Raw genomic sequence first — 113,894 nt, 5'->3', positions numbered from 1 at the left:
TTCGGGCCGGTGACGCCCTACGACTCCTGGGCGGCGTACGGCACCTCCAAGCTCGCGCTGGTCCACGAGGCGGCCGAGATCGAGCGGCGGTACGGCGCGCAGGGGGTGCACGGCTACTCCCTGCACCCGGGCTCGGTCTACACGCGCATCGCCGACCGCGGCCTCGAGACGGCGCCGGTCCTGGCGCGCCTGCGGCGGCTGGCCGCGCCGTTGGAGCGGCGCTCGCTGGCGTCGCCGGAGGAGGGGGCGCGCACGACGGTCTTCTGCGCGACGTCGCCCGACGCGGTGCCGGGCGGCTACCACCGGCGCTGCGCCGTCGCTGACCCGTCGGTCGACGGGCGCGACGCCGATGCAGCGGCCCGGCTGTGGGACGCGACCGACGATCTGGTCTAGACCGGCGTGGCGGCGTGCATCGCGTCGCCGGTCTCGGTAGACACGTCGCTGATCCATGCCCTGACTCCGCCGCTCGGGCGGGGTGTCACTGCAGATGGAGCTTCCCCCATGAAGAAGGTCGTCCTCGTCCTGCTCGCCGTGTTCCTCGGCTTCTGGATGTTCACGAACCCGCACAGCCTTGCCGAGACCTCCCAGTCCGCCGGGGCGCAGACCATCACCTTGACGGCCGACTTCTTCGAGGCCGTGATCCGGTTCGTCGGCGAGCTCGGGCAGTAGCCGGACATGGGTCTCGCCGCCTGGACCGACCCGCGCATCGGCAAGCACCTGTTGCGCGAGGAGGGTGAGGTGATCGTCGACGAGGTCCGGCACCACTGGTGCGCGTACGTGCGTCCGGCCCTCGAGGCGGTGCTGGCCCTGGCGCTGCTGGTGATCACCGCGGCCTCGCCGGTCGATGTCGCCTGGCTCCCCCTGCTCCTGGCCTTCGCGGCGTTGGCGCACGCCGCGTGGCTGACCGTCCGCGAGCACCGGGACCGGTTCGTGATCACCAACATGCGGGTCTTCCGGGTGCACGGCGTCCTCAGCCAGAGCCTCGCCACGATGCCGCTGACCAGGATCCTGGACATCACGGTCCGTCGCCCGCTGCACGGTCGGGTGCTGGGCTTCGGCCACTTCTGCTTCGAGTCCGCCGCCCAGGAGCAGGGCATCCGCGACGTCCGCTACGTCGCCCGCCCCTACGAGCGCGACCTCGCGATCCAGCGGGTCGTGCAGCGCTCGGGGCTGCGTGGGGGTCGCGTCAACTAAGGTCTCCTGCCGTGACCCTTCCGTTCGACCCCATCGACGAAGCCGCGCGACAGTGGGGCCTGAGGTGGGAGGGGGTGCCGGCGATGCACGCGGTCACGTCGCTGATGCGGGTCCAGCAGCTGGTGATCGGCCGGCTCGACGCGATCCTCAAGCCGCACGGGCTGACCTTCGCCCGCTACGAGGCGCTGGTGCTGCTGACCTTCTCCTCGCGAGGCGCCCTCCCGCTCGGGAAGATGGGGGAGCGGCTCCAGGTGCACCCCACCTCCGTCACCTCGATCGTGCGGCGGCTCGAGTCCGCCGGGCTGGTCGAGCGCAAGGCGCACCCCGACGACGGCCGCGCCGTCCTGGCTGAGATCACGCCGGCCGGTCGTGAGCTCGTCGAGGTCGCGACGCGCGACCTGGTCGACGCCGACTTCGCGCTGAGTGCCCTCTCCGAGGCCGACCTCGCCATCATCTCCTCGGTGCTGGCGCCGGTCCGCAAGGCGGCCGGGGACTACTGATGGTGAGCGCCGACGACGTACGCGACGTCGGACTCGCCCTGCCGCGGACCTACGAGGCGCACATCGGCGGCCGCTTCAAGCTGAAGGTTCGTCAGATCGTCTACACCGCGTTCTCGAAGGACGAGACCGCGATGGGCTTCGGCTACCCGAAGGACGCGCGCGACGGCCTGATCGAGTCCGATCCGGAGACCTTCTTCCTGCCGCCCGCGCGCGACCTCCGCTACCAGTGGGTCTGCGCCCACCTCGACCGCCTCGATCCGGTGGAGATGCGCGAGCTCGTGACCGACGCCTGGCGGATGTGCACCCCGAAGATGCTCCACGACCTGCCCGACCTCGCCCCGCCCGCCGCTGCCGCCTGGGCCGCGATCGATGCGGGGGAGTGGGACGAGGCCCGGTTGCTGCTGCACCCCTACCTGCACTTCACCGACGGCGCCCTGTCCCTCCGCGGTCGCGCGAACCTGCTCGAGCACCTGCGCAGCCACCCGACGCCGAAGCCGCCGGTGTCGGTCGAGGTCCGAGACGGGCAGATCTACCGCTGGGTGCGGTAGCGGGTCGTGGCGATCAGGCAGTGTGGGCGCCGAGCCAGGTGAGGAACGCGAGGAAGACGACCACCTCGCCCAGCGCCAGGAGCCCGAACCCGATCACGAGTCCCACGCCCGCGGGTCGGGTGCGGTCGCCGATCGCGAGGCTGAACCCGATCGCGATCCCGAGCATGCTGAGCGTCCACGAGGCGACGCCGTCTGCTCCGAGGACGGGCAACAGCCACCAGAGCACGACGATGCCCCCAACGCACGACACTGCCGCAACCGCGACGGTCGTGACCCTGTCCGTCGGCCGCGTCGACGGGCTCATCGGTCCTGCCATTCCGCCACCTCGAGATCGTCGGATCCGGGACAGCCTAGGGCCGCCGGTGGTACTCGGTGTCGCGGTGGGCGAGGGCGTGGTGTCGGGGGCAGAGGAGTCGGGCGTGGTCGAGGTCGGTCGTGCCGCCTTGTGACCAGGGTGGGTCGTGGTGGGCGTGGCAGAGGCCGGGTGGCCAGTCACACCCGTCGGCGGTGCAGCCACCGTCGCGGTGGGCGAGGGCGATCCGTTGGGCCTTTGAGTGGAACCGGCGGGTGCGGCCGAGGTCGAGGATCTCGGAGGTGCCGCCGAGGACGGCGGGGATGATCCGGGCGGTGCACGCGAGCCTGCGGGCGGCTCCGGGTGAGATGTGTTCGCCGGTGTCGAGGATCCCGGCCTGCTCGATCTGCCCGATGAGGGACTCGTAGGAGAGGGTGACGACGATGGTGGCGTTGGTGCCGCCGACTTGGGGCAGCGCGTCTGCGGGGATCCGGTCGATGAGCTCGGCGAGTGCGCGGCCCATCCGTTCGGGGCCGGGGCGTCGTTCGATGCCGGCGCCTGCGGTGGCTGCGACGTGCTTGGGAGCGGCGAGCGCGAGGAGCATCTTCTTGAGCCGGGCGCCGGCCAGGGTCGGGAGGGTGAACCGTCCGTGGACCTTCCCGTGACCGTCGTCGATCAGGGTCAGCCGGCACGCCTGGGCCGCCTTGGCCTCTTCGCGTTCCAGCGTCTTGGCTTCGTGGGCGTCGGCCGCGGCGGGGTCGATGACCTCGAGGAGCCGGTCACCGAGCCGTTTGAGTGCTCGGGCGTCGTGATGCGCCGCCTCGGCGACCAGGTGCCGTTCGGCTCGGGTCACGTCGTCGGGGTCGAGGTCGGCGGGGAGCTTGGTGACGGCGTCGATGATCACGTGGGCCTGGTCGGCGAGCAGGTCACCGGCAGCCAACGCGTCCTTGACGACCGTGTGGGTGTCGAGCTGGTAGCCGAACCGGACGGTGCGGTGTGCGGCCGGGCGGGTCTGGTTCGTGGCGTGCGCGAGCCAGTTCGCCGTACTGGTCGCACCGGCGGTATCACCGACCTGGACCTCGTCGGCGTGCATCGCGACCCGGGCCTTCAGCTCGGCCACCTGGGCCTCGAGCCTGGTGAGCTCGACCAGGGTGGTCGCGGTATCGACGGGGTCCATCGACCACACCGACGCGGAGGCCAGGTCGGTGACGAGGTCGCGCATCCGCGCGGTCGCCACCGTGACCTGGTGTCGGGGTGTGGTCTGGGCTGTCATGAGAAGAATTCTCCCAGGTGCCACCGACACTGAGAGGCTCAGAACCCCCATATTCACAGGGGTCTGGGAACTTCTATCATCTATCTTCGGGCTCTGGCGGTCGAGCTTGTCGAGACCCTGCACCCGAGGTCGGTGCGTGGGTTGCGGGGGTCTCGACGACGCTCGCTGGCGCTCGCTGCTCGACCACCGACAGCGGGGAGGATCTGATCCACCCCGTGCACCAGATCTTCCCCGCTATCCGTTGACGGCCACCCGTCCGGGGTTTCGAGACAGGCGCTAGCGCGCCTTCCTCAACCACCGATAGCGGCCGGAAAGCCGGGCGCAGACCGTCACCCACCGCCCGTTGTACCCCGTCGAAAGCCTGTCGGTCCGCCACCACAGACCGACCCGCAGGCTGCGGGGTTTCGAGGCAGGCGCTAGCGCGCCTTCCTCAACCACCGGGTGGGTGCGGTACGCCTGCTGCGTGTCGCTAGCCGATGACGACGGTCATGGTCGTCGCCGACGAAGGCGTCCCGTACGCATCGCCCGCGAACTTCACGGTGAACCTGTAGCCGACCCTCTGAGTCGCCCGGGAGAAGCCGACGTAGGCGGCACCGGCACGGTCGAGCGCGAACCGCTTGGTCTGAACGGTCTTCCAGGCGCGGCCGTACCTGCTCTGCAGCAGCACGCTGACCTTGCGTCCCGGCACCGGGGAGCTGACGCTGAGCTTCACGGCGACGTCGGCCTTGCTGTGGAAGTACGCCACCCCGTGGACCTTCTTGTACTGCCCGGAGACCTTGGCAGCGGCTCTGGTGACCGTCTTGAACGTCGCCTTCGCCGAGGAGGCGATGTTGAGGTCGTCGCCGTCGTAGTACGCCGTGATGGTTCCACCGGACGGGGCAGCGATCCTGACCGAGGCGACCCCCGCACCGTTGGTCGTCGCGGTCACCGTGGCGGTGCCCGCGGGGCCGGTGCGGACGAACCGCACGGGGACGCCCGGGTGTCCGGGCACGGTCGCCGTCGCGCCGACCTTGGCGCCGGGCTTGGTCGGCGGGGCCAGGCGCAGCCGGGTGGTGGTAGCGGCCGGGGCGGGGATGGTGCCGAAGCCGGCGGCCAGGTAGTACCGAGCGTCTCCGTTGCCGGCGTCCTCGAGCAGGGTGTACAGGCGGCTGCCGTCGGCCGACCAGGTCAACGTGCCGGGCACGACGTCGGGGCGGTTGTAGGCGGCCTTGGGGTGCGCGATGCCCTTCAGGACCTGGGTGCCGGTGGCGATGTTGAACGCGACGACGTTGCCGTTGGTGCCGTAGGCGGAGTCGATGCCGCCGCCGAGCATGGTCCCGTCGTGGGAGTACTCGACGTCCCGCGGGTAGGGGTCCGTGGTGAACGTGCCGGCCGCGGCCAGGGTGGTGGCGTTGAACTGGGACAGCTGGTAGGGGGAGCCGGCGGCAGAGGCGACCTTGGTGCCGTCGGGGCTGACGGAGACACCTCCGAGGAATCCGCCGGTGTTGATCGCGGCGAGCTCGGTCGCGCTCGACCCGGACACGGCGAACGTGGTGAGGGGGCCCGAGCTGATGCCGGGGACGCCGGCGACCAACGTGCTGACGGCACCACCGAGGAAGGGAGCCGTGTACATCTGGTCGGTGGCAACCGTCTGCGGGTCGGTGCCGGTCGCGGCGTCGACGGATCCGATGCTGCCCTTCCAGTCGTTCGCGCACCCGGCGCCGTAGAAGAGTCGAGCGCCGGCCACGGCCAGGTGTACCGGGCAGGGGCTGGTCGAGTACCGGGCCACCTCGCTGAGGGTGGTGGTGTCGATGACGGCGATGGCGTCTGCCTGACTCAGGGCGACGTAGACCTTGGCCCCGTCCGTGGAGGCGAGGACGTCTCTCGCACCGAACATGCCGGTCAGGCTCTTCTGCGTCGTGCCGTCGGTCCCGAGGACGGCGACGGTGTTGCCGTCGGAGACGAAGAGGCGACCGTTCGCCGCTGCCATGCTCATCGGCTTGGTCAGCGTCGTGGCTGCGGTCGGTGTGTTCGGCGCGGCGGTGGCCACGGCGGGCGAGGCGGCGAGCAGCGACGCCGCCACGCCTCCGATCACAGCCGAGGCTAGGGCGCGGTTCATCAGTGCCATGGTGGTTCCCCCGTGTTCGCTCGACGTCTGAAGGGCGTCGAAAGCGTTCGCGAACGTAGCGGAGCCGGATGTTGCCTCCCGCCTGAATTCAGACTGGCGTGTCGATCACATCCCCCATCTGGGGTATGCGTCCTCGGCACCTGTCTGGACCATCGGCCCGACCCAGGTCCGTCGGTGGAAGTCGGTGTCGAGGTGGAGGTCCGAGACGGGCAGGTCTACCGGTGGATGCGGTGGTTGCTCGAACCGGATGATCCGCGAATGGCAGGCATCCGTGTCAGCGCTTTCCCGGAACCCTCCACGGCGACCTAGCGTGCGTCTCGACCGGCGACGGCGTCCCGTGGAGGAGCAGCGATGAGCAGGCGGTTGGACCAGATCAGGATGCGGGACCCCTTCATCCTCGACGACCCTTCCGGTGGCTACGTGCTGTTCGGTACGACGGACGAGAACCTGTGGGACGGGCCGGCGACCGGCTTCGACTGCTACACGAGCGAGGACCTCGACACGTGGGTCGGCCCGTTCCCGGCGTTCCGGCCGACGGAGGGGTTCTGGGCGGACACCCAGTTCTGGGCGCCGGAGGTCCATGTGCACGACGGCCGCTACTTCATGTTCGCGACCTTCGCCAGCTCCGCCCCGGCCGACGGTCCCCGCGGGGTGCAGGTCCTGGTCGCCGACGAGCCCACCGGGCCGTTCGTGCCCTGGAGCGACGGCCCGCTCACGCCGCGGGACGTGCCGTGCCTCGACGGCACGCTGTTCATCGATGACGAGGGTGCACCGTGGCTCGTCTACAGCCGGGGTGCCGAGGGCGTCCCGGGCGGTCCGCCCGGGCCCGCCGACGGGGAGATGTACGCGCTGCCCCTGTCGGCCGACCTCAAGACCGTGGTCGGATCTCCGCTCCTGCTGTTCACCGCTTCTTCCGCGCCGTGGAGCAAGCCCCTGTCGTTCCCCGAGGGTGTCGAGCCTCCCGAGCAGCTGAACCTGGCGAAGGACCCGCTGTTCACGGACGGGCCCTTCTTCGTCCGCTCCGAGGGCGGAGTCCTTCACCTGCTGTGGTCGAGCTTCGGCGAGGAGGGCTACGCGATGGGCGTCGCCACGTCGGAGACCGGCCTCGTCACGGGCCCCTGGACGCAGCGGGACGAGCCCCTGTGGGCTCGCAACGGCGGCCACGGCATGGTCTTCACCGACCTCGCGGGAGTCGATCGGCTGGTCTTCCACTGGCCGAACAACACGCCCGACGAGCGGGTCAGGCTGTCCGCCGTCGACGTCTCGGACGACGGCATCCGCCTGCTGGACTGATCCTCGGGTCGCGTGGCGCGGAACTCGTCCGCCGCCCAGGCATCGGATATCGGGGAAGATCTGATCCACCCCGTGCACCAGATCTTCCCCGCTACCTGCTGACAGCCGCTGCCGGGGTTTCGAGACGGGCCCAGCGGCCCTCCTCTACCACCGAGGCCGGCGTGTCGCGCCGACACACGACCACCGGGGGCGGCAGGGTGCCGCGCCCGGTGGTCGAGGTGTCGGTCAGGCGCCGCCCGGCTGGGTGACGCCGTTGACCTTCAGGGTGTAGGGCGCGAACTGCTGGACCAGCTCCGACGAGTCGTCGGAGGCGACGATCGCGACCACCTTGTCGAAGGGGATCGCGGCCAGCAGGTCGCGGCGGTCCAGCGAGAGGTGATTGCGGCCGTTCCACTCGACCTGGAGCACCGTCGGGACCTTGCCGTCGCGGATGCCGACCAGCTTGACGTTCCAGTTCTCGACCGCCTGCGGCTTGATCTCCGTGGGCGACTTGAACGGGGCCAGGCTGGAGCCGTCGCTGATGGTGGTGCCGCCGACCTTGATGTCGTCGACCAGCAGGCCACCCTCGTTGACGCCGCCGTCACTGACGTAGCGGAAGCTGAGCAGCACGCTCTGCCCGGCGTACGCCGAGAGGTCGAACGTGTGCGGCTCGAAACCGTCCGTCGTGCCGTTGAGGGCCGGACCGAACGGTCCGTCGACGGTCTTGTCGCCGGCGATCGACGTGTACGTCGAGCCGCCGTCGGTGGAGACCTGGACGTAGCCGAAGTCGTACGTCGCCTCGGCGCCGTACTTGGCGTCGAAGGTCAGCGTCGGGTTCGTGGTCGGCACCGTCACCGAGGTGACGGCGCTGTTGTCCAGGTTGTTGGCGTTGCCGGACCACAGCACCGGGTCGCCGGGGCTGTCCGGGTCGTCCGACACGACCGTCCACTGGAGCGGCTGCGTCGGCAGCGTGGACGCGCCGTCGAAGGTCAGCGACTTGAGCTTGGCGCCCTTGAGCGCCTTGCCGTCGGCACCGCGGAGCGCGACGTAGTCGGCGCCGTTGGGTGCGGCGCCGGGGGTGTCGTAGGACTCCGGGTTGTCGAGGTTCACCGTCGAGCGCAGGCTCGGGGTGGTGACGACGCGCTTGTCGGCGCCGAGCACGATCGAGTGCTTGGCGTCGCCGACGATCTTGTCCAGCAGCACCATCGACTGGAACTGGTGGATGACCTTGTAGGGGTTGTTGATGCCCTCGCCCTGGAGCTCGTGCGCGAGGCTCGCGACGCCCTGGAACTCACCGTCACGGTGCAGCGCGGACATGAAGTCCGTCCCGAAGCGGTCGTAGAGGTAGAGCATCATCGAGTAGGCGTTGCCGTAGTCGGCCAGGATCGCGGCCGGGTTCGGGTCCTCGCCCCACAGCGTCAGCGAGTTCTGGGCCCCGCCGCAGTCACGCGGGTTGGGGTTGTACGGCGTCTGCACGGTGCCGAATCCCTGGAAGCAGTAGATGTGGCTGTCCGCACCGGGCTGGTCGACGGTCTTGGTGGCGTCGACGTACCCGACCAGGGTCTGCGCGAAGTCGGAGAGCCCCTCGTTGATCCAGTTCGTCTCGAACGGGTCGGTGTAGTAGTGCAGCAGGTGCTGCCACTCGTGGGCGAAGGTGCCCTCGTAGAGGTTCGGGCGGGCCGGCCGGCTGGTGCACGGGTCGGCGGTCGAGGCGTCCGGCGGGTTGTCGCCGGTGCGGTGCGCCCAGTCGTAGGCGTCGATCGTCATCACGTTGCGGTCGAGCAGCTCGTTGAACTGCGACGAGAAGAAGCCGGCGATGTACGTCGAGGCCGCGGGGAAGTCGTAGTAGTTGTCGTCGCGGACGTTGTCGATGAGGGCGACGGTCTTGTCGCCGTCACCGGTGTAGTCGCCGGAGATCTGGGCGTTGGTGCCGTCGCGGTCCGGCGGCGTGCTGAAGGTCGCCGTCTCCTTCGGGTACATGTTGCCGTCGAACTGGCTGATCAGGCGGTCCACCTGGGCCTGGGTGATCACCGTGCTCGCGGCGCCGCGGCAGTCACCCGCGGGGAACGACGTGTCGTCGGCGACCCAGACCTCGATCTTGTCGCCCACGCCCTTCAGCGTGTACGGCTTGCGGTAGAGCGTGCCGTTGAAGTCGTCGAGGCCCAGCCAGCTGCGCTGGGTGCCGACCGCCGGGGTCGGCGCGGCGGCGAGTGCCTTGAGCCGCGACTGCGCCTTGAGGCTGCCCAGCTGCTTGGTCGAGAACTTCGCGTCCGGCGACACCTCGCGCACGTCGCTCGGTGTCGGCTTCGTGGCGGCCGGTGGGCTCGCCGCTGTGGTGACCTTCGGTGCCGCGGTCGCGGCGCCGAAGGGGATGAGCAGACCGGCCGCACAGGTCGCGAGTGCGACTCCAGCGGGCAGGATCGACGTCTTCATGAGACCTCCCGAGAAAGGCGCCTGCCGAGTGCTCCCCGCTTGTGGCGGGGTGGCGCCGAGGTCCGTCCTACCCCGAAGGCGGCCGGAGTGGCAAGGGTCGGGGACCAACGACCCGGGTGCAACCGCGCCCGATCTGGTGGAATCGACGCGTGGACCTCGACCGCGCCCTGGCCGCCCTGCCCGACGACCCCCGCATCGTGGTCACCGGCAACCACGCGACGCCGTGGCACACCGTCGGCCTCGTCGACGCGGCGCTGGACCGCTACCGGCTCTGGGCGCTCAACGGCCAGCACGGCCTGCCCGACCGGGACGGCGTCACCCTCGAGACGTCCTTCGTCGGCCCGGGGCAGCGACGCAGCCCGCGGCTGAGCTACTACCCGTCGCGGCTCTCGATGGTGCCGACGATGTTCGGCCGGCAGCTGCCGCCGGACGCGGTCGTGCTGCACACCACCCGCCCGCGCGACGGCAAGGTCTCGCTCGGTGTCGAGGTCAACGTCCTACCCGCGGCCCTCGAGGCGGCCAAGCGCCGCGGTGGCCTGGTGATCGCGCAGGTCAACGACCAGATGCCGTGGACGTACGGCGACGCGCTGGTCGACCTCGACCTCGTCGACGTGCTGGTGGAGGCGGACGCGCCCCTGCCGACCGCGCCGGTGACGGCGATCGACGACGCGTCGGCCCGCATCGGCGAGCTGGTCGCGGGGCGGGTGGGCGACGGCTCGACCCTCCAGGCCGGCATCGGCGCCGTACCCGACGCGACCCTGCAGGGGCTCCGGGACCGCAGCGGTCTGCGAGTGTGGACCGAGATGTTCTCGGACAGCATCTTCGCGCTGGAGAAGATCGGCGCCCTGGACCGCAACGTGCCGATCACGGCGTCCTTCCTCTTCGGCTCACCGGAGCTGCTGGCCTGGGTCGACGGCAACGACCGGATCGAGATGGCGCGGACGGAGACGACCAACAGTCCGGCGCTGATCTCGCGCAACCCGGCCATGGTCAGCGTCAACACGGCCCTCCAGGTGGACCTCTTCGCGCAGGCCAACGCGTCCCGGATCGACGCCCGCATCCACTCCGGCTTCGGGGGCCAGACCGACTTCATCGTCGGTGCGATGCATGCCGCGGGCGGCCAGGCCTTCATCGCGCTGCGCTCGTGGCACCCCAAGGCCGACTGCTCGACGATCGTGCCGCTCGTCGACGAGCCGGTGACGTCCTTCCAGATGTCCGCGGTCGTCACGGAGCAGGGGGTCGCCGAGATCGCCGGCAACGACCAGCGCGAGCAGGCCCGTCAGCTGATCGAGAACGCGGCGCACCCGAGCGTGCGGGAGGAGCTGCGCGAGGAGGGGGTGGCGCTGGGTCTGCTGTAGGCGCCTGCCGGGACCTCTCTAGGATTGGGCGCATGACGCAGCAGCCGTTCTCCCGCCCGGGCGCCATCGACCTGTCCGGCCTCAAGGCCCCCGCACCGCAGGCCGGGGGCGCGGCTCCCACCGGTGGAGCGGCGGCCGGCGGCTCGTCGTACGCCGTGCAGGTCAGCGAGGAGAGCTTCCAGGCGACGGTCGAGTCGTCGATGACCGCGCCGGTGATGCTGGTCTTCTACTCGCCGACCCGGATGCCGGAGAGCCAGCAGCTCGCCGACGACTTCGTGACGTTGTCGACCGAGTTCGAGGGCCGCTTCCTGGTCGGCCTCGTCAACATCGACGACGCGCCGGGGATCGCCCAGGCGATGCAGATCCCGTCGATCCCGCTCGTGGTCGCCGTCCTCGACGGCCGCCCGGCGCCGATGATCCAGGACGTGCTGCCGCTCGACGAGCTGCGGACGGCGATGACCCAGGTCATGCAGCAGCTCACCGCGCAGGGCGTCGCGGGCCGGCACCAGCCCCGGTCGGCGGCCGTCGACACCGACGGCGACGGCGAGCCCGACTACGACCCGCGCTACGCCGCCGCGCAGGACGCGCTCGGCGACGGCGACATCGACCGGGCCGTCGAGGAGTACCAGAAGCTCGTGACCGCCAACCCCGCCGACGTCGAGGCCGCGGCCGGCCTCGCGATGGCCAAGGTGCTCCAGCGCACCCAGGGGGTCGACCTCAACGCTGCGCGCGCGGAGGGGGCGGCCAAGCCCGAGGACGTCGACGCCCAGACGATGGTCGCCGACCTGGACATGCTCGGTGGACACGTCGAGGACGCGTTCAACCGCCTGGTCAACCTGGTCCGCCGTACGTCCGGCGACGAGCGCAACGCTGCCCGCGAGCACCTGCTCGGGCTCTTCGCCGCCGTCGGCAACGACGACCCGCGGGTCCTCAAGGGCCGGCGGGACCTGATGTCTGCGCTGTACTGAGTCCCGCGAGCACGGCTCGTACGGCGGGGGAGCCGGCCATGCTGCGCCGGTGCACCGCGATCACGTCGCGGGTCGGCTCGGGGTCGTGCGCGGGGACGCCGACCAGCTCGTCGCCGAGCGGCTGACGGCCCAGCCGGGGGACCAGCGCGATCCCGAGACCAGCGCGGACCAGCGCCAGGTGGGAGTCGAACTCCATCGCGGTGTGCGCGATGCGGGGCAGCCGCCCGGTGCCGGCGTACATCCGGGTCAGCCACTCGCGGCAGATGGTGCCCTCGGGCGTGGCGATCCAGCCCTCGTCGACCAGGTCGCGCGGGGTGATGCGACTGCGCTCGGCCAGCGGGTGGTCGCGCCGGACCACGACGTCGGCGACGTCGTGCGCGACCTGCGTCGTCTCGAGGTGGTCGGGGATCGTGATCGGCACGTCGCCCCAGCGGTGCACGACGCCGAGGTCGCTCTGGCCGGTCGCGACCAGGTCGATGGTGTCCCACGGCTCGCGCTCGGTCAGCGAGAGGGTGAGGTCGGGGTGGGCGGCGCGCAGGTCGCGGACGACCGGCGCGACCAGGCCGCGCATCGCGGTGGAGAAGGCGGTGAGCCGCAGGTGGCCCGACACCGCGCCGGCGCGCTCGTGCAGCCCCGACTCGACCTCCTCGAGGTCGGCGAGCAGCCGGGCGCCCGCGTCGACGAGGTGCCGGCCGTGGTCGGTGAGGATCACCCCGCGGCCGACCCGCTCGAGCAGCGGGACGCCGGTCTGCCTCTCGAGCCGCTTGACCTGCTGGGAGACCGCGCTCGGCGTGAAGCCCAGCGCGTCGGCGGCCCCCACGACGGAGCCGTGGGTGTCGACGGCGCGGAGGCTGGTGAGGGCGGCCAGGTCGATCATGCAGCAATGCTACCTGGATCCATGCACGATCATTCGCTGGTGCTTCATGGTCCCGCCCGGTTGACTGGTCGCGTGAACCGCCGTGACTCGCTCCTCGCCGCCCTCGTCGCCAGCATCTGGGGCTTCAACTTCGTGGTGATCGACTGGGGGATGGACGGCGTCCCGCCGCTCCTGTTCGTGGCGATCCGGTTCACGGTCGTGATCTTCCCGGCGATCTTCTTCGTCGCCCGTCCGGGCGCGCCCTGGCGGGTGGTCGCGGCGGTCGGGGCGTTCATGTCCCTGGGGCAGTTCGGCTTCCTCTACGTGTCGATGGACGCCGGGATGCCGCCGGGGCTGGCCGCACTGGTGCTCCAGGCCCAGGTCATCTTCACGATCCTGATCGCCGCCGGCGTGCTCCGTGAGCTGCCGACACCCCCGCAGGTGCTCGGCGTCGCCGTGGGCGCGGTCGGTCTGGCCGTCGTGGCCGTCGGGCGCGGCGGGCAGGTCACCGTCGTCGCCCTCGCGCTGTGCCTGCTCGGCGCGCTGTCGTGGGGCATCGGCAACGTCGTGTCGCGTGCGTCGGGCGTGACGGGCGGCCTGTCGCTGACGGTGTGGTCGGCGCTCGTCGTACCTGTCCCGCTGGTCGCGCTCTCGCTGGCCGTCGACGGCCCGACCGTCGTCGGCGACGCGCTCGCGTCCTTCTCGTGGCAGGCCGGGGTCTCGACGCTCTACACCGCGGGGCTGGCCTCGCTGGTCGGGTACGGCGTCTTCAACACGCTGCTGTCCCGCAACCCGTCGTCCTCGGTCGTGCCGTGGGTGCTGCTCGCGCCGGTCGTCGCGATGGCCTCGGCGTGGGTGCTCCTCGACCAGCGCCCCAACTCGGCCGAGCTGCTCGGCGGCGTGCTGCTGATCCTCGGCGTCCTGGTCGCGATGCGCCCGGTGCGGGCGTCGCGGGCGCCCTCAGGCGGCGGGGGAGTAGACGAGCTGGTCGTTCGGGACGATGTCGCGCCCCAGCGGTAGCAGCGAGATCGGGATCATCTTGAAGCTGGCGATGCCGAGCGGGATGCCGATGATCGTCAGGCACATCGCCACCCCGGTGACGGCGTGGCCGATCGCCAGCCAGACGCCGGCGACGACGAACCAGATCACGTTGCCGATCGCTGACCCGGCCCCCGCGGTCGGCTTCCGGACCGCCGTACGCCCGAACGGCCAGAGGGCGTAGTTGGCGATCCGGAAGGACGCCACCCCGAACGGGATGGTGATGATCAGGAGGCAGCAGATGACGCCTGCGATGACGTACCCGATCGCCATCCAGAAGCCGCACAGCACCAGCCAGATGACGTTCAGCACGACGCGCATGGCATCAATCTAGCCAAGGGCTACGCGGCCGGACCCTTCGCGCGTACGTCGGCGACGGTGTCCATCGCCTGGCGGAGCTCGGCGATCCAGTCGCCCTCGTGCTGCCCGACCAGGCGCACGCACCAGGCGAGCGCGTCGGCGCGGGAGCGGGCGACACCGGCGTCGACCAGGGTGTCGAGCACCAGCCGCTGCGGCTGCCGGAGGCGGGTCATGGTCGGCGCCGACACGTGGGTCCAGAGCTCGCGGTGCCCGCTGTCGGGCTCGCCGACGGCCAGCCCCCACGAGACCTTCCGCTCGAACCGGTGCTGCGCCTCCCGGGCGATCTCCATCCGCTGGTCGCGGGTCTCCTCGCGGAACGCCGACGCCCGACCGGCTCGCGCCTCGGCCAGTGCCGCCTCGGACGAGCCCTCGAGCTCGACATCTGCCACGGACAGGATCACCGTGATCTCCTCGCGGTCCACGGTGACGTCGGCGGGGGCGAGCTGCCACTCCGCCGGGAGCCGGCCGGCGAACCAGCCCGTCACGCGCTCCTGAGTCTCGTTTGTAATCATGTAATCATTCTGGCACGAGCGATCAAGGAGATCCCCGGTCCACCGCAGCACTCACTCGGCGGCGCCGGTCGGGCAGGAGGCGTCGGACGCGGTCCGGTCGTCAGGGATCGCGACGCCCTCCAGCTCGCGGACGACCGCGTCGGCGCCGCGGGAGCGGCCCAGGTTCCACGCGAGCCAGTCGTCGTCGGCGGGTGCCCACCCGGCGAGCGCGCACGCCGCCTCCCTGTCGTCCAGCTCGGCCAGCACCGGCACAGCGTCGTCGGACAGGCCGCTGAGGTAGCTCCAGTCGACGCGACCGGTCTCGTGGTAGCGGTCGACGTTGTGCTGGGCGATCCAGGCGTCGGGGTTGATCGCGACCAGGCCGAGCAGCCCGACGACCCCGGTGATCCAGGCGAAGCGCGGCAGCCAGCCCACGGTGAGCGCAACGCCGCCGGCCATCACCGCGAGCACCAGCAGGCCGAGCCAGCCCTCGAAGACGTCGACCAGCAGCCGCATCCGGGTGAAGCCGTAGGCCTCCTGGTAGACGTGCATGCGGTAGAGCGCGGAGGCGACGACGACCAGGGTCTCCACGCAGAGCACCCCCAGCGAGACCCGGAGCCACAGTCGGTCCCCCGAAGTCTCCCTCGGGGCCTTGCGCGAGGCCGCCCAGATCACCAGCAGGGTCAGGGCGGTGGCGACCGTGAGCTGGCCGAAGCCCTGGTGGACGTAGTCGGCGTACGTCAGCCCCGTGGTCCGCTTCAGGTAGTCGTGCCCGCCGAAGACGACGGTCGCCTGGGCCGCCAGGAACGCCGCGAAGACCACCACGACGACCAGCACGGGCGCCAGCCACTCGTAGCGGTTGGCGACCGGTCGCGACGGCCGCGCCGGGGCGTCGACGCGCGGCGGGTTGAGCGCGAGGTACGCCGCCGCGAGGACCACGCCACCGACCGCGACCATGACGAACGCGCGCTGCACGAAGGTGTCGATGGTCAGGTCCGGCAGCAGCGCACCGACCCACTCGGCGAGCAGCGCGTCGGCGGAGACGAACAGCGCCCCGAAGACGACCAGGAGCAGCGCCGACCAGATCAGCGTGCGGAGCAGGGCGGCGCCCTGACCGATGCCCGGGACGGCGGCGAGCGTGCGCCCGAGCCACGGCAGCCCACGCAGGCCGGCGAGCGGCCACGAGACGCCGGCGAGGACGAACCCCGGCACCGTCCGGCCGTGACAGACACCGACGACACAGGTCGCCGCGCCGGTGACCACGCTCAGCGCGACGATCCAGTCGGCATCCCGCACCATCGGCACCGCGGCGAGCGCCACGCAGAGCGCCGTGCAGGTGAGGGTGAACGGGTCCCTCCGTCGGGTGCTCGCCGTCAGGACCACGGCACCGGCCACGAGCAGGAGCAGCGTCATCCCGAGCCCGTTGACCGCCTCCGGGAGCACCAGGCTGCCGAGGACGCCCGACGCGACAGCGCCGAGGACCAGCCCGATCCGGGTCGGCACCGAGGGCTCCGGCCAGAAGACGCCGAAGAGGTCGTCGAGGACCGAGCGCGGCGGGACGGGGCGTGCGGCGGTGACGGGTGGGGCGACGGGCACGGGAACCTCCGGGATCGAGACGGGTGCAGAAGCGGGTGCGGGGCGGTCGGACGGGGAGAGGGGGAGCTCCACCCGGACCCGGGCCCCGGTCGTCCCGGGCTCGGGGTCGACGAAGCGGATGGAGCCGCCGTGGAGGTCGGTCACCCAGCGGGCGATGGCGAGGCCGAGGCCGGTGCCGCCGGTGCCCTCGGTCGCGCGCAACGTGCCGAAGGGTTCGAACACGCGCTCCCGGTCGGTTGGGGCGACACCGCTGCCCTGGTCGAGGACCTCCACGACGTAGCGCTCGTCGTCGCGCCGGGCGCTCACGAGGACCCTGCCCCCGGCGGGGCTGTGCCGCGAGGCGTTGTCGAGGAGGTTGGCGACGAGCTGGTGCATCCGGGCGGGGTCCGCATGCACCACGAGGTCGGTCGGGTCGACGCGTACGTCGTACTCGACCTGGCGACCGAGCACCCGCGCCTCCGCGACAGCCGCCTCGAGCAGGGGGCCGATGGGGACGGGCGTCGGAGTCAGCGGTGCCTTGCCCGCGTCGACCCTGGCGAGGTCGAGCAGGTCTTCGACGAGTCGGCTCATCCGCTCGGCCTGGGCGAGGGCGGCCGCGAGCGTCGCCGGGTCGGAGGGCGCGACGCCGTCGACGACGTTCTCGAGCACGGCGACCAGGCCCGCGATCGGGGTCCGCAGCTCGTGGCTCACGTTGGCGACCAGCTCGCGGCGCTGGCGGTCGGTGCTGGCGAGGTCGCGCGTCATCTTGTTGAAGCTGCGGGCCAGGTCGCCCACCTCGTCGCTGGAGGTCTCGGTGACGCTGACGTCGTAGTCGCCCCTCGCCATCCGGCGGGCCGCCTCGGTCATCTGCCGCAGCGGCGAGATCATCCCGACCGCCAGCAGCTGGGTGACCGCGAGGGCGAGCCCGATGGTCACCGGGATGCTGAGCCAGGCGCCGACGCCCGCGGAGCGGCCGATCGACGCGACGACGGACGCCACGGTGACGCTGACGGCGACGAGCAGGCCGAGCTTGACCTTGAGGGACCTGACCCGCGCGAGCGGCTGCGTCCGTTCGTTGCTCACTCCGGCACCGCGAGCGCGTAGCCGATGCCGTGCACGGTGCGGACCAGGTCGGCGCCGACCTTCCCCCGCAGCCCCTTCACGTGGCTGTCGACGGTGCGCGTGCCGGTCCCGGCGGCCCACCCCCAGACCTCGGCGAGCAGCCGGTCGCGGGAGACGACGGCGCCGGGCGTCGCCGCGAGGCAGAGCAGCAGGTCGAACTCGGTGGGTGTCAGACGCACCTCCTCGTCGCCGCGCCAGACCCGTCGGGCCGGCGCGTCGACGCGCAGGTCGCCCAGCTCGAGCGCGCGGCGGCCTGCGAGCTCGGAGGCGCGCTCCACCCGGCGCAGCAGCACGGCGACCCGCGCGACCAGCTCGCGCATCCGGAAGGGCTTGGTGAGGTAGTCGTCGGCCCCGACACCGAGCCCGATCAGCACGTCAGCCTCGTCGGCACGGGCAGTGAGCATCAGCACCGGCACGGGTCGCACGGCCTGGATCCGCCGGCACACCTCGTGGCCGTCGTACCCCGGCAGCATGACGTCGAGGACCACCACGTCGGGACGGTGCTCGGCCTCGGCGCCGACGGCGCCGGGCCCGTCGAAGGCTCGGACGACGTCGTACCCCTCGGCCTCGAGCCGGTCGGAGACGGCCTGGTTGATGACCGGGTCGTCCTCGACGACGAGGACCCTCCGGTTCGCACTGGTCATGCACCGAAGGCTAGGCGCGCGGCGGCGCAGGGGTGGGGGACGACCTGTGGAGGTTCTGTGCAGATCCGAGTGCCGTGCGGCCGGTCAGCGCCGGCCGGACTCGGTGTACGCCGGGCCGCCGCCCGCGGCCAGGTTGGCCAGCGCGGAGGTGATCCGGCGGGCGGTGAAGTCGGCGCAGCGCTCGGTGACCTGCTCGAGGGTGCAGAATTCGGCGGAGCGGATCTCGCGGGCCTCGCGGACGATCGAGTCGGTGAGGGAGGCGTCGTGGACGCCGCCGTCGAAGACCAGGCAGAGGGCGTCGTCCCAGCCGCTCCACGGCGGCAGCCAGTCGGTGAGCACCAGCCCGCCGGCCGGGATCGTCAGGCCGAGCTCCTCCTCGATCTCGCGGCCCACGGCGTCGCGTGGCGACTCGTTGACCTCGACCACACCGCCGGGCAGGTCCCAGTCGGGCTTGTAGGTCAGCTGGCAGAGCAGCACCCGGTCGTCCCGGTCGCGCACCAGCATCTGTCCGATCGCGCGCTTGCGGGGGAGGAACGAGTTGAGCAGCGCCCGGAACCCCTCGGGCTCGTGCAGCGGGGTGTCGGTCGCGAGCCGGGCGTAGACCACGCGGTCGACCGGCGCTCCGTCGACGGTGACGCCACGCATCACGCCCTCGCGGCGCAGCCCCGACCAGGTCGCTGCCCGCTGGGCGCCCTCGTCGTCGGGGTCGACGAGCGCCTCGACCCGGGCGTGGTCGGCGAGCGCGGCCACCACGGCGTGCCGGATGACGTCGATCGGCTCGTCGTCGGCCCACGAGATCCGGGCAACCCCCGTCGCGACGGTGGTCACGGCGGTCGTCTCCTGGGTCACGTGACGACTCTAGCGATCAGCCGCCCGTCAGGATGCACGCCGCCTGAACCACACGGTCGCGAGCGGCGGGACGACGATGGTCGCGTGCGCCGGCTGGCCCGACCACTCGCCCTCGACGGCGGTGACGGAGCCGAAGTTGCCGACCCCGGAGCCGGCGTACGCCTCGGCGTCGGAGTTGAGGATCTCCTCCCACTCGCCCGCCGCCGGGAGCCCGACCCGGTAGTCGTCGTGCGGCACCGCCGCGAAGTTGGACACGCAGACCACGTCGGGTGCGTCGCCCGACCCGCGCCGGATGAACGAGAAGACGTTGCGGCCGGCGTCGTTGGCGTCGATCCACTGGAAGCCGCTGGGGTCGTTGTCGCGCGACCAGACGGCCGGCGAGCCGACGTACGCCGCGTTCAGGTCCCGCACCAGGTCGGAGACGCCGCGGTGCTCGGGGTGCTCGAGCAGCCACCAGTCCAGCTCGCGCGACTCGGCCCACTCGGACTCCTGGCCGAGCTCGCAGCCCATGAAGAGCAGCTGCTTGCCGGGGTGCGCCCACATGAAGGCGAGGTAGGCGCGCAGGTTGGCGAGCTGCTGCCACCGGTCGCCTGGCATCTTGCGCAGCAGCGAGCCCTTGCCGTGCACGACCTCGTCGTGGGAGAGCGGGAGCACGAAGTTCTCGGAGAACGCGTAGACGAGGGAGAAGGTCATCTCGCCGTGGTGGTAGGCCCGGTGCACGGGCTCGTGGGCCAGGTAGTCCAGCGAGTCGTGCATCCAGCCCATGTTCCACTTGAAGCCGAAGCCGAGCCCGTCGGCCGACGTCGGCCTGGTGACGCCCGGCCAGGAGGTCGACTCCTCGGCGATCGTCGCGATGCCGGGGATCCGCTTGTAGACGGTCGCGTTCATCTCCTGGAGGAACTGCACCGCCTCGAGGTTCTCGTGCCCGCCGTGGATGTTGGGCGACCACTCGCCGTCCTCACGGGCGTAGTCGAGGTAGAGCATCGACGCGACGCCGTCGACGCGCAGGCCGTCGGCGTGGAACTCCTCGAGCCAGTAGACCGCGTTGGCGTACAGGAAGTTGCGCACCTCCCGCCGGCCGAAGTTGAAGATGTGGGAGCCCCACTCCTTGTGCCAGCCGCGCTGCGGGTTGGGGTCCTCGTAGAGCGGCGTGCCGTCGAAGCGCGCCAGCGCCCACTCGTCGGTCGCGAAGTGGCCGGGTACCCAGTCGAGGATCACGCCGACGCCGGCCTGGTGCAGCCGGTCGACGAGCAGCCGGAAGCCGTCGGGGTCGCCGAAGCGCGCGTCCGGCGCGAAGTACGACGTCACGTGGTAGCCCCACGAGCCGCCGAACGGGTGCTGCATCACCGGCATCAGCTCGACGTGCGTGAAGCCCAGCCCGGCGACGTACGCCGGGAGCTCCTCGGCCAGCTCTGCCCAGGACCAGAAGCGCCCGTCGTGGTGCTTCTTCCACGACCCGAGGTGCATCTCGTAGACGCTCATCGGGCCGTTGACGGGGGAGCCCTTGGCGCGCTCGGCGAGCCAGTCGGCGTCACCCCAGTCGTAGTCGGACTCGAAGATCCGGGACGCGGTGTCGGCGGGCTTCTCGGCCCAGGCCGCCATCGGGTCGGCCTTCTCGCGCCACTCGCCGTCGGGGCCGAGGATCACGAACTTGTACGCCGCGCCGCTGCGGACGCCCGGCACGAAGAGCTCCCAGACGCCGGAGGTGCCCAGCTGGCGCATCGGGTGCTCGCGGCCGTCCCAGCTGTTGAAGTCGGCCTTGATCCGCACCGCCCGGGCGGACGGCGCCCACACCGCGAACGACGTGCCGGTGACGGGCTCCAACGCTCCCGGGTAGTGGCGGACCCGCGCCCCGAGCACCTCCCAGAGCTGCTCGTGGCGGCCCTCGTTGATCAGGTGCAGGTCGACCTCGCCGAGCGTCGGCAGGAAGCGGTAGGGGTCGTCGAGCACGACGGGCTCCGCGCCGTACGACGTCGCGACGCGGTAGTCGGGCACGTCGGGGAGCGGCACGACGCCGACCCAGATGCCCTCGTGCTCGTGGGAGAGGTCGACCGAGCCGCCGTCCCAGCGCACCTCGACGGAGGACGCGAGCGGCCGCAGCACGCGCACGGTCACGGCGCCCTCGTGCGGGTGCGGGCCGAGCACGCCGTGCGGGTTGCCGTGCTCACCACGGACCACCTGGTCGAGCTCGGTGGCCGAGACGGGCTGGATCGCAGGTCCTGCGGGGGTCGTCATGGGTGTTCCATCCTTGCGACCGCCGCCAGTGGGATGTCCACCCAGGCGGGTCGGTTGCGGGTCTCGTAGACGGTCTCGTAGACGACCTTGTCGGCGACGTAGGCGTCGAGCAGCACCCGGTCCTCGTCGCTGACCGCGCCGCCGGCGTACGCCGTCAGGAAGTGGTTGCTGTTGCGGTGCGCCCACTCGTCGGCGCGGTAGGCCCGCTGCGACGCGCCCTCCGCGTCGTCCTGCGCGAAGGAGCGCTCGACCACGCGCGGGGCGTAGTCGAAGGAGCGCAGCATCCCGGCGACGTCGCGCCAGGGGGAGTCGGGCAGCAGCCGCTCGGCGAGCGGCTTGGCCGGCTCGCCCTCGAAGTCCACGATCTTCCAGCCCAGGCTGGTCCGCAGGGTCTGACCGAGGTGGAGATCGCCGTGCACCTGCTGGACGTCGAGGCCGGGCAGGGCGCGCACCCGGTCGTAGGTCGCGCGCAGCGTCCCGGCGTACGGCGCCAGCTCGGGCACGACGTCGAGCGCAGCCTCGAGCCGGGTGGTCATGGCGTCGGCGAGCTCCACCGCCGCGTCGGCGCCGCGGCGCTCGGCGGGGAAGTTCTGCGCCAGCACGGCGTGCACCTCGCGCAGCGCGTCGCCGAGCCGCGTCGACTCCCCGGCGAAGTCCCCGCCCGCCTCGTGGGCGTGCAGGTCGGCCTCGGCGAAGAGGTTGCGCGCGCTGGTCAGGGCGAGGTCCCAGCCGTCACTGGCGGTGCGCAGGAACTGCTGGAGCATCGCGAGCTGCATCGTCGTGCCGCCGTCGTCGTCGGCCCCGCTGTCAGGCGAGCCGTCGACCCAGTCGAGCCAGCCGTAGAGCGCGGCGATGTGCTCGGAGCCGGTGCGGGTGAGGACGTCGTGGACCTGGATGTCGGGGTTGACGCCCGGCGTGATCTTGCGGAAGACCTTCATCAGCGAGTCCTCGCCGAAGGCCACCGACGAGTTCGACTGCTCGCCCGAGAAGAGGGTCGAGTGGGTGTCCAGGTCGAGGTCGTGGCCGCTGAGCCGGTGGAAGGCGAGCCCGCTGTCGAGGTCGGTGCGGTTGCCACCGGTCTCGTCGGCTGCCGCGGCGAACGCGCGCAGCCACAGCGCCATCGCCTCCCGGTCGTGGAGCGCGTCGTAGGCGTGCACCCACCCGAACTCCGGCTCCTCCCACCAGCCCAGGAACGCATGGTCGAGCCGGGTCTCGGGCTCGGTGTAGAGCGCCAGCGGAACCTGGTAGATCTCGGTGCCGCCCGGGGCGTCGCCGTAGGCGACCTCGACCAGGTCGATCACCACCCACAGGCCGTCACCACTGCCCGGGAGCTCACCGATCCGGCGGACTCCGGACACCGAGAACGGCCGGCCCTTGCCGCCGAACCAGCGGGTGCGCTCGAGGTAGCGGACGAAGACGTCCGGGTCGACCTGGGAGACGGGTGGCGTCACAGCAGCTGGCCCTCCTCGGTGGGTTCCGGCGCGGTGAGCCGGAACCAGTAGAAGCCGTAGCCGGACAGGGTGAGCAGGTAGGGCAGCTCGCCGATCTCAGGGAACGGCACCCCGCCCAGCAACTCGACCGGGGTCCGGCCCTGGTAGCGGCGCAGGTCGAGCTCGACCGGCTGGGGGAAGCGGGAGAGGTTGTTGACGCAGAGGATCACGTCACTGGTGCCGTCGGCGCTGGTGTGCTCCCGCACGTACGACAGCACCGACGGGTTCGAGCCGCCGAGGTCGTGGAAGTCGCCGAGCCCGAAGGCCTCGTGGTTACGGCGCGCGTGGATCATCCGCCGCGTCCAGTGCAGCAGTGACGACGAGTTCTCGAGCTGGGCTTCCACGTTGACCGACTGGTACCCGAAAACCGGGTCCTGGATCACGGGACGGTCCAGCTTTCCCGGCGTGGCGGAGGAGAAGCCGGCGTTGCGGTCGGCGGTCCACTGCATCGGGGTGCGTACGCCGTCGCGGTCACCCAGCCAGATGTTGTCGCCCATCCCGATCTCGTCGCCGTAGTAGAGGCACGGCGATCCGGGCAGCGAGAGCAGCAGCGCGTTGAAGAGCTCGATCTGGTTGGTGTCGTTGTCGAGCAGCGGGGCCAACCGGCGGCGGATGCCGATGTTGGCCTTCATCCGCGGGTCCTTGGCGTACTCGCCCCACATGTAGTCGCGGTCGTCGTCGGTGACCATCTCGAGCGTCAGCTCGTCGTGGTTGCGCAGGAAGATGCCCCACTGGCAGTGCTCCGGGATGGCCGGCGTCTGCTCGAGGATCTCCGAGATGGGGAACCGCGACTCGCGGCGCACGGCCATGAAGATGCGCGGCATCACCGGGAAGTGGAAGGCCATGTGGCACTCGTCGCCGCCGACGTCCGGGTCGCCGAAGTAGTCGACGACGTCCTCGGGCCACTGGTTGGCCTCGCAGAGCAGCACCCGGCCCGGGTACTCGTCGTCGACGACCTTGCGGACCTTCTTGAGGAAGTCGTGGGTCTCGGGGAGGTTCTCGCCGTTGGTGCCGGGGCGCTCGTAGAGGTAGGGCACGGCGTCGAGACGGAAGCCGTCCATGCCCATGTCCATCCAGAAGCGGATCGCGTCGATGATCGCGTCGTGCACGGCCGGGTTGTCGAAGTTGAGGTCCGGCTGGTGGGAGAAGAACCGGTGCCAGAAGTACTGCTGGCGCACCGGGTCCCAGGTCCAGTTCGACGGCTCGGTGTCGACGAAGATGACCCGGGCGTCCTCGTAGAGCTCGTCGGTGTCCGACCAGACGTAGAAGTCGCCGTACGGACCCTCGGGGTCGGTGCGCGACTGCTGGAACCACTCGTGCTGGTCGCTCGTGTGGTTCATGACGAAGTCGATGATCACGCGCAGGCCGCGCTTGTGCGCCTCGCCGAGGAAGAAGCGGAAGTCCTCGATGGTGCCGATCTCCGGGTGCACCCCCGTGTAGTCGGCGACGTCGTACCCGTCGTCGCGCAGCGGGCTCGGGAAGAACGGCGGGATCCACAGGCAGTCGACGCCCAGCCACTGGAGGTAGTCGAGCTTCTCGACCAGGCCGCGGAAGTCGCCGGTGCCGTCGGCGTTGGAGTCGCGGAACGCGCGGACCAGGACCTCGTAGAAGACCGCGGTCTTGAACCACTCGGGCTGGCGGCTGGTCATCTCGTCGGTGATCGGCTGCTCGCTCACGCGGTCCTCCTCACGCTCAGGATGTGCGCGGGCTCGTGGTGCGGGTCGAGCCGGACGTAGTTGTGCTGGCTCCAGGTCCAGTCCTCGCCGGTGATCTCGTCGTGCACGACGAACGAGTCGGTGTCGGCGAAGCCGAGGGCGGCCAGGTCGAGGTGGACCGTCGTCTCGCGGGTGGCGTGCGGGTCGACGTTGACGACGACGATGACCGTGTCCTCCTCATGAGCCTTCGAGAACACCAGGATGTTCTCGTCGTCGCTCCAGTGGATCGTGACGTTGCGCAGCAGCTGCAGGGCAGGGTGTGCGCGCCGGATCTCGTTGAGCCGGGTGAGGTACGGCGCGAGCGTGCGGCCCTCGCTCTCGGAGCCGGCCCAGTCGCGGATCCGCACCTGGTACTTCTCCGAGTCGAGGTACTCCTCGCTGCCCGGTCGCACGGCCACGTGCTCGAAGAGCTCGAAGCCGGCGTACACGCCCCAGCTCGGCGAGCCGGTGGCTGCAATGGCGGCGCGGATCTTGAACGCCGCGGGGCCGCCGTACTGGAGGTAGGCGTGCAGGATGTCGGGGGTGTTGACGAAGAAGTTCGGCCGCATCAGGTGGTCGGTCTCGCGGGAGAGCTCGCGGAGGTACTCCTCGATCTCCCACTTCGCGTTGCGCCACGTGAAGTACGTGTAGGACTGCTGGAAGCCGACCGCCCCGAGGCCGCGCATCATCGCCGGGCGGGTGAAGGCCTCGGCGAGGAAGAGCACGTCCGGATCGGTACGACGCACCTCGGTGAGCAGCCACTCCCAGAACGCCACGGGCTTGGTGTGCGGGTTGTCGACCCGGAAGATCCGCACCCCGTGCGACATCCAGAGCCGGACGATCCGCAGCACCTCCTGGCCGATGCCGGTGGGGTCGTTGTCGAAGTTGATCGGGTAGATGTCCTGGTACTTCTTGGGCGGGTTCTCGGCGTAGGCGATGGTGCCGTCGGCGCGGGTGGTGAACCACTCCGGGTGGCTGGTGACCCACGGGTGGTCCGGTGCCGCCTGCAGCGCGAGGTCGAGCGCCACCTCGAGCCCGAGCTTGCCGGCCCGGGCGACGAAGGCGTCGAAGTCCTTGAACGTGCCGAGGTCGGGGTGGATCGCGTCGTGGCCGCCGTGCTTGGACCCGATCGCCCACGGCGAGCCAGGGTCGCCGGGACCCGGGTCCAGGGTGTTGTTGGGTCCCTTGCGGTTGACCTCGCCGATCGGGTGGATCGGCGGCAGGTAGATGACGTCGAAGCCCATCGCGGCGACCGCGTCGAGGCGCTTGGCGGCCGTCTTGAAGGTGCCGCTGACGACCTTGCCGGTCTTCGCGTTGGTCTTCGCGCCCTCGGAGCGCGGGAAGAACTCGTACCAGCTGCTGAAGAGCGCCTTGGTGCGGTCGGCGTACGCCGGGTAGGGGCCCTCGACGGTGAGCAGCTCGCGGATGGGGTGGCTCTCGAGGGCGGTGATCACCGCCGGGTCCTCGATCGCGGCGAGCCGCGCCTCGGCTGGGCGCGTCTCGTCGGAGGCCGATTCGATGGCCCCGTCGATGACGCGTCCGTGGTCCACCGAGTCGGGGTCCGACGGGTCGAGCGAGGCGCGGACCCGCTCGAACAGCAGCCGCCCCTCGGTGAACATCAGCTCCACGTCGACACCGGCGCGGATCTTGATCGGCCCGTCATGGAACCAGGTGCCGAGCGGGCTCGACCACGCCTGGATCTCGAAGGTCCACGCACCGCCGGCGTCCGGGGTCAGCCACGCCTCGTAGAGGTCGGGCACGTCGGCGTGCTCGGTCATCCGCACGGGAGGACGGCGTACGCCGTCGGGGTCGGTGAGCACGACCTCCGCGCCGAGCCGGTCGTGTCCCTCTCGGAACACACTCGCCGTGACGGGGAACGGTTCGCCGACCGTCGCCTTCGCCGGTCGGCGACCGAGATCGACGAGGGGCGTGACGTTCATGACGGGGATGCGTCCGACCATGCGCTCCAACCTAGCGAGAGTGCGGGCAACTGCGGCAAGTGCGCTGGTCCCTTACCCGTCATCCACCAAGTGATGCGCGCGCGTGACGCCGGCCTCGCCGGTGGTTGTGGCGCGAGGAGCGCCAGCGACGAGCCTCGAAACCACGCCTCAGCGCTTGCGGACCACCGTGATCGTCACGACCCTGGACGTCGAGCCGCGGTAGGCCTTCGGGTCGCTCGGCACGAACGTCACCCGGAAGCGGTGCTTGCCGACCGACAGGCCCTGGGTGAGCTGGATCGTCGTCCGGCCCCGGCCGAGGGTCACGGCGCCCCCACGCTTCCCGTCCCGGATGACGACGAGCCTCCCGGCGCGGCCGATCGACGCGCCGCCGCGGACGACGGAGACGAGGAGCGCGGCACGCTTGCCCCGGACGACGCGCTTCTTGCTGGCGGCGATCCGGGTGGTGGTCGACTTGGGCGTCGGCTTGGCCGTCGTCGGGGGCGTCAGCACGCCACCGGGTGCGGCAGCCGACTCGAAGACCTGGAGCTCCGAGGCGTGCACGATCGTGCCGCGGTCGGAGGCCGTGGCGCAGTCGGTGTCGTTGGTCGGGTCGTTGTCGAGCTCCCCGGCGTACTCGTCGTTGCCCGTGCACTGGTTCTCCAGCCCGACCAGGCGGACGGCCGCCGCCTGCGTGGCGGGTACGTCGAAGGTGCGCATCGTCTGGTCGGGCGCGACCGGCCGCGGCACGGTGCCGGGGAAGGCGTCGTCCGCGGACGTGTAGAAGGTCGTCCACGTCGCACCGTCGCTCGCGCAGTCGGCGACGCAGGCCTGGAGCTCGAACTTCCGGAGCGCGGTGAAGCGCGAGCCGGAGTCCGGGTCGGCGGCGAGCGGCAGCTCGTTGGGGTCGGCCGGGGCCGGGGTCAGCAGGGCGCTGACCTGCACCCGGCGGACCGTGTGCACCCCGCCGGCGAGGGCGACGGCGACCGACGGGTGCGAAACGTCGACGTTCTCCGCCGTGACGCCGCCCCAGTTGGTCGCCTCGGTGCCGTCGATCAGCGACTCCGGGTTGAGCGAGCCGGCCGTGGAGCCGATCACGGAGGCGCCGGCCGCCGCGCTGGCGAGGTTGACGTCGCTGTCGGCGATCTGCACGGTCTTGTCGGCAGCGCCCACGGTGAGCGTGAACCGCTGGAAGCCGCGTGCGGCGGAGACGTAGAGCATCCGGTAGGTGCCGGGTGTGAAGTCCGCGCTGGCCCCGAGCGCGGTGGCCGGGTCCGTGTCGGCGACCGGGGTCGCGCGGGCCTCGAAGTCACCGACGTAGATCGAGCCGGTGCCGGCCGACGCGAAGGTGACGGTGCCGTTGGGTCCCTGCGGCGACGCGAAGCTCGGCGTCGGGTCGGAGGAGTCCGCGTCGGGGGTCGAGGACGTGGCGCCCATGCCGCGGCGGGCGAACGCCGCCCACAGGGTGTCGACGTCGGCCCCGCCGAAGCGCATCGTGTCGGCCGCGATCATCGCGTCCCGGGCGTCCAGCATCGACGTCGCACCCTGCTGCAGCAGGAAGGCGTCGAAGACCAGCTGGATCCAGCGCCGGTTGCCGGGGCAGAGCTTCGCGGGCAGCGGGCTCTGGGCGCCCGAGGCGATCGTGCACTCCTTCTGCAGCTGCTTGTCGGCGTACGGGAACTGGCTGTCCCACTTCTCGACCAGTGCCTGGCGGACCTCCCACTGGGTGCCGTTCCAGATCTCGCCGTCGGCGTGCACCTCCGGACCGGTGGTGTCGAAGCCGTAGTCGGAGTAGTTGAGCGGGTTCTTGTCGATGGCGTAGTCGCGGATGCCCGCCGTGGCGTTGCCGGTGGCGTAGGGGCCGACGACCCACGGGCTCGCGCCGTTGGAGTAGCCGTTGCCGAACATGTGCTCGGCGGCGTTCAGGTCGCCCCACGACTCACCCATGGCGCCACCCTGCTCGGACGTGATGCCGTCGTCGGGGCCGCCGATCATCCGGTTGGAGATGGCGTGGGTGTACTCGTGGCCGACGATGCTCATGTCGAGCGCGCCGTCGGCGCAGGGCGAGTAGAAGGCACCGGCGATGGGCTGGAAGAGGTACTGGTTGGTGATGCCGGGGACGCCGTCGTTGAGCGTGATCTGGTTGGCGTTGTCGCGCCCCAGCTGGGTCGGCGTGCCGCCGGTGAGCGCACCCGCCTGGGCGTTGCCGACCTCGGCGTCGCCGCCCACGCCGCCGTGGCCGCGGTTGCTCAGCTGGAGGTTGTAGTTGTCCTCGGTGAACCCGAGGTAGTAGCTGTAGTCGTGCATCCGGTTGTGCGACGTGAAGAGGTTGCCCACGCTCGCGTCGATGTCGTTGCCGGTCGGCACCAGCTGGGTCGGGTCGCAGCCGGACTCGTTCCACGCGTCGGTGAACTCGGTCGTGTACTCACGCGTCGGCGAGACCGGGGCCTGCAACAGACCGCCCGGAGCGAGCGGGTCGGCCCAGGCCTCGTGGGTGTTGGCGTTGTTGCCGACCGTCGTCGAGGTCGGGACGCCGGCGACGGTGTCCCACGGGCCGTCGTTGGCCGCGCTGTTGGCGAGCGGGCCGTTGGGCGTCGTGCAGCCGGGACCCGTGCCCGTCCAGCAGCCGATCACCGAGTTGGAGGGGATGGTGCCGACCGCGGTCGAGGCGAGATCGGGGTTGGCGGTGAAGTAGCGCCACGACGGGTCGATGCTCAGGTCACCGGTCGACGGCGAGCCGGTGTCGCTCGTGGCGACCAGGACGGCGTACTGCCCGACGGTGATGGAGGCGCCGTCGAAGGGGCAGACCTGCACGGTGTAGGCACCCGCGTCGAACCCGTCGGCGTCGCTGAACGTCGCCACCTCGGGGCTCGTCAGCAGGTCCTGGGTCTCGTGCAGCCCGCCGGGGCCCTCGAGGGTGACGGTGACGTCGTCGGTCGGCAGGGCGAGTGCGGTCGCGGTGATCGACTTCGTCAGGGCGTCGTCGAGCTCGAACGGGTGCTCCGGGCCGCACGTCGTGTTGCTGACCGTGCCCTGGAAGACGTTGGTGTACATCGCGTTGTCGACCGCGTTGTGGCGCACCAGCACGTCCTTGTCGACGCCGTCGACGAGCACGCGGTACGCCGTGGACGCGCCGCCGGCGACCTTGACGACGTTGGCCTCGAGGACCGGGCGGACCGAGCCGTCGGCCATCGCGAGGGCGCGCAGGCGAACCGTCTGCTCCTGCGGGAAGCCGGGGACCGTGAGCCTCGTCCAGCCGGCGGAGACCGCGGAGACGATGTCGCCGACCTGACCGGCGGCGACGCCGAGTCCCACGTCCTCGGCGGCGGCGAGCCAGCCCTGCAGCGGCGTGACCGTGCTCGCCGGCGGGGTCTGGGTCGTGCGGGTCAGCGAGGAGGAGACGTAGGCGACCTGGCCGTCGGCGACGCCGACGGTGACCAGACTCCCGGACGCCGGCTTCAGACCGCCGAAGGTCTGCCGGAAGAGCACGGCGTGGGCGTCGGAGTCCACGAGGCGCTGGTCGTTGACGAGCTCGAGCCCGCTGAGCTGGGCGGCATCGAGGCCGAGCAGCGTGGCGTGGTCGGTGACCCAGGTCTTGGCCGCGGTCACCGGGTCGCCGGGCGCGGCCCCGAGGGAGCCGTCCTTCGGAAGGATCGAGGCCGGCGTGCCGAAGTCGTTCCAGCGCAGCTGCGCCGGACCGAGCGCGGCGACGGCGGAGCGCTGGAGGGCCGTGGGCGCCACGGTGCCGCGGACGTCCACCTCCCGCAGGCCGTGGACCGGGTCGCCGAGGGTCCGGCTGACGGCGGGGGTGGGGCCGGGGCCGGCGGGTGCGTTGGAGGAGGCGGCGGCCGGCAGCTGTGCCACGCCAGCGAGCAGAGTGCCGGTGACGAGGGTGCCGGCGACGAGCGGCACGAGGAGGCGGGCGGTCATGCCCCCGACAACGGCGGACGTCGCCGTTCGTTATGTGAACCCCGGCGGCCCTGGGGGCCGCCGCTGTAACGGACGTGGACCGTCCGACGCTGTCAGGGGTGAGACACCTTCGCACGACCATCCTCTGGAGCCCTCCCATGCGCATCGCCCACGGCCTCGTCGCCGTCCTCGCCCTGGCCCTCCCCGTGCTGGCCGTGCCGCCGGCCCACGGATCGGCCCCAGCGGCCACGGTGGTGGCGCAGGCGCCGTACCCGGGGCACGGCGCGGCGTCGACGGCCGTGTCGCAGGACGGGCGGACGCTGGTCGTCGAGACCAGGGCCGGCCTGACGTCGTACGCGATCGGGCCGAAGGTCGTGAAGCGCCTCGGCACCACGGCGATCCCCGGGAACGCCTACCAGAGCAAGATGCTGCTCAGCCCCGGGGGCCGCTACCTCTACGTGGTCCAGGAGAACGTCGCCCGGGGGGACCTGAAGATCTTCGCGCTGAACGGTGGGGCGCCGCGGCTGGTGCGGACGCTGTCGCTCGCATCGGTCATCCACGACCCGAAGGACCGCTTCTTCCGCGACGCCACGCTGACTCCCGACGGCCGACGGCTGCACCTGCTCGGACAGGGGTTCGTCCAGGTGCTCGTCGTCCGGGACCCGAGGCACCCGGTGTCGGGTTCGCGCACCGACACGTTCGCCGGGGCCTCGACGATCACCGCCACGGCTGACGGGAAGCACGTCGTGGTCGGGTACGGCGCCGACGAGCCGCGCGTGGCGCGCTACCTGCTGCGCACCGCGACGAAGCTCAAGCTCGAGACGACGGCTCCCGTGGTCGTCCCCGGCTGGGAGGGGCGCACCGACCGCACCTGGATCAGCAAGCTGCTCCCGGGCTCGGGCGGTGGCTCGGTCCTGGTCCAGCTCGGCAGCTACTACGACGAAGGCGGGGAGTCCGCTCAGGAGAAGACCGCGATCGCCCGCATCCGCGTCGGCGACCTGGGAGTGGCGGCCGCCACGGTGCCGAACGACAGCGCGAAGCAGCTCTTCCTGGAGGACCTGAGCAGCAACGGCCGTCGGGTCTACCTCACCTCCGGGCACACGACCGACGAGCCCGAGCTGCTGCCGCGCACCGCGCTGTGGACGGACTCGACGACCCTCCGCGCCCGGCATCCCCTCGGCAGGCTGGGCGACGTGCGCTCGCTCTCGGTCTCTCCGGGCGGCTCCACCCGCGACCGGCTGCTCGCGGCCGTGGTCCGGGGCGACCGGCACCTCGTGCTCGAGGTCGACCCACGCTGATCCCGTCGATCCTTTGATCGATCCAAGAGTCTCGCGGTAACGTCGGCGGGTGCGTGCTATCCGTCGATTCACCGTCCGTCCCGTCCTGCCCGCCGCGCTCGCCCCGCTGGGCGATCTCGCCGGCAACCTGCGCTGGTCCTGGCACCCGCAGAGCCAGGACGTCTTCGCCTCCGTCGACCCCGACCTGTGGGAGTCGACGGGGCGTGACCCCGTCAAGCTGCTGGGCGCCGTCGGCCGGGCCCGGCTCGACGAGCTGGCCGCCGACAGCGGCTTCCTGGCGGCCCTCGGTGCGGCGCACGACGACCTCACGGCGTACCTGACCGGCGACCGCTGGTACCAGCGCCGCCTCGCGGCTGGCGTCGACGGCCCGAAGGCGATCGGCTACTTCTCGCCGGAGTTCGGCATCACCGCGGTGCTGCCGCAGTACTCCGGCGGCCTCGGCATCCTGGCCGGCGACCACCTCAAGGCCGCGAGCGACCTCGGTGTCCCGATCATCGGCGTCGGCCTGCTCTACAAGCACGGCTACTTCAAGCAGTCGCTGTCCCGCGAGGGCTGGCAGCAGGAGACCTACCCGGTCCTCGACCCCGACGGGCTGCCGATCTCGCTGCTGCGCGAGGAGAACGGCGAGCGCGCGACGATCAGCATCGCGCTGCCCGACGGCCCCGAGCTGCTCGCCCGGATCTGGGTCGCCAGCGTCGGCCGGGTGCCGCTGCTGATGCTCGACACCGACGTCGAGGGCAACCCCGACCACTACCGCGAGGTCACCGACCGCCTGTACGGCGGCACCAGCGAGCACCGCCTGCGCCAGGAGCTGCTGCTCGGCGTCGGCGGCGTCCGCGCGCTGCGCGTCTTCTCGCGGATCACCGGCCACGCCGCCCCCGAGGTGTTCCACACCAACGAGGGCCACGCCGGCTTCCTCGGCCTGGAGCGGATCCGCGAGCTGACCGTCGCCGAGGACGGCCCGAAGCTCGACTTCGACACCGCCCTCGAGGTGGGTCGCGCGTCGACCGTGTTCACCACCCACACGCCGGTGCCCGCGGGCATCGACCGCTTCGCGCGGACCCTGGTCGAGCAGTACTTCAGCGACGCGGGCGCGACCCCCGGCGTCCCCGTCGAGCGGATCCTCCCGCTCGGCAGCGAGGACTACGAGGGCGGCGACCCGTCGGTCTTCAACATGGCGGTGATGGGCTTCCGGCTCGCGCAGCGCGCCAACGGCGTCTCGCGGCTCCACGGTCACGTCAGCCGCGAGATGTTCAACGGCCTGTGGCCGGCCTTCGACGAGGCCGAGGTGCCGATCGGGTCGATCACCAACGGCGTGCACGCCCCGAGCTGGGTGGCCCGCGAGGTCATCGAGCTGGCGACCAGTCAGGGCGCCGACCCCGAGTCCGACGACACCGAGTCGTTCTGGGCCGCGGTCGACAAGGTGTCCGGTGCCGACATCTGGGCGACCAAGCGTGCGCTGCGCGAGCGCCTGGTGATCGACGCCCGCAAGCGGCTGGCCCGGTCCTGCGAGAAGCGCGGCGCCGCGAAGGCCGAGCTCGGCTGGATCGACACCGCGCTCGACCCCGACGTGCTGACCATCGGGTTCGCCCGCCGCGCCGCGTCGTACAAGCGGCTCACGCTGATGCTGCGCGACCCCGAGCGGCTCAAGCGCCTGCTGCTCGACCCGGAGCGTCCGGTCCAGCTCGTGATGGCCGGCAAGGCGCACCCGGCCGACGACGGCGGCAAGAAGCTGATCCAGGCGATCGTCCAGCTCGCCGACGACCCCGAGGTGCGGCACCGGATCGCCTACCTGCCCAACTACGACATCGCGATGGCGCAGCCGCTCTACCCGGGCTGCGACGTCTGGCTGAACAACCCGCTGCGGCCGTACGAGGCCTGCGGCACCTCCGGCATGAAGGCCGCTCTCAACGGCGGCCTCAACCTGTCGATCCTCGACGGCTGGTGGGACGAGTGGTACGACGGCCAGAACGGCTGGGCGATCCCGTCCGCCGACGGCGTCGTCGACCCCGACCACCGCGACGACCTCGAGGCCAACGCGCTCTACGACCTGATCGAGAACGAGGTCGCGCCGCGCTTCTACGACGTCGACGCCGAGGGCGTCCCGACCCGCTGGCTCGAGATGACCCGGCACACGCTGAAGTCGCTCGGCCCGAAGGTGCTCGCCACCCGGATGGTCAGCGACTACGTGCGCCAGCTCTACGCGCCGGCCGCGACCACCGCCCGCCGCCTCAACGCCGACTACGCCGGCGCCGTCGAGCTGGCCGCCTGGAAGAAGAAGGTGAAGGCGGGCTGGCCCGGCGTACGTGTCGAGCACGTCGAGAGCAGCGGCGTCGGTGACGCCCCCGAGGTGGGCGACACGATGAGCGTGCGGGCCTTCGTCGCCCTCGGCGACCTGTCGCCCGCGGACGTCGACGTGCAGCTCGTGCACGGGCGCAGCAACGGCGAGGACGACCTGGTCGACACCGCCGTCCTCTCGCTGCAGCCCGCCGAGTCCTACGAGGCCGGCCGGCACCGCTTCGACGGCGACGTGGTCCTCGACCACTCGGGGTCGTTCGGCTACACGGTCCGGGTCGTGCCCCGCAACGACCTGCTCACCTCGCCCGCCGAGCTGGGCATCGTCGCCCTCCCGTAGGGGTCGAATCGAGACTTCTGACGCTTGAGTCGAGACTTATCTCGGGATTCAACCGTCAGAAGTCTCGACTCAACGGGTCAGCGGGGGCCGATGGCGGCCGCCGCGTTGCAGTCTCCTCAGACTTCCCGCAGGACGACGACCGTACGGCGACCGAGGGCGATCCGGTCCCCGGCCTGGACGCGCGTGCCGACGGGCAGCCGGAAGTCCGTGGAGACGACGACCTCGCCGGTCTGCACCCAGTCGTTCTCGGGCAGCGAGATCTTGGCGGGCAGCCAGCCCGCGTTGAACCAGAGGATGAAGGACTTGTCCACCTGCTGCTCGCCGTGCCGGCCGGGGGCGCGCAGCGGGGCGCCGGAGACGAACATCCCGATCGTGCGCAGGTCGGGGTCGTGCCAGTCGGCGTCGGTCATCTCGCGTCCCGACGGGTGCAGCCAGGCGAGGTCCTTCGGCCCGCCGCGGATCGTGGGCCGGCCCTCGAACCAGTGCCGCTGGCGCAGGGCCGGGTGCTCGCGGCGCAGGCGTAGCGCGGCCTTGGTGATCTCGTAGACGTCGAGCCACGCGTCGTCCGGGCTCCAGTCGATCCACGAGAGCTCGTTGTCCTGGCAGTAGGCGTTGTTGTTGCCCCGCTGGGTGCGGCCGCGCTCGTCGCCGGCGGTGATCATCGGGACGCCGTTGGACAGGCAGAGGGTCGCCATCATGTTGGCGGTCTGACGCCGGCGCACGGCGACCATCGCGGGGTCGTCGATCTCGCCTTCGTGGCCGAGGTTCCACGACCGGTTGTTGTCGGTGCCGTCGCGGTTGTCCTCGCCGTTGGCCTCGTTGTGCTTGCTCTCGTAGGTGACCAGGTCGCGCGCCGTGAAGCCGTCGTGGGCGGTCACGAAGTTGATCGAGTTGTACGCCGAGCGCCCGTCGTCGGCGTACAGGTCCGACGAGCCGGCGAGCCGGGTCGCGACGGTGCTGTTGCCGGAGGAGTGGTTGCGCCAGAAGTCCCGGATCTCGTCGCGGTACTGGTCGTTCCACTCGACCCACGGCGGCGGCATCCGGCCGACGAGGTAGCCGTCCATCGAGGCGTCCCACGGCTCGGCGATCAGCTTCACGTGCCGCAGCACCGGGTCCTGGCCGATCGCGACGAGCAGCCGGCAGTTCATGTCGATGTCGTAGCCGGTGCGGGTCAGCGCCGACATCAGGTCGAAGCGGAAGCCGTCGACGTGCATCTCGGTCACCCAGTAGCGCAGCGAGTCGAGGATCAGCCGCAGCGCCAGCGGGTCGTTGGAGTCGACGGTGTTGCCGCACCCGGTGACGTCCCAGTAGGTGTCGTCCCAGGTCTCGGCGCCGGTCTCGGGGTCGACCGTCGGCTTGACCCGCTTGTAGAAGCCGCGGTCGTCGAGCCCGCGGAAGGAGATCGTCGGGCCGAGCGCGCCGCCCTCGGCCGTGTGGTTGTAGACGACGTCGAGGATGACCTCGATGCCGGCGGCGTGCAGCGACTTCACCATCTGCTTGAACTCGGCGACCTGCTCGCCGCGGTCGCCCGCCGAGGAGTAGGAGGCGTCGGGGGCGAAGTAGCTGATCGTGTTGTAGCCCCAGTAGTTCACGAGCCCGCGCTCCAGCAGCGCCGGCTCCGAGAAGAACTGGTGCACCGGCAGCAGCTCGACCGCCGTGACCCCGAGGTCGCGCAGGTACTCGACGACCGCGGGGCTCCCGAGCCCGGCGTACGTCCCGCGCTGCTCCTCGGGCACCCGGTCGTGCAGCTGGGTGAAGCCCTTGACGTGCAGCTCGTAGATGACGGTGTCGCGCCACCGCCGGCGCATCGGGGTGTCGCCCTCCCAGTCGAAGGACGGGTCCACGACCACGCTCCGCGCGGTGTACGGCGCGGAGTCCTGCTCGTCGCGCAGGGTCGGGTCGGCCAGGTCGTAGCCGAACATCGCCGGCTTCGGCGTGAAGGTGCCGGAGGTCGCGAGGGCGTACGGGTCGAGCAGCAGCTTGTGCGGGTTGAACCGCAGTCCGGCGGCCGGGTCCCACGGACCGTCGACCCGGTAGCCGTACCGCACCCCCGGCCGCAGGTCCGGGATCGCGCCGTGCCAGATGCCGAGCGAGCGCTCGGTGAGCTGGTGCCGGGTCTCGACGTCGTCCTCGTCGAAGACGCAGACCCAGCACTCGGTGGCGTTGGGGGAGTAGACCGCGAAGTTCGTCGACTCGGGTGACCAGGTGGCGCCGAGCGGCCAGTTGCGCCCGGGCCAGACCCGTGCGCGCTGTCCGAGGTGGGTCCAGATGCCAGGGGTCACGGGCGGCATTCTTCCCGATGGTGGCAGCATGCCGGGGACGGACCCGAGAAGACCAGACACGAAGAGGTGGCAGACGATGGGCGAGTTCGTGCGACTCGAGGTGGCCGACGGCGTCGGAACGATCCGGCTGGACCGGCCGAAGATGAACGCGCTCAACGTCCAGGTGCAGGAGGAGATCCGCGCCGCGGCCGTCGAGGCCACGGAGCGTGACGACGTCCGGGCGGTCGTCGTGTACGGCGGCGAGCGGGTCTTCGCCGCTGGCGCCGACATCAAGGAGATGGCCGACATGTCGTACACCGACATGGTCAAGCGCTCCGGCCCGCTCCAGTCGGCCCTCGGCGCCGTCGCGCGGATCCCCAAGCCGGTCGTCGCCGCGATCACCGGCTACGCCCTCGGCGGCGGGTGCGAGCTGGCGCTGTGCGCCGACATCCGGATCGCGGCCGACAACGCCACCCTGGGCCAGCCCGAGATCCTGCTCGGCATCATCCCCGGTGCCGGTGGCACGCAGCGGCTGACCCGCCTGGTCGGCCCGAGCAAGGCCAAGGACCTGATCTTCACCGGCCGGTTCGTCAAGGCCGACGAGGCGCTCGCCATCGGGCTCGTCGACCGGGTCGTGCCCGCCGACAGCGTGTACGACGAGGCGCTGGCCTGGGCGAAGCAGTTCAGCGGGGCCGCGTCGTACGCCCTCCGGGCGGCGAAGGAGAGCATCGACCGCGGCTCGGAGGTCGACCTCGAGACCGGCCTGGAGATCGAGCGGCAGCAGTTCGCGGCCCTCTTCGCGACCGAGGACCGCTCGATCGGGATGGCGTCGTTCGTGGAGAACGGTCCCGGCAAGGCCGAGTTCGTCGGCCGATGAGCGCGCGTCCGAGCAGCCGTTTGACGCGACCCTTCCGCGGGGACGATGTCGCGCGTGAGAACCCCGGGAGCTGACGTGGCCGAGCGCAAGAAGGGGCGCGGCGGCGCCGCCGCGCTGCGGGTCCAGCTGGCCCGCCTGATCTGGCTCGCCGCCGTCGTCTGCGCGCTGTTCCTGGCCGTCGGCGCGCTCCTGATCGCGCTGGACGCCAACCAGGACAACGTCCTCGTGGGCTTCGTCCTCGACGTCGCCGACGTGATCGACCTGAACGTGTTCTCCCGCGACAACGGCATCTTCACCTTCGAGGGTGCCGACGCCGCGACCAAGAGCGCACTGGCCAACTGGGGCCTGGGCGCGATCGCCTACCTGGTGGTCGGCCGGATCCTGGAGCGCATCGTCCGACCGTGACCTGTCCGACCGTGACAGCGTCGCTGTGACATAACCGACCCCGGACCGAGTTTCGGCGCGTCGTACGCGACGGTAGCCTCACGAGCACATCCGAGACCACAGGAGGGGCCGTCCCGGCCACACCACCATGAACATTGTCGTCTGTGTGAAGTACGTTCCCGACGCCACTGCCGACCGGCAGTTCGAGTCGGACAACACCGTGGACCGCGTCGGCGTCGACGGGCTCCTGTCGGAGCTCGACGAGTACGGCGTCGAGCAGTCGCTCCAGATCAAGGAGAAGGCCGGGGACGACACCACCGTCACCGCCCTGTGCGTGGGTCCGGAGAAGGCGCTCGACGCGGTGCGCAAGGCGCTGCAGATGGGTGCCGACAAGGGCGTCCACGTGATCGACGACGCCATCGCCGGCTCCGACGCCGCGGCCACCTCGCTGGTGCTCGCCAAGGCGATCGAGAAGCTCGGCGCCGAGACGCCGGTCGACCTGGTCGTCGGCGGCCTGGCCTCGACCGACGCCGGCATGAGCGTCGTCCCGGCGATGCTCGCCGAGCGCCTCGGCCTGCCGCAGGTCACGCTGGCCTCGGTGGTCGAGTTCCAGGGCGACCAGGTGCGCATCAAGCGCGACGGCGACACCGCCACCGAGGTCGTCGGCGGCACCATGCCGCTGGTCCTCTCGGTCACCGACCAGTCCGGCGAGGCGCGCTACCCGTCGTTCAAGGGGATCATGGCCGCCAAGAAGAAGCCGCTCGAGACCTGGTCGCTGAGCGACCTGGGTGTCGACGCCGGTGAGGTCGGCGCGGACGCCGCGTGGACCGAGGTCGTCGAGACCACGGCCCGCCCGCCGCGCACCGCCGGCGAGATCGTCAAGGACGAGGACGGCTCGGGCGCCAAGGCGCTGGCCGACTTCCTCGCCTCGAAGAAGTTCATCTGAGGAGCGACTGATGTCTGAAGTTCTGGTAGTCATCGACCACGTCGACGGCGCGGTCAAGAAGCCGACGTACGAGCTCCTCACCATCGCGAAGCGACTCGGTGAGCCCTCGGCCGTCTTCATCGGCCCGGCCGACAAGTCCGGCGAGGTGGCCGACAAGGTCAAGAAGTACGGCGCCGAGAAGGTCTACGTCATCGACGACGCGCAGCTGAAGGGCTACCTCGTCGCCCCCAAGGCCGAGGCGCTGCAGCAGCTCGCCGAGAAGTCCTCTCCGGCCGCGATCCTGATCCCGTCCTCCGCGGAGGGCAAGGAGATCGCCGGTCGCCTGTCGATCAAGCTCGAGTCGGGCCTGATCACCGACGCCGTCGACGTGCAGGAGGGCCCGGTCACGACGCAGAGCGTCTTCGCCGGCAACTTCACCGTCCAGGCGAAGGTCACCAAGGGCACCCCGATCATCACGGTCAAGCCCAACTCGGCCGCCCCCGAGGAGGCCGAGGGTGCCGGTGCCGTCGAGGAGTTCTCGCCGACCATCTCCGACGCCGCCAAGACCGCGCAGATCGTGGCTTCCCAGCCGCGTCAGGCCACGGGTCGTCCCGAGCTCACCGAGGCCGCGATCGTGGTCTCCGGTGGCCGTGGCACCGGCGGCAACTTCGAGCCGGTCGAGGCCTTCGCGGACGCGCTCGGCGCGGCTGTGGGCGCCTCGCGTGCCGCCGTCGACTCGGGCTGGATGCCGCACAGCTTCCAGGTCGGCCAGACCGGCAAGACCGTCTCGCCGCAGCTCTACGTCGCCAACGGCATCTCCGGTGCGATCCAGCACCGCGCCGGCATGCAGACGTCGAAGACCATCGTGGCCGTCAACAAGGACGAGGAGGCCCCGATGTTCGAGCTCGTCGACTTCGGTGTCGTGGGTGACCTGCACACGGTCCTCCCGGCCGCCACCGAGGAGATCAACAAGCGCAAGGGCTGATCCACAGCCTCATGGACGGGTCGTCCGCCTCTCCGCTACCCCCGGGTGCGCGCGAGGCGGGCGACCCGTTGCCGTTGCGGGTGCACCAGCGCGGGGCGCTCGCCGCGCTCGAGTCCGCGTGGGACGCCGGCCGCACCCGAGCCTGGATCGTGCTGCCGCCCGGCGGCGGCAAGACCCGGGTCGGACTCGAGACCGCGGCCCGGCACCTGGTCGACGGCACGGTCTCGAAGGCCGTGGTGCTCAGCCCCAACACGGCCATCCAGGGCCAGTGGGTCGGCGCGGCCGCCGAGCTCGGTCTCACCGCCGGCGACGACCGGGAGCTGAGCGCCGAGCTGACGTCGCTGACCTACCAGGCCGTCGCGGTCTTCGACGCCGATGACGAGGTCGCCGACGACCCCGAGGACGCCTCGTCGCAGCTGGCCCGGCTGCACCCCAACGGTCGCGCCCTGGTCGAGCGGCTCCGCTCGACGCCCGGGCTGCTGCTCGTGCTCGACGAGTGCCACCACCTGCTCGAGGTCTGGGGCGAGCTGCTGGCGGAGCTCCTCGCGGAGCTGCCCGACTCCTGGGTGCTGCGGCTGACCGCGACACCGCCGGCGACCCTGGACGCCGACCAGGCGCGGCTCGTCGACGACCTCTTCGGCGGGATCGTCTTCCAGGCCGGTGTCCCGGCACTGGTGCGCGAGGGCGACCTCGCGCCGTACCTCGAGCTCGCGCACCTCGTCACGCCCACCCCGCACGAGGAGGAGTGGCTGGCCGAGGAGGCGACCCGCTCCACCGAGCTCACCACGCGGCTGATGGACCCGGAGTTCGGGTCGCTGCCCTTCCTCCAGTGGCTGGACGAGCGGTTCGTGACGGCGGAGCCCCGGGTCGAGGTCGCGCCCGAGCAGCTCGACGCGGCGCTCCGGCTCCACTTCGCCGGCATGCTGGCGCTCCCGCCGGGCGCGGTCCTCTCCGAGCGACACCGCCGACCGCCGACGCCGGCGGACTGGGTCGCGCTCGTCGACGACTGGCTGGTGCGCTGCGTCGTTCACAGCGAGGACCCACGCGACCACGACGTCCTGGGCGTCGTACGCCGGGCGCTGCCCGCGGTCGGCTACGTCTGGACCCGGCGCGGGATCCGGGTCGGGCGCTCGACCGTCGACCGGGTGCTGGCGCGCTCGCTCGCCAAGACGACCGCGACCGTGGGGCTGGTCGCGCAGGAGTGGGACGTCCTCGGCGACCACGCGCGGGTGCTGGTGCTCTGCGACCACGAGCGCGCGACCGCGATCGTGCCGGAGGCCCTCGACGGGGTGCTCGACGACCAGGAGGGCTCGGCCCGCTCGGTGATCACGGCCCTGGTCGGCGATCCCGCCACGGCCGGGCTGGACCCGCTGCTGGTCACCGGCTCGACGGTGGCGGCGGGGGAGAGCACCCTGCGCGCGCTCGTCGAGCACGTGCGCGGCACCGACCCGGGGCTCGCGGACGCGCTGGTGGTCGAGCCGGGCGTCGTGGCCACCCTGACCGGTCCGTGGAGCAGCCGGCGCTGGGTGCCGCACGTGACCCGCTTCTTCGAGGCCGGCGGCTCGCGGGTGGTCGTCGGCACCCGGGGCCTGCTCGGCGAGGGCTGGGACGCCCGCCGGATCAGCACCCTCGTCGACCTCACCACCGCGACGACGAGCACGGCCGTCGTCCAGACCCGTGGCCGCGCGCTCCGGGTCGACCCGGGCTGGCCGGAGAAGGTCGCGCTCACCTGGTCGGTCGTGTGCCTCACCGAAGCGCACCCGCGCGGCGGCCAGGACTGGGACCGGCTGGTGCGCAAGCACGTCGGCTTCCAGGGCATCGACGCCGAGGGTGACGTCGTCGACGGGGTCGGCCACCTGGACGCGTCGTTCTCGCCGTACGTCCCACCGGCGGTGGCCGACCTCGGCACCCTCAACGCGCGGATGGGCGAGCGCGCCCGGGACCGGCAGGCGATCCGGGCGTGGTGGCGGATCGGGGAGCCGTACGTCGACCAGGTGCGACCGACGCTGCGCGTGCGTGGCCGGGTCACCGCCTCGGCCCAGGTCGCCGGCCCGCCCGCGCCGCCGCCCGTCGTGGTCGGTGCGGACGGCGTGCTCGTGCGCGGCGCGCTGCCCGTGGCGCCCGGTCCGTTCGTCCTTCGGCAGCGCCGCCGTCGCATGGTCGGGTGGCGCGATGACGTGCTGCGGCCGGTGCTGGTGGCGCCGTCGCTCCAGCAGCTCGGCGCCGCCGTCGCCGACGGCCTGCTCGCAGCCGGGCTCGGCGGCACCGGCAGCGCGGGGGTCGTCGTGGAGCAGCACCCGAGCGGCGAGTACCGCTGCCGTCTGGACGGCGCGGACGAGGCCTCGTCCTGGCTGTTCACCGAGTCGCTGGAGCAGCTGCTCGAGCCGATGGCCGGTCCTCGCTACGTCGTGGCGCGCTACGTGCTCGGCCCCGACGACGTACCTCCGCCGGGCTTCTGGGCGACGGTTCGCGGCGCCTCCGCCGTACGCCGCGCGATCCTGCGGGCCCGTCCGTCGGGCGTGGTGTGGCACCCGGTGCCGACCGCGCTGGGGGTCAACGCCGCGCGGGCGGGGGCGTTCGCGGCGGCGTGGGACCGCTGGATCGGACCGAGCGAGCTGCTCTACACGGGATCCCCGGAGGGCGCCGGCGTGCTCGCGGCGCAGCGCGGTGACGACCCGTTCGAGGCCACCACGGTCATCCGCACGCACTGGTCCTAGGGTCGTCCGGGTGGAGTTCGCGTCGCTGGAGCCGCTCGAGGGCGGCTGGTCCGGTGAGACCTTCGTGGCCGAGGCAGGCGGCGAGCGGACCGTCGTCCGCATCTACGGCGGCAGGCGCGGCCCCGCGGCACACGAGATCGACGCCGCGGTGCTCCGGCTGGTGCGCGGCCTGCTGCCCGTCCCGCTGGTGCTGGAGGTACGTCGCGCCGCCGGCGAGATGCCGGCGCTGCTGGTGACGGAGTTCCTGCCCGGCGTCCGTGGCGACCTGCTGCTGCCGACCCTGGACGACGACGGCCTGCGCCGGGTGGGGGAGTCGGTCGGCCGGATCGCCGGGACCCTGGGCGGGATGCCGATGCTCAGCCGCGGGATCTTCGCCGACGGCGAGCTCACGGTGACGCCGTACGACGTCGGGCTCCCCGAGTCGCTCGGTGAGCTCGGCGCGGCCGCGGAGGCGCTCCTGGACGAGGAGACCCGCACCTGCCTGGTGCACAGCGACCTCAACCCCAAGAACCTGCTCCTCGACCCCGACACCCTCGCGGTCACCGGCGTCCTGGACTGGGAGTTCGCGCACGCCGGCCACCCCTTCACCGACCTCGGCAACGTGCTGCGGTTCGACCGCGAACCGGCGTACGTCGACGCCGTGCTGGGGGCGTACGCCGAGCTCCGCGGCACGCCGCCCGAGCGCGCCCTCGAGCTGGCCCGCTCGGCCGACCTCTATGCCCTCGCCGAGCTGGCCTCCCGCGCCGGCCAGAACCCGGTCGCCGACCGCGCCGCCCGCCGCCTCGGCGCGATCGTCGCGACCGGCGACCTCCACGCCACCGAAGGTTGAATCGAGAGTTATGACGGTCGAGTCGGGAGTTCTGTACGCCGAAAGTCCCGATTCAACCGTCACAACTCTCGATTCAACCCGTGGAGGACTCAGCCGGTACCGCCGTACCCCTCATCCTTGATGATTCCGACCTGGGTCACGGTCACCTTGCGGTCCTCGCGCGTGCCGCTGAGCCGGATCTTGCGGAGCGCCACGTTGTTGGTCGTGGAGCTCTCGACGAGGTTGCCGTCGGGGTTGGCGGCCACCGAGATGAAGTAGACGCCGTTCGGGAGCTTGTCGACCCGGAAGGACTGGCCGGCGCGGTACTGCGTGTAGGTGTCGCCCCAGCCCGCTGCCAGCACCTCACGGATGCTCAGCGACGTGTAGTCGCCGCACGAGGTGGCGAGGTCGGTGTTCTCGGGCTTCCAGGCCGCGCCCGGGACCGTGAGGTCGACCGCGTCCGTGTTCGCGAGGCAGAACGCCTCCTTCTTCGACACGGTGGCCGTCGACTTGTCCTTGCGCAGCAGGGAGTAGCGGGCGAAGTCCTCGAAGTGCCAGTGCTGGTGCGACGGCTTCGGGTCCCAGTGCATGTGCCCGACGTCCTGGTAGCCGGTCTGGGTGCCGTCGGCGTCGAAGAAGTACTGGTAGGCGTCCATCAGGTCCTTGCCGCGCTGGCGGAAGCCGTCGACGACCAGCGGGCTGTCGCCGGCGTTCCAGACCGTGGCCGAGAAGCGCAGGTAGCGGCCGTTCTTCGACAGCGAGATGCCCCACGCGGGCAGCGAGCGCAGGTCCGGGGTGGGACCCGTGACGCGACGCTGCTGGGCGCCGGTCGGACGGTGCGCGGCGGGTGCGGCGATGCGACCGACCGGGGTCGGCTCCGACTCGCTGGCGCCGTCGCCCTCACCCTCACCCTCGCCGTCCGACTTCACGACCAGCTTGACCGTGCGGGTCGACTGGGCCGCCGTGAGGCCGAAGAGCGCGGCGTACCGCGGGACCACCTGGACGCGGACCCGGTAGGTGCCGGGGTCGAGGCGCAGCGGGCGGTCGCTCGAGAGCAGGCTCGTCGACCAGCCTTCCTGGACACCCTGGACCGAGCCGAGGCTGAACGGGTTGTTCCAGCACCCCGAGGGGTACGGCGAGGTCGGCTCGGCGTCGGGGCGGACCCGCTCGGTCCAGCCGTTGAAGCAGACGTCGCGGGTGGCGGTCACCGCCTTTCCGTGCGCGGGCTTGATCGAGAGCCGGACGAGGTTGCGCACGCCGGAGAAGTCCTTCATCGCCCCGGTCGGCAGCGCCACGTCGCCGGCCGACGAGCGCCACACGGTCCGGATCGGCTCGGCGTACGACGACCGCGTCGACCAGAGCTCGAACGGCTCGCCCTTCGCGACCACCCGCAGGCCGAGGTCGGTCCAGGCGCGGTGCCGGTAGGAGTACGCCGTCACCGTCTTCGGCGCCCACAGCGTGAACGGCGCGGTGACGGGGGCGGCGGCCCGCCGGTGGGTGTCGGGTCCGGCGTCGGCCGGCACGGTGGCGAGCAGCGGGACACTCAGCGCGAGGGCGGAGGCGAGGGCGAGGGAGCGGAGCACGGGAGTCCTTCCTGGGCGGTGGTCGACAGTACGACGCGGGCGGGCCGGATTCGGTTGCCTGCGCGTCAAGACGAGCCCCATGTCGCGCCCGGCCGGAACTACGCTCGGACCATGACCTCGCACGACGTGATCCTCGTGGCCGAGCGGGCCCGGGCGGCCAGCCACGGCCTCGCCCTGGCGACCCGCGCCCAGAAGGACGCCGCGCTGCACGCCATGGCCGACTCCCTGCTCGCCCACGAGGGCGAGATCCTGGCCGCCAACGCCGAGGACGTAGACCGAGCCGAGAGCGGCGGCACGCCGCCCAACATCGTCGACCGGCTGCGGCTCACGCCCGAGCGGCTGGCCGGCATGGCCGAGGGGCTGCGCGACGTCGCCGCCCTGCCCGACCCGGTCGGCGAGGTCGTCCGCGGCAGCACGCTGGCCAACGGGCTGGAGCTGCGCCAGGTGCGGGTGCCGTTCGGGGTCGTCGGGATGATCTACGAGGCGCGCCCGAACGTGACCGCCGACGCGGCCGGCATCTGCCTGAAGTCCGGCAACGCCGTCCTCCTGCGCGGCAGCTCGAGCGCCCGCTCCAGCAACGCCGCGATCGTGGCGGCGCTGCGCTCTGCCATCGAGGGGGTGGTGGAGGGTGCCGGCATCGAGCCGGACGTCGTCCAGCTGGTGCCCGGCGACAGCCACGACAGCGTCAAGGCGCTGATGCGCGCCCGCGGCCACGTCGACGTCCTGATCCCGCGCGGGGGAGCGGGCCTGATCCGCTCCGTCGTCGAGGAGTCGACGGTGCCCGTCATCGAGACCGGCGTCGGCAACTGCCACGTGTACGTCGACCGCGCCGCCGACCTCGACAAGGCGCTCGCCATCGTGCTCAACGCCAAGACCCACCGCACCAGCGTGTGCAACGCCGCCGAGTCGCTGCTCGTGCACGCCGACGTCGCCGACGCCTTCCTGCCGCGCGTCGTCGCCGCCCTCCAGGAGGCCGGCGTCACGGTCCACGGCGACGCCGCGTTCCAGGCCCACGACGGGGTCGTCGCGGCCACCGACGAGGACTACGCGACCGAGTACCTCTCCCTCGACATCTCCGCCGCCGTCGTACCCGACCTCGACGCGGCGATCGCCCACATCCGGCGCTTCTCCAGCCAGCACACCGAGGCGATCGTGACCGAGGACCTGGCCGCGTCCCGACGCTTCACGGCCGCCGTCGACTCCGCCGCGGTGCTCGTCAACGCGTCGACGCGGTTCACCGACGGTGGCGAGTTCGGCTTCGGCGCCGAGATCGGGATCAGCACCCAGAAGCTGCACGCGCGCGGGCCGATGGGGCTGCCCGAGATGACGTCGACCAAGTACGTCGTCACCGGCGACGGCCACGTCCGCTGAGGCCGGTAGGGTGTCGACCATGAACGCGCTGCTCACCGTGCTCCACACGGAGAACCCGAACGTGCCGAACCACTGGCTCATCGGCGGGATCACCCTGGCCATCCTGCTGGCCCTGATCCTGGCTCTGCTCGCCTTCGGCGCGGGACGCGAGCACAGCTGACCACCCAGCGCGTGCCGGGCACCCGCCGGGTCGGGGTCATGGGCGGCACCTTCGACCCGATCCATCACGGTCACCTCGTGGCCGCGTCGGAGGTGCAGGCGTGGTTCGACCTCGACGAGGTCGTCTTCGTGCCGACCGGTGACCCGTGGCAGAAGTCGGACCGCGACGTCTCGCCCGCCGAGGACCGCTACCTGATGACCGTCATCGCGACGGCCGCCAACCCCCGCTTCAACGTCTCCCGCGTCGACATCGACCGGCACGGACCGACGTACACGATCGACACGCTGAAGGACCTCAAGACCCGGTTCCCCGACGCCGAGCTCTACTTCATCACCGGAGCCGACGCGCTCGCCGACATCTTCACCTGGCGCGACGCGGAGGAGCTCTTCGCGCTCGCCCAGTTCGTCGGGTGCACCCGACCCGGCTACGAGATGGACGACGGCACGCTCGCGGGCATCCCGGCCGACCGGGTCACCATCGTGGAGATCCCCGCGCTGGCGATCTCCTCCACCGACTGCCGCAACCGCAAGCGCCGCGGCGAGCCTGTCTGGTACCTCGTGCCCGACGGCGTCGTCCAGTACATCGCCAAGCACGACCTGTATCCCACCAAGGACCTCGCATGACCGCCACCGACCACGCCATCGAGCTCGTCACCGCCGCCGCCCGCGCGGCCTCCGACAAGCTCGCCTCCAACATCATCGCCTTCGACGTCAGCGAGCAGCTCGCGATCAGCGACGCCTTCGTGCTCGCCTCGGCGAGCAACGACCGCCAGGTGAAGTCGATCGTCGACGAGATCGAGGACAAGCTCCGCGAGATCGGCGCCAAGCCGCTGCGCCGCGAGGGCGAGCGCGACGGGCGCTGGGTGCTCATCGACTACGGCGAGATCGTCGTGCACGTGCAGCACGAGGAGGAGCGCCAGTTCTACGCGCTCGAGCGGCTGTGGCGCGACTGCCCGTCGATCCCGCTGCCCGCCGACGTCGTCTCGCATGAGCGCTGAGGTCGGCACGGGGTCCCGCCGCCTGATCCTGCTCCGCCACGGCCAGACCGCCTGGAACGCCGCCCGGCGGGTCCAGGGCCAGCTCGAGGCCGAGCTCGACGACTCCGGTCACCGCCAGGCCGCCGCGGTCGCGGTCGCCGTTGCCGCCATGGCGCCGGCCGCCCTGTGGTCCTCCGACAGCGTGCGCGCGCGCCAGACCGCGGCGTACGTCGCCAAGGAGACCGGCCTCGACCCGACGTACGACGCGCGCCTGCGCGAGTACTTCCTCGCCGACCGCCAGGGCCTCACCCACGACGAGTACGCCGCGCTCGCGCCGGAGGAGTTCGCCGCCTTCCGGCTCGGCGACTTCGACGTGGTGCCGGGCGGCGAGACCGCCGCGCAGGTGTCTGGTCGCGTCATCGCGGCCGTCGGCGACCTGCTCGCCTCGATCGACCCCGGAGAGCTCGCGGTGGCGGTGTCCCACGGCGCCGCGATCCGTGACGCCGTCCCGGTCCTGGTCGGCTGGCCCGTCACCGAGCGGGCCGCCCTCCACGGCCTCGACAACTGCGCCTGGGTCGAGCTCGACCAGCCCGCCCCGGGGGCCGCGTTCCGGATGCGGGCCTACAACCGGGTCGTTCCCGCCTGACGGGCCTGCCTTCCGGACCCCGATTTCGCTTCGGGCCGGACGGTTGGCTAGTATTCCGCGAGTTGTCACCCCGCCGGTCTGGTCACAGATCTGCGGAGCAGCAATGGGGCTGTGGCGCAGCTGGTAGCGCACCTGCATGGCATGCAGGGGGTCAGGGGTTCGAATCCCCTCAGCTCCACCGATCGGAAGCCGCCTTCGGGCGGCTTTCGGCATTTCTGGGGGTCTTGCGTCTGCCGGGTGCGCCGGGCGCAGCTGGTAGCGGCTCTGCCTGTCCTGGGCATGGCATGCAGGGGGTCAGGGGTTCGAATCCCCTCAGCTCCACCGATCGGAAGCCGCCGGTCACCGCGCTGCGCGCGTGGAGGTACGCCGGGCCGCGTCCTGCGCGGGCATGGTCGGGAGCGGCTCCTCGACCACGCCGACCCCTACCCCGATGTTCCAGGCGTCGGCATTTCTGGGGGTCTTGCGTCTGCCGGGTGCGCCGGGCGCAGCTGGTAGCGGCTCTGCCTGTCCTGGGCATGGCATGCAGGGGGTCAGGGGTTCGAATCCCCTCAGCTCCACCGATCGGAAGCSGCCTTCGGGCGGCTTTCGGCATTTCTGGGGGTCTTGCGTCTGCCGGGTGCGCCGGGCGCAGCTGGTAGCGGCTCTGCCTGTCCTGGGCATGGCATGCAGGGGGTCAGGGGTTCGAATCCCCTCAGCTCCACCGATCGGAAGCNTCGGCATTTCTGGGGGTCTTGCGTCTGCCGGGTGCGCCGGGCGCAGCTGGTAGCGGCTCTGCCTGTCCTGGGCATGGCATGCAGGGGGTCAGGGGTTCGAGTCCCCTCAGCTCCACCGAAGCAGAAGGCCGATCTCCGCTGGGGATCGGCCTTCTGGCATTTCTAGCGTGCTGCCGTTCCGGCGCAATTGCGCCGCAATGGCGTGGGCGGCGGGTGGCGTGCCGTCGTTCCAGCGCAATTGGGCTGGACGGTCGCCCCTCAGACGGACCGCCGGGCCAGCCAGGTGTCGAAGGTCCGCACGAACGTCTCGTGGCTGGCCACCATCGCGCCGGGGTTTCCCGGGATCCTCAGGATGTGGTCGCCGGCGACCACGAGCTGCTCGCCGGGCAGGGCGTCCAGCACCTCCTGGCTGAAGTACGGGTCACGGTCGCCGATCACCACGAGCTGCTCGGCGGGGTACGACGTGAGCGCCGCCGCCGCGTCCGGCTCGGTGAGCAGAGGAGTCAGCCACGCGGCCTCGTACCCGAGCGCGGCCGCCGCCTCGGCCGCCAGGGTGCCGAGCGACTTCGCCACGACCAGCACCCGCCCGTCGTACCCCGCGACGGCCGCGGTCAGCTGGTCGCCGACCCAGGCGACCTCGTCGTCGTCGCTCTCGAAGCGCGGCGGCTCCCACCAGACCTGCCGCACCTCCCACGACCGCATCAGCGCGGTCTGGGCGGCGAAGAACAGCAGCGGCCCGTCGGGGGTGTAGACGCGCCCCGGCAGGACCACGACGCGACCGACGGGCGCGGCGTCGGGGTGGTGGTCGGCGTACCGGCTCATGGTCACGTGCGAGCCGGAGCGCTCAGTCGTCGCTCTCGGTCTGCTGCGCGGACTTCCGGCGCTCGAGTCGCCAGTGGATCTCTCCCGTGTGCGGGTGTCGCCACTCGCGCATCCGGTACTCGAACCCGGGCAGCAGCACGATCGGGATCGGATCCGGTGATGCCGGCGCCACCGCCCCCACCACGATCTTCGCGTCCGTCGGGATGAACGGAGACTGCGCCGGGATCGGCTCGGTCTTGATCTCGACGGGGTCTCCATACGGGCGCGGCATGCGTCGGACGCTATCAGTCCCTTAGGGACGGCATAGCGGCGATTTAGCGCTCGAATAGAGAACGGATAGAGTACGCACCAATGACCTCCGAGATCCCGGAGGTCGGGGGGCCCGCTCGGCACCGACCCGAGATCGGCGCGGTCATCGCCCGATCGGTCGGACCGGCGGGCGCGTCGTGAGCCGCGAGGCTCGACTCATCGAAAGCAAGGAACCACCATGCACAAGAAGAAGATCGCCCTGGCTGCTGTGGCCACCGGTGTGGCTGTCGTCGCGGTCGGCGTGGGCGGCGCGGACGCCGCTGGTCTGATCGGTTCCAGCGACATCAGGGACGGCAGCGTCCACCGCGCCGACCTGAGCGTTGGCGTGAACAAGGCGCTGGACAACGTGGGCCAGGACGGCAAGAACGGCAAGAACGGCGCTACTGGCAAGGACGGCAAGGACGGCAAGGACGGCAAGGACGGCGTCGCCGGCCTGTACTACCGCACGGCCGTCTACGGCGCGAACAGCGCGGCCGACCCGTCGGTGGGCGTCAACGCCGGCGCGATCGCCACGGTCGCCTGCGACGCCCCGGACGACACCGCCGTTGCCGGCGGCGTGCAGACGATCGGCCTCGGTGGTCACCCCGCGGCCGTCGCCTCGTCCTTCCCGGGCCGCATGGACTGGTCGACCAACACGCCGAAGGCGAACCGGCTCGACGGCTGGATCGTCCAGTTCGACGCGCAGAACTCGCCCGAGAAGGCCAACATCTGGGTCCTCTGCGCCCAGGACACCTCGGTCGAGCGGGCTCTGGTCCCGATCTCCTGATCCGGCGCACCGGCCGCGAGCGGTCCGCGCCGGAGCACAGGGCGCCACCCGGTCCTGCTCATCAACGGGTCTCGGACCGGTCCCGCGTCATGCGGGACCGAGGGCGTGCCTCCCGACACGGGGTGGGGGGCACGCCCAGCCCACGGGCGAGGTGCCGACGGCGCACGACCGCGACCCCGACGATCGCATCGAAGGAGAGCCATCCCATGAGTGCCCGCGAGCCGCTGCGCGGCGTCCCGGCCTCGGTCGAGCAGGCGACGCACGCGGTCGCGTCGGCCGCGGCGAAGCTCGGGCTCGACCTCAGCTCGCACGATGCAATGAGTCTTGCGACGGCGGCACTGACCTCGTTCGACCTGCTCGTCGTCGTCGAGGACGAGACATCCGTGGGCATGTGGTCGGTCCAGGAGACGCGCGACGCCCTGCGACGGCGTCTCCGCGACCGGGCTGCTGTGCAGGCCCTGGACGAGGGATACGCCATCATCGCGTGCCAGTCCGAGTCGGTCGTCGGCCTCGGGTCGGTCGGGGAGACCCTGCCGCTCACGGAAGCGGCGAGCGCTGTCGTCACCCACACCTACCAGGCGCGATTCCTGCTCCGCGGATCGGCGCCGCGTCTGGACGAGGACGACGGCGAGCGGAACGAGCCGGGAGCCTCGACATGTGTACCCGAGAAGACGTACGGGCCGCTCCGCCCGGTCTGAGTCGTTCGACCGGCCGATGCGCAGCGCGGGCTACCGTGCAGGGATGGGCAGGTGTCCCGAGTGCGGGCACACGGCGAAGGCGGCGCGGACGTCGTGGATCGCCCGGCTGTGGGGCGTGCGGCCGCACTGTCCCGAGCCGGCGCCGAGGGCGGAGTCGCTCGCGCCCGACTGCGGCTGCACGAACCCCTGGCACGTCGCCGGCACCTGAGTCGCTCACCGTGCCACCATCGGGCGGGTGCGCCACGAGCAACGGATCCCACGTCGTACGCCGGAGTCGCGCGCCTTCGCGGAGCGCACCCGGGTCGTGATGAACCTGACCGCACGCCTCAACGCCCTGCCGTTCGACGACCTCGAGGGACGGCGGGCGCTGCTCGCCGAGATCTTCGGCGGTCCGGTGCCGGACTCGCTGACGGTGCTGCCACCGTTCTACTGCGACCACGGGCTGGGGGCGTCGTTCGGGGAGCAGGTCTTCATCAACCAGGGCTGCTACTTCCTCGACCTGGGCGGCATCTCGATCGGCGACCGGGTCCTGGTCGGGCCGCGGGTGACGCTGAGCACGGCCGGCCACCCCGTCGAGCTCGACGAGCGGTACGACGCCGTCACCCACGCGCCGATCGTGATCGAGGACGACGTCTGGATCGGTGCGGCGGCGACCATCACGCCCGGGGTGACCATCGGCCGGGGATCGGTCGTCGGCGCGGGCGCCACGATCGCCCAGGACGTGCCGCCGATGAGCGTCGTGACCGGGACCAGCGCGGTCGAGCGCCGCCGCCTGCGACCGGAAACTCGCGCGACTCGGGGAGGGGAGTCGGGGCAGAGTTCTCCCTGATGCTGACTGCCCTGCTGCGCCACGCGCGCCCACCGTCTCCGCTCGCGGGCCGGCTGTCCGTCCAGTCCCTGCTCTTCGCCCTCGGCGAGGGCACGTTCATGACCGGGTCGGCGGTGTTCTTCACCCAGATCGTGGGGCTGTCCGCGGCGCAGGTCGGCCTCGGCCTGACGTTCGCGGGCATCGCCGCGTTCCTGGCCGCCTTCCCGATGGGCAAGCTGGTCGACCGGTTCGGGCCGAAGAAGATGTGGGCGGTCAGCGCGACCGGGCAGGCGGCGATGTTCGCGGTGTGGCCGCTGATCACCGACTTCCAGGGCTACGTCCTGATGGCCGTGGGGATGGAGGTCATCGGCTCGCTCGGGGGTGCCGCCCACGGGGCGTACACGATCGACGTGCTGCCGCCCGACGAGCGCGTCCGGTCGCGCGCCTACATGTACTCGGCGCTCAACGTCGGCTTCACGCTCGGCTCCCTCATCGGCGGCATCGCCCTCGCCTTCCACTCCAACGACCTGCTGCACGCGCTGCCGTGGTTCACGGCAGCGGTGTTCCTCGTCAACGCCCTCGCGATCAGCCGGCTGCCGCGGGCGCCGCACGACGACCGCACGCCGGAGGACCGCAAGGTCAAGGTCCCCGGGCCGGGTCCGATGCGCAACCTGGGCTGGCTGCTGACGTCGTTCTTCACCGGTGTCTTCTGGACCAACCAGGTGCTGCTCAACATCGTGATCCCGCTGTGGCTGGTCGAGCAGACCGACGCCCCGCGGGTGCTGCTGGCGTTCCTCTTCGGCACCAACACGGTGATGTGCATCTTCCTCCCGATGGCGGCCGCCCGCGGTGTGGAGGACGTGCCGTCGGCGCTGAAGGCCGTCCGGATCTCCTCGACGTTCTTCGTCGTCTCCTGCCTGATCACCCTCGCGACCCACGACACCGTCGGCTGGACGACGATCGCGCTCGTGTGGCTCGGACACGTCACCGTGACCGGCGCCGAGCTCTACCTCTCCGCCGCGACCTGGGCGCTCGAGGCCGAGCTCATGGACCCGCGACAGCGCGGTGCCTACAACGGTGCCGCAGAGCTCAGCGGCACCCTCGGCAAGGTCTGGGCGCCGGCGGTCTACACGTTCCTCGCGATGCACTGGGGCGCGTCCGGCTGGCTGGTCATCGCCGGCATCATCGTGGTCGCCACCGTCGCGATCCACCCCTCGACGAGCCTCGCTCGACGCTTCCTCGAGCAGCACGTCCCGGCTGACGTCCTCGCCGACGCCCGGGCGTCCACCCACGACGCCGAGGAGGAGATCGCGACCGGCCCGCCCACGCTGATCGGCTCCGACGTACCCGCGGTCGGACCGTCAGGCGACGTCACCGGCTGAACCGCCGGTCCGTCGGTTGAAGGACACCCGCAGGACGACGACGAGAGCCGCGTAGCCGCCCACCAGGACCAGCGAGTTGGCCAGCGCCGACACCACCTTTGCGTGCGTCACCGGGTCCCGGTCGGCGAAGAAACGTAGTCCGACCGGCAGGCACCCGAACCAGACGAGGACCAGGTTCGCGACGCCGGCGGCACCGCGGGCGATCCAACGCCGGCCGCGGGTGCGGACCGAAGCCTCGACGATGGCCGCGGGCACAGTCAGCAACCAGGCGAACACCAGGATCATCGGGTCCATCAGCAGCATCGGCAGCGGGTCCTCGCTCGTCAGGCCGTACTCGCGGACCTGGGACCAGACGAACCACGCGAACGAGCCCACCGCTACCGCGACGTGGGTCATCCACGGCAGTCGGGCCCGCTGCTGGCCATCGTCTCCTGCTTCTCGGCCGGTCACGCGTCGATCGTCGCCGCCACGGCACGGGGTGCGCGTGAGTACGCGACCTCATCCGGACCCGACCGGCCCGACACTCAGGAGCTGTCGGGCTACGAACCCCCGGCGGGGAGCTCCTCGAGCATCACGTCCGGGTTGTCGCGGGCGGTGGTGCCGGCCCGCCACTTGTCGACGAAGAGGGCCAGGTAGGTGCCGTCCGAGCGCTGCAGGACCTCGCAGCCGCGGGCGCCCGAGAGGGCGGTCGCGCCGGCGGCGTCGGTACGACGCGCGAGCTGGTAGTCCAGCCGGGACAGGCGGATGGGTGAGTTGAACTCGTTGGTCATCCGCTCCTGGACGACCTCGAACTGCATCGGGCCGACGGCGGCGAGCACCGGGGACTGGTCGCCGCGGAGGTCGGAGCGGAGCACCTGGACGACGCCCTCCTGGTCGAGCTGCTCGATGCCGCGGCGGAACTGCTTGTAGCGGCCGATGTCGGCCGCGGTCGCGGTCATGAAGTGCTCGGGCGCGAAGGACGGGACCGGCGGGAACTCGATCCGGTCGCCGACGTACATCGTGTCGCCGACGCGAAGCGCCTGGGCGTTGACGAGGCCGATGATGTCGCCGGGGTAGGCGTGCTCGATCGAGGAGAGCTCCCGGCCGAAGACGGCCTGGGCGTACTTCGTCGCGAACGGCCGGCCGGTCGCCGCGTGGGTGACGATCATGCCGCGGTCGAACTCGCCGGAGACGACCCGGGCGTAGGCGACTCGGTCGCGGTGCGCGGCGTTCATGCCGGACTGCACCTTGAAGACGAAGGCGCTGAAGTCGTCGGAGACCTCGCGCACCGAGCCGTCGACGCCGGGCGTCGCGTGCGGTGCGGGGGCGAGGTCGAGGAGCAGCTCGAGGAGCTGCGCGACGCCGAAGTTCTGGAGGGCGGAGGCGAACATGACCGGCGTCGTACGACCGGCCAGGAACTGCTCCTGGTCGTGGTCGGCGTCGTCGGCGGAGAGCAGCTCGTGCTCCTCGACGGCGTCCTGCCAGACCGCCAGGTCCGCCTCGCCGACGTCCGCCGCCGGCATCCGTACCTCGGGCGCGCGGGTGGCGCCACCTGCCGTGCGGGTGTACTTCACGAACTCGCCCGTACGCCGGTCCAGCACGCCGCGGAAGTCGCCGGCCTCGCCGACAGGCCAGGTCAGGGGAGTGGGGCGCAGCTTGATCTGCTGCTCGATCAGGTCCATCAGCTCCAGGGCGGCGAGGCCGGGCCGGTCCCACTTGTTGATGACCGTGATCACCGGGATGCCGCGCAGCGCGCAGACCTTGAAGAGCTTGAGCGTCTGCGGCTCGAGGCCCTTGCCCGCGTCGACCAGCATCACGGCCGAGTCGACCGCGGACAGCACGCGGTAGGTGTCCTCGGAGAAGTCGCTGTGGCCGGGGGTGTCGACCAGGTTGACGACGTGGTCGCGGTAGTCGAACTGCAGTGCCGCCGACGTGATCGAGATGCCGCGCGCCTTCTCCATCTCCATCCAGTCCGAGACCGTCGCGCGGCGTCCGCCCTTGCCGTGGACGGCGCCCGCCTCGGTGATCACCCGCGCGTGCAGCGCGAGCGCCTCGGTGAGGGTGGACTTGCCGGCGTCAGGGTGGCTGATCACCGCGAACGTACGGCGGGGGCGGTTGTCGGACACCCGGAGAACTTACCGGCCTTCCTACCCAACATCGTGCGCGGTGTCCCCGGCGCTGGTTGAATTCCGCTGACAGACGCAGATCTCGGAGGGGGACCCATGGCACGTCGTTCGTCGGTGGACCGTGAGGACGGCGGCGTCGTCGGCCAGGAGGGCCGGGTCACCGGCACCGTCGGCCCCGGTCTCGTGGGTGAGGTCATCCTCCCCGTGCGCGGCGGCAGCGAGGCGTTCAACGCCTACCCGTACGTCGGCACCGACACGATCCCGATCGGCACGCTCGTCCGCGTCATGTCCTACACGCAGCCCCGCATCGTCTTCGTCTCCGCAGCGATGTAACGAACCGTCCAGGTCCGTCCAACAGAGAGCAGCCGATCAACCGTGTCCTCCATCCTGGCCATCGCCGGCACCGCCGTCGCGGCCCTCGTCATCCTCGTCGTCGCCTTCAAGCTGGTCTGGCGCGTCGCCGAGCCCAACGAGGCGCTGATCATCTCGGGCCTGGGCGCCCACGGGGAGAGCTCGGCCGACATGCCGGGTGACACCGGTCGCGGCTTCAAGATCGTCGTCGGGCGCGGCACGGCCGTGATCCCCGGCTTCCAGACCGTGCGCCGCTTCTACCTCGGCCTGCGGACGACGACCCTGACCGTGAAGGCGCCGTCGAACCAGTCGATCCCGCTGACGGTGAAGGGCGTGGTCGTCTTCAAGGTCGCCGACGACAAGTCCAGCATCGCCAACGCCGCGCGCCGGTTCCTGGAGCAGACCGAGGACGTCCTGGTCGGCACCATCCACGAGCTGTTCGCCGGTCACCTGCGCGCGATCGTCGGTGGCCTCTCGGTCGAGGACATGCTGCACAACCGGGAGTCCCTGACCAGCGCGATCCGCTCGTCGCTGGCCGACGACCTCGGCAAGCTCGGCCTGATCGTCGACTCGCTGCAGATCCAGGAGATCGACGACGAGGTGGGCTACATCAACAACCTCGGCAAGCCCCAGGCCGCGGCGATCGAGGCCGCCGCCCGCATCGCCGCGGCACAGCGCGACCAGGAGGCCACCCAGGCCGAGCAGGTCGCCGACGCCCGCAAGGCCGAGGCCGTCCGGCAGTCCCAGATCGAGCAGGCGGCCTACCAGGCCGACGTCGACAAGGCCAAGGCCGAGTCCGCCCAGGCGGGTCCGCTGATGCAGGCCCAGGCGCGCCAGGAGGTCGTCCGCGCCGAGACCGCCGCGGCCGAGCTCGACGCCCAGCGCCAGGAGAAGGTGCTCAACACCGAGGTCCGCAAGCCGGCCGACGCCGAGGCCTACCGCCAGGTCACCATCGCCAACGCGGAGCGCGACGCCGCGATCGCCCGCGCCCAGGCCGAGGCCCAGCAGACCACCCTGACCGGCAACGCGGAGGCCGAGGCCACCAAGGCGACGGGTGACGCGGAGGCCGAGGTGATCCGGGCCAAGGGCCTGGCCGAGGCCGCCGGCATCAAGGCGCGGGCCGACGCGCTCGCCGAGAACCAGGACGCCGTCATCGCGCAGATCATCGCCGAGCGCTACCCCGAGATCGTGGCGGCCGGCGCCCAGGCGATGGCGAACGTCGACAACATGGTCGTCCTCAACGGCGGCGACGGCGTCGAGGACCTGCTCGCCAAGGCGATGACGATGGGCGGCGCCGGGCTCGGCATCGCCCAGAGCCTGATCGCCTCGATCACGTCCGGCTCGACCGCGGGCACGGACACGAGCGACCCGGAGACGGCGGGCGCCAGCGTTTCTTGACTCGTTCAAGAAAGCGCGCAAGACTGCCGGCATGGCCACGCCGACGGAGCTCCAGGACGTCCTGCGCGGCGCCGAGCTCCGGGTGACGCGTCCTCGCGTGGCCGTGCTGGGCGCCGTGCACGCACACCCGCACGCCGACACCGAGTCGATCATCGGCGCCGTGCGCCGCGAGCTGCCGGACGTGTCCCACCAGGCCGTCTACGACTCGCTGCACACGCTCACCGCCGCCGGTCTCGTACGCCGGATCCAGCCGTCCGGCTCGGTCGCGCGCTACGAGTCCCGCGTCGACGACAACCACCACCACGTGGTGTGCCGCTCCTGCGGCGCCATCGCCGACGTCGACTGCGCCGTGGGCCACACGCCCTGCCTGACCGCGTCCGACGACTCGGGCTTCACGATCGACGAGGCCGAGGTCGTCTACTGGGGCCTGTGCCCCACCTGCTCCGCCGTACGCAACCCCCAGTGAGACCCCCAGTGAGACCCGTGGAAGGAAACACATGAGCCAGGATGGATGCCCCGTCGCGCACAACGGACAGGGGAGCGAGAGCGAGAACCCGGCGCTCGACGCGCCGACGCCGAAGACCGGCGGCCGTCCGCACACCAACCGGGACTGGTGGCCCAACCAGCTCGACCTGTCGGTGCTGCACGCCCACTCGTCGCAGGGCAACCCGCTGGGTGCCGACTTCCGCTACGCCGACGAGTTCGAGAAGCTCGACCTCGCGGCACTGCGGCGCGACGTCGTCGAGGTGCTCAACACCTCCCAGGACTGGTGGCCGGCCGACTTCGGCCACTACGGCGGCCTGATGATCCGCCTGAGCTGGCACGCCGCCGGCACCTACCGGATCTACGACGGCCGCGGCGGCGCCGGCGACGGCGCGCAGCGCTTCGCGCCGCTCAACAGCTGGCCCGACAACGGCAACCTCGACAAGGCCCGCCGCCTGCTGTGGCCGGTCAAGCAGAAGTACGGCCAGAAGATCTCGTGGGCCGACCTGCTCGTCCTGGCCGGCAACATCGCGCTCGAGGACATGGGCTTCACGACGTTCGGCTTCGGCTTCGGACGTGAGGACGTCTGGGAGCCGGAGGAGATCTTCTGGGGTCCCGAGGACACCTGGCTCGGCGACGAGCGGTACGCCGAGGAGCGCGACCTCTCCGAGAACCTCGGTGCCGTCCAGATGGGCCTCATCTACGTCAACCCCGAGGGCCCGAACGGCAACCCGGACCCGCTGGCCTCGGCCCGCGACATCCGCGACACCTTCGCGCGGATGGCGATGAACGACGAGGAGACCGTCGCCCTCATCGCCGGTGGCCACACCTTCGGCAAGACCCACGGTGCCGGCGACGCCGACCTGGTGGGTCCGGAGCCGGAGGGTGCCCCGCTCGAGGAGCAGGGCCTCGGCTGGAAGAGCGCCTACGGCTCCGGCAAGGGTGCCGACGCGATCACCTCCGGCCTCGAGGTCACCTGGACCACGACGCCGACCCGGTGGAGCAACGACTTCTTCAAGATCCTCTTCGGCTACGAGTGGGAGCTCTCGAAGAGTCCCGCCGGGGCGCACCAGTGGGTCGCCAAGGACGCCGAGGACATCATCCCCGGGCCGGCGGCGGACTCACCGAAGCGCAAGCCCACGATGCTGACGAGCGACCTCGCCCTGCGCTTCGACCCGGCGTACGAGAAGATCTCGCGGCGCTTCCTGGAGAACCCCAACGAGTTCGCGCTCGCGTTCGCCAAGGCCTGGTACAAGCTCCTGCACCGCGACATGGGCCCGGTCGGCCGCTACCTCGGCCCCTGGGTCCCCGAGCCGCAGCTGTGGCAGGACCCGGTCCCGGCCGCCGAGGGCGCGCCGCTCGGTGCCGGCGACATCGCGACCCTGAAGGAGAAGGTCCTGGCGTCCGGCCTCTCGGTCGCCGAGCTCGTCTCGACCGCGTGGGCCTCGGCCGCGACCTTCCGCTCGACCGACAAGCGGGGCGGCGCGAACGGCGCTCGCATCCGCCTGGAGCCGCAGCGCGGCTGGGCGGTCAACCAGCCGAGCCAGCTCACGAGCGTCCTCGACCAGCTGGAGGGCATCCAGGCCGAGTTCAACGGCGTGGGCGGCGCCCAGGTGTCGCTGGCCGACCTGGTCGTGCTCGCGGGATCGGCGGCGGTCGAGAAGGCCGCCGGCGACGCCGGCGTGCAGGTGACCGTCCCGTTCCACGGTGGTCGCACCGACGCCACCCAGGAGCAGACGGACGTCGACTCGTTCGCGGTGCTCGAGCCGCGCGCCGACGGGTTCCGCAACTACCTCCGGTCCGGGGAGAAGCTCCAGCCGGAGACGCTGCTCGTGGACCGGGCCTACATGCTCGGCCTGACGGCACCCGAGATGACCGTCCTCGTCGGCGGGCTGCGGGCGCTCGGCAACAACGTCGACGGCGCGCAGCACGGCGTCCTCACCGACCGTCCGGGCGTGCTGAGCAACGACTTCTTCGTCAACCTGCTCGCCGCGGGCACCGAGTGGAAGGCCGCGGAGTCGCAGGAGAACGTGTACGAGATCCGCGACGCCGCGAGCGGTGACCTGAAGTGGACGGCGACTGCCGTCGACCTGATCTTCGGGTCGAACTCGCAGCTGCGGGCGCTCGCCGAGGTCTACGCCAGCGCCGACGCCACGGAGAAGCTCGTGCACGACTTCGTCGCGGCATGGGTCAAGGTCATGGAGACGGACCGCTTCGACCTCGCCTGATCGCTCCGGACGAAGGGGCCCGCGCCACGGCGCGGGCCCCTTCGTATATTTCCCACAATTCCCCCTTTACGGGGGATTTCACCCGCTCGTGTGGGTGCCACGCTGGACGCCTCGGGTGAAGGCGGGAGGACGTGGTGGAGGACCAGCGCGACGCGGCCGCCGCCGATGGCCTCGGGCTGCTGGCGGCCCAGTCGTCGGCGGCCCGGTCGGCCATCTTCCCGGCCAAGCTGCGACCCGCCGCGAACCCGGCGTACCTGATCCCACGTCCGCGCCTGCACCAGCTGCTCGCGCCGGAGACGCTCGCGCCCGTGACCCTGGTCGTGGCGCCGGCAGGCTCCGGCAAGTCCTCCCTGCTGCGCAGCTGGGTGAGCGAGGCCGGGATCCCGTACGCCTGGCTCTCGCTCGACGAGTCCGACCGCGACCCGGTCCAGCTGTGGCGCGGCATGCTGGCAGCGCTCGAGGGGGTCGCGCCGGGGTGCGCGGTGTCCGCCGCGGACCAGCTCCGTCGGATCGGTGGCGTCCCGGACGCGATCGGCGCGCTGCTCGACGACCTCGAGCAGCGCGACGTCGGGCCGGCAGTCCTGGTGGTCGACGACCTCCAGCTGGTCGACGCCGTCGATGCCGTCGCGTCCTCCCTGTCGCTCTTCGTGCAGCACCTCCCGACGTGGCTGCACGTGGTGGTCTCGAGCCGGCACGAGCCGCGGCTGCCCGTCCACCGCCTGCGGGCCCGCGGGCAGCTGGGCGAGGTCCACTTCGCCGAGCTCCGCTTCACCCTCGACGAGGCCGTCGCGATGCTGGCGCGACTGGTGCCGGACCTCGATCCCACGCTCGCCCAGGAGACGGCCGCCCGCGCGGGCGGCTGGGCGGCAAGCATCCAGATCGCGGCCCTGTCCGCCCGGTCGGCCCAGGCCCAGGGGGAGCGCTACCTCCCGCAGCCCGGTGACGGGGGTCGCTACCTCGCCGACTACGTGTGGCACGAGGTGCTCGCCGCGGAGAGCGACGAGCTCGTCGACGTGCTCCTCGCGACGTCCGTGGCGGAGCGGATCGACCCGGGGCTCGCCCAGATCCTGGCCGAGCGACCGGACGCGGGCGACCTGCTCAGCGAGGCCGAGGCCCGCGGGCTCTTCGTCACCTGGATCGAGTCCGCCGGGTGCTTCGAGATCCACCGGCTCGTGCGCACGGCGCTGCTGTCGGTGCTGACCGAGCGGTCGCCGGAGCGGGTCCGCCAGCTGCAGGGCTGGGCCGCGGGGTGGTACCAGGCGCACGGCCAGGCGCTCCCCGCGCTCGACTACTGGCTGCGTGCCGACCGGCCGCGCGACGCCCTGCGGCTGCTGGCGTCGCAGGCGCAGGCGCTGTACGACGGTGGCCACGAGAGCACCATCCAGCGGGTGATCGCGGCCGTCCCCGACGAGGTCGCGACCCAGGACCTGGAGGCGATGCTGGACTTCGCCTGGGCGCACCTGCTGCTGGACCGGCGCCGGTTCACGTCACTGGTCGACACGGTGAGCCGGTCGATGCGCGACGACCTCGACCTGCCGGGAGCGCTCGTGGCGCGGCTGGAGGTGCTCCAGTCCATCGCGGCCACGCTTCACGGGCACTGGGCCGACGGCGCCTCGCTCGCCCGCTCGGCGCTCCAGGAGCTGGGGGAGACCTGGTGGGTCGACCCGCTCGGGCAGTTCGCCTGGAACATGGTCGCGCGCGACGTCGCGTTCTCGGAGCGGTGGGACGAGTCGGGACGGGAGGCGCGCGGCGTCCTCCGGGCCCTCAGCGTCGTGCCCGAGCGCCGGATCGCCATCCAGGGCACCCGCGCCCTCGGTGAGGCGCTGGCCGGGCGGCCGGTCGACGCACTCCGCGTGATCGCGGGAGCTCGACAGGCCGCTGAGATCGCGAACATGTCGATCCTGCGCGCCGAGGCGACGACGGCCGAGGGCATCGCGCACCGTGAGCTCGGGGACATGGTGGACGCGATGCCACACCTGCTCGAGGCCGCGGAGGACTGCCTCGAGCCGACCCCGCACTGCGTGCTGCTCGCCCGGCTGCAGCTCGTGGGTGTGCGCATCGACGAGGGCGACCTGGTCTCGGCCGCTCGCTTCTTCGGGCAGGCCGCCGAGCTCGTCGACACCGAGCTCACCGGGCCGGGTGCCCGCACCTGGCTGGCGGCCACCGGCGCCCAGCTGGCGCTCGCCGCCGGCGACGTGGAGCAGGCCCGCGGGTGGGCGGCCCAGGTGGTGGACCCGTTCTGGTCGCCCGCCACCAGCGCCCGGGTCCTGCTCGCGAGCGAGGAGCGCGGCCCGGCGTACGACGTGCTCAAGGCGGCGGAGCCGCGCTGCCTGCGCCACCAGGTCCTGCTCGACCTGATGCTGTTCCGGGCCGACGCAGCGCCCGAGGAGGCGGAGCGCCACCTGCTCGAGGCGGTGCGGATCGCGGCCGGTCACGGGCTCGTGCAGACGGTCGCGTCCGAGGGTGCGGAGATCGTCGACGCGGTCGAGCGACTGGCCTGGCGGGCGCCCACGTCGTGGTTGGACCGGCTGCGTCGCGCGGCCGTCCCCGGAGGTCAGGCGCCGGAGAGGGTGGAACAGTTCCCCATCGAGCAGCTGACCGAGCGGGAGCTCGAGGTGCTCCGGATGCTCCCGAGCCGGCTCACCCTGCGCGAGATCGCCGACGAGCTCTACATCTCGATCAACACCTTGAAGTTCCACCTCAAGGTCATCTACCGCAAGCTGGGCTGCACGTCGCGCGCCGAGGCCGCGGAGACGGCGCGGTCGCTCACCGCGCTCAGGCGGGTTCAGCCGTCGAGCACCCGCCGACGTTGAACCTCGTACTGCTCCAGCGACAGCAGGCCCTGGTCGACCAGGCGCGCCAGCTTGCGCACCTGGGCCGCCTGGTCGACCAGCCCGGACGAGGGGGCCGACTTCACCGCCACCGGGCTGCGGCTCAGGAGGTCGGCGCGGTGCCGACGGGCCACGCCGCCGACGGCGGCCTCCGCCCGGCGCCGGCCGATCCGCTCACCGGCCGTGACCTGGCCCCCGGCCGCGCGCGCGGCCGCCGACACGGCTCCCGCCCACCGGTCCTCGACGAGGAGCAGGAGCGCGGCGACGCCTGGTGCCAGCGTCACGGAGGCGAGCTCGATGTCGTGGAGGCTCAGCTGCACGCCCGCGCCGTCGGCGTCGACGACCGCGGCCAACGGTGCGAGCTCCGCCTGGTCGGCGAGCTCGCCGACGGCCACCTTGGTCCGGCCGTCGGCACGCACCAGCAGCACCGCGTCGACGACCCGGATCGCGCCGGTGGCGACGGTGTCGGCCACGGCCGCGGCGACCGAGGCCAGGCCGTCGACCGTGGCGGCGGAGACGAGGACGTACTCGAGCAGGTCCAGGTCGGGCTGGTCCTGGGTCATCTGCATCACCCGCCTGGTCGTTGCGTCGCGAGGATCGTTGCAGGGGTACGGGTGGCCCGACACCACCCCGCAGGGGGTGAGGTCGAGCCACCCGGGGCGCGGCGATGCTGACCCACACCCGACCCGGAAGGCGCGCCCATGCCCTCGACGACCGCTGGACCCTCCAAGGTCGCCGCCGCGTCGGGCGCGATCCTGCTCACCCTGGCGTCCGGGCAGTTCCTGATGACCCTGGACAGCTCGGTGATGAACGTGTCGATCGCCCAGGTCGCGGCCGACATCGGCACGACGATCACCGGCGTGCAGACCGCGATCACCCTGTACACGCTGGTGATGGCCACCATGATGATCACCGGCGGCAAGATCGGCACGATGATCGGGCACCGCCGGGCCTTCGCGATCGGCTGCGTCATCTACGGCGCCGGGTCGCTCACCACGGCGCTGTCGCCGAACCTGACGGTGCTCATCCTCGGGTGGTCGGTGCTCGAGGGCCTCGGCGCTGCGCTGATCATGCCGGCGATCGTCGCCCTCGTGGCGGCCAACTTCGCGGCAGCGGAGCGGCCCCGCGCGTACGGCCTCGTGGCCTCCGCCGGGGCCATCGCGGTGGCGGCCGGTCCGCTGATCGGCGGCGCGGTCACGACGTACTGGACGTGGCGGCTGGTGTTCGCGGGCGAGGTCGTCGTGGTCATCGGCATCCTGGCGATGACCCGCCGGATCCAGGACGCCGCACCGGGCGGACGGGCCCGGATCGACCTGGTCGGCGCGGTGCTCTCCGCGCTCGGCCTCGGCCTGGCCGTGTACGGCGTCCTGCGCTCGGGCGAGTGGGGCTGGGTCAGCGCGAAGGCTGGCGCACCCGAGCTGCTCGGCATCTCGGCCACCGTCTGGCTGGTCGTGGCCGGCCTGATCGTGCTGCGGGTCTTCGTGTGGTGGGAGATGCGGGTGGTAGAACGCAGCCGCGAGCCGCTCATCGACCTGGCCATGCTGCGCAACGCCCGGCTGGTCGGCGGGCTCACCATGTTCTTCTTCCAGTTCCTGCTGCAGGCGGGGCTGTTCTTCACGATCCCGCTCTTCCTCTCCGTGGCGCTCGGGCTGAGCGCCCTCGACACGGGGATCCGCCTGCTCCCTCTGTCGGTCACGCTGCTGATCGCCGCGATCGGGATCCCGCGGCTCTGGCCGCAGGTCTCGCCCCGCAAGGTCGTGACCTGGGGGCTCGCCGCCCTGCTCGGTGGCATCGTCGCCCTGATCGGCGCCCTCGAGGCGGGTGCCGGTCCGGAGGTCGTGACCCTGCCGTTGCTGCTCGCCGGGCTCGGCGTGGGCGCGCTCTCGTCCCAGCTCGGGGCGGTGACCGTGTCCGCCGTACCCGACGAGCGCAGCGGCGAGGTGGGCGGTCTCCAGAACACGGCGACCAACCTCGGTGCCTCGCTGGGTACGGCGCTCGCCGGCTCCGTGCTGATCGGCGCCCTCTCGGCGAGCTTCTTCCTCGGCGTCGAGAGCAATGACGCGATCCCCGACTCGGTCACCGACCAGGCGCAGGTCGAGCTGGCCAGCGGCATCCCGTTCGTGTCCGACCCGGACCTGGAGGCCGCGCTCGCCGACACCGACCTCAGTCCGCAGGCCGCCCAGGCGATCGTCGACGAGAACGCGGACGCGCGGCTGGTCGGGCTGCGCACCGCGCTGACGGTGCTCGCCGTGATCGCGGCCATCGCCATCTTCCTGACCCGGCTGCTCCCGACGAAGCCCGTCGGCTCCGAGACGGCAGACGGCTGAGCGCGGGCACGCCGGGGTAGTCCCTGACGGAATGGTCTCTGGGAGCGCGACCACCGGGCCGAAACGTCAGGGACTACCCCAGCGGCGGCTCGGAGCGGGCACCTAGTGGAGGCCGACCTTGAGGGCGACGACCAGGAGGCCGAGGCACAGGCCGGCGACGGCGCTGCCGATCCGGCCCCAGGTGTCCAGGCCGCCGCGGACGCCGGCCAGGTAGCTGTAGGTCGTCAGCAGCGCGATCGAGGCGATCAGTGCGACCCAGGCGGCGGTCTTCAGGTCGGCGCCCAGCAGGTAGGACACCAGCAGGACCCCGAGCGGGACGATGGAGGCGCCTGCGATCGGCGCGGTCTCGACGAGCGCGTGCCGGAGCGCCTGGAGCGGGTGGTGGTGATGGGTCAGTGAGCTTCCGATGGTGACGGCGTGCAGGTGCGCGATCCAGTAGACGGCGACCGTGCCGAGGATGACCGCACCGAGCTGGGCGATCGACTCCTTGGAACCGGCGCTGTAGGCGATCGCGGCGGAACAGACCACGGTGCCCGTGATGGCGCCCTCCCCGCCACGAACCAGGCCCAGCAGGTCGCGGCGGCCGGGCTCAGCCACCGCCGAACGTCTCGAGCAGCGTCTCGCGCTCGGCCTCGGTGAGGTTGGTGCTGATCAGCCGGCTGTCGCGCCCGTGGAAGCGCTCGCCGAGGCGGTCCATGTCCGCGTCCTCGGTGACCAGGAACAGCGCCGAGGTTCCTGGGGTGACCTCGGTCCGGATCCGCTCCAGGTCCTCCTTGGTGATCCCGGTGCCGGCGGTGGCCTTGGCGAGCGCGCCGATACCGGCGCCGAGCACGATCCCCGCCACCGGGATCGCGAAGAGCGCTCCGCCGAGGATGCCCCACAGGGCGCCCCAGGCGGCGCCGCGCTTCGGGCCGTCGTGCTTGTGGTGGAGCTCGGGCTTGTCGGCGTCGTGCTCCCACACCATGACGGCGTGGTCGACGATCGTGACCAGGCCGTCGGACGCAGCGGCCTGCAGCGAGGACTCGGCCTGCAGCGCGCCGTCGGGGTCGTCGAACTTCCACACCGTGAACGTCGTCATCGTCACTCCTTGTCGAGCGCGGCCGTGAGTGCGGCCAGCGCGGTCCGGGTCTTCGCCTCCTGGGGGGCGGCGAGGTCGACGCCGTGACCGGCCAGGAAGATCTTAGTCTCGGCAGCGGCCTGGAAGGCCTCTGCCGGAGCCGCCTTGGTCGAGAGCTCCAGCAGCCGGGAGCCGTCCGGCAGGAACCAGAGCTCGGCGACCATCGGCCGGGGGAGTCCGCCCGGCTGGAACTTGCACTTGAGCAGGTGCACGGGGCCGAGCACGCGGAGGTCCCCGACCGTCACGTCCTCGGGCAGGCGTGCCGTCAGCAGCGCGAGCTGGGGCTCGGCGAGCACGTCCGCGACGGATCGCCCGCCGTCGTACAGCTTCTTCACCTTGCGGTCGGACACCTCGGCCGTCAGGGAGCACGAGCACACGTAGCCCGCCGGGGACGCGTCGACCTCGACCTTGAACCCGGGCAGCTCACGCAGCCCCTCGGGGACGTCCTCCGGCAGCATCGGCCGCAGCTTGACGGTCGCGTCGCCGGACTTGCGTTGCGTACGCCGGGCCCGGACCACCAGGCCGGCCGCGGACAGCCGCAGGTCGGGGGTGTCGATGAACGCGACCTGGCGGACCTGGGCGTCGAGCGGGTCGATGCCCAGGGCGCCGATGACCCCGGGGCGGTCCTGGTCGGAGACGGTCAGCTTGAGCTCGACGGCGTCGACGCCCGGCAGCAGCGCCAGGATCCCGGCCAGCTGGTCGGAGGTGTACGCAGGGAGGGTGCTCATGCGGTGGCTCCTCGCTTCCGGATGCCGAGCTTGACGGCCTCCTCGACCACGAGCAGCGAGGCCGCGAGGCCGAGGCAGGTGGACCACTGCCCGAGGTCGAGGCCGGTCGTGTCGAAGATCCGCTCCAGGAAGTCGAGGGCGGTGATGGCGATGATCGCGAGCAGCGCGAGCGCGTACCGGCGCAGCTGGACCACGCCGGGCAGCGAGTCGCGGTCGAAGATCGTGCCGGTCTGGTCGCGGCTGAGCAGCGCGCCGACGAGGTGGAAGAGGGACAGGGTCGTCAGCAGCATGGTCGCGGCCAGGATCGCGTCGCCCTGGTGGTCCCCGATCTGGTACGCCGCCAGCGCGCCGACCGTCATCACGGCGCCCTGCACGCAGAGCCGGATCCAGTTGTTGCGGGAGAGCACGGGCGCGCCGAGGGGCCGGGGTGCTCGCGACATCAGGCCGCGGGCCGGCTGGTCGAAGCCGAGCGCGAGGGCCAGCGGGATGTCGACGACCATGTTGAGCCAGAGGATCTGCAGCGGGTTGAGCGGCGCGCCGGCGGCGATGCCGAGGACGCCGGCGCCGACGAAGATCGCGATGTAGGCCACCAGCGTCGACATCTGGAAGCGCAGGTACTTCAGCAGGTTGTCGTAGAGCGCGCGACCGTAGGAGACCGCGCCGACGATGGTCGCGAAGTTGTCGTCGGTCAGGATCATCACCGCGGCCTCCTTGGAGACCTCGGTGCCGGTGATGCCCATCGCCACGCCGATGTCGGCGGTCTTCAGCGCGGGTGCGTCGTTGACGCCGTCGCCGGTCATCGCGACGACGTTGTTCTTCTCCTTGAGGATCCGGACCAGGCGCACCTTGTCCTCGGGTGCGACCCGGGCGATCACGCCGATCTCGTCGATCTCGGCGCTGAGCTGCTCGTCGCTCATCGCGGCGAACTCCGTGCCGGTCACCGCCCGGCCCTCGATGCCCAGCTCGCCGGCGATGGCGGCGGCCGTGGTGGCGTGGTCGCCCGTGATCATCCGGACCCGGATGCCGGCCTCGTGGCACTCGGCGATGGCGACGCGGGCCTCCGGCCGCGGCGGGTCGACGATGCCGACCATCGCGAGCAGCGTCAGCTCCTGGACCACCCCGATCAGGTCGGCGCCGGCCGGCAGGCTGCCGGGCTCGAAGTCGCGCTGGGCGACCACCATCACCCGCTCGCCGGCGTTCGCGATCTGGTCGTTGGCCTCCAGCGCGAGCCGGCGGTTGTCGTCGGTGATCGCGACCACGGTGCCGTCGGGGTGGCGGTACGTCGTGCTGCGGGCGATCAGCACGTCGGGGGCGCCCTTGACGTAGCAGCGCACCACCGGGCGGCCGTCGGCGCCGGTCATGTCGTGGAAGGTCGCCATGAACTTGTAGTCGGAGTCGAACGGCACCTCGGCCACCCGGGGGAGCGCGGCCCGGGTCTCGGCGATGTCGAGCCCGCCCTTGGCGCCGAGCGCCATCAGGGCGCCCTCGGTGGGGTCGCCGATCAGGCTCTCGCCGTCGAGCACGGCGTCCGCGCAGAGCACCATCGGCAGCAGGTAGGGGTCGAGGTCGTGCCGGTCCCCGCCGACGTGCCGGATCTCGCCGGCGGTGCTGTAGCCCTCGCCGGTGACCGTGAAGCGGTTCTGACCGGGGATCACGATCTCGCGGGCGGTCATCTTGTTGAGCGTCAGCGTGCCGGTCTTGTCCGAGCAGATCGCCGAGGTCGACCCGAGCGTCTCGACCGCCGGCAGCCGCTTCACGATCGCGTTGCGGCGCGCGATCTCCCGGGTGCCCATCGAGAGCAGCGCCGTGACGACCGCCGGCAGGCCGGTCGGGATCGCGGCGACGGCGAGCGCGACGCCGGTGATGAAGAGGGTGTCGAAGGACTGCCCCTGGGCGAGGCCGAGGAGCACGACGAGGACGAGCGCGACGGCAGCGATCGACGCGATGATCTTCGACAGCGAGTCCAGCTGGCGCTGGAGCGGCGTCTTGCTGGTCTCGGTGTTCGCGAGCATGTCGGCGATGTGGCCGATCTCGGTGTCCATGCCGGTCGAGGTCACGATCATCTCGCCGCGGCCCCGGGTGACCGAGGTGTTCATGTACGCCATGCAGATCCGGTCGCCGAGGGGGACGTCCGTCCCGACCACGGGGTCGGCCGTCTTGCCCACCGGCAGGCTCTCCCCGGTGAGGGCGGCCTCCTCGATCTCGAGCGTGGCCGCGAGGGTGACCCGGCCGTCGGCGGGCACCCGGTTGCCGGCCTCGACCAGCACGACGTCGCCCGGCACCAGGTCGGCGGCATCGATCTCGACGGCCAGCCCGTCCCGGCGTACGCGCGCGATCGTCTTCATCATCTGCGAGAGCGCCTGCACGCTCTCCTCCGCCTTGGCCTCCTGCCGCAGGCCGATGACCGCGTTGAAGACGGTCAGCCCGGCGAGCACGACGGTCGTGCCCGTGTCCTGGGTGACCAGCTGGTTGACGAGCGCGGCGGCGAGCAGCACCAGCTGCATGAAGTCCTCGTACTGGCGCAGGAACGCCCGCCAGGCAGGCTCCCGCTTGCCCCCCGCGAGCGCGTTCGGGCCGAGGGTGGCCAGCCGGGCGGCCGCCTCCGCGGCGCTCAGACCGCGGGTGACGTCCACGCCGAGGCTCGCGGCGACCTCGTCGGCCGTGGCCGAGACCGGGTCGGCGCCCTGCGGTGCCGGGGCGAGCGCGGCGTTCGTCATGGACCCGATCGTCGCCACCACGCGGGTGGTCCCGCTTCACCCGCCGCGGGGTGGGGCCCAACCACCCACCCGCGTGTGACGGTGCCTCGCAGGAGCACTCGACCTAGGAGGAACCCGGATGACCCAGCTGGACGTAGGACCGATCGACTACCTCGCCGTGGAGATCCCCGGAGCGAGGATGGAAGGGGAGGGGCTGGCCGCGCTCGTCGACCTCACGGAGCGCGGGATCATCCGGATCCTCGACCTCGTCGTGGCCACCGTCGCCGAGGACGGCAGCTTCGCCGTGGTGGCGCTCACCGACCTCGACGGGGACGGCGTGCTCGACCTCGCCGTCTTCGAGGGGGCCCGGTCGGGGCTGCTCGACGAGGACGACATCGCGCAGAGCGCGTCCCTGGTGCAGCCGGGCAACGCGGTCGCCGTGCTGCTCTACGAGAACACCTGGGCCGGCCCGTTCGTCACGGCGATGCGCAACGTCGGCGCCGAGGTGATCGCCAGCGGCCGGATCCCGGCCGACGACGTCGTCGCCGCGCTGGACGCCCTCGAGTCAACGGAAGCCTGAGAGGAAACGGACATGGGACTGATTGGTGGAATGGCCCGCACGGCCGTCGTCGCCGGCACCGCGACCGCGGTGTCGAACCGGGTGTCGCGGCGCCAGGCCGGGCGCTGGCAGCAGCAGGCCGACGCGCAGGCCTACCAGGAGCAGCAGTACGCACCGCCGCCGCAGCAGTACGCCGCCCCGCCGCCGGCGGCGCCGGCGGCGCCCGACTCGGACGACCTGATCGAGACGCTCCAGAAGCTGGGCGCGCTCCGCGACCAGGGGATCCTCACCGACGCGGAGTTCGAGGCGCAGAAGGCCAAGGCGCTGGCCGGGCTCTAGGACGCCGTCCTCGACCCGTCGCACGGAGAGGAACGGCCCCCTCGCCTCGAGCGAGGGGGCCGTTCCCGTCGTACGCCGTCAGGCGAGCAGCTTGGCCTTCGCCTGCTGGAACTCCGCGTCGCTGATCGTGCCGGCGTCCCGCAGCTCGGCGAGGTGCTGGATCTCTCCGGCCGTGCTCGACGACCCGGCCACGCTCTGGACGTAGGAGCGCATCTGCTGCTCCTGCCGGGTGGCGTCGCGCACCGCGTGCTCGCCCATCTTGTGGCCGCGCGCGATCAGGTAGACGAAGACGCCGAGGTACGGCAGGAGGATCACGAAGATCGTCCACAGGGCCTTGCCCCACCCGCCCAGGTCGTCGCTGCGGAAGATGTCCCCGAAGACGCTGATCAGCAGCCAGATCCAGATGAAGAAGAGGAAGAACCAGAGCATGCTGAGGAAGACGTCGCCAGGGCTGTACTCCAAGACGGTGACCACGGTGAACCTCCTGCGAGAGTGCGCGCCGCCGGAGTGACGGTCGCTCGCTCATCGTGGGCAGCCCCCGGGTGGGCGGGCACCACCCGCGCCGGGGTGGAACGGTCAGCGCTGGTAGTTGCGCAGCTGCACGCTGAGCGCCCAGATCACCAGGCCGTTGAAGGCGATGATGACGATCGCCCAGAAGGGGTAGAGCGGCAGGAACGCGAAGTTCGTCAGCATCGCCAGGCCGGCGATGACCATGCCGCAGACCGGGGCCCACGACGCGCGCGTGGTGATGCCGACGCCGACGACGATGCTGACGATCCCGATGATGAGGTGGACCGTGCCCCACGCCGTCATGTCCAGCTTGTAGAGGTACTCGCTGCCCGCGGCGTACAGGTCGTCGTTGGCGATCGCCGACAGGCCCTGGAGCACGTCGAACCCGCCGGTGATGACCAGCAGGACGCCCGCGAACGTCGCCGTGAAGTCGGCGGCCATCCCGCGCGTGGAGTAGTCGATGTCGTTGCGGGATTCAGGGCTCATGCGGGCGCCTCCTCGTGGCCGGTGCCCCGATCGTCGGCCGGAGGTGGGTGGCCCCGCACCACCCTCGGCGGGGTGGGCGAAGGCAAGGCTCACCTTTCTGGAATCGTTCAAGAAAAGGTGGTTGGGTGATGGTGATCCCGACGGAAGGAACATCCCCCATGAGCGACCTGCTGCACACCGAGCAGACCACGCACACCGCCACCCCGCCGTTCACCGCCTCGGAGCGGCTGGCCACCCACCTCCAGCAGCTCTCCGTGGACCTGATCGACCTGCACCTGGTCGGCAAGCAGGCGCACTGGAACGTCGTCGGCCTCAACTTCCGCGACCTGCACCTGGCGCTCGACGAGGTCGTCGACGCGGCCCGGGAGTTCTCCGACCAGGTCGCCGAGCGGATGCGGGCCGTCTACGTGATCCCCGACGGACGCTCCGCGACGGTCGCCGAGAGGTCGAGCCTGCCGGAGTTCCCGGCCGGCGAGGTCAACACGGCGCAGACCGTCGACCTCATCGTCGCGAGCATCTACGCCGTGACCGGCACCGCCCGCCGGATCCACGACGACGTCGACGCCGAGGACCCCACCACGGCCGACATCCTGCACGCGATCATCGAGCGTCTCGAGCAGCTCGCCTGGATGATCGACTCCGAGAACCGGGTCGCCAACGCGAGCCTGCCCCGCCCGATCCTCCGCTGACCGTTCGCCGCTGGGCCGCTGTCGGTGGGCGGTGACAGGCTGCCGCCATGGCGGACTTCATCGAACGTGACCTGACCGGCTCCCGCTTCCACGTCGTGGACCTCAGCGGGAGCCGGTTCGGCGACGTCAACCTCAGCGGCGTCCTGATCCGGGGCGGGTGGGCGGACCGGCTCGAGCTCGACGGCGACTTCGGCGAGCTGGTCGTCAACGGCGTCGACGTGGCGCCCTACGTCGCGGCCGAGATGGACCGTCTCGACCCGGAGCGGGTGCTGATGCGCCCGACGGACGCGGACGGCTTCCGGGTCGCGTGGCCGGTCGTCGAGCAGCGGTGGGCCGAGGCCGTCGACCGCGCCCGCCGGCTGCCACCCGAGCTGTTGCACGAGCGGGTCGACGGTGAGTGGTCCTTCATCGAGACGCTGCGCCACCTCGTCATGGCGACGGATGCGTGGGTTCTGTGCGCGCTGCTCGGCGACCCGGCACCCTTCCACCCGCTCGGGCTGCCGCACTCGGAGATGGACGACCCGACCGGCATCGTGCCGCGCGACCTCGACGCCCGCCCCACGCTCGACGAGGTGCTCGCCGTGCGGGCCGAGCGGATGGCGGTCGTCGGCCAGCAGATCGCCGAGCTGACCGACGAGCGGCTCGCCGGCACGACCGAGCCCGTGCCCGGCGCGGCCTACCCGCCGACCGACAGCTACGCCGTACGCCGCTGCCTCGGCGCGATCCTCAACGAGGAGTGGGACCACCGGCGCTTCGCCGAGCGCGACCTCGCCGTCCTGGAGGAGCGACTCCGCTCCGCCTGATCAGTCCAGGGCGGCCAGTACCTCGGTCGTGGTCGTCGTCTCGCCCAGCCGCGGGAAGACCGTGCGGACGCAGTGGTCGTGCACCTCGGCGGACCGGTCGGTCATCGCGTCGGTGACGAGCACGACGTCGTAGCCGTGGTCGTAGGCCGAGCGGGCCGTCGCCTCCACGCCGCTGCCCGTCGCGATGCCGGTCAGCACCACCTGCGTGACGCCGCGCCGGGTCAGCTCGGCGTGCAACGCGGTCCCGATGAACGCGCCCACGCGCTCCTTGGTGACCAGGACGTCGTCCTCGGTCGCCGCGAGCTCCTCGACGAGGTCGGCGCACCCGTCCGGGAAGGCGGCCGGGGCGGCCGCGCCCTGCTGGGCGTCGGTGCGACCCGGCGCCCGGCCGGTGACGTTCACCAGGACGACCGGCAGCCCGCGTGCCCGGAAGGCCCGCGCGAGCGCGGCCGACCGCTCCACGACCGGTCCCGTCGGATGAGCGGTGGGCAGCGCGACGATGCCCTGCTGGAGATCGATGACCACGAGTGCGGCGGTGGGTTCGAGGGTGGTGAGGGGCATTAGCTCTCCTGGGAGTCGGGGGCGGTGCGGCCGATGCCGGCCAGTGACCGGTCGGCGAGAGTGGTGAGGAGCATCAGGCAGGACGCGACGAGCATGAAGACGGCCAGGTGGTGCACGCCGTCGGTCGTCGCGCCGTCGTGCAGGAAGACGCCGGTGGCCGCCGACGCCACGATGGCGCCGAGATACATCGAGGTCCGCAGCAGGCCGGCCGACGACGCGATCCGCACGGGGTCGGCCTGGTGGTAGACGGCGTTCTGGTTGCCCAGCCCGAGCAGTCCCTGTGGGACGCCGAGCAGCAGCGTCAGTGCAACGAGGGCCCACACGGCGCTGCCCGCGTCGAGCAGCAGCACGACCGCACACGCGGTCACCTGCAGGACCGCGCCCACGACGAGCTTGCCGCGGATCTCGGGCCGCCTACCCGTGAGCGTCGACACGACGATCCCGGTGCCGAACATCGGGATGAGGACGAGCCCGACGGCCGACGGGTCGAGGCCTCGTCCCTCCTGCAACCACTGGGTGAAGCCGTAGAGGAAGGAGTAGCTCACCGTCGCGGTGAGCAGGCCGCGCACGTAGGTCGTGACCAGCGGCAGGTTGCCCCGCAGCACGCGCACGTCGATGAACGGCGCCCGCACCCGCGCCTCGACCAGTCCGAACGCGACCGCCGCGACGACGGCGACGCCCAGCAGCGGGAGCACGGTCGTGTCGGGCTCCATCAGGAAGAACAGCAGCGCGAGCAGGGTGCTCGTGAAGAGCGCGGCGCCGGCCAGGTCGAAGCCGCTGTCCTCCGGTGCGCGCTCGTCCCCCAGCCGGTCGTGGCGGGGGAGCCGCCGACTGCCGAGCCACAGGCAGGCGATCGCCAGCGGGATGTTGACAGCGAAGGTGGCCCGCCAGCCGCCGACGCCGATGAGGAAGCCGCCGAGCGTCGGGCCGATCACGGCGACGGTCTGGCTCGCGACCGCCAGGATCGTGAGCACCCCGGCAGGACTGTCCTCGCCGGTGCGCACCGCCTCGCTGCGGATCAGGTGCATCGCCGCGGGGTAGCCCGCGCAGGTGCCGAAGCCGAGGACGACGCGCGCCAGGACGAGTACCCACAGGTCCTGCGCGACCAGGCCGATGACGCCGGCCACCCCGACCATCGCCGCCGCGACCAGGTAGAGCCGGCGGGGTCCGAGCAGGTCGATGAGCCGGCCGACGACCGGCTGTCCGACGGCGGTGGCGAGGTAGAGCGCCGAGACCAGCCACGCGGTCTGCGACGGCGGCGCGTCGAACGCCCGTCCGATCGGTACCAGCGAGATCGCGATGATCGACGAGTTGACGGGGTTGAGGACGGAGCCGAGCACCATCGGCGCGATGAGGCGCCGATCAAAGGTCGTCCGAGTCGTCTGCGTGGTCACAGCGCCTTCGCGAGCCGCTCCAGGAGGGGTGCGGCGGCGTGGAGGGTCGCCCGCTCCTCGGCGGTGAAATGCTCACCCAGTGCGGTGGCGAACTGCTCGGCCCGCGCGTCCCGCTTGCGTCCGGCCATCGCCCGTCCCGCATCGGTGAGCTCGATCAGCATCCGGCGTCCGTCCGCGGCGTCCGCAATGCGACGTACGAAGCCGCGACGCTCGAGCGCAGTGATCGTGGCGTGCATCGACTGGGCGCTGATCGCCTCGACCCGCGCCAGGTCGGCGGAGGTGGCGGGCGCGTTGCGGACCAGGCTGGCGAGTGCGGTGCTCTCCGGCTGGCTCAGCTCGGCGACGACGCGCACCTGGCGGAGACGTCGGAAGAGGAGCCCGAGGCTCGCCTGGAGCTCGCGGGCCACCCGGTCGGGGGAGGTTGCCATAATCATCAGGCTACCTGATCAAGTTGCCTGATCAAGCGACGATGGTCGCCGTCACATCCGACCCGCTAGCATCCGCAGAACAAGAACCTGTTCTAGCGAGGGTGGTCGCGATGTCCGGTCCTGGTCCCGATGGCTTCAACCTGGCGACGGTGTTCGGCGCCGTCGCGCGTGCCGTGCCGGACCAGGAGGTGCTGATCTGGCGCGACCGCCGGATCACGTACGCCGAGATGGACGCCCGCATCGACGGCATCGCCCGGTTCTTCGTCGACCGCGGGCTCGGTGTCCGCGCGGAGCGCTCCGAGCTCGCCAACCACGAGTCGGGCCAGGACCACGCCGGCATCTACCTGCGCAACGGCAACGAGTACCTCGAGGCGATGCTCGGCGCGTTCCGCGCCCGTGTCGGCGCGTTCAACGTCAACTACCGCTACGTCGAGGAGGAGCTGGTCTACCTCCTCGGCGACGCCGGCACGAAGGCACTCGTCTTCCACTCGGAGTTCGCGCCGGTCGTCGCCGCCGTGCGCGACCAGCTGCCCGAGCTGTCGGTGCTCGTGCAGGTGCCGGACGAGTCCGGCCACGACCTGCTGCCCGGCGCCGTCTGGTACGACGACGCTCTCGCCACCCCGGAGCCCGCAGGCGGGATGCCGACGCCGAGCGGCGAGGACCTCTACCTGCTCTACACCGGCGGCACGACCGGCATGCCGAAGGGCGTGCTCTGGAAGCACCACGACATCTACGTCTCGACCATGGGCGGCACGCCGTTCGGGGAGACTGAGCCCTATCCGTCGTACGACGCGATCGCGGACTACGCCCGCAACGCCAACGGTGGGCTGGCGATGCTGATGGTGCCGCCGTTCATGCACGGCGCCGCCCAGTGGTCCGGGTTCCACGGCATCACCTCGGGCGGCAAGATCGTGATCCCCGACGACGTGCACAGCCTCGACGCCGTCAACGTCCTCGAGCTCGCCGCGCGCGAGCGGGTCCTCAACATCGTGACGGTCGGCGACGCGATCGCGAAGCCGATCATCGAGGAGGTCGAGCAGGGCAGCTACGACCTCTCGGGCCTGGTCAGCTTCGGCAACGGCGGTGCCGCGCTGACGCCGTCCGTGCGGGACCGGATCTTCGAGGCACTGCCGCACGTGATGGTGCTCGACTCGGCCGGGTCGTCCGAGTCCGGGCTGCAGATGAGCCAGATGACGATGAAGGGCCTCGAGGAGGAGGCGATGGTGTTCACGCCGCGTCCCGACACCTGGGTGCTCGACGACCTGCTCACCCGACAGCTCGAGGCGGGGGAGTCCGGCGGCTGGCTGGCCCGCCGTGGGTTCGTCCCGCTGGGCTACCTCGGCGACCCCGAGAAGTCCGCGCGCACCTTCCCGCTCGTCGACGGCCTCCGCTGGTCGGTGCCCGGCGACCGGGCCAGCATCCTCGACGACGGGCGGATCCGGCTGCTCGGCCGCGACAGCGTCACCATCAACTCCGGCGGCGAGAAGATCTTCGCCGAGGAGGTCGAGCGCGCCGTGGCCGCGCACCGCGGGGTCCGCGACGTCGTGGTCGCGGGCCGGCCCTCCGAGCGGTGGGGCAACGAGGTCGTGGCGATCGTCCAGCTCGAGGACGACGCGGAGGTCACCGACGAGGAGCTGCTCGCCGAGGCCGGCCGCCACATCGCGCGCTACAAGCTCCCCAAGGCGATCGTCCGGGTGCCGGCCGTGCAGCGCTCGCCGTCCGGCAAGGCGGACTACCGGTGGGCGAAGTCGCAGGCGGTGCCGTCGGCCTGAGCCCGCTCAGGCGTTGGTCGTGACCGTCGCGGTGGCCGAGGTGGGCAGCGTGTGCGCCGACGACGCCGCAGCGGCCGCGGCGTCGGCGAGGGTGCCGCGCGCCTGCCGGTGCCGACCCATCACGACGGCCATCGCGACGCCCGCGAGGCTGATCGCGGCCATCACCCACGCCGTCGTCGTCAGGCCCGCCGCCAGCGCGACGTCCCGGGCCTCGCCGTCGGCGATCCGGTCGGCCGTGACGCTGCTGTACAGCGTGGCGGCGAGGGCGGTCGCCACGGCGGCGCCGACGTAGCGCGCCATGTTGGAGACGCCGGACGCCTCACCGACCTGGTTGGCCGGTACGGCGGCCGTCGCCGCGGCCGACGACGGGCCGTTGGACAGGCCCATGCCGACGGCCGCCGCCACCAGCGGCAGGAAGAACGCGCCGTACTGCCAGGACGCGTCCGCGAAGCCGATCCAGGCGAACCCCACCGCCGTGGCGAGGAAGCCGATCCCGACGACCTGCCGCCCTCCGATCCGCGCGGCCAGGCGAGGCACCAGCGGCGCGGACACGACGAGTCCGACGGTGGCCGGCAGGGTCGCGAGGCCGGCCTCGAGCGGGCTGAAGTCGAGCGCGCTCGGGTCCTGGAAGTAGAGGCTGAGCACGTACATCAGGGCGTTGATGGTGCCGGCCCCGATCAGGATCGCGACGGTGGACCCCACGAGCACGCGGTTGCGCAGCAGCCCGAGGTCGAGCAGCGGCTGGGCGACCCGGCGCTCGACGGCGACGAACCCGACGCCCGCGAGGACCGCGACCACGACGCAGCCGATCGTCGCGACCGAGACCCAGCCCCAGTCGCTGCCCTTGCTCAGCGCGAGGATGAGCGGTCCGAGCGTCAGTGCGACCAGCACGGTCCCGAGGTAGTCGACCGAGCGTGGTCGATCCGCGTCCCGCGACTCTGCGACCGTCGCGGCGGTGAGGGCGATGCACCCGACGGCGACTGCGGCGTCGATCCAGAAGAGGCCCTGCCACCCAGTGGTGTCCACGAGCACGCCCCCGACGAGCGGCCCGGCGGCTGCCCCGACGGCGGCCGCGGCGCCCCACAGCGTCACGGCCCGCACCTGCTCCTGGCCGCTGTACGCGACGGTCAGCAGGCTCATGCCACACGCCAGGATCGTGGCGCCCGCCGCGCCCTGGATCATCCGCCCGGCGATGACCGTCCCGCCGGAGTCGCCGAGCGCGATCAGCACGCACGAGGCGACGAAGAGCAGGAGCCCGAGCTGGAAGACGCGCCGGCGGCCGAACACGTCGCCGAGCGACCCGGAGGTGATGATCACGGCGGCGCCGACGAGCGAGTAGCCGGTGACCGCCCACTGGAGCGTGTCGACCGACATGCCCGTGTCCTCGCTGATCGCGGGGAGCAGGATCGCGACCGCCGAGGTGTTCGCGTTGACCACCAGGGTCGAGATGCAGGTGGCCAGCAGCACCCCCGTGTGCCGGTCGGTCATCGCGGAGCCGCACCCTCACCGAGGTGGACCAGCAGCCGCGACTGGGCGACGACCATCTTCTCGATCTCGCTGGGGTCGACGCTCTCGTCGGACGAGTGGATCCGGGACAGCGCCACGTCCTCGGGGCCCCACAGGATGAACTCGGCGGTCGGGCAGGCCTCCTGGAGGGTGCGCAGCAGCGGGATCGACCCGCCGGAGCCGGCCTCGCCGACGGGCTTGCCGTAGGCCTCCTGGAGCGCGACCCGCGCCGCGTCGTACCCGGGACCGTCGGTCGCGCAGCGGAACGGCGGCGCCTGCTTGGTCCGCTGCACGTCGAGCTGCGCGCCGTACGGGACGTGGGCCTCGAGGTGGGCCACCAGGGCGTCGAGCTCGCGGACCGGGTCCGATCCCGGCACGATCCGCATCGACAGCTTCGCCCGCGCCTCCGGAACCAGCACGTTCGACGACCCTGCGATGCTCGTCATGTCCACGCCGATCGCCGAGATCGAGGGCTGCGACCAGAGCCGCGTGCCGATCGAGCCGGTGCCGGCGAGGCGGACGCCGTCGAGCAGGTCCGCGCTCGCCTCGAAGTCGGCGGCGCTCAGGTCCGCGCCGGTCCACTCGCCGCGCGAGACGCCCTCGACCGCGACGTTGCCGTCGTCGTCGTGCAGCGTCGACAGCAGCCGCGCGAGCGCCATCATCGCGTCGGGAGCCGGCCCGCCGAAGACGCCGGAGTGCAGCGGGTGCTCGAGGGTGCGCACGGTGACGACGCAGGCGACGTCGCCGCGCAGGGCGGTCGTGAGCACCGGTTCGTCGGCCTCGAGGTTGCCCATGTCGCACACGATGAAGACGTCGCACTGGAAGAGGTCGGGGTGCGCCTCGACGAACGCCTCGAGGTTGCTCTCGGTCTCCTCCATCCCCTCGAGGATGAGCTTGACCGTGCACGGCGGCTGCCCGTCGAAGACGCGCATCGTGCCGAGGTGCGCGACCAGGCCACCCTTGTCGTCGGCCGCGCCCCGGCCGTAGATCCGGCCGTCGTCCTTGCGGGTCGCCGTCCAGGGATCGGAGGTCCAGCCCTGCTCGGGAGGGGCCGGCTGCACGTCGTAGTGCGCGTAGAGCATCACCACCGGCGACCCCTCCGGCCCGCGTGCCTCGCCGAAGATGGGCGGGTAGCCCGACGGCACCTCCATCAGGCGAGCGTCGGTGAACCCGACCTCGCGGAAGGCCTCGAGCGTGGTCCGGGACATCTCGTGCACGGGCTCCGCGGGATAGCCGGGGAACGCCACCGACGGGACGGCGACCAGCTGCTCGAGCTGGGTGAGCAGCGACGGCATCATGGCCGCGGCCCTGGTCTCGATCTCCTGCAGGTCCATCGGGGTGCTCCTGGGTCTCTCGCAGTTTCAGGCGACGAGTGCGCCGATGGCCGCGCCGACGGCGACGGTGACGACGGTCATGATCAGCATGGGCACGAAGAAGCTGTGGTCGATCAGCTTGGTGCCGAGCTTGGTGGTGCCGCTGTGGTCGAAGTTCGCCGCGGCGATCTGGGTGCCGTTGGCGGGCAGCGTGTAGACGCCGCTCAGGGCGCCGGCCCACATCCCGGTGACCAGGCCGGGGGACAGGCCGGCGGCGAGGCCGATCGGCACGATCGTGCGGGTCGCGGTCGACTGGCTGGTCGTCAGTGCCGCCACCAGGAAGACCGCGAGCGCGAAGAGCACCTTCCAGTCGGTGACCCAGCCGCCGATCGTGTCGATGATCTGCTCCTCGTGCGCGGAGATGAAGGTCGCGGTGAGCCACGCGATCCCGAAGAGGGCGATCGCCGAGATCATGCCGGCCTTGAAGACCGACTGGTCCGGGACCTCGGCGACGTTCGGCCTGCCCAGGAAGAGGATCACGACGCCCACGGTGAACATGACCATCACGATCGTGGTGGTCATGTCGATCGAGACCGACTCCCCGCCCTCGACCGGGAACGACGGTCGCAGGTCGGGGAACAGCCCGAAGAACACGATCACGAGGACGCCGGCGAAGAAGGCCAGCGCCGAGTTGCGACCGGCGGCCGTGTAGGTCAGAGCGGTCGACGCGGGCGGTGCGCCGTCGAAGACCTCGGACGGGGCAGGGGAGCCGGGCGCAGCGAGCTCGCCGGAGGCGATCCGGGCCTGGACGTCCGGGTCGTCGTCGAGGTCCGCCCACATCCGGTTGACGACCAGGGACGTGGCGATGATGCCGACGACGCAGGCGGGCACGGTGATGGCGAGGATCTGCGTCAGGCCCAGGTTGTACGGCGCGACATCGGTCAGCGTCAGCATCGCGGCCATGGCCGCGGAGACCGGCGAGGCGGCCAGCGCCATGCCGGACTGCACGACCGTGACCGTCAGCGGTCGGGACGGCCGGATGTGGTTGCGGTAGGACACGTCGTAGATGACCGGCAGGAGCGGGTAGATGATGTTGCTCGTCCCGGCACCGATGGAGAACACGAACGCCGTTAGCGGCGCGATGAGCGTGATCTGGTGAGGCCGCTTCTCGATGACGCGGGCCGCCATCGCCACCATCCAGTCGATGCCGCCGGCCGCCTGCATCAGGGCCGCCGTGGTGACGACGGCGAGGATGATGGCCATCGCCGCGGCGGGCGGCTCGCCCGGCGGCTCACCGAAGACGAAGACCAGCACGGCCGTGCCGAGGCCACCCCAGAGCCCGACCCCCACCCCGCCGGCGCGGGTGCCCATCACGATGCAGCCGAGCACGACCAGCGCCTCGAGCACCAGCTTCACGTTGTCGGTACTCATCACGCCTCCTGGCAGTAGGTGTCTGCGAGCGATCCGACGCGTGCCCACGCCTCGTCCACGTCGTCGAGCGCGTCCTCGATCGCAGGTCGGGCCGTGTCCAGGGCCTCCTGCGTCGCCGCGGCGGCCGAGACCGCGAGATCGTTCACCGCGGACCGCAGTGCCGAGATCGCGGTGTCGAGGCGGCCCTCCGTCGTCGCCTGGAAGGCGTCCAGCTGCTGCTGCGCGGCCTCGGCCTGCTCCCTCAGCTCGTCGGCCGTCACGGTGTCGGGATCCACGGCGGCGAGCGAAGCGACCCGGGCGTCGAGCTCGCGGTACTGCGCGCAGAGATCGCCGTCGGCCTCGACCTTCGCCTGGCTGCACCCGGCGAGCACGCTGCCGAGGAGGACGAGCGCGACGACCGGTGCCGACCGCCTCATCCTCGGTCCTGTCATGTCTCCCTCAGCGCCCCTTCCAACCGGTCCTGGACGGCGTCGAGACGCTCTCGCGCCGACTCGGGGGTCTCCGTCACGGCCACGACCTGCGCCCTCGAGTCACGCACCGCGTCCCGCAGGCCCACGGCCTCGAGGCGGGCCCGGTCGTCGGGCGCACCCTCCGCCAGCACCGTCAGCCGGTCCTCGGTCGCGACGACTCGGGCCACCGCGGCATCGGTCCAGGAGGTGAGGTCCTGGCGGAGTGCTGGGACGAGAGTGCGGGCGAACCAGGCGGTCTCGTCCCGGGCGGCGGCCATGTCATCGGTCCACGCCGAACGACGGCGGTGCCGCATGACCAGCGGAGCCGCGATCGTGCCGGCCAGTGCGATCAGGGCGAGCAGGACCCACGCCCAGGTGGGCAGACCGCTGGTGTCGTCGCTGCCGGCGTCGGTGCCGTCGCTCTCGGCGCTCGGCGACGCCGAGGCCGGTGTCGTCGTGGGCGTCGCCGTGGGCGTCGGGGTAGGGCTCGGTGTGGGTGTCACCGTTGCGGTCGCGGTCTCCGTTGCGGTTGCCGTCGCGGTCGCGGTCGCCGTGGCCGTGGCCGTGACGGTCGCGGTCGGGGCGGCCGTCCTGGACGGGCGTGCCGTCGGTGCGCTCCCCGTCTCGCTCGGCGCGCTCCCCGTCTCGCTCGGCGCGCTCCCCGTCTCGCTCGGTGCCTCGCTGGGCGTCTCGCTCACGGTCTCGGACGGCCGCGGGGAGGCCGTCGGAGAGAGGCTGCGCGTCGGCTCGATCGTGAGCGACCGCGTCGGAGTCGGCAGGGCGATGCCGCCGTCGCCGCTCCCGCCACATCCAGCGGTCGCTCCGAGGACGAGAAGGGCGACAGCAGCGGCGTACCGCTTGTCCATGCCGCGGAACGTAGCCACGATCGGGGGTGGTCGACACCACCCGGCAGCGGGTGGTTCCGCCGCGTCGATGAGTTCGCGCCACGGCCTCGGTCAACCATCGCAACCACCCACGAAGGAGCCGCCATGTCCACCCAGCTCAACCCCTACCTCGCCTTCCGCGGACAGGCTCGCGAGGCGATGACCTTCTACCAGTCCGTCTTCGGCGGACAGCTCGAGATCATGACCTTCGCGGACCAGGGCGGCATGGGCATGCCCGACGACGAGGTCGACCAGGTGATGCACTCAGCCCTGTCGGTCTCCGACACCGTGCAGCTGATGGGCTCCGACGTCCCGAGCCACATGGAGGGCGACCTCCACAACGGGCGCCACGCGCTCAGCGGCGACGACGTCGACACCCTGCGCGGCTGGTTCGACGCCCTCGCGACGGGCGGCACCGTCAACGTGCCGTTGGAGAAGGCTCCGTGGGGCGACTGGTTCGGTGACCTCGAGGACCGGTACGGCGTGGGCTGGATGGTCAACATCTCGGGTGCCGCGGAGGGCTGAGTCGCCGCATGCTCTAGTAGTGCCATGCCGACGCTGACGCTGGACGGTCCACTCTGGACGATCGACCTCGGGGACGACGAGAACCGCTTCTCACCCGAGTGGCTGACCACCGTCGAGGGATTCCTCGACGACCTCGCCGCCGGCACCGAGCCAGCCGCGCTGGTGACCGTCGGCGGCGGCAAGTTCTACACGAACGGCCTCGACCTGGACTGGCTCGGTGCGCACCCTGACGAGCTGGGCGCGTACGTCGGTCGGGTGCACGCGCTCTTCGAGCGGATGCTCACCCTGCCGGTGCCGACCGTCGCGGCCCTCAACGGTCACGCGTTCGGCGCCGGAGCGATGCTCGCCATGGCCCACGACTTCCGGGTGATGCGCACTGAACGCGGCTACTTCTGCTTCCCCGAGGTCGACATCCACATCCCGTTCACGCCCGGGATGAACGCGCTGATCCTGGCGAAGCTGACCCCGCAGGCCGCCGTCGAGTCGATGACGACCGGTCGCCGCTACGGCGCCGACGACGCCTGCGCCGCAGGCATCGTGGACGCCATCGCACCGGTCGAGGACCTCGCCCGGGCCGCGGGCGACCGGGTCCGCGACCTGGCCGGCAAGGACCGCGGCACGCTCGCGACGATCAAGGCCAGGATGTACGCCGAGGTCGTCGCCGCCCTGCGCGAGGGCCGCTAGCTGACCTCCTGGCCGACCTCCTCCAGCTCCGACCAGTCCACGGAGGCCAGCCGGCGCTGGTACTCGGCGACCTGGCCGGGCCAGTTGGTGGTGATCCGGCGCCCGTCGCGGTACCAGCTGTCGCACCGCGACCATATGCCCGAGCCGAGCCGGGACTGCATCTCGTCGTCGTAGGCGTCCCACACCTCACGTCGTACGGCGACGGCGCGGGCGTCCCCGGCCGAGATCCGCCGGGCGACCTGCGCGATCCAGCTCGCCTGGGCCTCGAGCATCTGGATGATCGAGCTGCCGCCGAGGTTGGTGTTGGGGCCGTAGACGCAGAAGAGGTTGGGGAAGCCGGGCACCGTGAGACCGAGGTGCGCGCGGGCACCGCCGGCCCACGCGTCGCGGAGCGACACCCCGCCGACGCCGCGGACGTCGATGGTGCCGAGGTAGTCGGTCGCTGCGAAGCCCGTGCCCCAGATGAGCACGTCGGCCTCGTGGACCCGGCCGTCCGCGGTGCGCACGCCCTCCGGCACGATCTCGGTCACCCGGTCGCTGACGACCTCGACGTGGTCGCGACTGAGGGCCGGGTACCAGTCGTTGGAGAACAGCAGTCGCTTGCAGCCGAGCGGGTAGCCCGGCACCAGGCGCCGGCGCAGCTCGGGGTCGCGGACCTGGCGGCGCAGGTGCAGCCGCCAGACCGCCCGGATCGCGGCCAGCAGTGGCCTCGTGACCCGCGAGGTCCCCTCGAGCGCACGGTTGAACAGCTCGGTGAGCTCGTACGTCGCGCGCCGCTCGAAGCCGAGCGCGCCGGGGAAGCGGTGGAAGAGCCTGTGGTGCAGCCGGGAGTAGAGCCGGTCGGGGCGCAGGACGACGTACGGCGCCGAGCGCTGGAAGACCGTCATCGCGCCGACCTCGTCGACGATGCCCGGCACGAGCTGCACGGCGCTGGCACCCGTGCCGATCACCGCGACCCGCTGCCCCGCGAGGTCGACGTCGTGGCGCCACTGGGCGGAGTGGAAGGTCGGGCCGGCGAAGGTGTCCGCGCCGGGGATCGCCGGCACGACCGGCTCGGACAGCTGGCCGACGGCGGCGACGACCAGGTCGGCGTCGTACGTGCCCGTGCTGGTCGCCACCCGCCAGCAGCCGTCCCAGGTCAGCCCGGTCACGGTGGTGCCGGTGCGCACCCGCTCGAGCAGACCGTCGGCCGCCGCCGTGCGCTCGATGTAGTCGAGGATCTCGGGCTGGGGCGAGTAGCGGCGTGACCAGTCCGGGTTGGTCGCCCAGGACCAGGAGTAGAGCGGCGAGGGCACGTCGCACGCGGCGCCCGGGTAGGTGTTGTCGCGCCAGACGCCGCCGACCGCGTCGGCGCGCTCGAGGATCGTGACGTCGTCGACGCCCGCCTCGCGCAGCGCGTGGGCGGCACCCAGCCCGCCGAACCCGGCACCGATCACGACCACGCGAGGACCCATGTGCCGACCGTAGGGGACCGGCAGGTCGGCGTGATCCATAATTTCGGCCATGCCGCCGGGGATCGCGTTCGAGGACGCCGCCGTCCGCGACTGGGACTTCCCGCGCGCGGTCGCCGGGGTGACGCTGCTGGTCGAGCACGGCCGCGAGCAGGGCGTCCCCGACGAGGTCGCGCTGGCGGGGTCCGGGCTGAGCGTCGCCGACGTGGTCGCCGTGACGGAGGTGACCGCTGCGCAGGAGCTGCGGGTCGTGCGCAACCTGCGGGCCCGGCTCGGTGAGGTCGGGTCGGACGTGGGTCGGCGCTACCGTGCGGCGACGTTCGGTGCCCTGGGCTATGCGCTGCTCGCGAGCCGCACCGTGCACGAGGCGATGAACGTGGCGCTGCGCTTCCTCGACCTCAGCCACACCTTCGCGATCCCGCGGGTCGAGCTCGACGGGGACCGCGTGGACGTCGTGGTCGACGGGGCGGGCCTGCCTGCCGACGTACGCCGCTTCCTCGTCGAGCGCGACGCCGCCGCCATCCGGGCGGTGCTCGTCGAGATCGCCGGGTTGCGCGTCAGCAGCGGCCGGGGTGCGGGGACGTCGCGGGTGCTGTCCTTCGACGTCGCCCTGCTGGACCGGCCGCTGTCCCACTCCGACGCCTCGACGCTCGCGTCGTGCGAGGCGGCGTGCCGCGACGTGGTGGAGCGCCGCCGCGAGCTGCCGGGCTTCGCCGGCCAAGTGCGGGTGCTGGTCACCCAGCGGCTGCCGAGCGGCGCCCCGATGGTCACCGTGGCCGCTGCCGTCGGGGTCAGCGAACGGACCCTGCGTCGCCGGCTGACGGCCGAGGGCACCAGCTACCAGCTGCTGCTCGACGAGGTGCGTGGGTCGATGGCCGCGGAGCTGCTCGGCACCGGGCGGCTGTCCGTCGAGGAGGTCGGGCTGCGGCTGGGGTACGCCGAGGCGACGAGCTTCATCGCGGCGCACCGCCGCTGGACGGGGGAGACCCCGGGCGGGCGAGGGCGACGCCGCGGCACCACCTGAGCGCCACCGCGGCGCAACGCCTCGTTCACCGGCGCGTGGTCGGGTCGAGGGGACAACCTGACTCGGAAGGATCTTCGACGCATGCACGCACGCACCTCCAGGCCCTGGCTCGTCGTGGCCGGCCTCGCAGCCCTCGCGGTCTCGGTGACCGGCACGCTCGCCTCCGCCGGCACCTCCCCGGACTCCCTCAGTGACCACGGCGGCGCGACCCGCAACGCGGGCGACCGCACTGACGCCGTACGCAAGGCCGTCGTCGACGGTCAGGCCCGCAACGTCATCCTCCTCATCGGCGACGGGATGGGCGACTCGGAGATCACCTCCGCCCGCAACTACGCCCAGGGCGCGGCCGGCCGCTTCGCCGGGATCGATGCGCTCCCGCTGACCGGCCAGTACACGACGTACTCGCTCGACAAGACGACCGGGCTGCCCGACTACGTGCCCGACTCCGCCGCGACCGGCTCCGCCTGGTCGACCGGCACCAAGACCTACGACAACGCGATCTCGGTCAACCTCGCCGGCGCTGCGCAGCAGACGCTGCTCGAGCTCGCGAAGGCGAACGGGCTCAAGACCGGCGACGTCACCACCTCCGAGCTGCAGGACGCCACCCCGGCCGTCCAGGTCTCGCACATCTCGCAGCGCTCCTGCTACGGCCCGGTCAAGACGACCACCACCTGCCCCGAGGCGGCCAAGGAGAACGGCGGCCTCGGCTCCATCACCGAGCAGCTGCTCGACACCCGCCCGGACGTCACCCTCGGTGGCGGTGCGACGACGTTCGCGGAGACCGCGACCGCCGGGACGTACGCCGGTCAGACGCTCGCCCAGCAGGCCGCGGCGCGTGGCTACGCCACGGTGACCGACAAGGCGGGCCTGGCGGCGGTCACGAAGGCCGACCAGACGAAGCCGCTGCTCGGCCTCTTCGCGCCCGGCAACCTGCCGGTCCGCTGGGTCGGCCCGGCCGCGACCGACGGCGGCGCCGCGCTGCCGCCGGCCACCTGCACGGCCAACCCGGCCCGTCCGGCGACCCAGCCGACGCTGGCCGAGATGACCGACAAGGCGATCAAGCTGCTCGACAACCCGGACGGGTTCTTCCTCCAGGTCGAGGGCGCGAGCATCGACAAGCAGGACCACGCGTCGGACGCCTGCGGCCAGATCGGTGAGGTCGTCGACCTCGACGAGGCCGTCCAGGTCGCGCTGGCCTACGCCAAGAAGGCCGGCAACACGAGCGTCTTCGTGACCGCTGACCACGCGCACACCAGCCAGATCATCGAGGTCGGCAGCTCCTCGCCGGGCAAGACGGTCGCCCTCACGACCGCCGACGGCGCGCCGATGGCGATCAACTACGGCACCTCGACCGGCAGCTCGCAGCAGCACACCGGCTCGCAGCTGCGGATCGCGGGCTTCGGACCGGGTGCCGCGAACATCGTCGGCCTGACCGACCAGACGGACCTGTACTTCACGATCCGCAACGCGCTCGGCCTGGCCGACGACCCGGCGCACGCCAGCGACAAGGCCAAGGTCTCGGCCTCGCCCGCGAAGGTGAAGCCGGGCCAGAAGGTGCTGGTCACGGCCAGCAGGTTCTACGGTGACCGCCGCGCCACCGTGAAGGTCACCGGCCCGGCCGGGCAGAGCACGACCCGTGACCTGTCGGGCGGGATGCTGCAGCTGACCATCAGGCCCACGAAGGTCGGCACCTACCAGGTGAGCGTCACCGGGGCCCAGTCCGGCAAGGTCGCCAAGGACACCGTGAAGGTGATCAAGCCGAAGAAGCAGCGCCACCGCTGACCCGGCAGGCCATCGCGGACGTCACGCGGTCGGTGCCCCCATGCTCCGACCGCGTGACGTCCCGTACGGGGTTCAGACGACCTCGCGCAGCCGGCCGCTCGCGACGTCGAAGACGAAGCCGCGCACGGAGTCGGTGTAGGGCACGAACGGGCTCGCCTTGATCCGCGTGATCGAGGACCGGACGTCGTCGTCCAGGTCGTCGAACGCCTCGGCCGCCCAGGAGGGCCGGAAGCCGGTGTCCTCCAGCAGTGCGGCGTTGAACTCGTCGTCGGTGAAGGTGAGCATCCCGCAGTCCGTGTGGTGGATCAGCACGACCTCGCGGGTGCCGAGCAGACGCTGGCTGATCGCGAGCGAACGGATCTCGTCGTCGGTGACGACGCCGCCGGCGTTGCGGATCACGTGTGCCTCGCCGTCCTCCAGGCCGAGGGCGGCGTAGACGTTGATGCGGGCGTCCATGCACGCGAGCACGGCGACGTGCTTGGCCGGCGGGAGGGGGAGCGGGCCGTGGAAGTCGGCGGCGAACTTCTCGTTGTTCTCGAGGAGCTGATCGGTCACGGACATGGGGCCTCCTAGGGTGCGGAGGTTCCAATCTAGATCAAATCAGTAGAGAAACAACAGTTAGTCACGTGATGGTCATGCCGCCGTCGACCGCGAGGGTCTGACCGGTGACGTAGCCCCCGGCGTCCGAGGCGAGGAACAGGACCGCGGCGGCGAGCTCGGCCGGGTCGCCCTTGCGGCCGGCCGGGATGCGCGCCTGCTGCGACTCGAGGTAGCCGGGCGGGTACTGCTCGGTCATCTCGGAGGCGAAGAAGCCGGGCGCGATCGCGTTGACCCGGATGCCCTTGCGCCCGGTCCACTGCTGGGCCAGGTCGCGCGTCATCCCGATCAGGCCCGCCTTCGAGGAGGCGTACGCCGCCTGGGGGAGTCCCGCGGTCGTCAGGCCGAGCACCGAGCTGATGTTGATGATGCTGGAGCCCGGCTGCATCACCCGGCCGCAGGCCTGGGCCATCCAGTAGCAGCCGTTGAGGTTCACGTCGATCACCTTGCGGAACTCCTCGGGAGCCTCGCGGGTCGCCGGCGCCGCCGTACCGATGCCCGCGTTGTTGACCAGCACGTCGACCCGCCCGAACTCCTCCATCGCCAGCGCGACCAGGTTGCTGCACGAGTCCGGGTCGGCGACGTCGGTCGCGACCGTGAGCGCGCGGCGTCCCGCCGCCTCGACCAGCTTCGCCGTGTCGGCGAGCCGGTCCACCCGCCGCGCGCCGAGGACGAGGTCGGCGCCGGCCTCGGCCAGTCCCTGGGCGAACGCGACCCCCAGCCCGCTGGAGGCCCCGGTCACGATCGCCACCTTGCCGTCGAGCCGGAACAGGTCGGGGACGGTGCGTGCGTCAGTCATGGCGCCGATCATGCCGGACCGTTCCGCGTCTGCGTCCGGGCGGCCGGGCGCGACCGGGCGCGACGTTTGGTCACCAAGCGCAGATCGGGAGCGTTCCCATCTGCGGTTTGGTCACCAATCGGTGGGCCGCGGCCCGCAGACCGCCCCGCAGGCCGCCCCTCAGGCCGACGCCGACAGCGACGCCCGGATGTCGGACTTGAGCACCTTGCCCACCTTCGACCGGGGGAGGTCGGGCCACACCTCGACCTGCTTGGGCGCCTTGACGCTGCCGATGCGCTCCTTCACGAAGGCGGTGACCTCGGCCGGCTCGACGCGCGCCCCCGGCCGCAGCTGGAGCACGGCGACGACCCGCTCGCCCCACTTCTCGTCGGGCAGCCCGATCACGGCACAGTCCTGGACGTCCGGGTGCGCCATCAGCGCCTGCTCGACCTCGGTCGAGTAGACGTTGAAGCCGCCGGTGATGACCATGTCCTTGGCCCGGTCGACGATGTGCAGGAAGCCGTCGTCGTCGAGGTAGCCGATGTCGCCCGTGTGGTGCCAGCCGTACGCCGACGCCTCGGCGGTCGCCTCCGGGTTGCGGTGGTAGCCGGCCATCACCAGCGAGCTGCGCACGACGATCTCACCGCGCTCGCCGCGAGCCAGCAGGGCGCCCTCCTCGCCCATGATGGAGACCGTCACCAGCGGGGCCGGTCGCCCCGCTGATGACAGCCGCTCGTGGGCGATGCTGCCGTCGGGCCGGAAGTGGTCGCGCGGTGGCAGCGTCGAGATCATCATCGGCGCCTCGGTCTGGCCGAAGAGCTGGCCCATGACCGGCCCGATGCGCACCAGCGCCTCCTCGAGCCGGGTCGCCGACATCGGGGCCGCGCCGTACCAGAAGCACTGCAGCGACGACAGGTCCGTCGTGTCCAGCGCCTCGTGCGCGAGCACCATGTAGATCAGCGTCGGCGGCAGGAACGTGTGCGTGACGTGGTGCCGCTCGACGAGCTCGAGGAAGCCGCCGACGTCGGGGGAGCGCATCACCACGACCTCGCCGCCGAGGGCGAGGACCGGGAAGCAGAGCACCCCTGCCGCGTGGGTGAGTGGCGCGAGCGCGAGGTAGACCGGCCGACCCTCGAACGGGTAGCTCATCAGGGTGATGGCCGTCATCGTCTCCAGGTTCGTGCCGGTCAGCATCACCCCCTTGGGTCGGCCGGTCGTGCCTCCGGTCCCCACGATCATGGCCACGTCATCGACAGGGGGGATGTCGATGACGTGGCCGGCCACGAAGTCCTCCCACGACAGCGCGCCGGGGACTCCCTCAGGAGGCGGGCCGTCGAGGCAGACCAGGGTGGTGAGCTGGGGGAGGTCACCACGGATCTGCTGCACGAGCGGGGCGAACCGCTCCTGGAAGAACAAGGTGACGCACTCGAAGAGCTCGAGGAGCTCCTGGTTCTCGGCGGCCTCGTTGCGCGGGTTGATCGGGCACCAGACGGCAGCCGCGCGGCTGATCCCGAACACGCAGGTGAACGCGAGCGGGTCGTTGGCCGACAGGATCGCGACCTTGTCGCCGGGGCGTACGCCGCCCTCGACGAGCGCCGCCGCGATCCGGCCGCTGAGCTCCTGCACCTCGGCGTACGACCACGTCTCGCCGTCGGTCGTCAGGCAGGGTGCGTCCGGTCCGAGGGACGCACCCTTGTCCAGGTAGTCGACGAGTCGCACGGTCAGCCCTCGAGGGTGACGACCGGGTCGGAGACGAGACCGAAGCTGCGCAGCACTCCCAGGAGCTCGCGGTGCCCGAACGCCTGGCACCCGGACGCGAAGCCGACCCGCCTCGGCGGCTGCTGCAGCAGCGAGTACGCCGCGTAGGCCTGCAGCGCGCCGGTCTGCTTGTAGTTCTGGTTGCCGTGGATGACGACGTGCGCGCGCCCCAGCGGGCCGGAGGCGTGCACGGAGTCCATCGACTTGTTGACGCGCGGGTTCTCGCGCGGGGGCATCTGGCTCATCACCTGCGAGGCGGTGGCGGTCAGCGCGGCGTACTTCTCGTCCGGCTCCATGTCCTTGGTCGCCTCGACGGCGGCCGCCACGATCTGCGGCACCCCGAGCATCAACGGCTTGTTGAAGACGCCGCCGAGCACCTTGCAGTTGGCGACGCGGGGGTCGCGTCGGTACCAGACCGGGTGCGACGTGCCGCCCCACGGCAGGGCCAGCGCGAGCTCGTGCTGGCCCGGGATGGCGAGCTGGTAGAGACCGGCGTCCGGGTCCCAGGGGGCGTACTGGTTCTGCTCGAGGTAGTACGCGCCGGCCAGCGCCGCGTTGACCAGGATGGTCAGCGTCGACGCCACGGTGGGGCTGCCACCCCAGAACACCGCGATGTCGAGCGTGTCGAGGCCGGGCCTCTCGAGTGCGATCTCGGCGGCGATCTCACCGGTCGTGTACATCTGCGCGATCCCGGGGGCGAGCAGCAGCCCCTTCTCGGCGTACGCCGCGCCGTACTGCTCGTCGCACGTGATCAGCCAGTCCTGCTCGCCCGTGGTGTCGGTGTAGTGGACGCCCGCGGCCAGCGCTGCCTCGACGACGGCCGGTCCGAGCTGGCTGAACGGCCCCACGGTGTTGAGGACGACCGAGGCTCCGTCGAGCAGGTCGGCCAACGCCTCGGGACTTCCGTCGCACGCGACGACCTCGTAGTCGGCGGTCTCGATGCCGGCGACGCTCGACTCCATCGAGCTCTTCAGCCGGCCCTCGTCACGGCCGGCAGCGATGAACGGGACGTGGTACTCGCGGAGGTACTCGCAGATCAGTCGGCCGGTGTAGCCGGAGGCGCCGTAGACGACGACCTTCCGGGAGGAGGTGCTGGGCTCGCTCATCTCACATCCCCATCCCGCCGTCGACCGGGAGGCCGACGCCGTTGACGAAGCGGGCGCTGTCGGAGGCGAGGAACACCACGGCGTCGGCCATGTCGGCGACCTCGCCGAGGCGCCCGGACGGCGTCAGCTCGACGACGGCGCCCACGGCCTCCTCCGGGGAGCCGAAGAGCCCGAGCTTCGCCATGTCGACCGCGAGCCCCTGGCCCATCGCGGTGGGGACGAGGCCGGGGTAGATGCAGTTGACGCGGACGCCGTACCCGAGCTTGCCGGCCTCCATCGCCGCCACCCGGGTCATCCGGTCGACGGCCGACTTGGTGGCGGAGTAGATCGGGATGCCGGGGAAGGCGATCGTGGCGGCCACCGAGGAGATGTTGATGATGCTGCCGCCCTGGCCGGCGACGCCGTCGGGGCGCATCGCGCGCAGCCCCCACTTGAGACCGAGCGCGGTGCCGAGGACGTTGACCTCCAGCATCGTGCGGATGTCCTTCGGGTCCACGTCCACGATCAGGCTGCTGATCTCGACCCCGGCGTTGTTGACGAGGACGTCGAGGCCGCCGAAGTCCTGGGCCGCAGCAGTGACCGCGTTCTCCCAGCTGCTCTCGTCGGTGACGTCGAGGTGCACGAAGCCGTGGCCGTCGCCGTCGAGCGAGTCGGCGACCTTCGCGCCGAGGTCGTCCTGCAGGTCGGCGACGACGACGCGTGCGCCGGCCGCAGCCAGCGCCTGCGCCATGCCCTCGCCGAGGCCCTGGGCGCCTCCGGTGACGAGGGCCGTGCGGCCGGTGAGATCGAGTGCGGTCATGGAGCTCTCCTCGGGGATGGAAGTGGTGGCCGTCACAACGTAGGCCCGATCCCTTGACGACTGTCAAGACTTTGTTGGACATTCGTCCAGACAATTCTGGACACTCGTCAAGATCGGTGACGGAGGTCCGCGGGGGTCGCGTACAGTGACGCCCGACCAGGGCCGGACGGCGGCAGAGGAGGCGAGCGGTGGCAGGCACCAAGGAGGCGCGACGCGCGCCCGCGGACAAGTACGACGAGCGGCGCAACCAGCTCGCGGAGTCCGCCCTGCAGACCCTCGGTGAGCTCGGCTACGCGCGCACGAGCCTGCGCGAGATCGCCAACAACTCCGAGTTCAGCCACGGCGTCGTCCACTACTACTTCGCCGACAAGTTCGAGCTGATCATCTACTGCGTCCGCTACTACAAGGCGCGCTGCGTGACCCGCTACGACGCGGTCGTGGAGGACTCGACGACCGCGGAGGGCCTGCTCGACGCGTTCGCCGCCAAGCTGGTCGAGACCCTGCTCGACGAGGCGCCGATGCACCGGCTCTGGTACGACCTCCGCACCCAGAGCATGTTCGAGGACAAGCTCCGCGAGGCCGTCCTGATGATCGACGCGACGCTCGAGGACATGATCTGGCGGGTGGTCAGCAAGTACGCCGAGCTGTCCGGCCGGCCGACCGTGATGACCCCGCACGCGGCGTACGGCGTGCTCGACGGGCTGTTCCAGCAGGCCCTGCTCGGCCACCTCACGGGCACTGCCGACGCCGCCGAGGCGATGGCGGCCCAGGTCCACGAGCTGATGCCGCTGATGTTGACGCCGGCCCCGGCCTGACGTTCGGGTACCCTGGGCGCATGCGCAGGACCCTGCTCCTTAGCCAGCCGCACTGATCACCTACTCAGTGCGGCCACCCCTCACGCCCGAGGGGTTTTTTTGTGCCTCGGGCCGGAACAGCACAGTCGAGCAGGATCGAGACGTTCGTGGAGAGAGACGAGATGAGCGAGCAGGAGCACGACGAGCCGGCGACGTACGACGTACGCGCCGTCCAGGACAAGTGGCTGCCGGTGTGGGAGCGGCTGGAGCCGTTCCGCGCTGACGACGACTCGCCGCGCGAGAAGAAGTACGCGCTGACGATGTTCCCCTACCCGAGCGGTGACCTGCACATGGGTCACGCCGAGGTCACCGCGCTGCACGACGTCATCGCACGCTACTGGTGGCAGCAGGGCTTCGAGGTCCTGAACCCGATGGGGTGGGACTCCTTCGGCCTGCCGGCCGAGAACGCCGCGATCCGCAACGACGAGCACCCCGCGACCTACACCTACGCCAACATCGAGACGCAGTACGAGTCGTTCAAGCGCTACGGCATCTCCTTCGACTGGTCGCGCCGGCTGCACACCTCCGACCCGGAGTACTACCGCTGGACGCAGTGGCTGTTCCTGAAGTTCCGCGAGCAGGGGCTGGCCTACCGCAAGAACAGCCCGGTCAACTGGTGCCCCAACGACCAGACGGTGCTGGCCAACGAGCAGGTCGTCGACGGCCGCTGCGAGCGGTGCGGCCACGAGGTCACCAAGCGCGAGCTGACCCAGTGGTACTTCAAGATCACGCAGTACGCCCAGGAGCTGCTGGACGAGCTGGACAACCTGGAGGCGACCTGGCCGGCGCGGGTCGTCGCCGCGCAGCGCAACTGGATCGGCCGCTCCGAGGGCGCGCACGTCTCGTTCGCGATCGAGGGCCGCGACGAGCCGGTCACCGTCTACACGACGCGCCCGGACACGATCTTCGGCACCACGTTCATGGTCGTCGCGGTCGACTCGCCGCTGGCCGCCGAGCTGGTGACCGACGGGCAGCGCGCGGCCTTCGAGGCCTACCGCGAGGAGATCCGCAAGGAGACGGAGATCGAGCGGCTGTCCGCCGACCGTCCCAAGACCGGCGTCGACCTGGGCGTCACCGCGACCAACCCGGTGACCGGCACGCAGATCCCGGTCTGGGCGACCGACTACGTGCTGGCCGACTACGGCACCGGCGCGGTCATGGGCGTGCCCGGCGGCGACCAGCGCGACTGGGAGTTCGCCACGGTCATGGGTCTGGAGATCGTCCGCACGACCCAGACCCCCGAGGGCTTCGAGGGCGAGGCCTTCCACGGCGAGGGCCCGGCGATCAACTCGCCGGCACCCGGCGTCGAGGCGCCCCTGGACATCAACGGCCTGGGCGTCGCGGAGGCCAAGCGGGCGACCATCGACTTCCTGGAGCAGCAGGGCGCCGGCCGGGGCGCGGTCAACTTCCGGCTGCGCGACTGGCTGCTGAGCCGCCAGCGCTACTGGGGCGTCCCGATCCCGATCATCCACTGCGAGAAGGACGGCGAGGTCGCCGTACCGTACGACCAGCTGCCGCTGGAGCTGCCGGAGCTGCGCGGCGCCGACCTGAAGCCGAAGGGCGTGTCGCCGCTGGCGGCCGCCTCCGACTGGGTCGACGTCGAGTGCCCGACGTGCGGGGGTCCGGCGAAGCGCGACAGCGACACGATGGACACCTTCGTCGACTCGTCGTGGTACTTCCTGCGCTACTGCTCGCCGACGTACGCCGACGGGCCGTTCGACGTCGCGAAGGCCAACGCGTGGATGCCTGCCGACATCTACGTGGGCGGCGTGGAGCACGCCGTGCTGCACCTGCTGTACGCGCGCTTCTTCACCAAGGTGCTGCGCGACATGGGGATGCTGGAGGTCGGTGAGCCGTTCGCCGCGCAGCTGAACCAGGGCTTCGTCATCAACCGCGGCAAGAAGATGAGCAAGTCGCTGGGCAACGGCGTCAGTCTGGGGGACCAACTTGCGGAGTTCGGAGTGGACGCCGTACGCCTGACCCTGGTCTTCGCCGGCCCGCCGGAGGACGACATCGACTGGGCCGACATGTCACCGGCCGGATCGCTGCGGTTCCTGCAGCGTGCCTGGCGGCTGTCGGGCGACGTCGCGTCGGAGGTCGGCGCGTCGCCGGAGGGCGGCGACGTCGCCCTGCGCCGGGTCACCGCGCGGACCGTGCACGACGCGGCCGAGCTGGTCGAGGCCTACCGCTTCAACGTCATGGTCGCCCGCGTCATGGAGCTGGTGAACGCGACCCGCAAGGCGATCGACTCCGGCTGCGGTCCCGAGGACCCGGCCGTGCGCGAGGCGACCGAGGCGGTGGCGATCCTGCTGTCGCTGGTGGCGCCGTACACCGCGGAGGAGATGTGGGAGCGGCTGGGCCACGAGCCGACCGTCGCGCGCGCCGGCTGGCCGAGCGTCGACCCGGCGCTGCTGGTCGAGGAGTCGGTGGTCGCGGTCGTCCAGATCCAGGGCAAGGTCAAGGCCCGCCTGGACGTCGCCCCCGACATCTCCGAGGCCGACCTGGAGCAGCTGGCGATGGCCGACCCGGCCGTGGTCCGGGCGATCGACGGCCGTCCGGTGCGCAAGGTGATCGTGCGCGCACCGAAGCTGGTCAACGTCGTCGTCTGAACCTGCTCACTCCTCGCGGAAGCCGAGCACGGCGCGGGTCATCTGGTTGCGGGTGTCGAGCAGGTCGTCCAGGGCTGCCTCGAGGTCGTCGGCCGACACCGCCAGGGCGGTGTCGTCGTCGGGGGCGTCCTGGCGATCGGCGGCCACGACGGCGGCACGCCGCAGCAGCTCCTTGAGGAACGACGCGGTGACGCCGTCCGTGCGGTCGAGCACGTCCTCGATGCGGCCGAGGTCCACCTCGAGCCGGCCGGCGTACAGCTCCACCAGGCGGTGGCGGGCGTCGCGGTCGGGCACGTCGATGTGGACGGCCTGGTCCACGCGGCCGGGGCGGGAGGCGAGGGCGGGCTCGAGCAGGTCGGCCCGGTTGGTGGTCAGCAGGAACACCACGTCGGCGTCCTCGGCGAGCCCGTCCATCTCGTTGAGGAGCGTGAAGAGCAGCGGCGTCTCGCCGCCGTAGTGGTCCCGCTCCTGGGCGATCAGGTCGACGTCCTCCACGACGATCATCGCCGGCTGCAGGCTCCGGGCGATCGAGCAGGCGTCGCGGATCGCACCGAGCGTCTCCCCGGTCAGCTCCACGATCGTGGTGCCGACCAGCTCGCTGACGAGGTAGCGGACGGTGTGGGTCTTGCCGACGCCGGGCGGCCCGTAGAGCAGCAGTCCGCGCTTGAGGTGCTGGCCGGCCGCGCGCAGCCGTGTGCTGTTGCGCGCGACGCCGACGACCTGGCGACGTACGTCGGCGAAGGTGTCGGCCGGGAGGATGAGGTCCTCGGCGGACAGCCGCGGTCGCTCGTGGAAGCGCAGCAGGGACGAGCGCTCCCCGAACATGCTGTGCCCGAACGAGACCACCTGGCCGCGGTAGACGTTGAGCTCGAGCGCCAGCCGGCGCAGCGCGCCAGTCAGCTCGGTGGCCAGCTCCGGACGGGTCGCGACGACCTCGACGGTGACGCCGCGCATCTCGCTGTCGGGGTCGGCGCCTCGGTAGAGGAGCGCGAGCCGGTCGTCGCCGAGCGTGGCGAGCACGACCGCGGCCCGCACGCAGTCGGTGGTCTCGCCTGCCGGTCCGCTCGGCAGGCTGGTGCGCGACACGTTGCCGGGCCGCGGGCCGTGCATCCGCTCCATCGCGGACTGGCCGAGGAGGTCGGCCAGCCCGAAGGAGCCGCGGTGGCGGTAGTCGGCGAGGCCGATCATCCGGTGCTCGCGCCCGGCCTCGCCGAGCCAGGCGTCCAGCGCCGACTGGACGTTGACGTGCTCGTACGCCGGCCAGCGCTCCTCGACCACCGGGAGGTCGTCGGGGTCGATGCCCAGGTGGTCGCCGATGATCGAGCGGAAGGACGGCTGCTCGGAGGCACGCGCCTGGCTCACGAAGCGGCGGACGAGCATCCGGCCGTAGCGTCCGATGTCGGACAGCTCGGGCCGCGTCTCGTCGACGTGGGCGCCGTCGTCGGAGCTGAAGATGATGGTCGAGGGGGACATCGGCATCGGACTCTCGGGAGCGGCGGGCGTCCGCGCAGCCTAGAGGTCGGACGGACGCCAGGCACCCGAGTTCTGCCCCGGTACCCTTCCCCGCATGCCGGTCGCGATCGTCACCGACTCCACCGCGAGTCTCCCGCCGGAGCTGGCGGCGGAGCGAGGGATCGTCGTCGTACCTCTCCAGGTCGTGATCGGCGCGACGGTCTACGACGAGGGGGCCGACGGTGCGACGCCCGAGCTGGTGGCGGCCGCGCTCAAGGAGTGGCGCCCGGTCAGCACGTCGCGACCGGGCCCGGCCATGCTGCTCGACGTCTACGAGCAGGCGGCTCGCGACGGCGCGACCGAGATCGTGTCGGTGCACCTCTCGGGAGACATGAGCGGCACCTTCGAGTCGGCACAGCTGGCCGCCCGCGACGCCTCGGTGCGGGTGATCCCCGTGGACAGCCGCCAGGTGGGCGTGGCGACCGGGTACGCGGCGCTGACGGCTGCGGACGTCGTCGACGCGGGTGGCACGGCCGATGAGGCGGCGGCCGCAGCGCGCGAGCGGGCGGCCGCGTCGTCCTCGCTCTTCTACGTCGACACGTTGGAGTACCTGCGCCGAGGCGGGCGCATCGGCGCGGCCGCGGCGCTCCTCGGCGGCGCCCTGGCGGTGAAGCCCCTGCTCCAGATCGAGGACGGCAAGGTCGCCTCGCTGGAGCGGGTCCGGACCTCGACCCGGGCGCTGGCCCGGCTCGAGGAGCTGGCCGTGCAGCGCGCCGGCGACGTGCCGGTCGACGTGTGCGTCGCCCACCTCGCCAACCCCGACCGCGCGGGCGTGCTCACCGAGAAGCTGGCGACGCGTCTGGAGGAGAACCTCGAGGGCCGCGAGGTCTGGTGCGGCGAGCTCGGCGCGGTGCTCGGCGCCCACGTGGGCCCGGGCATGATCGCCGTCTGCGTGGCGCCGCGCCCGTAGGCCCGTCGGGTCGCGCCGCAGCCAGGAACCGTCCACAGGAGCCGGTCGGCACCGGGTTCTCCACAGACGTACGCCGCTGCTCGTCCCGCGGTCGGTGACGCTGCCTAGCGTCGCGGCATGACCTCTCTCCGACCTCGAGCCGACCACCGGGAGGCTGTCGCCCGGCGGCTCGCATCGCTGACCGCCGAGCTCGCCGAGACCCGCCCGGACGAGCCCCCGGGACCCGCCGCTGACGAGCCCTGGCTGGCGGACCACACCCGCATCCGACCGTTGCGGGCGGTGCCCGACCCGCTCCCGGAGCCCCGGTCGGACGAGCCCCTCGAGCTGCCGCCGGTCGTGCCGGCCGTGGGCCGACACGCGGCGCGACGAGGCTCGGGACCGGGCCTGCTGCCGGACGCGTTGCGGGGCCGGGTCGCGCTCGGTCCGAGCCAGCTCGCGATCGTCGCCGTGCTCGTGGCCGTCGGCCTCGCCGTGACCGGGTGGTGGCTGGTGCGCGGCGATCCGGAGCGCCTGGAAGCGCCGGTCGCGCCGACCGGGCCGTCGGTGTCCGGGGCAGCCGCGCCGCTCGCGGACGCGTCTCCGGCCGCGGCGGGCACGTCCGGCACGGCCGGCACCGTCGCGGCCACCTCGGTGACGGTCGACGTGACCGGGAAGGTGCGCCATCCCGGCATCGTGGTCCTCGACGTGGGTGCCCGGGTGGTCGACGCCCTCGAGGCGGCGGGCGGGACACCACCGCGCGTGGACCTCTCGTCCCTCAACCTCGCGCGGGTGCTCGTCGACGGCGAGCAGGTCGTCGTGGGCGGCCCGGCCGCACCGGCCGGGGGCGCGACCGCGGCGACCGCCGGCGCCCCGGGAGGGCCGCTGGTCAACCTGAACGCGGCCACGCAGTCGGAGCTCGAGGCGTTGCCCGAGGTCGGGCCGGTGACCGCGCAGTCGATCCTGGCGTGGCGCACCGAGCACGGCGGCTTCTCGTCGGTCGACGAGCTGCTCGAGGTCGACGGCATCGGCGACGCGACACTCGCCCAGATCACCCCCTACGTGACGGTCTGAGGTGGACCGGCCCGACCTGCGGATGCTCGCCCTCGCCGGCGCGGCTTGGGCGGGGGCGGGCCTCGGCCGGTGGGTGGGGTGGTGGACGCTCCTCACCCTGGTCGCGGGCCTCGGCGCGGTCTGGCTGGCGCGTCGGCGGGTCGCGGTCGCGACGGCGCGCACGGCGGTCGGGGCGCTCCTGGTGCTCGCAGCCGCCGGGACCGTCACCGTGCTCCGGCTCGACCAGGTCGACCACAGCCCGGTCGGCGTCCTCGCCGCCGACGGCGCCGTGGTCCGCGTGGTCGGCACCGTCCGGTCCGACCCGCGGAAGGTCTCGGCCCGCTACGGCGACCTGGTGGTGACCCGGCTCGAGCTCCGTCAGGTGACCGGCCGCGGCTCGACCTACGCGACCGCCGCGCCGGTCGTGGTGATCGGGGATGCCGACTGGCTCGACGTGCCGCTGGGCGCACGGGTGCGAGCGACCGGTCGCCTCGGCCCGGCGGACGACGACGACCTCGCGGCCGTGCTGTCGGCGCGCGGCCCTCCCGAGGTCGTCGCCGCCCCGGACGTGTGGTGGCGCGGCGCCGCGGCGGTGCGAGCCGCGATCCGGGAGTCGGTCGCCCACCGGCCGGCCGACCAGCGCGCGCTGGTGCCGGCGCTGGTCGACGGCGACGACGCGGGGCTGGCCGAGACCCTCGCCGACGACTTCCGGACGACCGGGCTGACCCACCTGCTCGCGGTCTCGGGCACCAACCTCACGCTCGTGGTCGGCTTCCTGCTCGTGCTCGCGCGCTGGGCCGGGCTGCGTGGCCGGTCGCTGCTCGTCGTCGGTGCGCTGGGCATCGTCGGCTTCGTGCTCCTGGCCCGGACCGAGCCGAGCGTGTTGCGTGCGGCCGTCATGGGATCGGTGGCGCTCCTCGCCCTCGGTGCCGACGGTCGGCGTCGCGGCGCCCGCGCCCTGGGCGTGGCGGTCGTGGTGCTGCTGCTCGTGCAACCGGGGCTGGCGGTGCAGGCGGGTTTCGCTCTCTCGGTGCTGGCCACCGCCGGGATCGTCCTGCTCGCCCCGGGGTGGCGGGACGCGCTCGCCCGGTGGCTGCCCCGGTGGGCGGCCGAGGCGATCGCCGTACCGTCCGCCGCGCAGCTGGCCTGCACCCCGGTGGTCGCCGGGCTGTCCGGACAAGTGAGCCTGGTCGCCGTCGTGGCCAACCTCGCGGCAGCGCCGGTCGTCGGCCCGGCGACGGTGCTCGGGCTGGTCGCCGGGCTGGTGGGTCTGGTGCTCCCGGCCGTCGGGCGGCTGCTGGGGACGCTGGCCGGGTGGTGCGTGGCGTGGATCATCGCGGTGGCGACCCGCGGCGCGGCCCTGCCGACCGCGGCGCTGGAGTGGGGGACCGGCGTGCTCGCCCTGAGCGTCCTGACGGTCGTCGTCGTGGCGATCGCCGTGGTCGGACCGTTCCTCCTCCGCAGGCCCGTCACCGGGGTCGGCTGCTGCCTGCTGGTCGTGCTGGCGGTGTGCGTGCGGCCGCCGTCGCCGGGCTGGCCGCCACCGGGCTGGGTGCTGGTGGCCTGCGACGTCGGGCAGGGCGACGCACTCGTCCTGAACGCCGGGCCCGGCGCCGCCGTCGTCGTCGACAGCGGCCCCGACCCGGTCGCGGTCGACCGCTGCCTGGACGGGCTGGGCGTGGAGGAGGTGCCGCTGGTGGTGCTGACCCACTTCCACGCCGACCACGTCGACGGGCTGTCGGGGGTCTTCGAGGACCGCCAGGTCGGTGCGGTGGAGACGACGACCCTGCTCGACCCGCCCGGCGGTGTCGGCGAGGTCGGTTCGGTGGCTGGGGAGGCAGGCCTGACACCCAGCCCGGCGCCGTACGGCGCGACCCGGCGGATCGGCGCCGTGACCCTCCAGGCGCTCTGGCCGCCGCCGGGGGCTCCGACGACCGGACCCGGTGACGGCAGCACGGCCAACGAAGCCAGCGTGGTGCTGCTGGCCGAGGTGCACGGGGTCCGGATCCTGCTCACGGGCGACGTCGAGCCGGAGGGGCAGGCGGCGCTCGCGCAGGCGTTGCCGGGGCTGACGGTGGACGTGCTGAAGGTGCCGCACCACGGCAGCCGCTACCAGGACGAGCCGTGGCTGCTGTCGCTGCGGGCGCGGGTCGCGCTGGTCAGCGTGGGGGCCGACAACGACTACGGCCACCCCGCCGAGGCCGCCCTGGCCCCCCTCGAGGCCGCCGGCACCCGGGTGCTCCGCACCGACCAGCAGGGCGACCTCGCGGTCGTCGTCGAGCGCGGCGACCTGGCCACGGCGACCCGTTGAGAGGAACGGGCTAGCGGGTCACCAGCACGACGACGCGGCGGTTCTCCTTGCGGCCGGTCGCGCTGCCTCCGACGACGGCCGGGCGGTCCGGCCCGTAGCCGATCGAGGACGCGCGGACGCCGGCGCGCATCCGCACCAGTGCGGAGCAGACGGCCGCCGCCCGCTGGCGGGAGAGCACCAGCTCGTGCCGGCGGGAGCCGGCGTAGTCGGTGAAGCCCTCGCAGCGCACCGCCCGGGCCCGGGCCCGCAGGACGACGGCGAGGGCCCGGACCTGGGCCCGCCCGGTCGCGGTCAGCCGCGCGCTGTCGAAGGCGAAGAGGCCGTCGCCGCTGAGCGTCGCGGCCTCGCCGCGCACCAGGTCGCGGCCGCGCATGCGCTGCACCGGATAGGCGTCGACCCCGCCGGCGGTCGCCCGCCAGGCGGTCGTACGACGCTCCGGCCCGCGGTACGACGTCGGGTGCGTCGGCGGCGCGACCTGGCCCGCGCGGTCGATCGCCGGCAGGGTGGCGGCCGTGGCGCGCCGGACCGTGATCGTGAGGTCGCGCTCGGCGGTGGTGCCAGCGGCGTCGGTCACCTCGACGGTGGCCGTGCGCGCGCCGGGACGGGTCGGACGGCCCTGGAGCCGGCCGCCGGCCGTCAGCCCGAGGCCGGGCGGCAGGCTCCCGGCGGTGACCGCGAAGGTGTAGGGCCGCACGCCTCCCACCGCGGTGAGCCGGCCCGCGTACCGCGCGCCGACCTCGCCGGTCGGCAGGTGGCGGGAGCTCGGGCCGTGCAGGGCCGGCGCTGCCGGGGCGGGTGCGGTGGGCGAGGTGGTCGGGGTCGGCGTCGGCGTCGGGGTGGGCGTCATCGACGGAGCCGTGACGGTCACGCCGCCGGGCGCCGAGGAGGCCGCCTCGTAGAGGAATATCCGCTCGGCGGAGCGCGCGGTCACGGTGAAGGATCCGGCCGTGGGGTACGCCACCGTGCAGGTCGCGGTGCCCCCGTCGACGGGCACGTCGGTGCAGCCGGGGAGCGCGGTCGAGCCGGAGGTGGTGTCGTAGAAGGTGACCGGCTCGGTGCCGGTCGAGGGGGTGGCGGTCCAGGTGACGGTCTCGCCCGTCTGGGCGGTGCTCGCCGAGGGCGTCAGGGTGAGCGTCGTCGCGACGGCGGTGTCGGAGGGGGAGGCGATCAGCACCCGGCCGGCGGTGAAGTCGCCGATGTAGAGGCGACGGTGCGTCGGGTCCACGGCGGGCCAGGTCAGGTAGTCGTTGACGGCGTTCGGGGTGATCGTGTTCGTGGTCGTGCCGGTCCGGCCGTCGACGACGGACAGGGTGCCGTCGCCGTTGTTGGTGGTGAAGACGGCGTCGGATCCCGGCGCCACGGCCACGCCGGACGGCGTGTTGCCCACCGGCACCGATGTGACGGCGTTGCCGTGGTCGACGTCGACGACCTTGAGGGTGGTGCCGGACGCGAAGCCGACGTAGAGGCGCCCGTCGGCGTACGCGAGACCGGCCGGGCTGCCGCCGACGGCGATCGTCGACGGTGCTGCGCCGGACAGCGGGACGACGTCGACGAGGCCCGCGGTGGAGTCCGAGACGTAGGCGACGTGCCGAACGGAGTCGACCGCGGCGCCGACGTGCGAGTCGCCGCTCTGGCCGACCGGCAGGGCCAGCGAGGTCAGGGCGTGCGTGACCGGGTTGATCACGCCGATCGTGGCCCCGGCGGAGTAGAAGCTGACCACGACGGTGCCGGTGGTCTCGTCCACGGCGACCCAGTAGGGGTTGGAGCCGACGGCACCGAGACCGGTGGTCGCGACGGTGGTGACCACGGTCATCGTGCTCGGGTCGACGACGGTGACGCTGCCGCTGCTGTAGTTGGCGGCATAGACGTAGCCGTTGACCGGGTTGTAGGCCGCGCCGAGCGGGAAGCTGCCCACGGGGGCGGTCGCGCCGGCCGTGCCGTCGCCGCCGATCTCGCGCAGTGAGTTCGTGGAGCGACCGACGACGTACGCCGTGTCGGCGGTCGGGTCCACCGCGATGCCCCAGGGGCCGGCGACCGGGACTCCTGTTGGGGCCGCCTCGGCCGGCGCACCACCGAGCATCGGCGTCGACAGGGCGAGCAGGAGGGCAGCGGCGAGGACACGGTTCACCTCACCTCCATCGGTCGGACGCGGTCCCGGTGAAGCGAAACGGCTGAATCGCCCCGCACCGACCAGCGCTCCGGACGTCGGTGCGCTGTGGCAGGCTTGCCGCACCATGGCAGGTCCTTCACAGCCGCGCGCGGCAGACGTCCTCGGTCGGGTCACGCTGGTGACCGGCAAGGAGGAGTTCCTCAACGAGCGCACCGTCGCAGCGGTCCGCGACAGCGTCCGGCACTTCGACTCCGAGTCGGAGTTCTCCGAGACGGTCGGCTCGGACCTCTCCCTGGCGACGCTGGGCGAGCTGGCGGCGCCTTCGCTGTTCTCCAGCATCCGGTGCGTGGTGGTCCGTGGCCTCGAGAACCTCCCCGAAGAGTCGGTCGACGGGCTGCTGGCGTACGCCGCCGCCCCGTCGGAGGAGGTCGCGCTCGTGCTCGTGCACGGCGGCGGGCAGAAGGGCAGTGGCACGCTCACCAAGCTGCGCAAGATCGACACCGTCACGGAGTCGAAGTCCGGCGAGCTGCGCCCGTCGGAGTACCCCAGCTTCGTGGCCTCCGAGGTCCGGGGTCACGGGGCGACGATCGATCCCGACGCCGCCGACTTCCTCGTGCAGGCGGTCGGGCAGGACCTGCGCTCGCTCGCGGCGGCAGCGGACCAGCTGACCAGCGACTTCGCCGGCCAGTCGATCACCGCCGAGAAGGTGAAGCAGTACTTCGGGGGCCGGGCCGAGGCCAAGTCGTTCGCGGTCGCCGACGCCGCCTTCTGGGGGCGCCGGACCGAGGCGCTGGAGGAGCTGCGCTGGGCGCTCGACGGCGGTACGGCGGCGGTGCTGGTCACGTCCGCGTTCGCCGGCGGCGCCCGCGGGGTGGCGCGCTACAGGTCCGCGCCGCGCGGGATGCGCGAGGCCGACCTGGCTCGCGAGGTGGGGGTGCCGCCGTGGAAGCTGCGCACCATCCGCGACCAGTCCCGCGGCTGGTCCGACGGCGGCATCGCCCGAGCGATCCAGGCGATCGCCCGGGCCGACGCCGACATCAAGGGCGCCGCGAGCGACGCGTCGTACACGCTCGAGCGGCTGGTGCTCACCGTGACCGCGCTGCGCGATCCCCGCTAGTCGATCCCCGCTCGACAAAGGTCCGGAGACGACACTGACCCGCCAGATCTGAGATCTGACGGGTCAGTGGAAACGACCGACGTGCCGCCCGTGAGGGCGGCGGGGTGGATCAGAGCGAAGCGGCCTTCTTGGCGATCGCGGACTTGCGGTTCGCGGCCTGGTTCTTGTGGATGACGCCCTTGGAGGCGGCCTTGTCGAGCTTCTTGGCGGCGTCCTGGCCGAGCTTGACGGCCTGGTCCTTGTCGCCGGCCTCGGCGGCCTCGCGGAACTTGCGGACGGCGGACTTCAGGCCGGTCTTGACGGCCTTGTTGCGCTCGTGCGCCTTCTCGTTCTGCTTGTTGCGCTTGATCTGGGACTTGATGTTCGCCACTGGTGTGCCTTCGCGTCGATGATGGTTCGGTCGTTTTACGTCGGGGTGCGCGCACGGTGAGACCACTCGTGGCGCGACGGACAACGTTAGCAGTGGGGTTCGATACCGCCAAAACCGTGGCCGGCCCGCTCAGAGCCAGCCACGACGCTCCGCGAGCCAGCGCCAGCAGACCTCGCCCTGCCACCGCTGCGCGTCCCGGATGTACGGCGAGGTCGGGGGCACCGGCTGGGCCGCCGACATCAGGAAGTATCCCGTGACCAGGGCGATCACGACGTCGATCGACTCGGCGGGCAGGTCCCGGGTCAGGGGAGCCGCGGCGAGGACGGCGTCGACGTCCAGGCCGTCGCCGCGCGGTCCGATCATCAGGAAGACGGTGTCCAGCCACGCGGCGCCGACGACCGGCCAGTTCCAGTCGCAGAGCAGCACCCGGCCGTCCGCGGCGAGCAGCAGGTTGTCGTCGCGGATGTCGGTGTGCACCAGCGTCGTGCCGTCCGCGACCTCGGCGAAGCGAGCGGCCAGGGCGGCCGCGTCGTCGAGGTGCTCGGCGAGACCCGGCAGGTCGGGGAGGTCGGCGCGCACCTTCTCCCAGTACGCCGGCCAGTCGGCGAACTCGGCGACGAACGACTCGCCGTCGACCCCGGCCGGAGCGGGTGTCAGGCCGTCCGCCATCTGCTCGGTCATGGCCAGGCAGGCGGCGAGGTCGGCGACCTGCCACGGCCGGCGCGGGGGCCGCGAGTCGACGTGCTCGATCCCGAGGACCACCCAGTCCTCGTCTGCGAGCGACCAGAGCAGTCGCGGGGCGGGCGCGGTCGGTGGCAGCAGTGCCAGCTTGCGGGCCTCCTCGCGGTAGGCCTCGGCGAACATCCGCTGCGCCCGCACGGACGCGGCCTTCACGAAGTGCCGCGACCCGTCCTCACAGGTCAGCACCGAGGCGAAGCCGGGGGTGAAGCCCGCACCCTGCGAGGCGGCATCCACAACGGGCGAGCCGCACCTCCGCGAGATGAGAGCCCGGATCTGCGGAGGCAGGTGTGACCACTCGAGGCGCCGCGCCGTGCGGCCGTGCGGGATCGTCGTCGGGACAGGTGCTGCGGGCATGTCCCAATCCTTCACTACGCTGCGGCTGTGTCCGACACCGAGCGGGACCGCGGCTTCGAGCGGTTCATCACGTTCATCGACGCGATCGTCGCGATCGCGATCACGCTGCTGGTGCTGCCCCTCGTCGAGCTGACGGCCGACATCGAGGAGTACGGCTCTGTCGCCGACCTGCTCCGCGAGAACCAGGCCGAGATCTGGGCCTTCCTGCTCAGCTTCGCGGTCATCGCGCGGCTCTGGTTCGTCCAGCACGATGCGGTCCGGCACGTGCTCGGCTACGACCGGAGGGTCGCGCAGCTGCTGCTGCTCTGGGCGCTGACCATCGTGTTCCTCCCGTTCCCGACCGCGCTGGTCGCCGAGTCGGCCGACGACCGGGCCACCAAGGTCCTCTACATCGGCACGATGGTGCTCTCGGTCGTCCTCCTGACGCTGGTCGAGGCCTACGTGGAGCGTCACCCCGCCCTGACCGACGGACAGAACGACGCCGATCCGGTCAACGGCGCGGCCAACGTCGCGATGCTCGCGCTCGCCCTGGTGGTCACCCTCGCCGTTCCGCAGACCAGCTACTTCCCGCTGCTGCTCCTGCTCGTCGCGGACCGGGTGGCGGACGGGTGGCGGCGGCTGCGCGGACGCGGCGACCGGCGTACCTCTGTGGGAGAATGACGACGCCCCCCGTACGTGACCCGAGAGACGTCTGTGCCCAACGCTGCTGCGCCCCGCCCGGGGCAGACCGACCCCGCGATCATCCGCAACTTCTGCATCATCGCGCACATCGACCACGGCAAGTCGACGCTCGCCGACCGGATGCTCCAGCTCACCGGTGTCGTGGACGAGCGGGCCGCCCGCGCCCAGTACCTCGACCGCATGGACATCGAGCGCGAGCGGGGCATCACGATCAAGAGCCAGGCCGTCCGGATGCCCTGGACGGTGCCGGCCGACAACGACGAGGGCGCCGAGCCGGGCACCTACGTGCTCAACATGATCGACACGCCCGGCCACGTCGACTTCACCTACGAGGTGTCCCGCTCGCTCGAGGCGTGCGAGGCCGCGATCCTGCTCGTCGACGCGGCGCAGGGCATCGAGGCGCAGACCCTCGCCAACCTCTACCTCGCCATGGGCGCCGACCTGCACATCATCCCGGTGCTCAACAAGATCGACCTGCCCGGCGCCAACCCGGAGAAGTACGCCGCGGAGCTCGCCGGCCTGGTCGGCTGCGACCCCGCCGACGTGCTGCGGGTCAGCGCCAAGACCGGCGTCGGCGTGCCCGGCCTGCTCAACGAGATCGTCAAGCAGACCCCGGCCCCGGTCGGTGACGCCGACGCGGCGCCGCGCGCCCTGATCTTCGACTCCGTCTACGACACCTACCGCGGCGTGGTGACCTACGTCCGGGTCGTCGACGGCAAGCTCACGCACCGCGACCGGATCAAGATGATGTCGACGGGCGCCGTGCACGAGATGCTCGAGGTCGGCGTGATCAGCCCCGAGCCGGTGAAGGCCGGCGACCTCGGGGTCGGCGAGGTCGGCTACCTGATCACCGGCGTGAAGGATGTCCGCCAGTCCCGGGTCGGCGACACCGTCACCAGCCAGCACAACGGCGCCACGGACGCGCTCGGCGGCTACAAGCACCCGAACCCGATGGTCTACTCCGGCCTCTACCCGATCGACGGCGACGACTACCCGACGCTGCGCGACGCGCTCGAGCGGCTCCAGCTCAACGACGCGGCGCTGACCTTCGAGCCGGAGACCTCCGGCGCGCTCGGCTTCGGCTTCCGGATCGGCTTCCTCGGCCTCCTGCACATGGAGATCACCCGCGACCGCCTCGAGCGGGAGTTCAACCTCGACCTGATCTCGACCGCACCCAACGTCGTCTACGACGTGGTGATGGACGACGGCTCGGAGCTCGTCGTGACCAACCCGAGCGAGTACCCCGAGGGCAAGATCGCCGAGGTCCGCGAGCCGGTCGTGAAGGCGACGATCCTGTCGCCGAGCGACTACATCGGCACGATCATGGAGCTCTGCCAGACCAAGCGCGGCAACCTCCAGGGCATGGACTACCTCTCCGAGGACCGCGTCGAGATGCGCTACACCCTGCCGATGGGCGAGATCGTCTTCGACTTCTTCGACCAGCTGAAGTCGCGGACGAAGGGCTACGCCTCCCTCGACTACGAGCGCTCCGGGGAGCAGGCGGCCGACCTCGTCAAGGTCGACATCCTCCTGCAGGGCGAGCCGGTCGACGCCTTCTCGGCGATCGTGCACAAGGACGCGGCGTACTCCTACGGCGTGATGATGGCCGGCAAGCTCAAGGACCTGATCCCGCGCCAGCAGTTCGAGGTGCCGATCCAGGCCGCGATCGGCGCGCGCGTGATCGCCCGCGAGAACATCCGCGCGATCCGCAAGGACGTGCTCGCCAAGTGCTACGGCGGCGACATCACCCGCAAGCGCAAGCTGCTGGAGAAGCAGAAGGCCGGCAAGAAGCGGATGAAGAACATCGGGACCGTCGAGGTCCCGCCGGAGGCGTTCATCGCGGCGCTCTCCACCACGCAGCCCTCGGAGAAGTCCAAGAAGTGATCGTCCGGCCGGTCGCCGACCACGAGTGGCAGATCGTCGCCTGGCTATGGCAGGACTTCCGCCACGACCTGGGCACCGTCGTCAACGGCTTCCCGTACGCCGACGGTCGCTACCAGCACGCCTGGCTGGACGAGTACCCACGACCGGACGGGGTCGGCTACCTCGTCTGGCAGCCGCACCCGCAGACCGGGGAGGACGCTCCCGTCGCGTTCGCCACGGTGCGCGGCGTCGGCTCCGGCACCTGCACGATGCAGGCGTTCTTCGTCGTCCCGGCCGCGCGCCGCGGCGGACTCGGTCGCCGCTTCGCACGCGACGTGATGTCTCGGCACCCGGGCGGGTGGGAGGTCCCCTTCCAGGGCGGCAACGACCGCGCCGCCGCGTTCTGGCGCGTGGTCGCCACCGAGGCCTGGGGTGACGCCTGGGTCGAGACCGAGGAGCCGGTGCCCGGCAAGCCCGAGGTCGCACCGGACCACTGGATCCGGGCGACGTGATCAGGCTCCCGGACGGCCTCCTCGCGTTCGCCGCTCGCGGGCCGGAGTGGGAGTCGTTCCTCGACCGGCTGCCGGCGCTGGTCGGCGACCTCGTGGGGGAGTGGGAGCTGTCGGTCGACGGCGAGCCGACCCACGGGTACGCCGCCGTCGTCGTCCCCGTGCGCACCCCGTCGGGCCGTCCGGCCGTCCTGAAGGTCGGCTGGCCGCACGAGGAGGCCGAGCACGAGCACCTCGCGCTCCAGCACTGGCACGGCCGCGGCGCCGTGCAGCTCCTCCGCGCGGACCCGCGCCGGTTCGCACTCCTGCTCGAGCGGCTGCACCGCGAGGACCTCGGCGACCTGTGGGACGTCGAGGCGTGCGAGGTCGTCGCGGGGCTCTACGGCCGGCTGCACGTCCCCGCACCGCCGCAGCTGCGCAGCCTCGCGTCGTACGCCGAGCGCTGGGCCGCGGAGCTCGACGCCCTGCCGCGGGACGCGCCGCTGCCCCGTCGACTCGTCGAGCAGGCCGCGTCGCTCGCCCGCGACCTCGGCCGCGACGAGGCGAGCGCGGGGCGGATGATCCACACCGACCTCCACTACGCCAACGTGCTCGCCGGTGACCGCGAGCCGTGGCTGGCGATCGATCCGAAGCCGCTCGACGGTGACCCGCACTACGAGATCGCGCCGATGCTCTGGAACCGCTGGGACGAGCTGGCGTGCGCGCCCCGCGGGGTCCGCGACGGCCTCCGCCTGCGCTTCCACACCCTGGTCGACGTCGCCGGGTTCGACGAGCGCCGGGCCCGCGACTGGGTCGTGGTGCGGATGGTGGTCAACGCGCTGTGGCGCCTCCAGGACCCGCCGGGCACCCGGCGGCAGACGCCGACCGGCGACTACCTCACCCGGTGCGTCACCATCGCCAAGGCAGTCCAAGACTAGGTTTCAGGACTCCGGCTCACGGAAACGTTTCAGTCACACCTGCGTGACTCGGCACGCGCCACCGATGTCGGGGGACTGATGAACAACACGCCGTGGCCCACGGTCGACCGCACCTTTCTCGCTGCGCTCCGGGGGCGCCGTCCGACGCCGTTCGCGCACGGGCTGAGCGGGGACGCGCGGCTCTCGCTCGAGTCGATCGCCCGGCTCGGCGACGAGCTGGGTGCCGACTCCATCTCGGCGGAGAAGGCGCAGAAGCCGCTCGTCTCCGCCGACGCCGGTGCGGGCACGACCCTCGAGGTCGTCGCCGTCTCCGACCAGATCCGGGCGCTGGCCGCCAACGACTCGTGGTTCACGCTGCTGAACATCGAGCAGTCCGGGCCCTACCGCGAGCTCGTCGACCAGGTGCTCGAGGGGATGGCGGCAGGTGCCGGCCTCGACCCCCGCGAGATGAAGCGCCGCATGGGCTTCGTGTTCGCCAGCTCGCCCGGCTCGGTGACCGCCGCGCACTTCGACATCGAGCACAGCTTCCTGCTCCAGCTCGAGGGACACCGGCGCCTGGGGTTCGGCAGGTTCACGAGCACCGAGGACCGCGAGCGCGAGGTCCACCGCTACTGGAACGGCTCCTTCGGGCGGCTCGACAGCCTGCCCGAGCAGACCCTGGAGCTGGAGCTCGGGCCGGGTCAGGGCGCCTACATCCCGCCGTACACGCCGCACTGGATCGCCAACGGGGACGAGACGTCCCTGTCGCTGACGGTCACCTTCTTCAACCGCGACAACGCCGACGAGTCGATGGTCCAGGCCTTCAACGAGCGGCTCCGGCGTGCCGGGCTGACGCCGCGGACGTACGGCGACGCGCCCGTGCGCGACCGCGCCAAGGTGACGTTCATGCGGGCGTACGGCGCGGCCAAGCGGCGGATCAAGGGGCCCGAGACCTCAGCCTCGCACTGACCCGCCTCGCGGTGTCCTCGGCTGCCAGCTGCGCCCGCGCGACCCCGCCGTGGGCGGCCCGCAACCGGCCCACAGCCCGGACCTGGTCGGCGAACGAGGACTTGTAGCCCTCGTCGCCGCGCAGCAGGTCGACCTCGCGGCAGCCGGCCGCCAGGGCGTCCTCGATGACCGCGACGAGCAGCACGTTGCCCGCGCCGTCGTGCGCACCGTCGAGGGAGCGGGCCACCTGGTAGAGGCTGAGTCGGCCGGCGACGACGAACGCGAACGACACGGCCACGACGTCGGCGGCCGAGGCGAGCACGTCGACCCGGGCCTCGCCGGCCGCGACCCCCGAGGTCAGGGCGCGGGCGAGGGTGGGCAGCTCGGCCACGAGCGGCCCCCGGCCGTCACGTCCACGCTGCAGCGTCGCGAAGGCGTCGAACGCGGCGGGCAGGTCGGTGAGCGGGACGCGGCGGTGCCCGATCCCGGCAGCCGCCAACCGCCGCTCGGCCCGCCGCACGCTGCGCCGGAAGTTGGCGGACCTCCCGCCCAGGTAGGTCTCCGGAGCAGCGGGCAGGGGTTGGAAGGGCGCGACGTCGGCGTGCTCCGCCTCGGTCCCGGCCGCGCGCGACAGCAGGGAGTCGGCGACGACGCCGCGCACGTCGAGGACCCGCTGGCCGGGGCCGGCGAACCACGCACCGAGGGCATCGACGACGGCGTCCTCGGAGCCCGGCGCGGCCAGCGCGTCGAGGTGGTCGGGGCAGAGGACCTTCGGGCCCGGCGCGACCCAGCGCCGTACGCCGGCGACCCGGTGCGCCTCGAGGGCGAGGCCACCGACCAGCCGATCGCCCTCGAGCACCAGCGCGTACGTCGCGTCCGGGGCGACGCCCTCCACCCACCACGACCGCTGGAAGGGCGACGGCACCGGCTGGTCGAGGACCAGGGCGTCCCACGCCGGACGGAGCTCACCCAGCTGCGCCCGGTCCTCGACGCTCAGGGGTCCGGGCACACCGAGGACCCTAAGGCACGGGGTGAGACGAACCACTGACAGCCGATCCACAGCGTTTGAACCCTTTCAGCACCGGGCACGAGGTGTCCGAAAGATCCGTGCATCCTCTTCTCGGGGCCACGACGGCAGGTGGGACGGATTCCGTCATCTGCTCAGGGGGAACGTCAGGCATGCCCAAGGACCCGTCATCGACGAACGCGACGACCGGACCAGGCACACAGTCCGCAGCGAGAGGCAAGACCAGCACACCCAGCACGTCCAGCACGTCCAGCTCGTCCAGCACGTCCAGCACGACCGAGCGCGCGCAGGAGATGCGCACCCGGCTCGGCGCCCAGCGCGAGGCCGAGGAGATGCTGGCCGAGGCCAGCACGCTCCGTCGGACCGCGGCCGAGGAGGCCGAGACCATCGTCGCCGAGGCCGAGACCCTGGCGACCCAGCTGGTGACCGAGGCCCGCGAGGCCGCCGAGCAGCTCGCCGCCGAGGCCAAGGAGCGCGCCGACGGCATCCTGGCCCGCGCCTACTACGAGGCCGAGGACCTGCAGCGACATACGGAGGAGGAGCGCGCCCGCATCCGTGAGGAGGTCGTGGCCGCCGGCCGCGCCGAGATCGAGGAGTTCCGGGCGAGGTCCGCGGACTCGCTCGACAGCGCGGAGGCCGGTCTGTCGCGGTTGGCGCCGAGCCTGGAGGGGGCCGTGGCCACGGTCTCCGAGGTGCTGCGCTCGCTCGAGGTGCTGCGGCACGGCCCGGCCGAGGTCGAGGTGGCCGCGCCGGCTGTTCTCGCGCCGCGTACGTCGGGCTCGGACACCGACGCCGACCCGGCGGAGCCGCCGCAGCAGGCCGCCGAGCCGGCCGCTGAGGTCGCTCCCGCCACGAAGCCGGACGACGCCGAGGCGCGTCCGCTCGGGTGGCT

The 113,894-nt window shown here is 71.9% G+C and carries 101 protein-coding genes and 1 tRNA gene (2 of these 102 running past the window's edge); 55 read left to right on the top strand and 47 right to left on the bottom strand.

Features of this window, described 5'->3' with window-relative positions; translation table 11 throughout:
• The 5 genes from ASC77_RS07005 to ASC77_RS27140 form a co-directional block, all read left to right on the top strand.
• A protein-coding gene (locus ASC77_RS07005) for an SDR family NAD(P)-dependent oxidoreductase (protein WP_056150411.1) crosses the window boundary here: on the top strand, positions 1 to 393 show its end. The gene continues 408 nt to the left of window position 1, outside the view; only the last 393 of its 801 coding nucleotides appear in the window; the start codon falls outside the window, past its left edge; its stop codon occupies positions 391 to 393.
• A 108-nt stretch (positions 394 to 501) separates the two neighbouring features.
• Positions 502 to 669, top strand: a complete 168-nt coding sequence (locus ASC77_RS26500) for a hypothetical protein (RefSeq protein ID WP_156390970.1) — start codon at positions 502 to 504, stop codon at positions 667 to 669.
• Between the two features lie 6 nt (positions 670 to 675).
• Entirely contained in the window at positions 676 to 1,194 is a 519-nt protein-coding gene (locus tag ASC77_RS07000; protein ID WP_056150409.1) for a PH domain-containing protein, read from the top strand.
• 11 nt (positions 1,195 to 1,205) lie between these two features.
• A complete protein-coding gene (locus tag ASC77_RS06995) occupies positions 1,206 to 1,694 on the top strand; it encodes a MarR family winged helix-turn-helix transcriptional regulator (RefSeq protein ID WP_056150407.1) in 489 nt (162 codons plus the stop codon).
• A complete protein-coding gene (locus ASC77_RS27140) occupies positions 1,694 to 2,242 on the top strand; it encodes an MmcQ/YjbR family DNA-binding protein (protein ID WP_200944925.1) in 549 nt (182 codons plus the stop codon). The genes ASC77_RS06995 and ASC77_RS27140 overlap by 1 nt, the downstream gene beginning before the upstream one ends.
• A gap of 13 nt (positions 2,243 to 2,255) precedes the next feature.
• On the opposite strand, the gene ASC77_RS06985 is transcribed toward ASC77_RS27140, so the two are convergent.
• The 3 genes from ASC77_RS06985 to ASC77_RS06975 all read right to left on the bottom strand — a co-directional run bounded on the left by ASC77_RS06985 (position 2,256) and on the right by ASC77_RS06975 (position 5,905).
• Entirely contained in the window at positions 2,256 to 2,492 is a 237-nt protein-coding gene (locus ASC77_RS06985) for a hypothetical protein (protein WP_162249803.1), read from the bottom strand.
• Between the two features lie 100 nt (positions 2,493 to 2,592).
• The gene (locus tag ASC77_RS06980) at positions 2,593 to 3,807 is read right to left on the bottom strand and encodes an HNH endonuclease signature motif containing protein (RefSeq protein ID WP_162249802.1); all 1,215 of its coding nucleotides are present in this window, start codon (positions 3,805 to 3,807) and stop codon (positions 2,593 to 2,595) included.
• 469 nt (positions 3,808 to 4,276) lie between these two features.
• Positions 4,277 to 5,905, bottom strand: coding sequence for a hypothetical protein (locus ASC77_RS06975; protein WP_156390968.1), 1,629 nt, complete (start codon positions 5,903 to 5,905; stop codon positions 4,277 to 4,279).
• Positions 5,906 to 6,265: 360 nt separating this feature from the next.
• Between ASC77_RS06975 and ASC77_RS06970 the strand changes: the two genes are divergently transcribed.
• Entirely contained in the window at positions 6,266 to 7,207 is a 942-nt protein-coding gene (locus ASC77_RS06970) for a glycoside hydrolase family 43 protein (RefSeq protein WP_056150400.1), read from the top strand.
• A 225-nt stretch (positions 7,208 to 7,432) separates the two neighbouring features.
• On the opposite strand, the gene ASC77_RS06965 is transcribed toward ASC77_RS06970, so the two are convergent.
• On the bottom strand, positions 7,433 to 9,619 hold the full coding sequence (locus ASC77_RS06965; RefSeq protein ID WP_082574544.1) for a choice-of-anchor J domain-containing protein: 2,187 nt from the start codon (positions 9,617 to 9,619) through the stop codon (positions 7,433 to 7,435).
• Between the two features lie 149 nt (positions 9,620 to 9,768).
• Between ASC77_RS06965 and ASC77_RS06960 the strand changes: the two genes are divergently transcribed.
• Both ASC77_RS06960 and ASC77_RS06955 read left to right on the top strand, forming a co-directional pair.
• Positions 9,769 to 10,977, top strand: a complete 1,209-nt coding sequence (locus ASC77_RS06960; RefSeq protein WP_056150398.1) for an acetyl-CoA hydrolase/transferase family protein — start codon at positions 9,769 to 9,771, stop codon at positions 10,975 to 10,977.
• 32 nt (positions 10,978 to 11,009) lie between these two features.
• Positions 11,010 to 11,945, top strand: coding sequence for a tetratricopeptide repeat protein (locus ASC77_RS06955; RefSeq protein WP_056150396.1), 936 nt, complete (start codon positions 11,010 to 11,012; stop codon positions 11,943 to 11,945).
• On the opposite strand, the gene ASC77_RS06950 is transcribed toward ASC77_RS06955, so the two are convergent.
• Positions 11,908 to 12,822, bottom strand: coding sequence for a LysR family transcriptional regulator (locus ASC77_RS06950; RefSeq protein WP_056150394.1), 915 nt, complete (start codon positions 12,820 to 12,822; stop codon positions 11,908 to 11,910). The two genes, ASC77_RS06955 and ASC77_RS06950, sit on opposite strands and share 38 nt — an antisense overlap.
• A 72-nt stretch (positions 12,823 to 12,894) precedes the next feature.
• Here ASC77_RS06950 and ASC77_RS06945 point away from each other — a divergent pair, with 72 nt between their 5' ends.
• Complete coding sequence (locus tag ASC77_RS06945) at positions 12,895 to 13,821, top strand: EamA family transporter (protein ID WP_056150391.1); 927 nt, start codon at positions 12,895 to 12,897, stop codon at positions 13,819 to 13,821.
• On the opposite strand, the gene ASC77_RS06940 is transcribed toward ASC77_RS06945, so the two are convergent.
• The 10 genes from ASC77_RS06940 to ASC77_RS06895 all read right to left on the bottom strand — a co-directional run bounded on the left by ASC77_RS06940 (position 13,762) and on the right by ASC77_RS06895 (position 30,166).
• Complete coding sequence (locus ASC77_RS06940) at positions 13,762 to 14,160, bottom strand: YccF domain-containing protein (protein WP_056150389.1); 399 nt, start codon at positions 14,158 to 14,160, stop codon at positions 13,762 to 13,764. The two genes, ASC77_RS06945 and ASC77_RS06940, sit on opposite strands and share 60 nt — an antisense overlap.
• A 20-nt stretch (positions 14,161 to 14,180) precedes the next feature.
• The gene (locus tag ASC77_RS06935) at positions 14,181 to 14,711 is read right to left on the bottom strand and encodes a hypothetical protein (RefSeq protein WP_082574543.1); all 531 of its coding nucleotides are present in this window, start codon (positions 14,709 to 14,711) and stop codon (positions 14,181 to 14,183) included.
• A gap of 51 nt (positions 14,712 to 14,762) precedes the next feature.
• Positions 14,763 to 17,348, bottom strand: a complete 2,586-nt coding sequence (locus ASC77_RS06930) for a DUF4153 domain-containing protein (RefSeq protein WP_082574542.1) — start codon at positions 17,346 to 17,348, stop codon at positions 14,763 to 14,765.
• Entirely contained in the window at positions 17,345 to 18,031 is a 687-nt protein-coding gene (locus tag ASC77_RS06925) for a response regulator transcription factor (protein ID WP_056150385.1), read from the bottom strand. Before ASC77_RS06925 ends, ASC77_RS06930 begins: the two co-directional genes overlap by 4 nt.
• 84 nt (positions 18,032 to 18,115) lie before the next feature.
• Positions 18,116 to 18,880: an NUDIX hydrolase gene (locus ASC77_RS06920; RefSeq protein ID WP_056150382.1), complete on the bottom strand. Its 765-nt coding sequence runs from the start codon at positions 18,878 to 18,880 to the stop codon at positions 18,116 to 18,118.
• A 27-nt stretch (positions 18,881 to 18,907) separates the two neighbouring features.
• Positions 18,908 to 21,115, bottom strand: a complete 2,208-nt coding sequence (gene glgB / locus ASC77_RS06915; RefSeq protein ID WP_056150379.1) for a 1,4-alpha-glucan branching protein GlgB — start codon at positions 21,113 to 21,115, stop codon at positions 18,908 to 18,910.
• Positions 21,112 to 22,566, bottom strand: coding sequence for a maltokinase N-terminal cap-like domain-containing protein (locus ASC77_RS06910; RefSeq protein ID WP_056150377.1), 1,455 nt, complete (start codon positions 22,564 to 22,566; stop codon positions 21,112 to 21,114). The genes glgB and ASC77_RS06910 overlap by 4 nt, the downstream gene beginning before the upstream one ends.
• Positions 22,563 to 24,254, bottom strand: coding sequence for a maltose alpha-D-glucosyltransferase (gene treS, locus ASC77_RS06905; protein WP_056150477.1), 1,692 nt, complete (start codon positions 24,252 to 24,254; stop codon positions 22,563 to 22,565). Before treS ends, ASC77_RS06910 begins: the two co-directional genes overlap by 4 nt.
• 23 nt (positions 24,255 to 24,277) lie before the next feature.
• On the bottom strand, positions 24,278 to 26,260 hold the full coding sequence (locus ASC77_RS06900) for an alpha-1,4-glucan--maltose-1-phosphate maltosyltransferase (protein ID WP_056150375.1): 1,983 nt from the start codon (positions 26,258 to 26,260) through the stop codon (positions 24,278 to 24,280).
• 147 nt (positions 26,261 to 26,407) lie between these two features.
• A complete protein-coding gene (locus tag ASC77_RS06895; RefSeq protein ID WP_082574541.1) occupies positions 26,408 to 30,166 on the bottom strand; it encodes a M36 family metallopeptidase in 3,759 nt (1,252 codons plus the stop codon).
• Between the two features lie 137 nt (positions 30,167 to 30,303).
• Here ASC77_RS06895 and ASC77_RS06890 point away from each other — a divergent pair, with 137 nt between their 5' ends.
• Both ASC77_RS06890 and glgP read left to right on the top strand, forming a co-directional pair.
• Positions 30,304 to 31,443 (top strand): hypothetical protein, encoded by a 1,140-nt coding sequence (locus tag ASC77_RS06890; protein WP_056150373.1) that lies wholly within the window; start codon positions 30,304 to 30,306, stop codon positions 31,441 to 31,443.
• Positions 31,444 to 31,492: 49 nt separating this feature from the next.
• On the top strand, positions 31,493 to 34,078 hold the full coding sequence (gene glgP, locus ASC77_RS06885) for an alpha-glucan family phosphorylase (protein WP_056150371.1): 2,586 nt from the start codon (positions 31,493 to 31,495) through the stop codon (positions 34,076 to 34,078).
• 116 nt (positions 34,079 to 34,194) lie between these two features.
• Here the strand turns inward: glgP and glgX are convergent, their stop codons facing one another.
• On the bottom strand, positions 34,195 to 36,369 hold the full coding sequence (gene glgX, locus ASC77_RS06880) for a glycogen debranching protein GlgX (RefSeq protein ID WP_414813162.1): 2,175 nt from the start codon (positions 36,367 to 36,369) through the stop codon (positions 34,195 to 34,197).
• A gap of 67 nt (positions 36,370 to 36,436) precedes the next feature.
• Between glgX and ASC77_RS06875 the strand changes: the two genes are divergently transcribed.
• From ASC77_RS06875 to ASC77_RS06850, 6 genes are all read left to right on the top strand, one after another.
• The gene (locus ASC77_RS06875; protein ID WP_056150369.1) at positions 36,437 to 37,216 is read left to right on the top strand and encodes an enoyl-CoA hydratase/isomerase family protein; all 780 of its coding nucleotides are present in this window, start codon (positions 36,437 to 36,439) and stop codon (positions 37,214 to 37,216) included.
• Positions 37,217 to 37,270: 54 nt separating this feature from the next.
• Positions 37,271 to 37,621, top strand: a complete 351-nt coding sequence (locus tag ASC77_RS06870; protein WP_235547524.1) for a hypothetical protein — start codon at positions 37,271 to 37,273, stop codon at positions 37,619 to 37,621.
• A gap of 145 nt (positions 37,622 to 37,766) precedes the next feature.
• Positions 37,767 to 38,546, top strand: a complete 780-nt coding sequence (locus tag ASC77_RS06865) for an electron transfer flavoprotein subunit beta/FixA family protein (protein WP_235547523.1) — start codon at positions 37,767 to 37,769, stop codon at positions 38,544 to 38,546.
• 10 nt (positions 38,547 to 38,556) lie between these two features.
• A complete protein-coding gene (locus tag ASC77_RS06860; protein WP_056150362.1) occupies positions 38,557 to 39,510 on the top strand; it encodes an electron transfer flavoprotein subunit alpha/FixB family protein in 954 nt (317 codons plus the stop codon).
• A gap of 11 nt (positions 39,511 to 39,521) precedes the next feature.
• Positions 39,522 to 42,227: a DEAD/DEAH box helicase gene (locus tag ASC77_RS06855; RefSeq protein ID WP_082574540.1), complete on the top strand. Its 2,706-nt coding sequence runs from the start codon at positions 39,522 to 39,524 to the stop codon at positions 42,225 to 42,227.
• 10 nt (positions 42,228 to 42,237) lie between these two features.
• Positions 42,238 to 43,056 carry a phosphotransferase family protein gene (locus tag ASC77_RS06850; protein ID WP_056150360.1) on the top strand — a complete coding sequence of 273 codons (819 nt, stop codon included), beginning with the start codon at positions 42,238 to 42,240 and terminating at the stop codon, positions 43,054 to 43,056.
• 89 nt (positions 43,057 to 43,145) lie between these two features.
• Here ASC77_RS06850 and ASC77_RS06845 read toward each other — a convergent pair whose 3' ends face one another.
• Positions 43,146 to 44,618 (bottom strand): lysyl oxidase family protein, encoded by a 1,473-nt coding sequence (locus ASC77_RS06845; RefSeq protein ID WP_056150358.1) that lies wholly within the window; start codon positions 44,616 to 44,618, stop codon positions 43,146 to 43,148.
• A gap of 111 nt (positions 44,619 to 44,729) precedes the next feature.
• On the opposite strand from ASC77_RS06845, the gene ASC77_RS06840 reads away from it, so the two are divergent.
• The 6 genes from ASC77_RS06840 (at position 44,730) to ASC77_RS06820 (ending at position 47,949) form a co-directional block, all read left to right on the top strand.
• On the top strand, positions 44,730 to 45,989 hold the full coding sequence (locus ASC77_RS06840; protein WP_056150356.1) for a glutamate-5-semialdehyde dehydrogenase: 1,260 nt from the start codon (positions 44,730 to 44,732) through the stop codon (positions 45,987 to 45,989).
• Positions 45,990 to 46,008: 19 nt separating this feature from the next.
• The gene (locus ASC77_RS27135; protein ID WP_200944924.1) at positions 46,009 to 46,149 is read left to right on the top strand and encodes a hypothetical protein; all 141 of its coding nucleotides are present in this window, start codon (positions 46,009 to 46,011) and stop codon (positions 46,147 to 46,149) included.
• An 11-nt stretch (positions 46,150 to 46,160) separates the two neighbouring features.
• Positions 46,161 to 46,772 (top strand): nicotinate-nucleotide adenylyltransferase, encoded by a 612-nt coding sequence (nadD, locus tag ASC77_RS06835; RefSeq protein WP_268788405.1) that lies wholly within the window; start codon positions 46,161 to 46,163, stop codon positions 46,770 to 46,772.
• Complete coding sequence (gene rsfS / locus ASC77_RS06830) at positions 46,769 to 47,146, top strand: ribosome silencing factor (RefSeq protein WP_056150354.1); 378 nt, start codon at positions 46,769 to 46,771, stop codon at positions 47,144 to 47,146. Before nadD ends, rsfS begins: the two co-directional genes overlap by 4 nt.
• Positions 47,136 to 47,771, top strand: coding sequence for a histidine phosphatase family protein (locus ASC77_RS06825; RefSeq protein ID WP_056150352.1), 636 nt, complete (start codon positions 47,136 to 47,138; stop codon positions 47,769 to 47,771). Before rsfS ends, ASC77_RS06825 begins: the two co-directional genes overlap by 11 nt.
• Positions 47,772 to 47,876: 105 nt before the next feature.
• Positions 47,877 to 47,949, top strand: a tRNA-Ala gene (locus ASC77_RS06820).
• Between the two features lie 793 nt (positions 47,950 to 48,742).
• Here the strand turns inward: ASC77_RS06820 and ASC77_RS06815 are convergent.
• Both ASC77_RS06815 and ASC77_RS06810 read right to left on the bottom strand, forming a co-directional pair.
• Positions 48,743 to 49,306: a hypothetical protein gene (locus tag ASC77_RS06815; protein WP_156390966.1), complete on the bottom strand. Its 564-nt coding sequence runs from the start codon at positions 49,304 to 49,306 to the stop codon at positions 48,743 to 48,745.
• 22 nt (positions 49,307 to 49,328) lie between these two features.
• The gene (locus ASC77_RS06810) at positions 49,329 to 49,577 is read right to left on the bottom strand and encodes a hypothetical protein (protein WP_056150348.1); all 249 of its coding nucleotides are present in this window, start codon (positions 49,575 to 49,577) and stop codon (positions 49,329 to 49,331) included.
• Between the two features lie 216 nt (positions 49,578 to 49,793).
• Here ASC77_RS06810 and ASC77_RS27390 point away from each other — a divergent pair, with 216 nt between their 5' ends.
• The 5 genes from ASC77_RS27390 to ASC77_RS06790 all read left to right on the top strand — a co-directional run bounded on the left by ASC77_RS27390 (position 49,794) and on the right by ASC77_RS06790 (position 53,269).
• A complete protein-coding gene (locus tag ASC77_RS27390) occupies positions 49,794 to 50,381 on the top strand; it encodes a hypothetical protein (RefSeq protein WP_056150346.1) in 588 nt (195 codons plus the stop codon).
• A 206-nt stretch (positions 50,382 to 50,587) separates the two neighbouring features.
• Complete coding sequence (locus ASC77_RS06800) at positions 50,588 to 51,079, top strand: hypothetical protein (RefSeq protein WP_056150345.1); 492 nt, start codon at positions 50,588 to 50,590, stop codon at positions 51,077 to 51,079.
• Positions 51,080 to 51,122: 43 nt separating this feature from the next.
• Positions 51,123 to 51,287, top strand: a complete 165-nt coding sequence (locus ASC77_RS26925; RefSeq protein ID WP_162249796.1) for a hypothetical protein — start codon at positions 51,123 to 51,125, stop codon at positions 51,285 to 51,287.
• Positions 51,288 to 51,314: 27 nt separating this feature from the next.
• The gene (locus ASC77_RS06795; protein WP_200944927.1) at positions 51,315 to 51,908 is read left to right on the top strand and encodes a sugar O-acetyltransferase; all 594 of its coding nucleotides are present in this window, start codon (positions 51,315 to 51,317) and stop codon (positions 51,906 to 51,908) included.
• Positions 51,908 to 53,269 carry an MFS transporter gene (locus tag ASC77_RS06790; RefSeq protein ID WP_235547522.1) on the top strand — a complete coding sequence of 454 codons (1,362 nt, stop codon included), beginning with the start codon at positions 51,908 to 51,910 and terminating at the stop codon, positions 53,267 to 53,269. Before ASC77_RS06795 ends, ASC77_RS06790 begins: the two co-directional genes overlap by 1 nt.
• Here the strand turns inward: ASC77_RS06790 and ASC77_RS06785 are convergent.
• Together ASC77_RS06785 and ASC77_RS06780 are read right to left on the bottom strand one after the other, a co-directional pair.
• Positions 53,249 to 53,719: a hypothetical protein gene (locus ASC77_RS06785; RefSeq protein ID WP_156390965.1), complete on the bottom strand. Its 471-nt coding sequence runs from the start codon at positions 53,717 to 53,719 to the stop codon at positions 53,249 to 53,251. The genes ASC77_RS06790 and ASC77_RS06785 overlap by 21 nt on opposite strands.
• An 89-nt stretch (positions 53,720 to 53,808) precedes the next feature.
• Positions 53,809 to 55,374, bottom strand: a complete 1,566-nt coding sequence (locus ASC77_RS06780) for a peptide chain release factor 3 (protein ID WP_056150340.1) — start codon at positions 55,372 to 55,374, stop codon at positions 53,809 to 53,811.
• 96 nt (positions 55,375 to 55,470) lie between these two features.
• On the opposite strand from ASC77_RS06780, the gene ASC77_RS06775 reads away from it, so the two are divergent.
• The 5 genes from ASC77_RS06775 to ASC77_RS06755 all read left to right on the top strand — a co-directional run bounded on the left by ASC77_RS06775 (position 55,471) and on the right by ASC77_RS06755 (position 62,647).
• Positions 55,471 to 55,707: a hypothetical protein gene (locus tag ASC77_RS06775; protein WP_056150338.1), complete on the top strand. Its 237-nt coding sequence runs from the start codon at positions 55,471 to 55,473 to the stop codon at positions 55,705 to 55,707.
• Positions 55,708 to 55,749: 42 nt separating this feature from the next.
• Complete coding sequence (locus ASC77_RS06770; protein WP_082574537.1) at positions 55,750 to 57,123, top strand: flotillin family protein; 1,374 nt, start codon at positions 55,750 to 55,752, stop codon at positions 57,121 to 57,123.
• A 31-nt stretch (positions 57,124 to 57,154) separates the two neighbouring features.
• Positions 57,155 to 57,589 carry a Fur family transcriptional regulator gene (locus ASC77_RS06765; RefSeq protein ID WP_056150336.1) on the top strand — a complete coding sequence of 145 codons (435 nt, stop codon included), beginning with the start codon at positions 57,155 to 57,157 and terminating at the stop codon, positions 57,587 to 57,589.
• 31 nt (positions 57,590 to 57,620) lie between these two features.
• Positions 57,621 to 59,834, top strand: coding sequence for a catalase/peroxidase HPI (katG, locus tag ASC77_RS06760; RefSeq protein ID WP_056150333.1), 2,214 nt, complete (start codon positions 57,621 to 57,623; stop codon positions 59,832 to 59,834).
• Positions 59,835 to 59,965: 131 nt separating this feature from the next.
• The gene (locus ASC77_RS06755; protein ID WP_156390964.1) at positions 59,966 to 62,647 is read left to right on the top strand and encodes a LuxR C-terminal-related transcriptional regulator; all 2,682 of its coding nucleotides are present in this window, start codon (positions 59,966 to 59,968) and stop codon (positions 62,645 to 62,647) included.
• Here ASC77_RS06755 and ASC77_RS06750 read toward each other — a convergent pair.
• Positions 62,620 to 63,228 (bottom strand): hypothetical protein, encoded by a 609-nt coding sequence (locus tag ASC77_RS06750; RefSeq protein ID WP_157560344.1) that lies wholly within the window; start codon positions 63,226 to 63,228, stop codon positions 62,620 to 62,622. The genes ASC77_RS06755 and ASC77_RS06750 overlap by 28 nt on opposite strands.
• A gap of 138 nt (positions 63,229 to 63,366) precedes the next feature.
• Between ASC77_RS06750 and ASC77_RS06745 the strand changes: the two genes are divergently transcribed.
• A complete protein-coding gene (locus ASC77_RS06745; protein WP_056150326.1) occupies positions 63,367 to 64,992 on the top strand; it encodes an MFS transporter in 1,626 nt (541 codons plus the stop codon).
• A 102-nt stretch (positions 64,993 to 65,094) separates the two neighbouring features.
• Here ASC77_RS06745 and ASC77_RS06740 read toward each other — a convergent pair whose 3' ends face one another.
• The 4 genes from ASC77_RS06740 to ASC77_RS06725 are packed head-to-tail and all read right to left on the bottom strand — an operon-like array spanning position 65,095 to position 69,554.
• Positions 65,095 to 65,589 (bottom strand): hypothetical protein, encoded by a 495-nt coding sequence (locus tag ASC77_RS06740; RefSeq protein WP_056150324.1) that lies wholly within the window; start codon positions 65,587 to 65,589, stop codon positions 65,095 to 65,097.
• Entirely contained in the window at positions 65,582 to 66,070 is a 489-nt protein-coding gene (locus ASC77_RS06735) for a DUF1269 domain-containing protein (protein WP_056150323.1), read from the bottom strand. The genes ASC77_RS06740 and ASC77_RS06735 overlap by 8 nt, the downstream gene beginning before the upstream one ends.
• A 2-nt stretch (positions 66,071 to 66,072) precedes the next feature.
• Positions 66,073 to 66,837 (bottom strand): hypothetical protein, encoded by a 765-nt coding sequence (locus ASC77_RS06730; protein ID WP_056150321.1) that lies wholly within the window; start codon positions 66,835 to 66,837, stop codon positions 66,073 to 66,075.
• Complete coding sequence (locus tag ASC77_RS06725; protein WP_056150464.1) at positions 66,834 to 69,554, bottom strand: cation-translocating P-type ATPase; 2,721 nt, start codon at positions 69,552 to 69,554, stop codon at positions 66,834 to 66,836. The genes ASC77_RS06730 and ASC77_RS06725 overlap by 4 nt, the downstream gene beginning before the upstream one ends.
• Before the next feature lie 118 nt (positions 69,555 to 69,672).
• Here ASC77_RS06725 and ASC77_RS06720 point away from each other — a divergent pair, with 118 nt between their 5' ends.
• Positions 69,673 to 70,113, top strand: a complete 441-nt coding sequence (locus ASC77_RS06720) for a DUF6325 family protein (protein ID WP_056150320.1) — start codon at positions 69,673 to 69,675, stop codon at positions 70,111 to 70,113.
• A 12-nt stretch (positions 70,114 to 70,125) separates the two neighbouring features.
• Positions 70,126 to 70,431, top strand: a complete 306-nt coding sequence (locus tag ASC77_RS06715; RefSeq protein WP_056150318.1) for an SHOCT domain-containing protein — start codon at positions 70,126 to 70,128, stop codon at positions 70,429 to 70,431.
• 78 nt (positions 70,432 to 70,509) lie between these two features.
• On the opposite strand, the gene ASC77_RS06710 is transcribed toward ASC77_RS06715, so the two are convergent.
• On the bottom strand, positions 70,510 to 70,905 hold the full coding sequence (locus ASC77_RS06710; RefSeq protein WP_235547521.1) for an SHOCT domain-containing protein: 396 nt from the start codon (positions 70,903 to 70,905) through the stop codon (positions 70,510 to 70,512).
• A 102-nt stretch (positions 70,906 to 71,007) separates the two neighbouring features.
• Positions 71,008 to 71,427: a hypothetical protein gene (locus tag ASC77_RS06705; RefSeq protein ID WP_056150317.1), complete on the bottom strand. Its 420-nt coding sequence runs from the start codon at positions 71,425 to 71,427 to the stop codon at positions 71,008 to 71,010.
• A 158-nt stretch (positions 71,428 to 71,585) separates the two neighbouring features.
• Here ASC77_RS06705 and ASC77_RS06700 point away from each other — a divergent pair, with 158 nt between their 5' ends.
• Both ASC77_RS06700 and ASC77_RS06695 read left to right on the top strand, forming a co-directional pair.
• A complete protein-coding gene (locus ASC77_RS06700; RefSeq protein ID WP_056150315.1) occupies positions 71,586 to 72,116 on the top strand; it encodes a Dps family protein in 531 nt (176 codons plus the stop codon).
• A 47-nt stretch (positions 72,117 to 72,163) separates the two neighbouring features.
• On the top strand, positions 72,164 to 72,919 hold the full coding sequence (locus ASC77_RS06695) for a DinB family protein (protein WP_056150313.1): 756 nt from the start codon (positions 72,164 to 72,166) through the stop codon (positions 72,917 to 72,919).
• On the opposite strand, the gene ASC77_RS06690 is transcribed toward ASC77_RS06695, so the two are convergent.
• Genes ASC77_RS06690 through ASC77_RS06680 form a run of 3 tightly spaced genes read right to left on the bottom strand, consistent with a single transcriptional unit; the run spans position 72,920 to position 75,302 of the window.
• Positions 72,920 to 73,480, bottom strand: coding sequence for an isochorismatase family protein (locus ASC77_RS06690; RefSeq protein WP_056150311.1), 561 nt, complete (start codon positions 73,478 to 73,480; stop codon positions 72,920 to 72,922).
• A complete protein-coding gene (locus ASC77_RS06685; protein ID WP_056150310.1) occupies positions 73,480 to 74,874 on the bottom strand; it encodes an MFS transporter in 1,395 nt (464 codons plus the stop codon). Before ASC77_RS06685 ends, ASC77_RS06690 begins: the two co-directional genes overlap by 1 nt.
• Positions 74,871 to 75,302 carry a MarR family winged helix-turn-helix transcriptional regulator gene (locus ASC77_RS06680; protein WP_235547520.1) on the bottom strand — a complete coding sequence of 144 codons (432 nt, stop codon included), beginning with the start codon at positions 75,300 to 75,302 and terminating at the stop codon, positions 74,871 to 74,873. The genes ASC77_RS06685 and ASC77_RS06680 overlap by 4 nt, the downstream gene beginning before the upstream one ends.
• A 110-nt stretch (positions 75,303 to 75,412) precedes the next feature.
• Between ASC77_RS06680 and ASC77_RS06675 the strand changes: the two genes are divergently transcribed.
• The gene (locus tag ASC77_RS06675) at positions 75,413 to 77,074 is read left to right on the top strand and encodes an acyl-CoA synthetase (RefSeq protein ID WP_056150460.1); all 1,662 of its coding nucleotides are present in this window, start codon (positions 75,413 to 75,415) and stop codon (positions 77,072 to 77,074) included.
• A gap of 6 nt (positions 77,075 to 77,080) precedes the next feature.
• On the opposite strand, the gene ASC77_RS06670 is transcribed toward ASC77_RS06675, so the two are convergent.
• Genes ASC77_RS06670 through ASC77_RS06650 form a run of 5 tightly spaced genes read right to left on the bottom strand, consistent with a single transcriptional unit; the run spans position 77,081 to position 82,639 of the window.
• A complete protein-coding gene (locus tag ASC77_RS06670; RefSeq protein ID WP_056150306.1) occupies positions 77,081 to 78,562 on the bottom strand; it encodes an MFS transporter in 1,482 nt (493 codons plus the stop codon).
• The gene (locus ASC77_RS06665; RefSeq protein WP_056150304.1) at positions 78,559 to 79,914 is read right to left on the bottom strand and encodes a M20/M25/M40 family metallo-hydrolase; all 1,356 of its coding nucleotides are present in this window, start codon (positions 79,912 to 79,914) and stop codon (positions 78,559 to 78,561) included. The genes ASC77_RS06670 and ASC77_RS06665 overlap by 4 nt, the downstream gene beginning before the upstream one ends.
• A gap of 27 nt (positions 79,915 to 79,941) precedes the next feature.
• Positions 79,942 to 81,324, bottom strand: a complete 1,383-nt coding sequence (locus tag ASC77_RS06660; protein ID WP_056150302.1) for an anaerobic C4-dicarboxylate transporter family protein — start codon at positions 81,322 to 81,324, stop codon at positions 79,942 to 79,944.
• Positions 81,324 to 81,740, bottom strand: a complete 417-nt coding sequence (locus tag ASC77_RS06655; protein WP_056150301.1) for a hypothetical protein — start codon at positions 81,738 to 81,740, stop codon at positions 81,324 to 81,326. The genes ASC77_RS06660 and ASC77_RS06655 overlap by 1 nt, the downstream gene beginning before the upstream one ends.
• Positions 81,741 to 81,751: 11 nt before the next feature.
• Positions 81,752 to 82,639, bottom strand: coding sequence for a hypothetical protein (locus ASC77_RS06650; protein ID WP_056150299.1), 888 nt, complete (start codon positions 82,637 to 82,639; stop codon positions 81,752 to 81,754).
• Between the two features lie 123 nt (positions 82,640 to 82,762).
• On the opposite strand from ASC77_RS06650, the gene ASC77_RS06645 reads away from it, so the two are divergent.
• The gene (locus ASC77_RS06645) at positions 82,763 to 83,182 is read left to right on the top strand and encodes a VOC family protein (RefSeq protein WP_056150297.1); all 420 of its coding nucleotides are present in this window, start codon (positions 82,763 to 82,765) and stop codon (positions 83,180 to 83,182) included.
• Between the two features lie 24 nt (positions 83,183 to 83,206).
• Complete coding sequence (locus ASC77_RS06640; RefSeq protein WP_056150295.1) at positions 83,207 to 83,866, top strand: enoyl-CoA hydratase-related protein; 660 nt, start codon at positions 83,207 to 83,209, stop codon at positions 83,864 to 83,866.
• Here the strand turns inward: ASC77_RS06640 and ASC77_RS06635 are convergent.
• The gene (locus ASC77_RS06635; RefSeq protein WP_056150457.1) at positions 83,863 to 85,320 is read right to left on the bottom strand and encodes a flavin-containing monooxygenase; all 1,458 of its coding nucleotides are present in this window, start codon (positions 85,318 to 85,320) and stop codon (positions 83,863 to 83,865) included. The genes ASC77_RS06640 and ASC77_RS06635 overlap by 4 nt on opposite strands.
• 49 nt (positions 85,321 to 85,369) lie before the next feature.
• Between ASC77_RS06635 and ASC77_RS06630 the strand changes: the two genes are divergently transcribed.
• Together ASC77_RS06630 and phoA are read left to right on the top strand one after the other, a co-directional pair.
• On the top strand, positions 85,370 to 86,341 hold the full coding sequence (locus tag ASC77_RS06630; protein ID WP_056150293.1) for a helix-turn-helix transcriptional regulator: 972 nt from the start codon (positions 85,370 to 85,372) through the stop codon (positions 86,339 to 86,341).
• Positions 86,342 to 86,422: 81 nt separating this feature from the next.
• The gene (phoA, locus tag ASC77_RS06625) at positions 86,423 to 88,123 is read left to right on the top strand and encodes an alkaline phosphatase (RefSeq protein WP_082574535.1); all 1,701 of its coding nucleotides are present in this window, start codon (positions 86,423 to 86,425) and stop codon (positions 88,121 to 88,123) included.
• Between the two features lie 72 nt (positions 88,124 to 88,195).
• Here the strand turns inward: phoA and ASC77_RS06620 are convergent, their stop codons facing one another.
• The 5 genes from ASC77_RS06620 to ASC77_RS06600 form a co-directional block, all read right to left on the bottom strand.
• Complete coding sequence (locus ASC77_RS06620; RefSeq protein WP_056150291.1) at positions 88,196 to 88,684, bottom strand: beta-class carbonic anhydrase; 489 nt, start codon at positions 88,682 to 88,684, stop codon at positions 88,196 to 88,198.
• A 61-nt stretch (positions 88,685 to 88,745) separates the two neighbouring features.
• Entirely contained in the window at positions 88,746 to 89,519 is a 774-nt protein-coding gene (locus ASC77_RS06615) for an SDR family NAD(P)-dependent oxidoreductase (RefSeq protein ID WP_056150455.1), read from the bottom strand.
• 159 nt (positions 89,520 to 89,678) lie between these two features.
• Positions 89,679 to 91,217, bottom strand: coding sequence for an acyl-CoA synthetase (locus tag ASC77_RS06610; RefSeq protein WP_056150289.1), 1,539 nt, complete (start codon positions 91,215 to 91,217; stop codon positions 89,679 to 89,681).
• Positions 91,218 to 91,219: 2 nt separating this feature from the next.
• Positions 91,220 to 92,362, bottom strand: a complete 1,143-nt coding sequence (locus ASC77_RS06605; RefSeq protein WP_056150287.1) for a DUF5938 domain-containing protein — start codon at positions 92,360 to 92,362, stop codon at positions 91,220 to 91,222.
• Between the two features lies 1 nt (position 92,363).
• Positions 92,364 to 93,161 (bottom strand): SDR family NAD(P)-dependent oxidoreductase, encoded by a 798-nt coding sequence (locus tag ASC77_RS06600; protein WP_056150285.1) that lies wholly within the window; start codon positions 93,159 to 93,161, stop codon positions 92,364 to 92,366.
• Positions 93,162 to 93,349: 188 nt separating this feature from the next.
• On the opposite strand from ASC77_RS06600, the gene ASC77_RS06595 reads away from it, so the two are divergent.
• Positions 93,350 to 93,976: a TetR/AcrR family transcriptional regulator gene (locus ASC77_RS06595; protein WP_056150282.1), complete on the top strand. Its 627-nt coding sequence runs from the start codon at positions 93,350 to 93,352 to the stop codon at positions 93,974 to 93,976.
• Between the two features lie 161 nt (positions 93,977 to 94,137).
• Complete coding sequence (gene leuS / locus ASC77_RS06590) at positions 94,138 to 96,624, top strand: leucine--tRNA ligase (protein ID WP_056150280.1); 2,487 nt, start codon at positions 94,138 to 94,140, stop codon at positions 96,622 to 96,624.
• Positions 96,625 to 96,630: 6 nt separating this feature from the next.
• Here the strand turns inward: leuS and ASC77_RS06585 are convergent, their stop codons facing one another.
• Entirely contained in the window at positions 96,631 to 98,097 is a 1,467-nt protein-coding gene (locus ASC77_RS06585; protein ID WP_156390962.1) for an AAA family ATPase, read from the bottom strand.
• A gap of 94 nt (positions 98,098 to 98,191) precedes the next feature.
• Between ASC77_RS06585 and ASC77_RS06580 the strand changes: the two genes are divergently transcribed.
• The 3 genes from ASC77_RS06580 to ASC77_RS06570 all read left to right on the top strand — a co-directional run bounded on the left by ASC77_RS06580 (position 98,192) and on the right by ASC77_RS06570 (position 102,386).
• Entirely contained in the window at positions 98,192 to 99,046 is an 855-nt protein-coding gene (locus ASC77_RS06580) for a DegV family protein (RefSeq protein ID WP_056150277.1), read from the top strand.
• Between the two features lie 117 nt (positions 99,047 to 99,163).
• Positions 99,164 to 100,096 carry a helix-hairpin-helix domain-containing protein gene (locus ASC77_RS06575; RefSeq protein ID WP_056150275.1) on the top strand — a complete coding sequence of 311 codons (933 nt, stop codon included), beginning with the start codon at positions 99,164 to 99,166 and terminating at the stop codon, positions 100,094 to 100,096.
• Position 100,097: 1 nt separating this feature from the next.
• A complete protein-coding gene (locus ASC77_RS06570) occupies positions 100,098 to 102,386 on the top strand; it encodes a ComEC/Rec2 family competence protein (RefSeq protein WP_235547519.1) in 2,289 nt (762 codons plus the stop codon).
• A 10-nt stretch (positions 102,387 to 102,396) separates the two neighbouring features.
• Here the strand turns inward: ASC77_RS06570 and ASC77_RS06565 are convergent, their stop codons facing one another.
• Positions 102,397 to 104,514 carry an OmpA family protein gene (locus ASC77_RS06565; protein WP_056150272.1) on the bottom strand — a complete coding sequence of 706 codons (2,118 nt, stop codon included), beginning with the start codon at positions 104,512 to 104,514 and terminating at the stop codon, positions 102,397 to 102,399.
• Positions 104,515 to 104,620: 106 nt separating this feature from the next.
• On the opposite strand from ASC77_RS06565, the gene holA reads away from it, so the two are divergent.
• The gene (gene holA, locus ASC77_RS06560; protein WP_056150270.1) at positions 104,621 to 105,613 is read left to right on the top strand and encodes a DNA polymerase III subunit delta; all 993 of its coding nucleotides are present in this window, start codon (positions 104,621 to 104,623) and stop codon (positions 105,611 to 105,613) included.
• 109 nt (positions 105,614 to 105,722) lie between these two features.
• Here the strand turns inward: holA and rpsT are convergent, their stop codons facing one another.
• Both rpsT and ASC77_RS06550 read right to left on the bottom strand, forming a co-directional pair.
• Positions 105,723 to 105,983: a 30S ribosomal protein S20 gene (rpsT, locus tag ASC77_RS06555; protein ID WP_056150268.1), complete on the bottom strand. Its 261-nt coding sequence runs from the start codon at positions 105,981 to 105,983 to the stop codon at positions 105,723 to 105,725.
• Between the two features lie 129 nt (positions 105,984 to 106,112).
• The gene (locus tag ASC77_RS06550) at positions 106,113 to 107,078 is read right to left on the bottom strand and encodes a phosphotransferase family protein (RefSeq protein WP_056150266.1); all 966 of its coding nucleotides are present in this window, start codon (positions 107,076 to 107,078) and stop codon (positions 106,113 to 106,115) included.
• Between the two features lie 27 nt (positions 107,079 to 107,105).
• On the opposite strand from ASC77_RS06550, the gene ASC77_RS06545 reads away from it, so the two are divergent.
• The 5 genes from ASC77_RS06545 to ASC77_RS06525 all read left to right on the top strand — a co-directional run bounded on the left by ASC77_RS06545 (position 107,106) and on the right by ASC77_RS06525 (position 111,996).
• The gene (locus ASC77_RS06545) at positions 107,106 to 107,738 is read left to right on the top strand and encodes a TMEM175 family protein (RefSeq protein ID WP_056150264.1); all 633 of its coding nucleotides are present in this window, start codon (positions 107,106 to 107,108) and stop codon (positions 107,736 to 107,738) included.
• Positions 107,739 to 107,771: 33 nt separating this feature from the next.
• On the top strand, positions 107,772 to 109,643 hold the full coding sequence (lepA, locus tag ASC77_RS06540; protein ID WP_056150262.1) for a translation elongation factor 4: 1,872 nt from the start codon (positions 107,772 to 107,774) through the stop codon (positions 109,641 to 109,643).
• Positions 109,640 to 110,134, top strand: coding sequence for a hypothetical protein (locus tag ASC77_RS06535; protein ID WP_056150260.1), 495 nt, complete (start codon positions 109,640 to 109,642; stop codon positions 110,132 to 110,134). The genes lepA and ASC77_RS06535 overlap by 4 nt, the downstream gene beginning before the upstream one ends.
• Positions 110,131 to 111,048 carry an aminoglycoside phosphotransferase family protein gene (locus ASC77_RS06530; protein WP_056150257.1) on the top strand — a complete coding sequence of 306 codons (918 nt, stop codon included), beginning with the start codon at positions 110,131 to 110,133 and terminating at the stop codon, positions 111,046 to 111,048. The genes ASC77_RS06535 and ASC77_RS06530 overlap by 4 nt, the downstream gene beginning before the upstream one ends.
• Before the next feature lie 78 nt (positions 111,049 to 111,126).
• A complete protein-coding gene (locus ASC77_RS06525) occupies positions 111,127 to 111,996 on the top strand; it encodes a JmjC domain-containing protein (protein WP_056150255.1) in 870 nt (289 codons plus the stop codon).
• On the opposite strand, the gene ASC77_RS06520 is transcribed toward ASC77_RS06525, so the two are convergent.
• A complete protein-coding gene (locus ASC77_RS06520) occupies positions 111,965 to 112,984 on the bottom strand; it encodes a GNAT family N-acetyltransferase (RefSeq protein WP_056150253.1) in 1,020 nt (339 codons plus the stop codon). The genes ASC77_RS06525 and ASC77_RS06520 overlap by 32 nt on opposite strands.
• Positions 112,985 to 113,295: 311 nt before the next feature.
• Here ASC77_RS06520 and ASC77_RS06515 point away from each other — a divergent pair, with 311 nt between their 5' ends.
• Positions 113,296 to 113,894 carry the 5' portion of a hypothetical protein gene (locus ASC77_RS06515; RefSeq protein ID WP_056150251.1) on the top strand. It continues 22 nt past the right edge of the window, so 599 of the gene's 621 nt are visible here — the first part of the coding sequence; its start codon is at positions 113,296 to 113,298; its stop codon lies beyond the right edge, outside the window.

It is taken from the genome of Nocardioides sp. Root1257 (assembly GCF_001425175.1).
Taxonomy (GTDB): domain Bacteria; phylum Actinomycetota; class Actinomycetes; order Propionibacteriales; family Nocardioidaceae; genus Nocardioides.
Note: the sequence above shows the minus strand (reverse complement) of the source record. Positions and strands in the feature narration are given on the sequence as shown.

Bases quoted from the DNA above. Each gene is read 5' to 3' on its own strand.
- ASC77_RS26500 (WP_156390970.1), top strand. From the start codon at position 502: ATGAAGAAGGTCGTCCTCGTCCTGCTCGCCGTGTTCCTCGGCTTCTGG.
- ASC77_RS07000 (WP_056150409.1), top strand. From the start codon at position 676: ATGGGTCTCGCCGCCTGGACCGACCCGCGCATCGGCAAGCACCTGTTG.
- ASC77_RS27140 (WP_200944925.1), top strand. From the start codon at position 1,694: ATGGTGAGCGCCGACGACGTACGCGACGTCGGACTCGCCCTGCCGCGG.
- ASC77_RS06980 (WP_162249802.1), bottom strand. From the start codon at position 3,807: ATGACAGCCCAGACCACACCCCGACACCAGGTCACGGTGGCGACCGCG.
- ASC77_RS06975 (WP_156390968.1), bottom strand. From the start codon at position 5,905: ATGAACCGCGCCCTAGCCTCGGCTGTGATCGGAGGCGTGGCGGCGTCG.
- ASC77_RS06970 (WP_056150400.1), top strand. From the start codon at position 6,266: ATGAGCAGGCGGTTGGACCAGATCAGGATGCGGGACCCCTTCATCCTC.
- ASC77_RS06965 (WP_082574544.1), bottom strand. From the start codon at position 9,619: ATGAAGACGTCGATCCTGCCCGCTGGAGTCGCACTCGCGACCTGTGCG.
- ASC77_RS06955 (WP_056150396.1), top strand. From the start codon at position 11,010: ATGACGCAGCAGCCGTTCTCCCGCCCGGGCGCCATCGACCTGTCCGGC.
- ASC77_RS06950 (WP_056150394.1), bottom strand. From the start codon at position 12,822: ATGATCGACCTGGCCGCCCTCACCAGCCTCCGCGCCGTCGACACCCAC.
- ASC77_RS06940 (WP_056150389.1), bottom strand. From the start codon at position 14,160: ATGCGCGTCGTGCTGAACGTCATCTGGCTGGTGCTGTGCGGCTTCTGG.
- ASC77_RS06935 (WP_082574543.1), bottom strand. From the start codon at position 14,711: ATGATTACAAACGAGACTCAGGAGCGCGTGACGGGCTGGTTCGCCGGC.
- ASC77_RS06925 (WP_056150385.1), bottom strand. From the start codon at position 18,031: ATGACCAGTGCGAACCGGAGGGTCCTCGTCGTCGAGGACGACCCGGTC.
- glgB (WP_056150379.1), bottom strand. From the start codon at position 21,115: ATGACGACCCCCGCAGGACCTGCGATCCAGCCCGTCTCGGCCACCGAG.
- treS (WP_056150477.1), bottom strand. From the start codon at position 24,254: ATGACCAGCCGCCAGCCCGAGTGGTTCAAGACCGCGGTCTTCTACGAG.
- ASC77_RS06900 (WP_056150375.1), bottom strand. From the start codon at position 26,260: ATGGTCGGACGCATCCCCGTCATGAACGTCACGCCCCTCGTCGATCTC.
- ASC77_RS06895 (WP_082574541.1), bottom strand. From the start codon at position 30,166: ATGACCGCCCGCCTCCTCGTGCCGCTCGTCGCCGGCACCCTCGTCACC.
- ASC77_RS06890 (WP_056150373.1), top strand. From the start codon at position 30,304: ATGCGCATCGCCCACGGCCTCGTCGCCGTCCTCGCCCTGGCCCTCCCC.
- glgX (WP_414813162.1), bottom strand. From the start codon at position 36,369: ATGCCGCCCGTGACCCCTGGCATCTGGACCCACCTCGGACAGCGCGCA.
- ASC77_RS06875 (WP_056150369.1), top strand. From the start codon at position 36,437: ATGGGCGAGTTCGTGCGACTCGAGGTGGCCGACGGCGTCGGAACGATC.
- ASC77_RS06860 (WP_056150362.1), top strand. From the start codon at position 38,557: ATGTCTGAAGTTCTGGTAGTCATCGACCACGTCGACGGCGCGGTCAAG.
- ASC77_RS06855 (WP_082574540.1), top strand. From the start codon at position 39,522: ATGGACGGGTCGTCCGCCTCTCCGCTACCCCCGGGTGCGCGCGAGGCG.
- ASC77_RS06840 (WP_056150356.1), top strand. From the start codon at position 44,730: ATGACCTCGCACGACGTGATCCTCGTGGCCGAGCGGGCCCGGGCGGCC.
- ASC77_RS27135 (WP_200944924.1), top strand. From the start codon at position 46,009: ATGAACGCGCTGCTCACCGTGCTCCACACGGAGAACCCGAACGTGCCG.
- rsfS (WP_056150354.1), top strand. From the start codon at position 46,769: ATGACCGCCACCGACCACGCCATCGAGCTCGTCACCGCCGCCGCCCGC.
- ASC77_RS06825 (WP_056150352.1), top strand. From the start codon at position 47,136: ATGAGCGCTGAGGTCGGCACGGGGTCCCGCCGCCTGATCCTGCTCCGC.
- ASC77_RS06815 (WP_156390966.1), bottom strand. From the start codon at position 49,306: ATGAGCCGGTACGCCGACCACCACCCCGACGCCGCGCCCGTCGGTCGC.
- ASC77_RS06810 (WP_056150348.1), bottom strand. From the start codon at position 49,577: ATGCCGCGCCCGTATGGAGACCCCGTCGAGATCAAGACCGAGCCGATC.
- ASC77_RS27390 (WP_056150346.1), top strand. From the start codon at position 49,794: ATGCACAAGAAGAAGATCGCCCTGGCTGCTGTGGCCACCGGTGTGGCT.
- ASC77_RS06800 (WP_056150345.1), top strand. From the start codon at position 50,588: ATGAGTGCCCGCGAGCCGCTGCGCGGCGTCCCGGCCTCGGTCGAGCAG.
- ASC77_RS26925 (WP_162249796.1), top strand. From the start codon at position 51,123: ATGGGCAGGTGTCCCGAGTGCGGGCACACGGCGAAGGCGGCGCGGACG.
- ASC77_RS06790 (WP_235547522.1), top strand. From the start codon at position 51,908: ATGCTGACTGCCCTGCTGCGCCACGCGCGCCCACCGTCTCCGCTCGCG.
- ASC77_RS06775 (WP_056150338.1), top strand. From the start codon at position 55,471: ATGGCACGTCGTTCGTCGGTGGACCGTGAGGACGGCGGCGTCGTCGGC.
- ASC77_RS06765 (WP_056150336.1), top strand. From the start codon at position 57,155: ATGGCCACGCCGACGGAGCTCCAGGACGTCCTGCGCGGCGCCGAGCTC.
- katG (WP_056150333.1), top strand. From the start codon at position 57,621: ATGAGCCAGGATGGATGCCCCGTCGCGCACAACGGACAGGGGAGCGAG.
- ASC77_RS06750 (WP_157560344.1), bottom strand. From the start codon at position 63,228: ATGACCCAGGACCAGCCCGACCTGGACCTGCTCGAGTACGTCCTCGTC.
- ASC77_RS06745 (WP_056150326.1), top strand. From the start codon at position 63,367: ATGCCCTCGACGACCGCTGGACCCTCCAAGGTCGCCGCCGCGTCGGGC.
- ASC77_RS06735 (WP_056150323.1), bottom strand. From the start codon at position 66,070: ATGACGACGTTCACGGTGTGGAAGTTCGACGACCCCGACGGCGCGCTG.
- ASC77_RS06730 (WP_056150321.1), bottom strand. From the start codon at position 66,837: ATGAGCACCCTCCCTGCGTACACCTCCGACCAGCTGGCCGGGATCCTG.
- ASC77_RS06725 (WP_056150464.1), bottom strand. From the start codon at position 69,554: ATGACGAACGCCGCGCTCGCCCCGGCACCGCAGGGCGCCGACCCGGTC.
- ASC77_RS06720 (WP_056150320.1), top strand. From the start codon at position 69,673: ATGACCCAGCTGGACGTAGGACCGATCGACTACCTCGCCGTGGAGATC.
- ASC77_RS06715 (WP_056150318.1), top strand. From the start codon at position 70,126: ATGGGACTGATTGGTGGAATGGCCCGCACGGCCGTCGTCGCCGGCACC.
- ASC77_RS06705 (WP_056150317.1), bottom strand. From the start codon at position 71,427: ATGAGCCCTGAATCCCGCAACGACATCGACTACTCCACGCGCGGGATG.
- ASC77_RS06700 (WP_056150315.1), top strand. From the start codon at position 71,586: ATGAGCGACCTGCTGCACACCGAGCAGACCACGCACACCGCCACCCCG.
- ASC77_RS06695 (WP_056150313.1), top strand. From the start codon at position 72,164: ATGGCGGACTTCATCGAACGTGACCTGACCGGCTCCCGCTTCCACGTC.
- ASC77_RS06690 (WP_056150311.1), bottom strand. From the start codon at position 73,480: ATGCCCCTCACCACCCTCGAACCCACCGCCGCACTCGTGGTCATCGAT.
- ASC77_RS06680 (WP_235547520.1), bottom strand. From the start codon at position 75,302: ATGGCAACCTCCCCCGACCGGGTGGCCCGCGAGCTCCAGGCGAGCCTC.
- ASC77_RS06675 (WP_056150460.1), top strand. From the start codon at position 75,413: ATGTCCGGTCCTGGTCCCGATGGCTTCAACCTGGCGACGGTGTTCGGC.
- ASC77_RS06670 (WP_056150306.1), bottom strand. From the start codon at position 78,562: ATGACCGACCGGCACACGGGGGTGCTGCTGGCCACCTGCATCTCGACC.
- ASC77_RS06665 (WP_056150304.1), bottom strand. From the start codon at position 79,914: ATGGACCTGCAGGAGATCGAGACCAGGGCCGCGGCCATGATGCCGTCG.
- ASC77_RS06660 (WP_056150302.1), bottom strand. From the start codon at position 81,324: ATGAGTACCGACAACGTGAAGCTGGTGCTCGAGGCGCTGGTCGTGCTC.
- ASC77_RS06655 (WP_056150301.1), bottom strand. From the start codon at position 81,740: ATGAGGCGGTCGGCACCGGTCGTCGCGCTCGTCCTCCTCGGCAGCGTG.
- ASC77_RS06650 (WP_056150299.1), bottom strand. From the start codon at position 82,639: ATGGACAAGCGGTACGCCGCTGCTGTCGCCCTTCTCGTCCTCGGAGCG.
- ASC77_RS06645 (WP_056150297.1), top strand. From the start codon at position 82,763: ATGTCCACCCAGCTCAACCCCTACCTCGCCTTCCGCGGACAGGCTCGC.
- ASC77_RS06640 (WP_056150295.1), top strand. From the start codon at position 83,207: ATGCCGACGCTGACGCTGGACGGTCCACTCTGGACGATCGACCTCGGG.
- ASC77_RS06635 (WP_056150457.1), bottom strand. From the start codon at position 85,320: ATGGGTCCTCGCGTGGTCGTGATCGGTGCCGGGTTCGGCGGGCTGGGT.
- ASC77_RS06630 (WP_056150293.1), top strand. From the start codon at position 85,370: ATGCCGCCGGGGATCGCGTTCGAGGACGCCGCCGTCCGCGACTGGGAC.
- phoA (WP_082574535.1), top strand. From the start codon at position 86,423: ATGCACGCACGCACCTCCAGGCCCTGGCTCGTCGTGGCCGGCCTCGCA.
- ASC77_RS06620 (WP_056150291.1), bottom strand. From the start codon at position 88,684: ATGTCCGTGACCGATCAGCTCCTCGAGAACAACGAGAAGTTCGCCGCC.
- ASC77_RS06615 (WP_056150455.1), bottom strand. From the start codon at position 89,519: ATGACTGACGCACGCACCGTCCCCGACCTGTTCCGGCTCGACGGCAAG.
- ASC77_RS06605 (WP_056150287.1), bottom strand. From the start codon at position 92,362: ATGAGCGAGCCCAGCACCTCCTCCCGGAAGGTCGTCGTCTACGGCGCC.
- ASC77_RS06600 (WP_056150285.1), bottom strand. From the start codon at position 93,161: ATGACCGCACTCGATCTCACCGGCCGCACGGCCCTCGTCACCGGAGGC.
- leuS (WP_056150280.1), top strand. From the start codon at position 94,138: ATGAGCGAGCAGGAGCACGACGAGCCGGCGACGTACGACGTACGCGCC.
- ASC77_RS06585 (WP_156390962.1), bottom strand. From the start codon at position 98,097: ATGTCCCCCTCGACCATCATCTTCAGCTCCGACGACGGCGCCCACGTC.
- ASC77_RS06580 (WP_056150277.1), top strand. From the start codon at position 98,192: ATGCCGGTCGCGATCGTCACCGACTCCACCGCGAGTCTCCCGCCGGAG.
- ASC77_RS06575 (WP_056150275.1), top strand. From the start codon at position 99,164: ATGACCTCTCTCCGACCTCGAGCCGACCACCGGGAGGCTGTCGCCCGG.
- holA (WP_056150270.1), top strand. From the start codon at position 104,621: ATGGCAGGTCCTTCACAGCCGCGCGCGGCAGACGTCCTCGGTCGGGTC.
- ASC77_RS06550 (WP_056150266.1), bottom strand. From the start codon at position 107,078: ATGCCCGCAGCACCTGTCCCGACGACGATCCCGCACGGCCGCACGGCG.
- ASC77_RS06525 (WP_056150255.1), top strand. From the start codon at position 111,127: ATGAACAACACGCCGTGGCCCACGGTCGACCGCACCTTTCTCGCTGCG.